Below are 109,861 nucleotides of genomic sequence, written 5' to 3' on the forward strand. Positions count from 1 at the left end.
GCTCGTGAACTACACCCAGGGGTGGTGGCCGTGGGGCGGCTGTGAATCAAAGAGCGCGGACGTCGTCGCCATCGAAGGCGAATGCGTCGGGCTGATGGACCCAGCCGACGGGACGATGGTCCTAGGCAAGCAGTATCGCCAGATCCTGGAGGTCATCGCGGCGGAAAACCGCATGGTCACCAAGGGCAAGGACTACAGCACGATCGCGCTCATGGCCCCGATGGGGGCAGGCCCGCGCGGACTGGTCGGCGAGCGCGCCCTCCATCAGCTCGAGGGGGCGTTCATCGGCCAGTACCGCGCCAACCGTTCGGAGACGTTCCCCAAGATCCGGCTCCTGCTGGCCAACACCGGTCACGACGGCTCGCAGTGGCGGACGACGGTGCAGGCGGTGCGGAAGAATGCCGCGACGGGTGCGACGGGGAGCCCCGGGCAGGTCGTCGCGGTCACCGGAATGGGCCCGAGCCAGCAGGAAAGCATCGACGCGGCACGTGCCTTGGCCAAGGATCCCGGAATTCCGATGGTCGCCGATTTCATCACCGCGGCCGGGTTCAACACCGCTGGTGAGATCGACGACGGCGGACCTATCCCCGGTCTCACCCGTACCGCGGTCAGCACCTCGGCCCAGCTGGCCGCCATCGCCGAAGAGTTCAAGAAGAAGAAGGTCGGGGGGAACGCGGCCCTGATGTGGGCTGATGTGACCCCGCAGGGAACCAAGGACCTTTACGCCCGCTCGCTGAAGGATGCTTTCCTCGATCCGAAGCTCGGGCTCAAGCCGTATGTCGACAGGTCCGGACTCAGTTTTCCTTTCGACCCGCGTGGTGGTCCCTCGCTCCTGCGGACCATCAGCGACACGATCTGCGGGGCGAAGACCGATATGATCTTCTACGCTGGCCGCCAGGCGTTCATGCCCACCTTCCTCAGGCTGCTGCGGAGCCGACCCTGCCGATCCACGCCCATCACCGTGGTCACCGGGGACGACGCCCAGGACCAAGATCCGAACGACCCGTCGCTGCACGACCCGGAAGCGCCCATCAAGGTGCTGTTTGTGCCGCTCGCCGATCCCAAGCGGCTCGACCACGAGGACAATCCGCACCGCCAGCTCTACCGCGACTTCCGTAACGAGTTCGTGGCGCCCCACCATGGGGTGACTTTCAGCGCGGCGCATCTCGGCAGTGGGTTGGCGATCTTGGCGTATGACGCGGTGACCGCCGCGGCCACCGCGGTTCAGAAGGCCGCCATCGGCGTGGACCCGTCCCAGCTCAGCCTGCCCTCCGCCGCGGCGGTGCGCGGGCAGCTCTACCTGTTCACCGGCACAAACGTCATCCGCGGCGCCAGCGGCGCCTTCACCCTCGACTCCAGGACCGGGGAACGAGTGAATGTCACCATGCCCACGCCCGTGACTATTCCGTGACCACGACGATGACCGTCAGCGCCACTGCCGCGATGAGGAAGAGCAGAAGCCACCAGAGCGCGGCGGACATTCGGCTGAGCCGTACGCGCTCCAGCTCTCCCGCCTCGGTGAGACGGAGCACCGCCGTACCGATCGTGAACCGATCACCCGGTCGCAGGGTCGCATAGAGAACTGGGCGGCCGTCGATGAACGTTCCCAGGCCGTTACTATGGTCGTGCAGCCGGTAACCTGCGCTCACCTTGCGGACGGTGGCGTGCGCCGGGGCGATTCCCTTCCCGTGGATCACGATGTCGGCCGCGGGGCCGCTGCCCAGTGTGGTGGTCTCACTCAGCGTTCCGAGGGTGGCTGGCAAGATCCCGGTATGTGGCACCGTCGCCTGCGCGGTTGCCGACTGATGCCCCACGAGGCGGCCGAGCAGTTCCATGGTGGTGGGCCGCCGCGCCGGATCCTTGGCGAGGCAGTCGGCGATCAGTGAACGCAGCGGCTCGGATATCACTCCCACGTCGGGGGTCTCGGTCAGGACGCGGTTGATGATGACGGCCACGTTGTTCCCCGCGAACGGCACCTTGCCGGTGGCGGCGAAATACACTGTGCCTGCCCACGCGTGCACGTCGGCGGGGGGACCTACTTCGGCGTCGACCCCTCCCACCTGCTCTGGTGCGAGATAGCCGGGGGTTCCCACGGTCGTGGTGATCGCGGCAGTCGCCTCAAGGGCCCGTGCGACTCCGAAGTCCACGACACGTGGTCCGTCCGGCCCGATGATGACGTTGGCGGGCTTGAGATCCCGGTGGATGACTCCCGCGCCATGGATCGCCGCCAGGGCGGTGGCCGTATAGGTCGCCAGACGCTCAAGCGCAGACCCCGACAGCGGCCCGTGCGTGTCGACGAGCTCCTGCAGGGACGGGCCTTCCACATATTCGCTCACGATGTACGGCTGGTCACGGTCGATGTCGGCGTCGATGACCATCGCCGTGTATGCCCTGGGCACCCGCGATGCCATGGCCACCTCGTCCGCGAACCGCCTGCGTGCCCTCGGGTCGGCTGCCCCCTGCGCATGGATCACCTTGATCGCGACCCGGCCCGCCTCGCCCTGCGCGAGGTAGACCGTCCCCTGACCGCCGACACCCAGGCAGCCGAGCACCTCGTAGGGCCCGATGCGCCGTGGCTCGCCGGTGTTCATTCAGACTCCCAACGTGACCGCGACGACGACGGCGATCGCCGCCAGGACGACGATCAGCACCACGATTCCCCCGTGCCGGCCGCGCGAGCCGTCCCCGACCGCGGACTTCCCCCGCCGCCACGCCTCGCGCAGGTTGGAGTCGGTCTCGACGTAGATGCGTTCGGGAGTGACGAGCCACCGCCACGACTCGCCCGCCGCCCGCCATCGCGCGGTGTCCACCGATTCCGGTGCACCGTCCAGACACTGCCTTATCAGGCGGCGATGCCGCAATGGCAGGACCCTGGCGAGCGCGGCCTCGTCGAGCGACCACGCCTCGACGCTCTCCTGGAGGCACCGCACGACGGCCCAGGCGAACTTGTAATAGTCCGACTCCGGGGTGAATCCGCCTCCACGGGGAAGTTTCCACTGCTCGGGATCGACCTCCGGCAAGGCACCGCGGCCTCCGGCCGATAGGCAGGAGTCGCAGTCCAGCAGGTATACCGCGGGTGCCGGGTCGATGGTGAAGACGGCGTTGCGCAGTTGCAGATCGCCCACCACATAGCCCTGCTCGTGCAGCCACTGCACCGTCGCGAGCAGCTGGCCGAGGACGGCCAGCTTGTAGGGCGGCTCGTAGTAGCGCGTGCCGTAGTGGTCGCGAAGGGCGCTCACCCGTGCGGGCGACCGAGTGAGCTCATCCAGGTGTCGTGGCACGAGCCGGGTGCCAAGCTCGACGAACATCTCCTCGGGAGCGGGTCTGATCAAGATGCCGGTGACCCGGTCGTGCCGGACCGCCGCGACCGGCCACGCACAGCGCCGATCGAGTGTCACGCGGTCCTGTCGGGGAAGTTCACGCCGCCAGCGCACCATGGCGAGCAGAGCGTCCTCGTCCAGCCCCGTCAGCGTCTCCTCGTCGTACCGTTTGAACAGAAACCGGCCAGGGACGCCGCTGACCTCGCACGGCGCCAGGCTGCGAGCCTGACCGCCCGGGCGCAGGTAGTAGACATCGGCGTCCGTGGGGGGCGTCAGATCCGCTTCCTCGACCACATCAGGGGGATTCATACTTCTGCCGCCGCACTCCTGTCACAGGACGGCCGTGTCGTGACGGCCCGCCCACAACGCCAGAACGGTCCGGTCGTCGTCGTAAGTCGACAGATGGAAATCCACATCGCGCAGGAAGCTGCGCAGCGCGGGCGGAGAACGCCACGATGTGACGAGCCGCTGGGCGAGCGCGCTGCCGCCGCCGCCCATGGCCGTCCCGAACCCGTCGCTGCACAGGACGAGCACATCGCCCGGCCCCCAATCGATCTGCCGTTCCCGCAGCTCACCGAGGTCCTCCGGCAGGGCGGACGTGACGTTGCCCGGTCGCTGCCCTTCAGGTGGGAAGATCTCGGTCCACGTCCCGTTATGGAGCCACAGCGCCGGCGAGTCCCCGATGGCCGCGCAGGCGGCGATCCCGCGCCTGCCGTCCGCGGGGACCACCCCGATCGTCAGCGTCGTGGCGGGCGGATCCGATGCTCCGGCGCTGTGTTTGCCAGTGGGTTGGCCGCCGAGCCGGGCGGTGGCACGCATGACCTCCCCGGCGACGGTGGCGAAGGCGGCGTGCCAGCCGAGGTCCGGCGTCAGGGAGAGGTTCGTGGCGGCGCGCACAGCCACCGCGGCGGCGTGTTCGGCGTGCAGCGTGCTACCCAGCCCGTCAGCCACGGCGGCGATGACCCATCGTCCGTCCGCGCTTAGCCGTACGGCGTAGGCATCCTGCAGGGGTTCGCCGCGATATCGATGGCGCCGGCCGCGGATGCTCACGGCGCGGACCGTGGTCTGCGCGAGCATGCCGCCGTCGAGTGCGACGCCCGGGGCGCGCGAGTCCGCCCCGCCCGCCAGCAGGACGGGCAGCGGTTGGGGGAGCGGACCGAGTGGCGTTCTGCCGTCGGCCGCGGTGCGGGTCCTGCGGCCGAGCAGTAACTGCCCGAGGAGTACGGCGCCGCCACCAGCGATGCCGGACAGGATCCACAGCGGCCAGCCCCACGCCGTCCCGCCGCCCTGCCGCGGACTGGGCGTCACGGTCACCGTTACAGTCGGCTCCGGCGACGGACCAGCCTTTGCTCCCACCGGACCGGTTCCGATAACCAGGAGTAATCCCGCCAGCGTCGCCCTGATCATCGCAGCTGCCGCATCCCGCCGGGTCCGCGCAGAACGGCCGTGTTCCTGTTGACCGAGGCGCTGATGCTGTCCGAGACGGCCTGCGCGATGCCGTGCAGCACGGTGGCCGCCCCTGTCGCGATCTCGCCCGCGAAGGCCAGCACTTCGCCCCTGAGGGTGGTGGCGACCCGCCGCAGGGTGTCCTCCTGCACCGTCCCGAATCCGAGCGCCACGATGTACGGCGCCGGGTGAAGGCTCGCCAGCCGGTCGCGCGCGGGGCCCCAGATCTCGACGTCCTGATGGTTTCTGCCAACATACGGCTCGCCGTCTGTGATGAAGAAGACAACCGGCGCCCGCACGTCGAATTGCTTGGACAGCTTCCGGTAATCCTTCTCAATGATCTTCACGAGCTCGCTGAAGACCGCCAGATAATCCGTCTGCCTGCCGGGTTTCAGGGCCGGAACCCTGATCGCGTCGCACGGCCTGGTCAGCGGAAGCACCAGCTCGACCTTGTCGGAGAAGGACACCACGGCGACATGGGCGGCCTCACTGACGCCGGGATCGCCCGCCTCCAGCTCGAAAAGCAGCTCACCCACACAGTTGGAGAGAATCTCGAAGGGGGTGGGCCGCCCATCCTCGCGGGCGGTGTGCATCGAATGCGATACATCGCAGACGATGTAAAAGGGGAAGGCGCGAGGGCGCCCGTTAGCCGGTCTCATCGGCTTTTCATCCTGATGGGGATTACCGGTCTTTGCAAGGTTGCGAACAGAAGGATGATTTCAGCGGGTTTGCGGCCAACAGCCGGTATTGCCATCGCTCGTCCTCGAACCGGCGCACAACCCTTATCCGGCATCCCGACTCGCATGGGTGTGCTCTACCCAGTACTATGCGTTGCATGGAACCCGGCAACACCGAGAAGGCGATGAGTCAACTGCGGCGCGGTGTCCTGGAGTACTGCGTGCTGGCTCTACTTCGAGGCGGTCGGCGCTACGGCGTCGAGCTGCTCCGCGAGCTTGGAGAGGTGGACATCATGGTCACCAGTGAGGGGACCATCTATCCACTGCTATCCAGGTTGCGCCGAGAAGGTCTCGTCGAGACCACGTGGCAGGAGTCGACCAGCGGCCCGCCGCGCAAGTACTACGAACTCACGCCGTCCGGTGCGCGGGCGCTCGACGAGTTCACAGCGGAATGGTCCAGGTTCCACGCCGCTGTCCTGCATTTCCTCTCCAAGAACGAGTCCGGGAACGAGGCGCCCTGAGCCATGACTGAAGATCTGCAGCTTGACGCGATAGCCGAGGAATACCTCTCCGAGATCGAAAGGGCTGCCGCCGCCCTCCCCGCGAACCGCCGAGCCGAGTTACTCGCCGACGTCCGTTCACACATCGTGATCGCTCAGGCCGAGGTCGCGTCCGACTCGCCTGCCGGTATCGACGATCCCGCCGCCATGAGCCGGATCCTCAGCAAGCTAGGTGACCCTGAGGCCATCGTCGCGGCGGCTGTCGCCGACCTTCCCCCTGAGACCCCGGCGAGCTCCACTGCTCGAACCGCTTCCAGGGTGCTAGTGAAGACCGCCGTCATCCTGCTACTCATCGGCGGCATCCTACTCATCGGATGGTTCGTCTTATATTTCCTGTTCGCACCCGGTCAGGCAGGGTGAGGAACGAGCCCTGGATCTTCGATCGCCCCCGACCACGACGCTACCTCGGGCCACCCGTGGCGCTTCATCTGGGCGGCGGCGCGGCCAGAAGCCGGCCGATAGCTTAGAGACGGCGTCGCAGGCCCAATAAAGACCGAAAGCCCAGGCCGTTGACCTGGGCTTTCGTAGCTTGTGGAGCCTAGGAGATTCGAACTCCTGACTTCCTGCTTGCAAACGAAGTTCAACGCATATTGCATCTGGGGCTGATCCTGCTCGGATGGGCCGGGGTGTCCAACGTCGTGCGGGAGTGTCTGCAACGGTGCTCAGGCGTTGTCACTCAGTTTGACACTCAACGCTTTGCCACGGACCCGGGCCGGCGCTCTGCGCCCCCGCTTCTTATCGTTCTCCTCGTGGCATGCATTCGCCAGCTAGTCTCGCTTCGAAGAGATGACCACGCCATGCAACCCAACCCGCACCACGTGTGCGATCTTGGCCATCTCCGAGGAGGGCCGGGGTTTGGGGGCGGAGCCCCATTCCTTCTTCTCACCATCCTCCCGGGATGCTCGTTCGCCGCTTCATCCTTGATCGGTGCCTGTGGGGTGGCGCCTTTCGCCATCTTCGTCGTGGGCGTGTTGAGCCGTGCGGGTGGCGTGTCGTGGCCTTCACTGTGGGCGCTGGGGTGGCGAAAGAGCCGGGGAGGAGAGCGACGCGCTCAAGCCGTACTTGGGCCATCACTACCTGGGTGGTGCCGCTTGCGGCACGCGCGCCGTCGCGGCGGGACCGGCCCCCAAGGCCGCAGCCCGCCGCGAGCGAGCGCGCAGGGGCCGGGCTGCTCGACCGGTGTCTGTCGCGGCGGGGTGCGTGTCTGCGATGGGGCCGGCGGTGATGGGGCTGGGCAGGCTGACGCTCGGTCCTCCTGGTAGTCATCATCCCGAGCTGGTGGAGGTCAGGTGAGCCTCCGTCCTGAGACATCGTCTCAGCTCCGACGATTTTCCCCCGGACTCCGGTGGAAGCCCTGGGCCCGCATGCCGGCTACTTCCCGATCTTCACCGTTGCGGGGAACATCCAGCACATCCCTCCCATGACCCGATCAGCCCCACTGGTGTACGGCTCCGGATTCGATCATCGATCCCGAACGCGCCAGGCTCGGAGCAGGAAATTCATCAGCCCTTGCGGCCGTGATCACGTGGCAAGCGCTGCTGAGCCGGTATTCCCGAACAATAGGGAGTCCCAGCCGTCCGCCAATGACCGTGCCCACGGCAAAGCAGCCGTATCCGATGAGCATCGACTGTGGCTTCATAAGTCCAGATGTGGGCCAAGCCGCGTAGACGCCCCGCTGACGGCGATCTCACCATGGGGGGTGAGAAGCACAGTCGACACGGAGAGGAGCCCGTCAGCCCTGCACGGCCGATTAGGGACAGGAGGCCACGGAATGAACCGGAAACCGTCTCTGACACTGCTCGGTTCAGCGCTCCTTACGGCCCTTGCGGCCGGACTTCCCGCAACAGTCGGAGGCCGACTCGACCGCAACTGGTGCTACGCGAACCTCGGTAGTAACGACGACGAGCACCTCTGAGGCGCTCACCACAGCAACCGCAACCCAGCTCGAGCAGCCGCCGCGCCGGCGCCGCGAATACAAGCGAGGATATACGGACGGCTACGAGAGAGGCTTCGCAAAGGCCTACGAGACGAGTTGCGGCGAGTGTCGCCGGCCACCGTCATGATGGTGGCAAGTGACAGGCGAGGCGCCGCGAGAGGAGCGCGGGGGAACCGCCGCGTACTTGGAGGGCTTTAGAGACGGCTTCCAGCGAGGATGGGACGACGTCTGCGGCTAGAGCCAGAAAGAGCGAGGGCAAGCAGTGCGCGGGCCTGGGCGCCTACGTGGCGCACGAGGGCACGGACTGTACTGTCCGCGCCCTCGCGCAACGCCGGAGGGCCCACGCCTGGGGTCGGGAGCAAGAAGTCGCAGGATCAAATCCTGCCGCTCCGACGCTGTCCTGCCGGAGTCCCGGCAGCGCAAAGGGCTTACTCGAAGACGACATCGAGTCAAACTTTCCAAGCCTAATTCATGCGTTATATGGCTATTTGTCTTAGGGCGTCCGGGTAGTTTCTGCTTCACGGGGACAGTCTCCCGGAAGGAGCAGCTTATGCTCGGAAATCGCTCATTCGGCATTCTCGGAGCGGCACTCGTCGCCTTCCTCGCAGTCCCTCAGGGCCTCGCCTCGGCGGTCTCCGCCGCCCCGTCCCAAGCGCGTCCAGCCGTCGCAGCCCTGTCGGCACAGCTGGATCTCTGCGACCACAAGGGCAGCGGCTGCCAGAAGGGCTACGAGGACGGCCTCGCCGATGGCCGCCGCTGCATAGCCGCACGTCCGGGGCATTCTCCGAACGCGGGCGAGCAGGACTACGGATATGGCTACACCGCTGGTCACCAAAGGGGTTGGGGAGAATTCGAGTGCGGTGACGAAAATGGAAACAACGGTGAGGAGAACGGCGACGAGAACGGCGACTACGAGAACGGCGACTACGAGAACGGCGACTACGAGAACGGCGACTACGAAAACCATCTAGAAGAGTCCAGCTGAGAGAGGCGGGCGAGGCGCAAGGTGCCTGCGACGCGGCGGCATTCCAGCCCTGCGTGAAGTCTCACCTCAGAGAACGAGGGCGCGGACACACCAGTCCGCGCCCTCGTGCAATGCCGTGAACTTAGATGATCGTGGTGCCGCTATGATCGCCTCGCTGACGGTGGGCTACACGCCGGCCGGGAAGCGCATCGTCAAGCACGGCAGCGGCAAAACCAAGACCGAGGCTAAGAACAAGCTCAAGGAGATCATAAGGGACTACGAAGACGGGCTCGCCGTCGCACCGCACGACTACACCGTCGCCGACGCGGTGACGTATTGGCTTGAACACGCCCTCGCAACCGCGACGAAGACACGGTGGAGCTCTACACCGGGTTCGCACGGCTGCAGGAGTCGAGACCCTGCGCTCGTACCGGAACCGTGACGGCGGCTTCTGGGTGGTTGCCACCGATCCTCTCGCGGCCGACCAGGCATTGACCGGCAGCATGTCCGCCGACCAGATCCGAGCCGCTGCGCTCCTCAGCGACGGCGCGGCTCGCCTCGTCGACCGCTTCCATCTCACCACCTGGAGAGAAGCCCTCGACCTCGTGGACCAGCACGGCCCGGCAGAACTCATCTCCAGAGTTCGTGCCGCTGAGCGTTCCGATCTGCGCGGTGAACGCTGGCCTCGCGGCAAGACCTTCGATGACGCTTCGGTGGTGCATCTTGGTTTTGTGCTCGATGCTGCGGCCCGATCGGTCAGTTAGGAGGGCATCGGAGGGGTTGTGATCCGACCTGGCTCACTCGTAGGCGAGTTGTGTTTCGCGGCCCAAGCGAGGATCTCGTCGGTCTTCGTGCGTGGTGCCTGGTCTGCCCCCGCGGCGACGGCATCCGGGCCGACTTCTATCGGCCACACGACCATGAGATAGAACTCGAAGGGCTTCTTTGCTATGCCGTCGTAGTTGATGTTCCGTCATCGGGCATGCACCCTCATCCCATATCTTCCGGGACCCTGTGGCGTGAGAGTCGGGAAGTTTTCCGGTGGCCCGTCCATCAGGCCCGACAAGTGCATGTCACCGGTGCGGGAGATCAGTTCCACCTCTTCGACTTCCTCCCAGCACTCGATGTCCACTGGAGGGGGTGAAGCGGTGGCCAACTTACTCCAGAAGTCAAGCTTGGGTGGCGTAATCGTCGACGCGCCGGGTGATGGTCTTGGGCGCCACCCGGAGTTCGCGTGGCGCTTTGGGCTGGTCGGCAGCGGTGAGCGGGACAAGAAACCAGTTGCAGATCGCCCTCACTGCGTATCGGTCAGATCGGAGCGGCGGTGAGGAGATGCTGGATCAGCGACCGGAGTATCGACATCGCGGAACGGGTATCCCGTGCGTCGCACAACATGACCGGCGCGCGCGAGTCGAGTTCGAGTGCGGCTCGCACCTCTTCCGGTTCATAGGGGAACGCATCGTCGAATACGTTGACCGCGACGAGGAATGGGATGCCCCGATTCTCGAAGAAGTCGACGGCGGCGAAACATTCCTGCAGCCGACGGGTATCGGCCAGCACAACGGCACCGAGCGCTCCTGCGGATAACTCGTTCCACATGAACCAGAAGCGCTCCTGCCCAGGCGTTCCGAACAGGTAGAGCACGATATTATGCTGGTGGATGGTAATACGGCCGAAGTCAAATGCAACTGTGGTTGTGGATTTGTCCTCTGTCCTGCTGAGATTGTCGATACCCATGCTGGCCGCAGTGATGAGTTCTTCCGTATTCAGTGGCTCGATCTCGCTCGTCGCGCCGACGAAGGTCGTCTTTCCGACGCCGAATCCACCAGCGACCAGAATCTTGACCTGGGTGGGTAACACCTCAGATTTGTTGTAAACCATCGAGCAGCTTCTCCAAGAGAACTCGGTCGGTGACGTGGCTGGACGAAGAAGACGATGCCCAGGTGGCTATGGCTCCGCAGTCCACCAGATCCGCGAGGAGGACCTTGGTGACCATCACAGGGAGTCGTATGTTCGCCGCCACCTCCGCGACCGAGACCGGCGTGCGGCACAGTTCGAGAACCTTGACATGTTCCGGATCCACGTCCGGGCTGGCCCGACCTGTGGTGACCACCAATGAGAGCATATCCAGTTCCACAGTCGGGCGGGTGCGGCCCGCGTTCACTGTGTAAGGGCGAATCAGAGGGCCGGCTTCGTCATCAAGCCATATTTCGTCGTCACCGGCCATGTTCATCGGTTCCTGTCACCAGAACCAGCTGCCGGCGGGCGGATCGCTGTGTCCAGGAAGGGACGGACGGCTTTGATCAGCCGAGCCATCTCAAGACCGACGACACCCGGGTCGGCATTTCCCCCCGCCAGCACCGCGATAACCGAGTTGTGGCCGGCCCACGAAATGAACAGTCGGCTGGACTTAAGTTCGGTCACGACCTGGCGGACTTCGTTGCCGCCGTCGAATTTGGCACAGGCGCTCCGTGCCATGGAAAAAAATCCGGAGGCGAGTGCCGCGAGATATTCTGAGCTGTCGCGGTCCAGACCGTGGGCGGCTTTCACCAGCCCGTCGGAGGACAGCAGCACACTGCCACGAATGGCAGGGACCTCCTGGGACAGCCCCTTCAGCAGCCAGGCGAGATCCGAAGTCTTGTTTGACGAGACGGCGCTCAATGGACGCTCCTTCTAGGTTTGTAATGTTCTAAAGATCGGTGTTACCAGTCCCGTCTTTAACGTCTTCGTCCTGACCACTGCGCATCCCCTTCATGAATGACGCCATCAGCCCGTGATCGAGGTCGAGGTCCGTATCGTCATCCAGGGTTGCGGGAGTGTTGAGAAGCTCGGGCGCCATGCTCGCCTGAGGGCGACGTTTCGGCAGTTCCGGACGTCGGCCGGTACCTCTTGGAGGACCGAAGTCGGTCCGCTTCTCCGTTTGCCGGGCGGACGCGCCGGCGCTCTGCTTCCTCCAAGCCTCGGACGGGTCGTCAGGGCGGGCACCGGCATCGTGGCCGCTCAGCGCTGGTGTGTCCTGCCTGGAACCGGAGGAAGGCCTCGGCGAGAAAAGCGAGCCTGGCGTACTGGCCGACGGGGCGGGCTTGGGTTTCGCGGGCTCGGGGGACGTTGCCTGTCGTACGCCGGTCTCCCGCGGTTCTGAACTGATCAACTCATTCGGGATCACGACGATGGCCTGGGTGCCGCCGTAGATGTTGGTCTGCACCCTGACAACGACTTTGTGCCGACGTGAGAGGGCGGATACCACGAGCAGTCCGATACGGCCGTCCTGCACCAGTTCGTCGACGTCGACTCGTTCCGGAGCGGTGAGAAGGTCGTTCAGCCGACGCTGGGTTTCTCGGGGAATGCCGAGGCCGCGGTCCTCGATCTCGATGGCCAAGCCGGCAGTTACGGCTTCTGCGCGGAGGACCACTTGCGTGTGCGGCGGCGAGAACTTAGTGGCGTTCTCGACAAGCTCGGCGACCAGATGGATGATGTCCGCGGCTGCGCCGCCGTCCACGACCCCTTCGACCGGCGGCACCACTTTGACCCGGCTGTAGTGCTCGACCTCGGCGATGGCCGAGCGCAGAATTTCGTACGTGGCTACCGGCCTGCTCCACTGGCGCCGCGAGACGGCCCCACCGATCACAGCGAGGCTTTCGGCCTGTCGGCGCAGGCGAGTACTGAGGTGATCGACCCTGAACAGGCCCTTGAGCAGTTCGGGATCCTCGACCTGGTTCTCCAGCTCGTCGAGTCCCTTCATCGCCCGATGGGACAATGACTGCATTCGCAGAGCAAGGTTGACGAAGATCTCGACTCGCTGTGTGGGACGGCCACTGGGTTTCCGGCTCGCCGCGTTGATCACCGCGTTCCAGGCCTCGTTCTGAGCTTTCTGGAATTCTTGCGCAAGGTGCGCGATGGGGTCGCCGGTTGCTACAGGCCGGAAGTCGACGCCCCGTCGTGCGGGAACCTCGCCGGCCGTGATCCGCTCTGCCAGGCCTTGCAGTTCTTGCCGGCTGCGGGACACTAAGACACCCAGGTCGCCGAGCCGGGGCTCCAAGTCCTTGAGGCGGGAGGCCGCACGACCGGATATCTGACGCTCCCGCCGAGTCGCCTTGTCCGCCGCGACGACCGCGACGAGCATGAGGGCCACCGCTCCCCCCGCAATGACGGCCAGTGTCGGCCAAGCCTGCGGTGACGAGGGTCCCGCCATGGTCAGCACCGTCACGGCGATCAGCCCCAGGCACGCCATAAGGGCTGCTGGAAGGATGGAAATGCACAGATGGAAGGCATGAACGTTGATCGGACGACGTTTAGCGCGGCCGCGTGACCTGCCACGGCTTCCGGCGTCTTGGCGTTCGGGGGCGGTGGGAGGCACGGGAGGCGCAGACATCGGGAGTCCTTGGCACAAGGGTGATAGGTCAACACGGGTCACCCTACTGAGTCAATCAGCACAATATCGATCCCTGCGGCCACTTAAAGTGATGCGGCATTCGGTCAGCAGGGGGACAGCGCTTGCGGTTGATGCGGGAGTCCGCGGCCGGACTGCAGCCCGCGGCGAGCCCCAAGCATGGACGGCGTCGGCACCAGGTGCTGGGTACCGCGTCGTTCTCCGCTCGAGGCGGTTACCAGGCGATGGAGCGCCCGTCCGGCGACGTCCGCACCGTTATCGAAGGCACAGGCTCATATGGCCCCTTGTCTGCTGCGCAACCTGCAGCAGACAAGGGGCCGAGGTCGTGGAGGTTGACCGGCCCCGATCGGTCCGTTCGCCGCCGCCGTTCCGTGACCACCTTGCTATCCTCCGAGCGGGATGGCCGCAATCCGACAGGAACGGCCAGGTAAGCAGACAGGAGCCTGTGATGAGCCTTCCCTCCGCCTTCCGCCTAGTGACTCCCATAGACGAGGAAGCGCCCCGCCGCGCTGCCCTGCTCCAGGAACTGGGCATCCGGGAGGAGCCTGACCCTGAGTTTGACGAGTTCGCCCGGGCCCTGGCCCAGGAGCTAGAGGCGCCATTCGCCATGGTCAACATCATCGGCCCAGAACGGCAGTATTTCGCCGGATTGTATCCTTCCTCGCGCGACCGGGGCGTCGACCCGGAGACGGATCCGTTCCGGACGATGGCCTGCGACCACGGTTACTGCATGTACGTGGTGACGAGGAAACATGCGATGGCGTTGGACGAAGTGATGGACTATCACCGCTTCGCCAACAATCCGGTGGTGGACGAGATCGGGGTTCGCGCCTACCTGGGCGCCCCGTTGATCGACGGGGCGGAGACCTTGGGCACCATCTGTGTCGTGGACACCAAGCCCCACGATTGGGGCACCCAGGGGGTCGCGTTCATCAAGGCCCGGGCCGCAGAGCTTGTGGAGAGGATCCATCAGCGGGCTCGTCTGCTGAAGAGGCCCAGATAACCTCGGGATGCCGCTTCTCAGAAACGTGAGCGGTCAATGTCAGTCTGCCAGTGGGGCTCAGGAGAACCGGTCTCCAGACGGAACTCTGCCGTCGGGGAAGATTATCGCGCTGTGGGACATCGCCCATCCGTCCATCGACACAAGGGGTGTCGGTCGCGAGCTATCGGCACTGGTGCTCGAGCGGGTGACATGCGTGCCCATGCTCAGCAAGCGAAGATCGATGGCATTACCGAATCTGTGATCTTCTGGGCCACCCGTCGACCGCGAGGCCAAGGCCAGGGCCCTGCTGGCGGGGCAGACAATCCCCACGGACCCTCACGGCGCGATCAGTCTCACCCGGTTCGCCGCACACTGGCCTGGCACATCGCCCGCCGCCCCGGCGGACTGATCGCCGGCTTGATAGGTGATTTCCAGCGGCGTGTCGGCCGGCACGAACGCGTGCCGGGGCACGGTGCGGAACGCTGCCTCGACCGGGGCCGACCTGATGTGCCCGGTCGCGATGGGCTCGTCTGCGAACTTGTCCCTCAGTTCAGCGGCCTGTGTCTGGTCGAGGGTCTCGTCATTCACAGATTGCCATGCCCGCGTACAGGTGAGGTGTGTCGGCGTCGTCGACGGCCAACGTGACGTCGTCCGGATCATTGGCAAGTGGCATACGTCTTGACCAGACCAGGGGGCAGCAGCGCATACAGCAGTCCGACAGATGAGAACCGTCTGCCATGGTGGTGTCGGCGACCATGAAAGAAGAAGGCTCCTGACCCTCGCGTTTGCGTTGGTCAGGAGCTTCTTCCTGCTGATGGTGGCCCTTCAGAATCCACTCTGGAGGACAGAAAGCGCCCAGCTCAGGACCGCATCACCCGCCGGTGACCGGGCGGCTGAGATACGGGAAGTGGTCGAGCAGGATGCCGGTTGCGTCCTTATAGGTCAACCCCATGGTGAGTTCTTCGTTCAGCACCAGGTCATACATGGAATCTGGGGCGCATTCGGTGATGCCCTTACCGTTCTGAATCTCTTTGTTCCAGGGGTCCCACAGCGCGGAGGTGCCCACCTTGAAGCGCAAGACGTCGGGCAGGAGCGTGTCCGCGACGTACGCGCCGTACGCCTTCGGGGTGGCCTTGCCGTGCGGTGGATCGTCGAAGGTCTTTCGTGCCGCGACGACGGCGGCCGTGGCGTCCCGTACCTGACCCCAGAACCCTGAGGCGGGATCGCTGCCAGGGTTCTTGGGCCTGCCGTTCAGGTGGTCCTTGGGATGACTGGCGTTGAAATCCATGCCGGCGGAGCCGCCGGAGAAGTCCCATATGAAGCCGACAAGGGGGCCTGCGGCGTGCTGAAGTTGATGCCACACGCCATGCTCCTTGACCGAGGTGTTTCCCCAGTACCCAATGGTTCCCGAGCCGGTGATCGAGCTGGGCACCTCAAGGACGATCGCGCTGACGTTGGTGTTTTGGAAAGCGTTCTGGGCAGGATAAAGCGCGGTGTAACTGGGATTCGTGCCTGTTGACAACGCGGCCCGCGTCGCCACGGTGAACCGCGGGTCGTTGAAGAACGGCTCACCGCGCTCCCCGGCGAAGAGCTTGATTCCGTTCGTGCAGGTGACAACCTGCCCCAGCCTCGCTTCGTCCGGTGTAATGACCTTGCCCGTGGCGTCGCGGTCACGGGCAGCGTGACCGGTGAGCTGTTCAACCTTTACAGCGTCGCCGCCTGGAAAAGTAACGCGCCAGGTGAAGTCTTCGAGGTAATCAAGCGGACTGCTCGTGTCGACCTTGAACTCATAATAAACTTCAGGATCGAATCCCGAGCTCTGCAGCGGCGAGACGTTGATCACGAACACTGTGCCGTCGTCGCCGGCGAAGCAATAGACATCAGTGATATCCCGCTGCGACTCCGGGATGTCAGTGTGGTGAGACATTATGCGGCTCCTCTAGTGGATGGGGGTATGCGGGAAGACGGGGTTGTGGGAGAACGGTTCGAGAGCAAGAGTGAAGAACTTGCTCATAAAGCCGACATCCTTGGTGGCGCCAAACTCGCCGACGAACAGCAGGTAGGGGAGCTCGCGGTGATCCCACGTCACGCGAGTGGCCTGCCCTTCCCGACTGATGAGCTCGTACCAGCCGTTGTCAAAGCCGCTGAGGACCGCGACACGCGACGGTGCTCCATGTTCTGGAATGATCGACGCGTCGACCATCGTGCCATCCAGGGCCGACATTTGAGGCCAGGCACACGCCGTTCGCGCGAGTTGTGGACTGGTGAAGTAGTACTCGACGGGAGTGGTTTTGACCCCCCTCGGCAGCAGCAGTCGGGCGCCGGGGCTGAGAAATGGGCCGTGCCACCGCCGCGCGCCGCCGCGCACAATCGTTTGGGCAGCTGTGCCTGCGCCCGACGATCGGGCGCGAGTGGCGGCTGAAGCGGTGCCGACGGGAGCGCCCAGAGCCACGATGAAGGGGGAAGCGGCGAGTCCGGCGAGAATGCCACGCCGTTTCAACATGCGCCCGCCGATGCTGTCCGTGACTCCGGCATAACGTTGAATTTCGGGATCATTGATTTGCGTCTGACCATGTTTCGACACACCTTTACTAGGTAATTCGGATCAGCATGCCTGGATCCTGAACAGGGACTGCTCGAGCCTTCTGTAGTATGGCGACGGTGTTGCTGGGGTGGAATGACTCAGCAATGGGCCGTGCGCTGGCCTTTATGAGGCGTGGGCAACAAATCAATCGTGGGCCTCAAATGGGCGCGACCATGCTGTCCACGAGCTTCCACGGAGTCCTCCACAAGGGAGGTTCGTGGCGCTCGGCGGAATGATGATCAACTTGATGGCCAGGGAACCGGTCGGGCCGGAGGGGTTGGGCGGTGCATCATCTACACTCCGTGCTCTTCCAGTCACTTCAGGCGCTCCCGTCGGAAAATGATCGTCAGTAAGTCATGGCGAGTCTGTAACGGATGTATGTCGATTCCGTATCGGTGAGTGCGGGCGGAGCTCCGGCGACATGCCACCGGACGGCCCGAGTGTCGGTTTCCGGGAGTGAACGGTACGGCGAGGCGGCCCGCGCGTCGTTGTTCGCCCCGGCAACCCGAAACAGGCGCGGCAGGGATGGCCAGAAGGGGCCGCCGTTGGCTGCATGACCGCGCAAAGCGATCTTCTCAGACACGCTCTCGATCACGCTGTGACCAGCAAGCCTCCACACGAGGCTGAAATAAACTCACTGTTTGGGAGGGTGTCGAGGGTGTCCTGTGACAGGCAGCTGCCCCGTTTCGGGATCTCCGAAGGTCTCGCGGGGCAGACGCGACGCCTACTCCATCCACGTTGCGCGAAGTGGCGCGCAGGCTTGACGCCCTCGCACGCGGCGCGCTCACCAAGAAGCCATCGGGCGCGTAACGGGCACGACCCCAAAACCAGGCCCCAGAAAGATCGAAAGCCCAGGCCGTTGACCTGGGCTTTCGTGTGAGTGGAGCCTAGGAGATTCGAACTCCTGACTTCCTGCTTGCAAACGGGAGCCAGGTACCACCTGAAGCCCGCGTTGCCCAGTTCAGAGAGCAGTTCCCGAGTGGCAGGGTGTGATCGTGTAAGACCTCGTTGCTGTACTTCTCTGCTGTACAGCGCTGAGCACACGGCAGGACGCCCACAACTGATCCGTAGCATGGTCAGCGGCGTGGCGTATTACCGGCTGCGCCCCCACTTGAATCGTGATCAATGCGTGTGCATCGCGAGACGGTCGGATCAGATGCTTGCGGTGTGGATATGTGCAACGCGAGTGCCTTACCCGCCCCCGAAGGGCGGCTTGCCGAGCGGGTGGTCGCGCCGCAGTGACGATCACGATTGCATCGAGTCGTCAGGCGTGGGCGGCAGACCCGAGATGCACTTCGAATTCAAAGCAAGTAGGATCATGGGGTGAGTGACCCGGCACCTGGCCTCAATTCGGAGCAACTCGGTGCGTACTTCGCTCTGATGGAGGTCAGCAGTCTTCTTCAGTACGCGGTGGACGAGCACCTGCGCGCCGACGGTGACCTCAGTTACGTGCAGTTCCAGATCCTGGCGCGGCTGGTGGACGCCCCCGAGGGCAAGCTGCGGATGACGGATCTGGCCGACGGTGTCGTGTACAGCCGCAGCGGGCTCACCTACCAGGCGGGATTGCTGGACAAACGCGGCCTGATCACCCGCTCACCGTCGCCGGACGACGAGCGCAGTGTCATGGTGACTGTCACCGACGCCGGCCGGGACCTGATCGCCCACGTGCTTCCCGGGCATGTCGACCGCGTCCGGCAGTTGCTGTTCGAACCGATGACCGGCAAGGACCTCACCGCCCTCAGCACCGTTCTCGGTCGTGTCCGCGATCACATGCGCGCCACCCCGCCACGGTCCGCCAAACCCCGCGCCGGACGCAACCGAACCGACTGAAGGGCGGAGGGAGGGATGGACCGAGCACTGCTGGCGGACTTTCTCCGGGCACGGCGGGCGAGGCTGCAGCCGGAGGACGTCGGGCTTCCCCGTGGCTCACGGCGTCGTACGGGCGGACTGCGGCGCGAGGAGATCGCGGTGCTGGCCGGCATGTCGGCCGATTACTACAGCCGGCTCGAGCAGCAGCGCGGTCCGATGCCGTCCGAGCAGATGCTCGCCGCCCTGGCGCGGGCGCTGAACCTCAGTCCGAGTGAGCGGGAGCACTTGTTCGCCCTCGGCGGGCACTCGGCTCCGCGGCGCTCCTTGCGCGACGAGCAGGTCAGTCCGGCCATGAGGCGCATCGTCGAGCGTCTCTCGGACACGCCCGCGATCGTGTTGTCCCGGTTCGGCGAGGCGCTGTTGCAGAACCAGTCGGCGGTTGCCCTGCTCGGCGACTACACCCGGTTCAACGGCATGTCCCGCTACCTGGTCTACCGCTGGTTCACCGACCCGGCGCAGCGCGCCCTCTATCCCCCCGAGGACCATGCCCTCCGCGGCCGGGTCTTCACCGCGGAGATCCGGGCGGCGTACACGGCCGACCCTACGGGCACAGCCGGCGAGATCGTCGACGCGCTGCTGGCGGTCAGCCCCGAGTTCGCCGAGGTCTGGCGGCGGCACGAGGTGGATGTCACCCACCACCACGATCTGAAGCGCTACCGGCATCCGGAACTGGGCGAGCTGGAGCTCTACGGCCAGCGGCTGGTGGATCCCGACGAGGGCCAGGAGTTGCTGGTCTTCCTGGCGCAGCCCGGCTCACCGAGCGACGAGAAGCTCCAGCGCCTGATCATGATGAGCTGAGCCCGCCCCGTTATCCACGGACTGTTTGTCCGTGGATAACGGTGACATTCACCCGGCTTCCGGTTCGCGCCATGCTTGATGGGTCGGACCGGGAAGGTGGTGAGCAACGTGGACCGGGAACTTCTGGAGCACTTTCTCCGGGCGCGCCACAATGAGATTGGGGGCGATCATGCCGGCCCGGTCATGACGCGCATCGTCGAGCGTCTGCCGGACTATCCCGCGATGGTGTTCTCCCGCTGCGGCGAGGTGCTGTTGCAGACTCGTCCGGCGATTGTTCTGTTCGGCGACTACACCCGGTTCGGCGGAACGTCGCGCTATTTGGTCGACCGCTGGTTCGCCGACCCGGCGGCGCGCGAGCGCTACCTCGTCGAGGTGGGCGTCACCGGTCACCGGCACCTCCGACGCTACCGGCATGCCGACCTGGGAGAGCTGGAGCTATGCCGACAGCTTCTGGTGGATCCCGTGGAGCACCAGATGCTGGTGGTCTTCATGGCCGTCCCGGGCTCTCCAAGCGACGAGAAGCTCCGCCGCCTGACAGTCGCGGGCGACTAGGCCCCGGCGACTGTCGGTCGGCTCACACCGTACAAAAGTTGCTTCGAATTCGAAGCGTGCTATGGTTACGAAGTGCTTCGAAAACGAAGCATCTCACGATGGAAGAGACGAGGGCTTGTGATGAAGGCAGTGCGTTTCCACGAGTACGGCGACCCGAGCGTCCTGCGTTACGAGGACGTCGAGCAGCCCGTCCCGGGCGCCGGGCAGGTGTTGATCCGGGTCGCCGCGACGTCGTTCAATGGGGTCGACGGCAACATCCGCGCCGGTTTCATGCAGGGTCCGATCCCGGTGACGCTGCCGCACACGCCGGGCATCGACGTGTCCGGCACGATCGCGGCGCTGGGCGAGGGCGTGACCGGCATCCAGTTCGGTGACCAGGTCGTAGGGTTCCTGCCGATGGCGGCCGATGGCGCGGCCGCGGAGTACGTCGTCGCTCCGGCCGAGATTCTCGCTCCGGCGCCGACCAGCATCTCCTTGGCCGACGCCGCCGCGCTACCCATCGTGGGTCTCACCGCGTGGCAGGCGCTGTTCGACCACGCGAAGCTGGCGGCCGGCCAGCGCGTGCTGATCAACGGCGCGGGCGGCGCCGTCGGGGGCCACGCCGTTCAGCTGGCCAAGAACGCCGGCGCGTACGTGATCGCCACGGCTAGCCCCCGCAGCATCGAGCAGGTCAAGGCCACGGGTGCCGATGAGGTCATCGACCACACCACCACCGAGGTGGCCGCGGCGGTGAGCGAGCCGGTCGACGTCGTGCTCAACCTCGCCCCGATCAACCCGGCGCAGTTGGCCGCACTGCTCACCCTGATCCGTCCCGGCGGAGTGCTGGTGAACACCACGGTGTGGATGCCCGCCCCCAGCGACGAGCAGCGCGGCGTACGCGGCATCGACCTGTTCGTCCGCAGCGACGCCACCCAGCTGTCCCGCCTGGTCGCGCTAATCGACTCCGGCGAGCTGCACGTCGACGTCGCCCAGCAGGTCCCCCTCCCGGAGCTGTCGGCCGTGCACGCCCAGGCCGCCGCGGGTGCGCTGCCCGGCAAGACCGTCATCGTCGCCCCCACCGCCTGACGCCGCCCAATGAGGCCGACCCGGCCACCTTCGAAGCACAACCCATGACAGGAGAAACCTCGATGTCTCACGACAATGTGATCACGGTGCTCGGCGCGACCGGCACGCAAGGCGGCGCGGTCGCGCGGGCGCTGCTGACCGACGGCGAATTCACGGTACGGGCGGTGACGCGCAACGCCGCGTCGCCCAAGGCGCAGACTCTGGCCGGGCTCGGCGCCCACGTGGTGGAGGCGACCCTCACCGACGAGGGCAGCCTTCGCCGGGCATTCGACGGGGCATACGGCGCGTTCCTGGTTACGCCGTACTGGGAGCACCGTTCGCCCACCCGGGAACTGGCCGAGGTGGAGAACCTCATCAGCGCGGCCCAGGCCGCCGCCCTGCGGCACGTCGTGTGGTCGACGCTCGAGGACACCCGCGAGGCGATCGCGGCCGATGACACCCGGATGCCGTTCATCGGCGACGGCTACCGGGTGCCGCACTTCGACTTGAAGGGAGGGGCCGCCGACGCCCTGTTCGCCAAGTCCGGCCTGCCCACGACGTACATGCTGATGTCCTTCTACTGGGACAACCTGCTCGGCCTGGCCAAGCCACAACGCGACCCGGACGGGACGCTGGCCTTCCATCTCCCGCTCGGCGACACGGCCATCGCGGGCGTCGCCTCCGACGACATCGGCCGGCTGGCGCTGCGCGTGCTGCGCCAGCCGTCGCAGACGATCGGCGCCACGGTTCCCGTGGTCGGCGAGTACCTGACCGGCGAGCAGATGGCGGCGGCGCTCAGCACGGTCCTCGGTGAGCCGGTGGCCTACCGCCCACCCACCCACGACCAGTTCCGCAGCGTCGGCTTCCCCGGCGCGGACGAGCTGGGAAACATGTTCCAGTACTACACCGAGTTTCCCGGGTCCTATCTCGGCCGCCGCGACCTCGACATCGCACGCGCGTTCAACCCCGATCCGCTCACCCTGACCGACTTCCTGGCCGCGCATCGTGCCGAACTCGCGGCCTGACCGACTTCCTGGCGACTCGGAGGAGCCCCGATGACCAGCACCGACCTCACCCCGTCCGCCCGCCCGGAACCGCCAACTATGCGCAGGCGGGCGCCTCCTTCCAGCTCGCGGCGCCGGTCGACCCGGCCGGGGCGTTCACTGCCCGCTCGATCGACGACGTCGTCCGCGCCGTCGCCACCGCGCGGTCCGCGCGACCCCGGCAGCCTCATCCTCGTCGTGACGAGCGCAGCGCATACGGCACAAATGATTAATCACGCATCGCGACACCAAAGGATATCGACATGAGGACGCCAATACTTATCAGCTCAACGGACGACACCGTCTCGATCACGGTCCAACAGCGAAGCTCGGTGGCCCCCAGCAAAGCTTTCCGAATGATCGTCCCAATCGACCTCACGTCCGTCTTCCACCGGGTGGCACCATTCCCCGGTGTCAAGAGCGTGGCGAACCAGACCGAAGAATGGGATCACGTCGGTCCGACCAGGAACCCTCAGTTCGACGACGGATCGCAAGTCGACGAACAGTTGACCGAATACACCGAAGGTTCAAGTTTCGCATATCAACTGACGGGGTTCACTAATGTCCTTTCCCGCCTCGCCGCCGGCGTCAGAGGTGAATGGAACTTCAATCCCGACGGCGATGGCACGCTCCTCCGATGGACTTACGAGTTCAAGCCGCTTCCGGGACGTCGCTGGATTCTCGCCGGCCCGTTCGCGCCCCTGTGGCGCCGATACATGGTCGCCGCCCTTGCGCGCTGCGTGCGAGCGGTCGAAGCGGCACAAGGCAACTCGTAGGCGACCCCAGGATCCCGCTTCGCCGACCGGCGAATGCCGGTTCCCGAAGTCCTCGGCGTCACCGCCGCCGCATCCGTGCTCGCCGCGGTGGCCGGCCACCCCCGCCGCATCAGGGACCGCGGGAGCAGCAAACCTGCTGCTGGTGGTCTGGGTGCCGCTCTACCTGCGCACAAGTGCACCCATCAACCGCCGGCTCACCGCGGCCGCCGACACCCACGAAACTCCCGCCGACGCCCGCACCTGGCAACGGGACTGGGACTGGGGCTGCGACTGGGACCGCATCATCGTGCCCAGAGCCGTCCTGCAGAGCCAGCCTGGCCGTCCTCGCCTGAACAAATTAGGTGTAAGCCTCATCAGCTAACCGGTGTCATCCGGCACCTCGGCGTCAGTAACTCGACCGCGGACCAGATCGCCGAGGCACAGGCCATCGCGCCGATCATGTGCGTGTAGAACAGGTACGGCCTCGCCCACCGCCACGAGACGCGCTCATCGGCCGGCTCGCCTCCGAGAACATCGCCTACGTGCCCTTCTTCCCGCTGGGTGGTTTCACACCGCTGCAGAGCACTCCCATGGCCGTCGGTTCCTGCTCGGACATGGGAGTGCCCTTCGCGGTGATCTGTCCCGGTCGGATCGGGCCAGCGTAGCCGCACCAATGGCGGGGACGCGGGCGGATCCGACGGAGTCGTCCTTGGTCAGCCGGGCATGTGCCAGCGGTGGAAGATCCGTTCGTCCGCACCGGGGACGGCATTGGCGTGTATGCCCATCCCGCCGTTCCTGACGGCACTCATGTCCGATCAGCTCAAGCGAGTCGATCGGAAGATGTGCGACTGCGGAACGCACCGGGGCGACTATGTGTTCCGGCCACCGGGCGGCTTCCACTGGGGTCGCAGCAACTTCGCCAACCGGCTGTTCCGTCCCGCGACGGACGGGCAGCTGGTGGCGAAGGGGCCACGAGTCCGACACAGGATCATGCTAGACGTTGACGGCCGCCAGGTGGTGCGCCGCGGTAGGCAGACGATACAGGCACTGGAGGACCGGGCGGCGGAGGTGTGGCTACCGGTCGTCGAGGGCCTGACGCCCCATGACCTGAAGCACTCGCACAAGGTGTGGATGGACGAGGACCTGATCCCGGACGTGGCGCAGGCGGAGCGACTTGCCCACTCCATCGCGTCGATCAAGGGCAGGGCCGCGCACATCTCGGACCGCTACTCGCACGTGTCGGAGCCAATGCGCCAGCAGCTCGTGGCGGCGTTGCAAAGGCGGTGGGAGGGCTCGCTGCGCCGGAGGGCCAAAACCGGCCCTTCGAAGCTTCCGATATTGCAGGAGCTTCTGCGGCCGTACCTGCGCCCCTGGGTGGTGTCCTCCCAAATTCCTCCCATCGGCGACGCGAAGATCATACAAATGAGAAATGACCAGGCCGTTTAGCCTGGTCATCGCCCTTCTGACTTGTGGAGCCTAGGAGATTCGAACTCCTGACTTCCTGCTTGCAAACGAAGTTCAACGCATATTGCATCTGGAGTTGGTCCTGCTCGGATGGGCCGGGGTGTCCAACGTCGTGCGGGAGTGTCTGCAACGATGCCCAGGCGTTGTCACGCAGTTTGACACTCAACGCTTGCCACGGACCCGGGGCGGACTGGGGCCGGCTGAGTTGAGGAACGAATTCTGGCTCCACCTGACGAAGTCCGCTGGACCCACCGGGGTGAAGCGGATTCATGTCCGGTGAGAACTGGCCCCACCCCGGGGTGCCTGGTTTGAAGCATGAGTTTTGGTACCAGCCTCAGCGAGGTCTGGTACCAGGCCCGGAGCTCCAGTCGCCTTGATCATGAACGACGTTTGGATACCACACTGTCGATGAGCTGGGCTGCGTCAGCCCGCTAGTCGGGCGAGGGCCAGTTTGTGTGCCTGGTCGAGGGATTCCGCGGCAGCGCAAGGGACGTCGGGCTGGACACCGGTGCCCTCCCAGTTCGTGCCGGAGACGGGGTTGACGGCGCGGCCGGTGGGGACGGTGGCTTCCAGGTGGGGGTGCACGGTCCAGCCCTTGCACGGGTGTGCGCCGCCGCGGGTCTGCTCGCCGACGACAACGGCGCGGCCGAGCTGTTGCAGGTCGTAGGCCAGTTCCTCAGCGGCGGAGAAGGTGCTGTCACTGGACAACACGTACAACGGTTTGCTGCCGCCGAAACGCGCGCCGGGAACGTGCGGCAGGCTCCAGGACTGCTCGCTGCGCTCGCCGCGGCGCCAATACATGGTGTTGAGGTGGGTGCGCTCGTCCAGGAGGTAACTGCAGACGAAGGCGACGGTGTCCGGGTCGCCGCCCCGGTTGTTGCGAAGGTCCACGATCAGCGCCGGGGCGCGGGAGGCCAGGGTGAGCGCGGCGCTCAGCGGTTCGGCGGCCCACTCCAGCGGGAACAGCATCGGCGCCAGTTCCACCACGGCGACCCCTCCGTTGAGCAACTCCACCCGGGGCGCACCGCCCAGCGAGGTGTCGAAGTCCCGGCGGATGGAGTCCAGGGTTGCCGCGCCTTGCTCGGGGGACACCGGGTCGGCGTGGTGTTTCAGTCTCAGGTGTTTGTCGTTGTTGACGGACTGCAGGTCCGTGGTGACCAGACGGGCGAGTTCCTCGGTACCGTCGACGTCATAGGCGCCCTCGGCGAGGCGTCGTTGTAGCAGGTCGGCGAGCTTCTCGGCTATCTCGGGGAAAACGTAGTGCTCGGTCAGTAGTCGGGCTGTCTCGTTGATGACAGGGGTGGGCTGAAGGTTCGTAAGAGTCGTCATGGCAGGGAGTAGAGCACTGCTCTTACGAAAACGTCAAAGACGTTTACACACATTCGTTATGCGTGATCAGCCTTCCCACTTGCCACCTCCTGAGGATGTTCTGGAGATCGGCGCGCCTGTGCAGTTCGCGGCGCTCGCCCACCCGTTGCGTCAGCAGTTGCTCTTCACCCCTGGGCCACCAGCGGCACAGCTCGACCACTCCGAAAGCCCGCCCCCACCTCACCGGCCTTCGGGGCGACGGCCGCTGGGGTGGGGGGCCAAATCAGCTGGCGCTCTTCGTCCCGAACTCGTGGCATTGAGGTCGATAGGGGTCGTTGCGGTGGTCAAGCCGCCCATGAAGATCGCGAGTGGTCGCTGTCGGTCGGTTGGGTTGCTGCACGTCGGTGCTGCACCGCCCCGCCCTTTCTTCTAGAACTTGGACTAGGCGTTTACGCAGGTCAATGACTTTAAGGCATCTGAGCCAGAGACCTTACATCAGTCGCTATCTTCTGAGCTAGCAAGTGGTGGCCTAGCTTGGGCGGCATCTACGCCTTGGAACGACTCGCACAAGACTCCCCGCGCGACCACCAGACCATATACGACGTGCTGGCCGCGTTCGTTCGCGAGCACGACCACAAGGGTAAGCGCGGCGTCAACCTTAAGGAACTGCCCCCGGCACTCGCCACTGACATACAAGCCGCATCGACCGTCATCGGCCGTCGAAACGTCACCCTAGATACGCGTGCGCCCAACCTGGTCCAGTCCCGTATTGCTAGGGCGGACCTGCGCAAATTGAACCTGGCTGGCGGGGACCTTTATGACACGGAACTTGCTGGCGCAGACCTGCGCAGCGCGAACCTGAATGGTGCGAATCTGAAGGTTGCGGACCTGACTAACGCGGACCTGACAGGCGCCTCCCTCATTGGCGCGGACCTGCGCAGCGCGAAACTGGTTGACGCAGAACTGGCCGACGCGGACCTGCGGGGCGCCTTCCTGGCCGGCTTGGACCTGGGCGGCACGCACCTGGCTGGCGCGGACCTGCGCGGCGCGGACCTGAGGGGCGTTCTGGGAGTCGACGAAATACGGAAGGAGGCTCGGGTTGATGAGACCACGAAATTCTGATCGCATCCGGAACACCACTGAGTGCGACCAACGTGCGGCGCGACTTCCGGAAGGTGGCCGACAGCGTGGGCCTGGCTGGCGCCGAGTGGACGCCGAGGGAGCTTCGGCACAGCTTCGTGTCTGCTGTCGGACTCGGGAGTTCCGATCGAGGACATCTCGCAGCTGGTGGGCCATGCGACTACCGTGGTCACCGAGACGGTCTACCGGTTCCAGTTGCGGCCTGTGCTCTTGCAGGGTGCCGAAGCGATGGACGCCATCTTTCCTGAGGCCGAAGATACGTAGTCACTCAGATAGACACGCACCCCCGCTTATCGATCTTAAGCGGGGGTGTCTTCTTGCTGGTGGAGCCTAGGAGATTCGAACTCCTGACTTCCTGCTTGCAAAGCAGGCGCTCTGCCAACTGAGCTAAGGCCCCTTCGACGAAGATAGCTTACCGGGCCGAGGAAGCTATCTGCGTCGTGCCGAGGTCGTCGCTCAGGACCAAACCCGGGAAGTCGATGATCGAGTCCAGGATGTGGGTTGCGCCGCCCTTGAGGAGGCGTTCCCGGCTGTGGACGCCGGTCATCAGGCCGGCCACGATCGAGGCGCCGGCTCGCCTGCCGCACAGCATGTCGCTCTCCGAGTCACCCACCACCGCCACGTTGCGGACGTCCTCCACGCCAAGGCGGAGTACGGCGTGCAGCACCATGTCGGGCCAGGGGCGGCCGCGGCCGCCGGCGTCTTCGGGGGAGATGGCCAGGTCGATCTTGTCGTGCCAGCCGAGCACGCCCAGGATGCGGCCCAGCGTGGTGCGGCTGAAGCCGGTGATCAAGGCGAGCTTGATGCCGGTGCCGCGAAGCTTTTCCAGGACCTCCATGACTCCGGGCATGGGGACGAGACCTGCCCGTTCCAGCGCGCCCTCGTAGGAACGCTCGAACGTCAGGTTCGCCGCCTGTGCCTGGGCCTCGTTGCCGGGGAAGATCCCGCGGAAGACATCTATCTTGGGGCAGCCCCGGGACCGGTGCACGTGAACCATGGCACGTGCGTATGCACCAGTCCCGGGCACTATGCCCTGGGTGGCGATCGCCTCGGCGAAGGCTCGCTCGACCATGGCAATGTCACCGACCGTGGTGCCCGCAAGGTCCAGGCACACCAGCTTGATGGGGACGATGTCACTCATCGCCTCGCCGGTCGGTTAGTTCTCGCTGCCGGTCGCCTCAGTCCAGAGATCGAGCTCTGCGCGGTCGGCCTGCACCTTACGCCAGATCAGCAACCCCCCGAGGGCGATCAGCGCCAGAACAAGCAGCTTCTTCACGGTGTGACCCCACTTCTTCGACGGTCTCACCTGCCGGGGTGAGACCCAACGGTTGAAAGCAGCCTAGCAAGGGATGGCTGCGGTCCCTGTGTTGCGCACGGACCGGATGTGCGGAATGTGCGAAGAGCAAGTGTTCAAGCCCCCACCCACCATACCCGCCAGATCCGGCGCGACGTCCTAGCGGCAATTACTCAAAGTGACGATGTGTTCAAGCGTCCCACGCTTATATCAGACATATAGGTATATATCGGATTAATGCTGATGCGTGGCCTATGGCATAAAGGCGCTGCGAAAGAAGCTCTGAGCGAACAAGGTGCCGCGGGTGGGCGTGCGTGCGTACGCCAATATGAGCCGGGAATCGCTTCATATACGGCATGGGGGTATGGTGAGCATTGCTGAGGAGACCGCGATGAGCGTCGCCACCTACACCGTCAAGGGCATGACCTGCGGACACTGCGTCAGCTCGGTAAGGGAGGAGGTCGGCGAGGTCGCCGGGGTCACCTCTGTGGAGGTCGACCTGGCCAGCGGCCTGTTGACGGTCAACAGTGACGAGCCGATCGACGCGGCGCGGATCGCCGCCGCGGTGGAAGAGGCGGGGTACGAACTGGCGGGCCGCTCATGAACACGGCCGCCAGGCTCGGCGCCTACGCCGTGGGGCTGGCCGTCGTGTTCGGCGGCGCCCTGGGCCTGGGGCGCGCGGTCGGTCCCACGCCCGCGGAGGTCCCGGCGCACGTCGCGAACCACCCCGCCGTCGCGCTGGCGAAGGCGATGACGGAAGGCCGTGGCGACGAGAGCAGTGCCGGGCATGGCGGCCATCACAGCGGTGCCACGCAGCAGGCCAACGGCGATACCCCTGCGGGACTGCAGGTGTCGCAGGGCGGTTACACGCTCAACCCGCTCACCACGGCCGTGACCGGGCAGCCGATGGACTTCAAGTTCACCGTGATCGGCCCCGACTACAAGCCGGTCACCGGCTACGAGGTCGAGCACGACAAGAAGATGCACTTCATCGTCGCCTCGCGCGACCTGACGAGCTTCCAGCACGTACACCCGGAGATGGCCCCCGACGGCACGTGGTCGGTCAAGCTGACGCTTCCCAAGGCGGGCGCGTACCGGGCGTTCGCCGACTTCGTCCCCAAGGGCGGCGAGAAGCTCACGCTCGGCGTGGACCTGCACGCCGCGGGCGACTTCCAGCCCGAGCCGCTCCCGCACGTCAGCCGTACGGCGACGGTCGACGACTACACGGTCAACCTCGCCGGCAACCTGGTTCCGGGCCAGTCCAGCAAGCTCACCCTCACGGTCAACAAGGGCGGCGAGCCGGTCACGGATCTGCAGCCCTACCTCGGCGCGTACGGCCACCTGGTCGCGCTCCGCGCCGGTGACCTCGCTTACCTGCACGTGCATCCAGAAGACAGCAAGAAGGCCGGACCGGAGATCGTCTTCTACGCCGAGGTGCCGAGCACCGGCGACTACCGGCTGTTCCTGGACTTCCAGCACGACGACAAGGTCCGTACGGCGAGCTTCACGGCCCCGGCCACCCTGGCGGACGGGCACGTCCCGTCGGCCGGCCACGACCACACACACTGAACGGACGACAGGACGCGGACAGTGGAGAAAGGAGAGGTGATGTCCTCCCTCACCGGATGACCGGCAGAACGCGGTCGAGCTCACGATCCGCGGCATGATCTGCGCGTCCTGCGCCAACCCCATCGAGCGCAAGCTGAACAAGCGGGACGGCGTGACGGCTCGGGCGGATGGCGGGTGGCGGGTGGCCGCCGATGCCATCCGGTTGTCGCGCGGGACGCTGGCCACGATCAAGGGCAACCTGTCTGGGCGTTCGCCTACTTGGTTCAGGTGAGCGCGAGGCCGGCGGCCGGTGCCGTACGGTTCAGAGCCCATCTGACGGCGGGTGCCATCGCGGCGCCGGCCGTCACGAATATCGTGCCGAGCAACAGCCACCCGAGCGTCCCGCCGCCGAGCACCAGCGTGGTGAGCGCAACCGGCCCGCACATCCTGGCCACGGCCACGCCGGTGCCGAAGAAGCCCTGGTACTGGCCCTGCCGGTCATCCGGGGCGAGCCCGAAGCTGATCTCCCAGGCCCCGGCGGCGAGCAGCATCTCACCCACGACCAGCAGCGCCGTCGCCACCAGCAGGAAGGCCCACCCGTACGGGCTGAGCGCGAACACCACGCAGGCCGCGAGCATCACCAGCCCGGCCTGCCGCACCGACGACGTCGCGCCCCGCAGCCCTGTGACCCGCCGGGCCATCCGCACCTGGAGGAGCAGCACGCTGCCGGTGTTGATGAGCAGCAGCGCCGAGACCACCCAGGAGGGGGCGGCGGTACGCTCGGCGATCCACAGCGGCACGACAACGCTCAGCAGCGGCATGTAGAAGAGCATCACCGCGTTGATCAGCGTGATGACGGCATAGGGGCGGTCCCTGAGCACGGCCAGCTTGGGCCCGGTGGCGGGGACCGGCCGGGCTCCGGCGGGCCGTACGGCAGGCAGTCTGAGCAGCAGCGCCGCGGCGATGAGGAAGCTCACGGCGTCCAGTGCGAACAACGTCAGGTACGCGGACGGAGTGCCGATCCACAACACGAGCCCGCCGAGACCGGCCCCGACGGCCAGGCCGCCGTTCAGCGTGGCCTGCAGGGTCGCCCGCACCACGGTACGTTCCTCAGGCTCCACCAGCCCGGCCAGCAGGGCCTGGCGGGCGGCGGACAGGCCTGTCTGCGCCGTCCCGTACAAGCAGGCCACCAGCACGAACGGTGCGAACGACCGGACGAACATGAACGAGACCACCGCCGCGGCCGTCGCGATCGCCAGCAGAACGGCGACGCCGCGCGGGCCCCGCCGGTCGGCCAGGTGGCCGAGCGGGACGCCGGCCAATGTGCCGACGGCCCAGCCCAGCGTGAGTCCGAGGCCGATCTCGGCGGCCGGCAGGCCGACGATCCTGGCGAAGTAGAACGCGGAGGTGACGAGGTAGGCGCCGTCGCCGACGGAGTTCGCGAACTGCGCCTGAGCCAGGATGCGCCGTCCGGGCGACACCTCCGGCCGGCCGTGCACGGCCGCTCCCAACGGCCGTGCCAGGCGCCCGATCACTTGTACGACTCCGGCGTCATCCGCGTGGCGACGCCCATCCGGTTCCAGGCGTTGATGGTGGCCACGGCCACCACGAGCGCGGCCAGCTCCTGCTCGGTGAAGTGCGCGGCGGCCTGCTCCCAGACCTCGTCCGTGACATCGGAGGTGGAGAGCCTGGTGGCCGCCTCGGTGAAGGCGAGCGCGGCCCGTTCCTGGCCGGTGAAGAAGGGCGCCTCGCGCCACACTGCGACCGCGTGCAGGCGGGCGTCGCTCTCCCCGGCCTGCTTGGCGTCCGAGCTGTGCATGTCCACGCAGTAGACGCAGCCGTTGATCTGGCTGGCGCGCAGGCGTACCAGCTCGAGGAGGGGCTTGGGGAGCGTGCCGGCGGCGACGAACCTGTCCAGCCCGGCCATCGCCTTGTACGCCTCACCGGCCAGCGACCCGAGATCCATTCGCTCTGTCATGCACCTATCTTCGATCGCAACTTGTCCCGAGGTAAGCTCCAGTTTCTGGCAAACTGATTGGGCCAAGATGGACCTCCACGTCACTCTCCAAGGCCGCGGTGACCTGGCCGCACAGGTTTACCGTCAGCTGCTCGACGCCATACTCGACGGCCGCCTGCGCTCGGGCGAACGCCTCCCTCCGACGCGGGAGCTGGCCCGCCGGTTGGAGATCTCCAGGAACACGGTCGCGCTCGCCTACGACCGCCTCGTCGCCGACGGCTTCCTGGAGGGGAGGGCGGGCGCGGGCACGTTCGTGTCGGCCGAGCCGGTCCGCGGCAGGGCCGCGCCCAAGGGCGTTGTCCGGCCGCGGGCGATCTGGCGGGAGCTCGGCCCGCCCGTTCCCACGCCGGACGCCCCGTACGACTTCCGCGTCGGCGTGCCCGATCCCCGCCTGTTCCCGATGGAGACCTGGCGCCGGCTGGTGGCCCGCGAGCTGCGGGTCGGCGCCGCCACCTACGGCGACCCTTCCGGGTACGAGCCGCTAAGAGACGCAATTTCGCGACATATCGGCCTTAGTCGCTCAGTGCACGCCGCCACCCGCGACGTGCTGATCACGAACGGCGCCCAGCAAGCGCTGGACCTCATCGGCCGCGTCCTCATCGAGCCGGGTGCCTGCGTGGCCGTCGAAGAGCCCGGCTACCCGCCCGCCCGCCTGCTGTTCCGCTCCCTCGGCGCCCGCGTGGCCGGCGTCCCGGCCGACGCCGAGGGCATCGACGTCCAGGCCATCCCGAACGCCGCCCGCGTCGTGTACGTCACCCCGTCCCACCAGTTCCCCCTGGGCACGCCCATGTCGATGGCCCGCCGCGCCGCCCTTCTGGCCTGGGCGGAACGCCGCCGGGCAGTGGTGATCGAGGACGATTACGACAGCGAGTTCCGCTTCGGTGATCGGCCACTCGAACCTCTCCAGAGCCTCGACCGCGCCGGACGCGTGATCTACGTCGGCTCGTTCTCCAAGACCCTGCTCCCCATGCTCAGGCTCGGCTTCCTCGTCGCGCCCGCCTCGCTCGCCCCGGCACTGCGGACGGCGAGGCAGCTGTCCGACTGGCACGGTGAGCTGCCGACCCAGGCGGCCCTGGCCCGCTTCATCGACGAGGGGCTCCTGGCCAGGCACATCAGGAAGGCGACCCGCGAGTACGCCGCCAGGCACGCCATGATCGCGGAAATGCTCGACGAGGACGACCGCCTGCGCCCGGTCCCGTCCGCCGCGGGCCTGCACCTGTGCGCCCGCCTCGCGCCCGGCGTGTCCGTACGCCCCGCGCCCGGCCTGGCACTGGAGCGGCTGGAGTCGTACTGTGGCGAGACCCCGGCGCAGCCGGGCCTGGTCCTGGGCTACGGCGCGATCGGCAGGGATCGCATCCCGGAAGGGCTGCGCCTGCTGAAGAGATCGCTACGGATGTCGGCGGGTCCAGAATCGCCGGTTCCGTTCTCCTGACATGTCCGGGTCGTCGGGCGCCGAAGGCTGCTGCACGATCACGACCGTGGTCCGGGCGTGCCGGGCGCAGTACATACTGGTGGACGGAAGGAAGATCCGGCTGAGCAGCCCGCGCCGTCCCCGGCCGAGCACCAGCAGATCGCCCTCCCGCGCCAGGTCCACGAGGTGGTAGCCGGGATCACCGACCCGGGCGACCACGGCAGTTACGAGATCGTCGGGCACCCCGCCCGCCACGTCGTCGAACGCCGCACCGACCACTTCGGTGCAGCGTGCCTCCTCACCCAGCCTGACGGCATGCTGCACCGGCAGGGCTTCGGGGAAGGGATGGACGGGCGCGCGGCTTACGTGCACGGCGACCAGGGTCATCCGGTGCAGCCTGGCCGCCCCGATGGCCCAGGCCAGCGCCCAACGCGAGGCCGGGGACTCGTCCACCCCCACGATCAGCCTCGCACCGCTGGGCAGATCCTGTTCCACGGTGCCTCCTGTAAAAGAAGTACGACCATAGTGCGCCTTCCGGCCGGTTACCGGGAGGTGGCACTTTGCGAACTGTGGAGCCGCTCGTACGATGCGGGGGTGGACCGAGGGTGGGTGCAACCCCGTCCCGCCCTCGACCGGCGGTTGGACGGGGCGCTGACGCACAGGCTCACCATGCTCGTGGCCACTACAGGTTACGGGAAATCCATCGCGCTGGCCGGGTGGAGCCAGGCCGTCGGGGCGGTGCTGCACCGGCTCGGGCCTGCCGACCGAGACCTGCCCACGCTGGCCGGAGCCGTGGCCGCGGCCCTCTCGGAGGCGGTGCCTGGGCTGCCCGCCGATCTCATCACGACGGCTCAGGCGCCGCTCGACCCCAACGCCGACGAGCTGTCCAGGGCGGCGGCGCTGGCGGGCGCGCTGGCCGAGGCGCTTTCGAGGCGGCTGCGGCAGGCGCTGGCCGTGGTCTTCGACGGGGTCGAGGCGATCGCGGGCGCGCCGGGGGCCGTACGTTACGTGGAGACGCTGGTTCGGGCCGCGCCCCGGCACCTGCACTTGGTGACCGCGTCGCGGGCGCCGCTGCCGTTCCCGACGGCGCGGCTGCGCCAGGACCACGAGGTGCTCGATCTCGACGCCACCGATCTGGCGCTCACCCCGGAGGAGACCGCCGCCTGGGCCCGTGAACGGCTGGGGGAGCCGGGCGCCGCCGTGGCGGCCACGCTGCACGACGCCTGCGGCGGCTGGCCCGCCGCCGTCCAGGCCGCGCTCGACACGCTGGCCAGGGAAGACCCCGCCACGTGGCCACGTACCGCCGCCGCCCTGGCAGGAACCTCCGCCACCCTCGAACGCCTGACGCTCGATGCGTTCAATGACCTCCCTGCCGCCATGCGGGAGTTGCTGCGTGCCGCCACCGTGCTGCCGGTGCTGACCGGCGACCTGGCCGCGGCGCTCGGCGCGCCGCCCGGCACGCTCGATTCGCTGACCAGCCGCGGCCTGTTCCTTGAGGCCGACCAGGACGGCCACTGCCTCACCCAGACCAGCGCGCACGTCCTGTCCCGGCATGCCCCGCTGGACCGGCACGAGGCCCACGACGTGGCCGCGGTCGCCGCCCGCTGGTACGTCGAGCACGACCAGCCCGAGTTGGCCCTGCGTGCCGCCGTCGCCACCGCGCACTCCGGCCTGGCCGCCTCGCTCCTCGACGCGTACGGCCTGCGCCTGGCCGAACGCGGCGACGTGCTCCTCGCCGCGTTCGACCTGCTACCCGAGGCCGCCCGGCGATCACCTCTGATGCTCAAGCTGGCGGGCATCGCCGAGCAGAACCGCGGCCGCTGGAACGCGGCCCGCGACCTGCTCGCCCAGGCCGCCGAAGGCCCGGCGTTCGACGCGTTCGTGGCCAGGCGGCTCGCCTTCATCGACCACCGGCGCGGCGACTACGACGCGGCGATCGCCATGTACTCCAGGGGCCACGAGCACGGCTTCCCGCCCGCCGACGCCGCCATGTGCGCCGCCTCCGCCGCCTCCGTGCTGTGGATGAAAGGCGATCGGGCAGGCTGCGCCGAGCTCGCCGACAAGGCCATGGAGCAGGCCAGGGCTCTGGGCGACCCGGCCGCCCTGGCGATGGCGCACACGGTGCTGGCCATGCTCGCCTCACTCGACGGCGACCGCCGCGCCAACGACGCCCACTATCTGCGGGCCCTGGAGTACGCCGAACGCGCCGGCGACGTCGTCCAGCTCATCCGCATCCACGCCAACCGCGCCTCCCGCTATCTGGACGAAGGCGCCTATGCCGATGCGCTGGCCGAGACGGACCTCGCCGGTCGGCTGGTGGACCTTTTGTCGTTCGCCCCTTTCGCCACGCTCAACGCCACCAACCGGGCCCAGGCGCTGACCGGGCTCGGCCGCCTGGAGGAGGCCGCCACCGAAGCCGCCACCGCGGTGGCCGGGTGGGAGGCCGTGGGCTCCAAAATGGTCAGTTACGGGCTGCTCCGGCTGGGCGAGATCCACGCGCTGCGCGGCGACCGTACGGCGGCGGTCGCGATCCACCGGCGGATCATCGCCGAGGCACCGGCCGGCGACGTGCAGGTGCGGTCCAACGCGCTCAACGCGCTGGCCGAGCTGCTCGCCGCCGACGACCTCGAGGAGGCCGTCCGCGTCGCCGACCAGGCGCTGGAGCACGCCGAGGGCATCGCGGGAGTCGGCGCCCGGATCGCGGCCGCACGCGTGGCCATGGCCGCAGGGCAGCCCGCCCGCGCCAGGGAGCTGCTGGAGGAGACCGAGCTCGTCGCGGTCCGGCGCAGGGACCACGCCGCCCAGGCCGCCATCGTGGAGCTGCGCGCCGTGCTCACCGGCGATTCCAAGCTCGCCGACGAGGCGGTGAGCAAGTGGACGATGCTCGGCGACCCGATCGGGCAGGCCAGGGCCGAGCTGGTCCGGGCGGAGTTGGCCGACCTGGCGACCGGCCGGGACACCGCCATGACGGTACGCGAGCGCATGCACGCCATCGGCTGCCGGGCACTGGACGACCGGATCGACGCGCTGATCGCCCGCGCCGTGCCCGAGCCGCAGGCCAGGGTCCTCGTCGAGACCATGGGAACGTTCCGCGTCCTGCTGGGTGGCGTGCCGGTCGCGCGTACCGCCTGGCAGTCCCGTAAGGCCCGCGACCTGCTGAAGATCCTGGCCGGCCGCCGGGGGAGCGGGATGAGCAGGGAGCGCCTGGTGGAGATCCTCTGGCCGGAGCAGGAGGACGAGGCGGTCGGGCTGCGGCGGTTGAACGTCATGGTGTCGACCTTGCGGGCGGTGCTGGACCCCGAGCGGGAACGCCCTCCCGACGACATCGTGGTCTCCGAAGAGGGCGCGTTACGCCTGGACTTGTCGCACGTTGACCTCGATGTCGAGACATTTCTGGACCTGGTGGCCGCGGCCACCAGACTTGACCAGGCCGGCCGCACCGCCGAGGCGCTGGAGCGGTGGGCGGCCGCCGAGAGCGCGTACGGCGGCGAATTCTGCGAGGAGGACCCGTACGCGGACTGGGCGGTCGGCCTGCGCGAGCAGGCCAGGCTCGGGTACGTGCAGGCCGCGGCCAGGCTCGCCGCCGCCCGCGCCGGCGAGCGCCGCTACGACGAGGCCGCGCGTTACTGGCTTCGGCTGCTTGAGCGCGACCGTTACGACGAGCGCGCCCACCTGGGTCTGGTGCGGGTGCTCGATCTGGCGGGCCGCCGCGGCGACGCCCGCAGGCGCTACCACCTCTACGCGGAACGTATGCGTGAGCTGGAGGTCGAGCCCGCCCCGTACCCCACCTGAACCAGACCTGAACCGGTCGGGGAGATGGTGCTCCATGTGAGAACGGTCATCGTCCGGCTGGTCGAGCCCGAACAATCAGGCGGCCGGCTCCTTGGGCTGCTCGAAGAGGTCGGGCGCGAGCCGGTGCCGTTCAACGGGCCCGAAGCGCTGCTGGACCTTCTGCGCGAAGCCGCCGGACTGGATGGCGACTCTTCCTGAACCTCTCGCGAACGTTCGTCCCGCACCATGGGCGGCGGAGAGGAGGCGCGATGAGCGAGCAGCTGGGGAGCGGATGGCCGTTCGTCGGGCGAGGGGGGCCACTCGCGACCGTACGGGAGGCTTTGCGGTCGGGAGCAGGCGTGATGATCGCCGGGGAGGCAGGGGTCGGCAAGAGCCGGCTGGCGGAGCAGGCGCTGGCCGGGCAGAAGGAGTACACGGTCGTGCGCGCGCTGGGCACCGAGACCGCGTCGGCGATCCCGTTCGGCGCGTTCGCGCACGTGCTGACGGGGCCGCCGGAGGGCGGGGAGAACCTGCTGCGCTGGGCCACTCGCCACCTGCGCGCCGGAGCTCGCATCCGGCGGGCGAGCTCCGGCGCGCTGGTGGTCAGCGTGGACGACGCACATCGGCTCGATCAGGCCTCGGCGGCGCTGGTGCACTACCTCGCCGCGAACGGCGAGGCGAAACTGCTGGTCACGGTACGCAGTGGCGAACCGCAGCCGGCTCCCGTCGCCGCGTTGTGGAAGGACGAGCTGATCACCAGGATCGAGCTGCCGCCGCTGACCGGGGACGAGGTCGGGCAGGTGCTGGCGGGCGCGCTCCGCGGCGAGGTGGCCGCGGAGACCGTACGGCACCTGGCCAGGGTCAGCGGGGGCAACGTGCTCTACCTGCGCGAGGTCGTGCACGCGGGCCGCACCTCCGGGTGCCTGGCCGAGCGGGACGGGCAGTGGCGCTGGCGAGGAGAGCTGTCCATGACCACGCGGCTGCGCGAGCTCGTGATCGACCGGATCGGCCACCTCGACGAGGACGAACGCGAGGTGCTCGAGCTGGTGGCGTTCGGCGAGCCACTGGGCGGCGGCCTGCTGGCGGAGCTGACCTCCGCCCGGGCGGTCGAGCGGGTGGAGGACCGCGGTCTGGTCGTGACCGAGGGCGAGGGGCGGCGCGAGCTCCTGCGGCTCGGCCACCCCCTCTACGGCGAGGTCGTACGTGCCGGCTGCGGCACGTTACGGGCCCGGCGCCGGCGGCGGATGCTGGCCGAGGCGCTGGAGGCCACGGGGCTGCGGCGGCGCGAGGACCAGCTGCGGGCGGCCGTGTGGCGACTGGACAGCGGCTCGGCCGCCGCGCCGGAGACGCTGGTGGCGGCCGCGCGGCTGGCCTGGGCTCGCCAGGACCCCCGGCTCGCGGCGCGTCTGGCCAGGGCGGCGATGGACGCCGGGGCGGGCGTGGCGGCGCTGGCACTGCTCGGCGAGGTCCTCATGGTGCTCGGCGACACCGACGCGGCGGTGGAGTCGCTGCGGCGGGCGGCGCGGGACGCGGTCACCGAGGGCGATCGCGCCCAGCACGCCGCCAGCCTGGGGATCAACTTGGCCTGGGCGGGCGCGGATGCCGAGGCGTGCCGGGTGCTCGATCTGGCGGCGGAGACGCTGACCGACCCGGCCTGGCGGCAGGAGGTCTGCGTTTACCGCGGTGTGGCGGATTTCCTCGCCGGTCGCCTGACCGGGGCCGCCGGGTGGCTGGCTCGGGCACTCGGGTGCACGCCGGGGACTGTGCGAGGCGCGGCGCACGCGGCCTGCCTGGAGGCGTGGGTGGACGCGTACGCGGGCCGCTACGAGCACAGCCTCACGGTGGCCGAAGGACTGCTGGCGGGCATGGCAGGCTGGGGGGACGAAGCGCCGCACGCGCTGCCGACGCTGGTGGACGCGCGGTGCGCCGCGCAGGTGTTCAGCGGGCGGCTGGCGGCGGCCGCGCGGACTGCTGAGGAGGGCATGGGACTGCCTGCCGGGGAGCTGTCGGTGACCGGCTTCGGTGCCTACCGTGCGCTGGTCAGCAGGCTGAGCGGGGACGCGGCTGGGGCGGTGAGGTGGTGCCGCGACGACGCCGCCCGGATGCCGGCGCGTACGCCCTACTTGGGCAGATGCCTGGGTGAGCTGGCTCACGCGCTGGCGTTGCTCGGGCGGACGGAGCAGGCTCGCGCCACGCTCACGGAGGCGGAGGAGATGGCGGCACGCTGGCCGTTCACCCGCCAGCCCGTGCTGCAGGCCGCGGTCTGGGTGACGGCGGCGGAGGGCGATCTGGACGAGGCGGTGCGCCTGTCCCTCGTGGCCGCCGATCTGGCGGAGCGGCACGAGCAGGTAGGCCCGTTGATGTTCGCGCTGCACGACCTGGTGCGCCTCGGCGCGCCGGGGCCGGCCGCGGACCGGCTGTCGGCCCTGGCGCAACGCGTGGACGGGCCGCTGGCCGGCCTCCTCGCCAGGCATGCGCGGGTCTTCGGGGACCCGGCTGGGCTGGAGGTCGTGGCGGGCGAGTTCGAGCGGCTCGGGCTGGTGTTGTACGCGGCCGAGGCCAGGGCGCAGCAGGCCGCCGCATACCGGGACGCCGGCCGCGGCAGCCTCGCCACGGGCGCGCAGACCAGGGCGTGGGCGCTGGCCAAGCGCTGCCCGGGCATCACGACGCCCGCACTGGTGGAGCTGGCCACACCCGATCTGACGCCGCGGCAGCGGGAGATCGTCCAGCTCGCCGCCGCAGGGTTGACGAACCGGCAGATCGCCGCCCGGCTGACGTTGTCCACCCGGACGGCGGCCAACCACCTGCAGGCCGCCTACGACAAGCTCGGCGTGAACGACCGCACCCAGGTCGGCCGCCTGCTCGCGGCGCTTTAGACGAGCTTCAGCAGGCCTTCGTACAGGGTGTCCCGCTCGTCCGCGGACAGCACTCCGTACGGCGCCCCGGCCCGCAGGTTGGTGTCCGACTCGATCCCGGCACGCAGCGGCCCGTCCCGCAGCCCGACGATCTCGGCTGCGGACAGGCCCGCTGCCTGCCAGGCGGCGGCATGCGCGTCCGCGCGGTGGTAGCGGAGCACGGCGAGCCGGTTGAACAGCACGACTCCTTGCGTCGCCCACTCCGGCTCGTACGGCGGCACCACCGCCTTCAGCGCACTGCCCGGTGCCCGCCCGGCCTCGTCGAGCACCCTGCCCGCCAGCCCTGCCAGCCCGGGAAGGTCGTGCCCGTCCCAGACCCGCTCGGTCGCGGCGGCATGCAGCTCATAGAGCCTGTGGATGAACTCCAGTCCGTGCGCCGTGAGCCGAAGGACGCCGTCGTTCTCCCCCAGCGTGCCCTCGCGCAGGTGCTCCTGGACGCCCGCCTCCCTGTATCGGTAGACGTCGGCGAGCTGGGCTCGGGTCACCGGTCGCAGGGGAAGCGCGAACCGCAGGTCGGACAGCAGGCCCGGGGTCACGCCGGACGTCTCGGCGAGCCGGGTGACCGCCTTGAGCGCCGAGGCATGCACGTTGACATGGGCCGCGTCGATGATGGGCGCGATCGCCGCCGCGTACTCCGCCAAATCCGGAAATTTCGGCATCGGGGTAATTATGCCGCCGGGGTGGTGCGTCGTCCGGCAAGTCCAGGATCATCATGTCCGTGGCGATCATTCGGTGCTTGGCCCTCGGGCTTGTGGGCGGCCTGCCGTTCGTCCCGCTGCTGTGGCTGCAACGCGGCGACGGCTTCGGGCACACGAGTCTCGCGGCCCTGATGGCGCTGGTCGTGGCCCAGGTCGTGACCGTCCCGATCGGGCTGGTGACCGGCATCGTGCTCAGTGTGACGAAGCTGGCACGCACTCCGGGCTACGTCCTCGGTTGGATCACGATGGTGTTCGGCGTTCTCGTCACGGGACTGAGCTTTGCCACGGAGAACTGGGCTCGGGGCCGGCCGTCCGGAATCGGCGATCCCGACGGCGAGGGGGGCATAGCGATGCTGGCCATGCTCTCCGGAGCTTTCACGATAGCCATCGCCTTGATTATCTTCGTCGTCCGATCGGTCCCCGAGTTGTCGCAGTCACCGCCGGTTCGCAGCAGGAATGCACCTCCGAGGCCATGACCGTCGGCGCCCGTGCACCGCAGTCTGGCAGGGTCATTCCACGGTGCGGAGGATCTGCTCGATCGACGCCGTACGGGACCGCAGCTCGGCCAGGTCGGTGGCGGCGCGTTGCTGGGCGTCTAAAGTGCTCTCGGCGAGCTGCTCGAACCGGCGCACGAGCTGGCGCAGATCCTCGGCCTGGTCGGCCTGGAGCTTGAGCTTGCGTGTCTCGAACGTGCCCACGATGACGAGCGCGATCAGGAAGGCGACCAAGACCAGCACGCCGAGGTAGAAGATCGCCTCTGGCCACGAATCCAGCATCAGGTGTGCTCCTCGGCTTCAGGACCCTTCTCCGGGGTCAACGTCTTCGCCGCCTCGGCCAGTGCCGATGCGGTCAGGTGCAGGCTGAAGTCCGTGACGTCGTAGTACTTCATGGCCTTGCCGTCGTCCGACAGCTCCAGGCTGCCGACGATCAGCCCGGCGGCCTCGAGCTTGCGCAGGTGCATGTGGAGGAGCGGGCGGCTCACCCCGATCTCGCGCGCCAGGTGGCTGACGTAGTCACGGCCGTCCGCCAGCCTGGCGACGATGCGCAGCCGCAGCGGGTTGGCCAGCGCGGCCAGCATCTCGACCAGGGCGTCGCCCGTCGGCCCGGCCGTAGTCATAAGATCCCATCACCTGTAAGAATTTCTTTACACATCACGCTACCAGTCGCCGTTCGCGGCGGCAATGGTCAGGTCGCGCGACCGGCCACGGCCTCCGGCTCCCTCGCGGGCCGGACCGCGGTGTCCCCGGGCGCCCCGGCGCTCAAGGTCAATCCGAGCGCCAGGCAGATCAGCGGGATCGCCGGAATCACGTACCGCACGTCATAGGCCGCCAGGAACGGCGGCGCCACGACGAGCGCGAGCGCCGCCCCCGCGGGCAGCAGAGCGTCCCACCGCCGCCGGACCACCGTCAGCGCCAGCGCGGCCAGTAGCCCCAGCATCAGCAGCGGGAACGGCACGTACCCGAACCGCTGGTAAGCGCGCAGCCAGCCGGCGAACGGCTCGACGACGCGGGTGGCGGCGGGTCCCGCCTCGTACGACTCCGCTACGCCCTGCACCGACTCGCTGATCGGCCGCTCGGCCGCCGGGAACTTGTACGGCGTCTTCTCGTCCGCGGCAGTGCGCTCCCAGCGCAACAGCTGCTTGAGGTCGGTCGCGACCGCGCCCAGATAGCCGCCGGGCTGGGCGAGGATGGCCTGCCTGGCGAACTCTCCGGCCAGCTGGTTACGGTTGGCCGTCCCCGGCACCTTGAGCAGCGGCGAGAAGCTCTCCCACAACCAGTGCGGCGGATAGGGACGCTGCTCGACGGGCATCCGTGGGCAGAGCACGGCCAGCCGGTCCGGTGGCTTGATCACGTCGCAGTCGGCGAAGCTCATCGTCCTGGACCACAGGAAGTTGCCGTCCGCCTCGGTGAGCGCGAACCTGCCCTTCTCCGCCTTCGTCCAGGTGGCGTACGCGCCCAGCGGGATCGCCCCAGCCACCACCAGCACCAGTAGCGGGCGCCAGCCGTACCGCCTGACCAGCAGGTAGGCCGCCGTGAGTAGCAGCAGCGGCAGGCCGATCGTCCGCGTGACGCCGGCCAGGCCGAGCAGGAGCCCGCCCACGGCGGCCGTGGCCGGGGTGACGCGCCACACGATGAGCGCGATGGCGGCGGTGACCAGCACGATGAAGATCGCGTCGGCCATGATCATGTGTTCGAGGAGGACGAGGAACTCGTCGTACAGCAGCGGGGTCACCAGCAGCGTGGCGCCCCAACCGGGCAGGCCGCGCCGTCTGAGCAGCGCGTACACGCCGACTGCGAGCGCCAGCCCCAGCAGGTGCTGCAGGACCGTCACCAGCGTCAGGCTGTGCGCGGGGCGCAGCAGCGCCAGCAGCAGGGAGTATCCGGACGGCCTGGTCGTCCCCGGCGTCAGCTCCTCGCGCAGGAACGCGAACGAGTCGCCGTAGAAGAGCAGCGCGGGCGGGAACCCGAGCACGGCGAGCACGCGCAACCCGATGGCGGGCAGCATGGCGATGACCAGTGCGCGGTGAGCCAAGGCGGTTCTGCTTCCTTGTGTGCCGGGGTTCTCAACCATAGTCCGGACCGGCGGTGCTCCGGTCACCAGAAGGGGTTGTCGGCGGCCATTTCCGAATGACATTCTGGAATTGTCCCGGTCGTCCAGGCGCCATGTTCCAGCACCCGGAGGCTGCATGACCCGCCCTGTCCTCGACAAAGAAGCCCTTCGCCGCAAATACCGCGAGGAGCGTGACAAGCGGCTCCGCCCGGACGGCAACGACCAGTACCTGCGCCTGACCGGCCGCTTCGCGCACTATCTCGACGATCCGTACACACCGTGGACCGAGCGCGAGCCGAAGACCGACCACGTGACGGTCGCGTTCGTCGGCGGCGGGTTCGCCGGCCTGGTCACCGGCGCGCGGCTGAAGGAGATCGGCGTCGACGACGTACGCATCATCGACAAGGCCGGCGACTTCGGCGGCACCTGGTACTGGAACCGCTACCCGGGAGCACAGTGCGACACGGCGTCGTACGTGTACATGCCGCTCCTGGAGGAGACCGGCCACATGCCGACCGAGAAGTACGCGCACGCGCCCGAGATCCTCGAGCACTGCCGCCGCATCGGCAAACACTACGGCCTGTACGACCACGCGCTGTTCCACACCGAGGTCGTGGACCTGGAATGGCACGCAGACCGCTGGCTCGTCCGCACGAACCGGGGCGACGCGTTCACCGCCCAGTTCGTCGCCATGGGCATCGGCCCGCTCCACGTGCCGAAACTGCCCGGCATCCCGGGCATCGACGATTTCCGTGGGCATTCGTTCCACACGAGCCGCTGGGACTACGCCTACACCGGCGGCGACCCCTCAGGCGCGCACATGGACCGGCTGGCGGACAAGCGGGTGGCGGTCATCGGCACCGGCGCGACGGCCGTGCAATGCGTCCCCCACCTGGCGCGGGCGTGCAAGGAGCTGTACGTGTTCCAGCGCACCCCGTCGTCCGTGGACGTCCGCGGCAACCGCCCGACCGACCCCGAGTGGTTCGCGAGCATCGCCATGCCCGGCTGGCAGCAGCGCTGGCTGGAGAACTTCACGGCCATGCAGACCGGTGCGGCGGCCGAGGAGGACCTGGTGATGGACGGCTGGACCGACATCGCCCGCCGGGTCCGCGCCAAGATCAGCCAGCTGGACGAGCTCACGCCGGAGACGATGCGGGCCGCCTTCGAGGACTCCGACTTCGAGAAGATGGAGGAGATCCGCGCCCGGGTCGACGCCGTCGTCGCCGACCCGGAGACTGCGCGCAATCTCAAGGCGTGGTACCGCCAGCTCTGCAAGCGCCCCTGCTTCCACGACGAATACCTGCAGGCCTTCAACGTCCCCGGCACGCACCTCGTCGACACCGAAGGAAAGGGCGTCGAGCGCCTCACCGAGACCGGCGTCGTCGCCGCGGGAAAGGAATACGAGGTCGACTGCGTCATCTACGCCTCCGGCTTCGAGGTCGGCACCGACTACACCCGCCGGGCCGGATACGACCTGACCGGCCGCGACGGGGCACGGCTGTCGGAACGCTGGGCCGAGGGCATGCGCACGATGCACGGCATCCACGTGCACGGCTTCCCGAACGTCTTCCTCGTGCAGCACACGCAGGGCGCGAACCTGCTCTCCAACATCCCGCACAACCTCACCGAGGCCGCCCGGACGATCGCGGTGATCGTCAAGCACGCCCTCGACCACGGTTTCTCGGAGGTAGAGGTGACCAAGGAGGCCGAGGACGCGTGGATCGAGCTGCTGCTGTTGGGGCCGGGCACGCTGCTGGGCGGGCCGGACTGCACCCCCGGCTACTACAACAACGAGGGCCAGGATCTCGGGCTGCGCGGCTGGCTCAACGTCGGTTACCCGCAGGGCGCGACGGCGTACTTCGCCTATATCGACCGGTGGCGGTCCTCGAAGGCGTTTGAAGGACTCGAATTCCGTTAGAAAGGTAAATCCAGCACTAGTGCTGACCGCCCAGATCGCTGGATACGGTCGCAGAGTGCTGAACAGGACAGCGTTGGAGGCGCTCACCCGGCGGCCGTTGCCGTTCCTCAGGTCCGAGTGGCCGTGGCGGTGCGTGGCATACCTGGCGGCCAGCGTCGTCCCCGGCGCGGTCATAGGAGTCGCCGCCGCGGTCGCGCAGGTCCTCCCTGAGCCGCTTCTCTACCTCGCCGTGCCAGCCGTCCTGGCTCTGTCCCTCTTCCCCCTCGCCAGGTTCGAGCGGCTGCGGCTGCGGCTCGTCGACGGCGTTCCCCTGCCGGAGGCGCCGGACAGGCGCAGGAGGGAAGGCGGGCTGGCGATCATGACCTTGTTCGCGATGTGGTGGATCGACCTGATCATGGTGGCGTTCACCGTGGCGGGGCCCGTGTTGCTGATCCTGACGCCGGTCGTGCAGCCGGGGGTGGCGCCGGAGGTCGGCGCCGTGGCGAGCGTGGTGGGTGTGCTGCTGCTGCCGGTGGCCGCCTACACGGTCACGGCCTGGGGTGGCGCCAGGGGCGCCATGGCCAGGGCGATACTCGCGCCCCAGGGGTCGGAGCTGAGCGAGGTGCTGCGGTCGCGGGCGCGGCTGGTGGACGCGTTCGAGATGGATCGTCGCAGGATCGAGCGGGACCTGCACGACGGCGCCCAGCAGCGGCTGGTGGCGCTGTCGATGACGCTCGGCATGGCCAGGCTCGACCTGCCCGAGGACTCCGACGCCGGCCGGCTGGTCGGGCGGGCCCACGACGAGGCCAAGCAGGCGCTGGCCGAGTTGCGCGAGCTGATCCGCGGGGTGCACTCGCCGATACTCACCGACCGGGGGCTGGCGGCCGCGGTGCGCGACGTGGCCGGCCGCTCCCCGGTGCCCGTCGGCGTCGACGTCGAGGTGGGCCGGTTGCCCGCACCCGTGGAGGTCACCGCGTACTACGTGGTCAGCGAGGCCTTGGCGAACCTCGCCAAGCACAGCCGGGCCACCAGGGGCTCCGTCACCGGCAGGGTCCAGCGTGGCACCCTGGTGGTCGAGGTCCGCGACGACGGGGTCGGCGGCGCCGACCCAGCCAAGGGCACCGGGCTGACCGGCCTGGCCGACCGGCTGGCCGTGGTCGAGGGCAGATTGTCGCTGTCCAGCCCGATCGGCGGGCCGACCCTGCTGCGAGTGGAGATCCCGTGCGCGTAGTGATTGCCGAAGACGCCGTCCTGCTCAGGGAGGGCCTGGTCGGGCTGCTGGAACGCTTCGGCCACACCGTGGTCGCCTCGGTCGGCGACGCGCCCGGCCTGCTCGCCGCCGTCGCCGAGCACCGTCCTGAGGCCGTGGTGACCGACGTGCGGATGCCGCCGGGCTTCACAGACGAGGGGCTGCGGGCCGCGCTGGAGCTACGCGGCCGGCACCCCGACCTGGCCGTGCTGGTGCTCAGCCAATACGTCGAGCAGACGTACGCCGCCGAGCTCCTCGATTCCGCCGCAGGCGCGGGCGTCGGCTACCTGCTGAAGGACCGCATCGGCGACGTGCGCGAGTTCGTCGACGCGCTCGACCGGGTGGCCGCCGGCGGCACGGTCGTGGACCCGGAGGTGGTGCGGCAGTTGCTGAGGCGCCGGCGCGACCCCCTGGACCGGCTCACGCCACGCGAGCAGGAGGTGCTGGGGCTGATCGCGGAAGGCCGCACGAACGCCTCGATCGCCAAGGAGCTGTTCGTCACCGAGGCGGCCGTGGCCAAGCACATCGCGAACATCTTCGCCAAGCTCGACCTCCCGCCGGCCGCCGACGGGCACAGGAGGGTGCTGGCGGTGCTGGCGTACCTGAGACAGGGCTGATCAGCGGCGAGCGTATGCGGTCGTTTGTGTCGATGACGACTTGGAAGTCATATGCCAGGTATCGATCCCAAAAAGTAGGGTTCGTTGGCATGAACGAGCAGTGGCAGGAGATCGGCGACCGGGTCTATGTCCGGCGTCACCGGTCGTTCGACATGAACACGGGTCTGATCGTCGGTGACGACGGGCACTGCCTGGTGCTCGACACGCGTACCTCGCACCGGGAGGCGGCGGACCTGATCGCGGCCGTCAGGCGGATCACCCCAGGCCCGTGGACGGTCGTCAACAGCCACTCCCACTTCGACCACTACTTCGGTAACGCGTTGTTCCGGCCCGCCGAGATCTGGGGGCACGCCAGGTGCGCCGAGGAGATCGAGCGGTACGGCGAGCAACAACGCGCCGACGTGATCGCGCATCTGCCCGACCGGCAGGACGAGCTGGAGGAGGTCACGATCGTGCCGCCGGACCACACGTTCACGGCCGCGGCCAGCCTGGACATCGGCGGGCGGATCGTGCATTTGCGGCACTTCGGGCTCGGGCACAGCAGCAATGACGTCGTGGTCCATGTTCCCGACGGTGGAGTGGTGTTCGCCGGAGACCTGATCGAGGAGGGGGCGCCGCCGGCATTCGGCGACTCGTACCCGCTGGACTGGCCGGCCACCGTCGCGGCGATGCTGGAGGAGATCCCCGAGCAGGTGGTCGTGCCGGGGCACGGCGCGGTGGTGGGCCGGGCGTTCGCGCAGGGCCAGCAGGCCGAGCTCGCGGCCGTGGCGGAGCTGGCCAAGCGGGCGCACGTGGAGGGGCTGCGCGACCTGATCAAGCACTTCCCCTATCCCGAGGACGTGGTCAGGCAGGCCATCGACCGCGCTTTCCTGCAGCTCGACGCCTGACCTCTTGCCGAGCTATATTGCGTTTTGCAATATAGAGGGAGGCATCATGGCGCGACGCCACGACCTGGTCGGCCTGACCGTGCTGGCCTTGCTCACGGTGCGCGCCGCCCACCCGTACGAGTTGCACCGGTTCATCGTCGAGACGCACAAGGACTACATCACCGGCCTGCCGCGCAGCCTCTACCACGCGGTCGAGCGGCTGGCCAAGGACGAGCTGATCGTGCCCGCCAAGACCGATCGCGAGGGCCGCAGGCCGGAGCGCACGGTCTACGAGATCACCGAGGAGGGCCGCGAGGAGCTGGTCGCCCGGCTGAAGCAGCTGCTGGAGCGGCCCGACCCCGACCGGCGCACGTTCGTGGCGGCCGTTTCGCTCATCGGCTGCCTGCCGCTGCCCGACGCCCAGCGCGCGCTCCGCGGGCGGGCGGCCACGATCGAGGGCGCCCTGGCCGGGATGGACGCCCACCGGCGGGCCATGGCCGACAGCGGCCTGCCCGCGGTGCTCATGCTCGAGGTCGAGTACGAGCAAGCACTGCACCAGGCCGAGCTGGACTGGATCAAGGACCTGCTCGGCCGGCTCGACAAGGGGGAGCTCGACTGGACCCCCATGTGAAGGAGGCCGCCGAGGTGCGCCAACACCTCAGCGGCCGGACATCCGAACAAGGCGCCTGCCCTGCCCGAACGCGTATTCACAGGATAGGCGCCGCGACCAAGGGAGCCGTGCCATGTCCACAGAGATCCTCCGCCTGCTCGGGCGGATGGCGGAGACCTGGAACGCCGCAGGCTACGCCGCGCTGTTCACGCCGGACGCCGACTACATCACGTTCTTCTGCCGGATGGCCAAGCCATGACGAAACGGCTCATCACCGAGGTCGCCGGGGTGGTGACCGCGCCGGTCGAGCAGGTGTGGCAGGCTCTGCTCGGCGAGCGGCCGGCCCACGAGATGAAGACCGAGTTCGGCGAGCACACCGTCGCCTACCAGGGCGGCTGGTGGTATCGCGGCGAATGGTCGGTCACCACCCACCCCGAGGGCACGCGGGTGGACCACCGCGTCTACAGCGTGGCCGGCCCGTACTGGGCCGTGGCGCTGGCCAACCAGCTGTTCATCGGCTTCCCCGAGCGTACGCGCCGGTCGTTCGCGGAGGGCATCTCGCGGATCGCAAACCAGTTGGGCTGCTCCTCGCGGCTCGCCTAGGCTGCCGCGATCAAGCCAGGCTGATCTTCCCCTTCGACACCTTGATCTTCTTGCGTGGGAGCGGGCGCTTGGCAGGACCCTGGACCACTGCCCCGGTGGAGGCGCTGAACTTGCTGCCGTGGCACGGGCAGTTGATCGTGCCACGGCTCACGCTCGCCACCGCGCAGCCTTGGTGGGTGCACTTGGCGCTGAAGCACCGGTAGACGCCCTTCTTCGGCTGGGTGATCACGTACTTCCCCTTGATGATCCGGCCGCCGCCGACCGGGATGCTCCTGGTCGTGGCGAGCACGGGACCTGCCGCCGCCTCGGCCCTGCCGGGCCACAGGAAGACGACTCCGGCGCCCGCGGCGCCACCTCGGACGATCAATGCACGGCGTGTGAGCATGGTTGCCTCCTTCAACCATTCTCACGTCCACCGAGCACTGATGGTTCACGTGTGACACAAGGGAAATCTGGCGATGAACCCGCCGCCGGCGTACACAAGAGAGCCCTGGTGCAGAGCCGCGATGTCCCGCGCGATCGGCAGCCCGAGCCCGGCGCCGCCGGCGTCCCTGGCCCGTGCCTCGTCCAGCCTGGTGAAGCGGTCGAACACCGCCTCGCGCTGCTCGAACGGGATCCCCGGTCCGTCGTCGAGCACCTCGAGCACGGCCTCGTCCGCTTCGGCGTGCACGCGTACGCACACCGTCGAGGCGGCGTGCCGTACCGCGTTGTCGGTCAGATTCGTCACCAGGCGGTCGAGATGCGCCCGGGAGCCCTTCATCACCACGTCGGGCTCGATGTCCAGCTCCACCCGCACCTCGGGCCGCCGCTGTACCCGCAGCGACTCCTCTGCCGCCACTTGCCCGAGGTCCAGCTCCGCGCTCCGGAGCGGCTCGCCCGCGTCCAGCTTGGCCAGCATGAGCAGGTCGGCGGCCAGGGACTGCAGGCGCTCAATGTCGGCCAGCGCCTCCCTGGTCAGCTCGCTGGGCTCGGCCAGCTCCAGCCGGGCACGAAGGGTGGCGATGGGGCTGCGTAGCTCGTGCGCCGCGTCGGCGACGAACCGCTTGTGCGTCTCCACGGCCGTCTCGAGACGGTCGAGCGTGCCGTTCACGGTGCTGGCCAGCGCGGCGATCTCGTCTTTGGAGCTCGGTACGGGGACACGCTGGTGCAGGTCGCGGGCGGTGATGTGGGCGACCTTGGCCCTGATCGCGGCCACAGGAGCCAGCGCGCGGCCCACCGAGAACCAGGTCATGGCGGCCACCACGAGCAGCACCGCGGGCACGCCCGGCAACAACGCGCCGTACATCGAGCGCAGGGCGTCCGTGGCGCCGGCCAGCGAGGCCCTCGACCACAGCATGGCGGGGCCTGTCTGGGTGGTCACCTTCAACCCGGCGACGGCGTACTGGCCGGGCTCGGCCCACTCCTCGATGGTTTCGCTCTTATCGTCGGTCAGCACGAGATCGGGGTCGGCGACCGCGGCCACCGTGCCGTCCCGCAGATGGATCACGCCTGCCTTGGTCTCCTTCCCGGCCACCCTGACCGGAGTGCCGGCCACCACCTCGATCGTCCGGGCGAGCGGCGCCGCGGCGGCGGCTTTCCTCGTCGCCTCGGCTCCCGCGCTGCTCTCCAGGCTGCCGCGCAACACGATCACCAGCAGCAGAGCCACGACCCCCAGCGCGAGCGCCACGACCAGCGTCGCCGCCGCGGTCGCCTGCAACCGCACCGATTGAAGCCCCACGGCCATCCGCCGCCACCGGATCACGCCGCCTCCAATCGGTAGCCGGCCCCGCGGACCGTCATGAGCGTCGTCCGGCCGAACGGCACGTCGATCTTCCTGCGCAGGGCGCTGATGTAGACCTCGACGATGTTCGGGTCGCCGTCATAAGAGAAGTCCCAGGCCTGGGCCAGCAGCTCGGCCTTGGAGACCACCTCGCCGGGCCGCCGCGCGAGCGCGTGCAGCACCGCGAACTCCTTCGGCGTCAGCCCGATCCCCACCTCGCCCCTGCGGCACCGCAACCCGGCCGGATCGATCACCAGATCTCCCACGGTGATCGACACCGGCCGCTCGCGCCCGCCCCGCCGCACCAGCGCGCGCAGCCGGGCCAGCAGCACCACGTACGAGAACGGCTTGGCCAGGTAGTCGTCGGCTCCGTTGTCGAGCGCCTCGGCCTCGTCGTAGATGCCGTCCTTGGCCGTGAGCATCATGATCGGCGTCCAGTTGCCCGCCTCGCGCAGCCGGGAGCAGACCGCGTATCCGTTCATCCTGGGCAACATCACGTCCAGGACGATCACGTCGTACGTGTTCTCGGTGGCCATCCACAACCCGTCGCGCCCGTCGTGGGCCACGTCCACGGCGAAGCCCTCACCTGCCAGCCCGCCCTTGATCAGGTCGGCCAGCCGCTCCTCGTCCTCCACCAGTAAGACTCGCACGCCGTCCAGGGTCTCTCAGGCGACCTAAAGCCAACCTGAAGACCATTTATGGCCTCTTCAGGGTTGGTTCAGGTTCGGCGGGCCAGTCTCGGGGGCGTTCGACCGATCCTAGTGAGGAGAACCCATGTTCAAGCGACGTCTCGCGGTGCTCGGCGCGGTCTGCGCGCTCGCGCTCACCGGTCTGGCCGGGTCCGCCCTGGCCGATGAGCCGCCTTCCGCGGCGGGCGCCAAGGTGACGTGCACGACCAGTGACGGCAAGACCATCGAGCTGCCCGCGGGCGAGCCGGGCAAGCCGATGGGCGTCCTGGTCACCTCCGAAGGGGAGGTGAAGCAGGTCGATCCGGGCGAGATGGTGAAGCTGCGTGCCGTTCCCGCGGAGAAGCTGCCCGAAGGCGCCGAGCCGCCCATCATGGTGAAGAAGATCGAGGCCGGTGCGGTGCCCACCGAACTCGCCGATGGCGATGCGGTGCCCGCCGTTCCCGCCAAGCCCGCCGAGGGTCTGCCCGTGCCCCCGGAGGCCGGCAAGGGCCCCGAGGGCGGCCATGGCAAGGCGGTCACCATCGTCTGCAAGAAGCCCGAGTAGTCACCCGGTGAACGACGGGTGCGGCCCCAGTGCCCAGTACTCGAAGAGGCCGTGGCCCACGAGCCCGTCGTACTCGAAGCGCCCGACGGCGTCCACCAGGCCCCACATCCTGGCGGCGTCGTCAGGCAGCCGGTACGTCACGCCCTGCACCACCGGCCCGGGACCCTGGTACATGCCGTGCCGCCAGTCCGGCTCCAGCCCGTAGCCGGTGCCCACCATGAGGTGCACCGGCAGGAGAGGGGTGCAGTGCACGTCGAACGGCTTGCCGCCGGGCGGTGAGAAGGTGATCACGGCGTCGACGACGTCCCGGGTGCCGGGGGCGTAGACGGGGCGGTAGTCAGGCCGGCCGAGATACTCCTCCTCCCGCCCGTCCGACCAGACCCGCACGGCCTCCTCCAGCAGCCGGCGGCCCCGCTCGTCCTCCTGCACGATGCAGAGGATGGCGTGGTCGTCGAACTGCATCGGTGCGTAGAGCCAGTAGAAGGTGCCGGGGTTCTTGGCCTGGATTCCGGACGGCTCGGGCTCGCCGACCGGCCTGATGCCCCAGGACCGGTCTCTGGTGCCCTGCCAGCGGTCGGGGGTGACCGGGATGTCCTCCCCGCCGATACTGATATTTCCTGACCAGCGGCCGGTCTGCGCCAGGCGTACCGAGTCGAACATGACACGCTCCTGCCACCGCAGGAAGTGCCGGGGTTCGAGCGTCGCCGGGATCGTGCCTTCCCAGAGCAGGTCGAAGGACAGGCCATGCTCGTTCGGCTCCAGGACCACCCTGAGCCGCTTGAGCCCTTCGACGACCTCGACGCGGAAGGGGCCGATCCCGGTGTCCATCCGGTCGGCGCCGAGCTCGCGTGAGGCCCGGACGACGCGGTGCAGGTCCCGGTGCCGTACGCAGGCGAAGGCGTCGGTGACGCCCAGGTTGGGGTACTGGCCGAGGCCGACGATCAGCATGAACTCGCCGGTGCCCGCGTGGCAGTTGAAGTAGTAGCGGTCGTAGAAGTTGCGGTCGGAAGTGGCCACGTGCCGCATGACCTGGGCAGCCTGATGGACGGGGTAGTCGTCGAGGGGTGACAGCGCCATGACCGGGTTTGTAGCAAGCGCTTGGTGACACGTCAACGGGCGAAAGAGAAGCGCGCCCTCGGATAAGTCGAGGGCGCGCTTCCCGGCGGGATCAGGACATCTTGCGGGATGTCTCGTCCGCCTTCTTCGACACGTTGGCCGCGATCCGGTCTGTCGACTCGGCGGTCCGTTCCGCCTTCTCGTTGACCCATCGTGAGGCATCGGAGGCGGATTCCTTCATGTGCTCGGTCCACTGCTGGGCATTGCGGCGGTAGGCCATGTAGCCCATGGCTCCTATGGCAATGCCTGTCATGAGGACGAGCACCGGCCACCGCCGCGACCGCGTGGGCGTCGGGTCGATCCTCCTGGCCGCCGTGGTCAGCATATGGCTGACCCTGGGTGCGACCTGGTCTTCGAACCCATGCGCCGCGGACTCCAGCCGCGGCGCCGCCCAGTAGCGGGCGTCTTCGATTCGATGGGCGGCGGCCATCCTGGCCTGGTCCGCCACCGGTGTCATGCGATGGCCGGTTCGCACGGCCTGGGCCTTCATGCGGCCCATCCACGTGGCTGGTACTTCTATGACCACGCGGCGTCTTCTCAGTGTCAGGGACACGACAACCTCCCCTGTCGTTGGAGCCCCGAGCCTGACCTTCCCTGGGCAAGGCGGCTCAATCATGGCCGTCCGTGGGAGGATGGCTCTGAAGGCCGTACGGCCATAGTCCTCAAAACACCGCAAAACTAACCCTGTGCATAGAGGGGGGCAGCTGTCTCGTGGCTGAGAAGCTGATCGCAAACCTGCAGACCAATCGCGGCAATATCAAGGTGGAACTCTTCCCTACCAAGGCCCCGAAAACGGTACGGAACTTCGTGGAGCTTGCCGAAGGCACCCGCGAATGGACGCACCCGGGCACCGGTGAGAAGAGCACCGCCCGCTACTACGACGGCACGATCTTCCACCGGGTCATCTCCGGCTTCATGATCCAGGGCGGTGACCCCCTGGGGCAGGGCATCGGCGGACCCGGCTACGAGTTCGACGACGAGATCCACCCGGACCTGTGGTTCAACCGGCCGTACCTGCTGGCCATGGCCAACGCCGGCATCCGCTTCGGCAAGGGCACCAACGGCTCGCAGTTCTTCATCACCGTGGTGCCGACGCCGCACCTCAACGGCAAGCACACCATCTTCGGCGAGGTGATCGAGGGACAGGACGTGGTCGACGCCATCGTCAAGACCCGCACCGACGCCCGGGACCGTCCGGTGGAGGACGTGGTCGTGGAGTCGGTCACCATCGACCGCGTCCAGTCCTGACGGAGCGCTGAAGGGGACGGGCCCTCCCTCGGAGGGCCACGCGCCCACCACGCCACCTCCGCGCCCCTCAGGCGCCACCCAGCGTGTCCACGCGTAGACGGTGGTCGCGCCATGAGGGCCGCGCCTGGGCGCTCGTCGCGTCCGCCGCGTGGGGCGGCTGAGGGCGGGCGGCTCGGGCACGCGGCACGCCCGTGCAAGCCATAGGCTTTTGGTCATGACCAGCCAGCCTCCCAGCCCGCCCCCACAGCCCGAGCAGCCGGCTGAGGCCGTGCCCACGTGTTACCGGCACCCCGACAAGGAAACCTGGGTCCGTTGCCAGCGCTGCGAGCGTCCCATCTGCCCCGACTGCATGCGTGACGCGGCGGTCGGCTTCCAGTGCCCCGAGTGTGTGGCCGAGGGCAACCGCGGGATCCGCCAGGCCAAGTCCACCTTCGGTGGCAATGTCGTGCGCACGCCGTTCGTGACGTACACCATCCTGGTCATCAACGTCCTGGTCTTCGGCGCGCAATACCTCATCGGCAATGAGGTCACGGGGGAGCTGGCCATGTGGCCCGCCGGCGTGGCCGTGCTCGACCAGTACTACCGGCTGATCACCGCCGCGTTCGTGCACGGCGGCGTCTTCCACATCCTGTTCAACTGCTGGGCGCTCTACGTCGTCGGCCCATACCTGGAGCGCGCCTTCGGCCACGTGCGCTACGTGGCGCTCTACGTGATCAGCGCACTCGGTGGCTCAGTGCTCGGCCTCTGGCTCGACCCGCTCAACCAGCCCACGGTCGGCGCGTCCGGGGCGATCTTCGGTCTGTTCGGCGCGGTGTTCGTGGTCGGCCGACGGCTCAACATGGACGTGCGTGGCATCGCCGTGCTCATCGCGATCAACCTGGTGATCACCTTCGTGGTCTCGGGCATCAGCTGGACCGGCCACATCGGCGGCCTGATCACCGGCTCGCTGCTGGCGGGAGCAATTGCCTACGCCCCCAAGAACAACAGGACCCTGTGGCAGGTCCTGGCGATCGCGGGAGCGCTGGCATTGCTGGCCGTGCTTGTGGTGGTGCGGGCGTCGGCCATTCTGGCCGCCGCCTGATCCCCCACAGGGTGTGGAAAAAGCTGTGGAAAGAACTACCGCCAGCGGGTGGAAAGAACCACACCGAAGATGATGAAAACAAACCCGATCAGCAGGTTCCAGTTCTGGAGGTCGCCGATGAAGGGTGTCTGCGGCGCAACGTAGTACACCGCGATCCAGAGGATGCCGATGATCCACGCGACGACCATCGTGGGCGCCAGCCAGCGGGGGCTGACCTTGACCTGCTGAGACCTCTGCGGCGGGGTGTAGACCGCCTTCTTGCGAGCCTTGGACTTGGGCACTGGGTAACTCCTGCTGAGGGCCTGGGGCATCCGGATCGTCCGCAGGCTCTTCGGTAAGCCTAATTGAAGTGTGGTCCACAATAGTCACCACGCGCACGTCATGGCGATCCCCAGCCGGATACTCAGGGCGCTGACGGCGGTCGTGCTGGTCGCGACCGCGGTGGCCGTACTCTGGTATGTCGTCCTTCCGCTACTGGAGCCCTTGGTGACGCTCGACGAGGTGACCACAAGGAAATGAGCCGCGTGCTGGTCGTGGACAACCACGACAGCTTCGTCCACACGATCGTCCAGTACCTGCGTGCACTGGGCGCGGACTGTGACGTGCGGCCGCGCGACAACGTACGCGTGGGCGACGCCGACGGCTTCGACGGCGTGCTCATCAGCCCGGGACCCGGCACGCCCGAGGCGGCCGGCGTCAGCGTCCCCCTCGTCCGCCACGCGGCCGCGCGCGAACAGCCGCTGCTCGGCGTCTGCCTGGGCCACCAGGCCATCGCCATCGCCTTCGGCGGCACGGTGTCCCGTGCGCCCGAGCTCTTCCATGGCCAGACGAGCGACATCGTTCACGACGGCAAGGGCGTGTTCGAGACCCTGCCCTCGCCGGTGCGGATGACCCGCTACCACTCGCTCACCGTGTTGCCCGAGACCGTGCCCGACGTGCTCGACGTGACCGCGTGGACCGCGGACGGCGTCATCATGGGCCTGCGCCACCGCCGGGTGCCCATTGAGGGCATCCAGTTCCACCCCGAGTCGGTCTTGTCCGAACACGGGCACACATTGCTCGAGAATTGGCTCCGCGGAACCGTGTAACGAACATCGCGCATACGACGACTAACTAGTGAGCGTCCCCGCCGTTGCCCCCGAGCGGCGGGGGCGTTTTTGTGTCAGAAGCGAAGGGCCGCCCGTCCCACGCGGGAACGGGCGGCCCTTTCCGCCGTACGACGGAGCCTCAGCCGAGGGGGTCGTCGTCGATCGGGTTGTCGTCAGACGGCGGATCCTCGGGGAAGTCCGTCTGGTCGTCGGTGGGCTGATCGGTGGGGAACTGATCGCTCGGCTGCTCCGTCGGCTGCTGCAGCTCCGGACCCGTGGACACCACGATCGTCACCGTCGTGTTCGCCGGCAGCTTGGTGCCCTCGCCCGGATTCTGCTGGACGACCGTGCCCTCGGGCTGGTCGCTGGCCTGCTCGACGACCTTGGTGCGGAAGCCTGCGGCCTTCAGCTGGGCGGTGGCGTCCTCCACGGTGAGCCCGGTGACGCTGGGCACCTCACCCAGCTCCTTGGGCACCCACAGGGTGACGGTGCCGCCCTCTTCGATCGACTCGCCGGACTTGGGTTTGGTGGCGACGACCGTGCCCTGCGGCTTGCTGGAGACCCTGGTCTGGACCGTGGCCTGCAGGCCGGCCTTCTCCAGGGCCGCGGTGGCCTCCGCCTGCGACATGCCGATGAGGCCGTCCGGCACCTTGACCTTCTTCGGACCCGTGGACACGTACAGCTTGACGGTCGAGCCCTTCGGCGCCTTGGTGCCCTCGGCGGGATCCGTCTTGATGACGGTGTCCTTGTCGATCTCGGAGCTGGGCTCCTTCACCACCTCGACCTTGAAGCCCAGGTTGGTGAGCTCACCCTCGGCGTACTTCTGCTCCTTCGAGACGAGAGACGGGATCGCGACCGCCGTCTCCGCCGGCGTGTTGCCGGTGCCGAAGATCAGGTAGCCGACCGTGACGAAGCCGCCGATGATCAGCAGCGGGATGATGATCCACAACGCCGTCTTGACGCCGTTGCCGCCACCGCTGGAGGCCCTGCGCCGCCCGCCACGACCGCCGCCGTCACCATCGCCGTAGTCGTACGGCGGGATCGAGCTGGTGCGCTGCGTGGCCGGGCCGGTGGCGGCCTGCGTGGCCGTCATCATGCGCGTGCCCTGGCCGTAGTTGCCACTCACCGCCATCGTCTGGGCGTCGGTCGGCATGCCGGACATCGCCCGCTGGATGTCGGCCCGCATCTCGGCCGCGCTCTGGTAACGCTGAGCCGGGTCTTTGGCCATGGCCTTGAGCACGATCGCGTCGGCCCACGGCGGGATGTCGCGGTCGATCTGCGACGGCGGGATGGGCTCCTCGCGGACGTGCTGGTAGGCGATCGCGACCGGCGAGTCGCCGGTGAAGGGCGGCTGCCCGGTCAGCAGCTCATAGAGCAAGCAGCCGGTGGAGTAGATGTCGCTACGCGCGTCCACCCGCTCGCCCCGAGCCTGCTCGGGCGACAGGTATTGCGCGGTGCCGATCACCTGCGCCGTCTGCGTCATCGTGGCCGCGGAGTCGGCCATCGCGCGTGCGATGCCGAAGTCCATCACCTTGACGTCGCCCGCCCGCGTGATCATCACGTTGGCCGGCTTGATGTCGCGGTGCACGATGCCGCCGCGGTGGCTGTAGTCCAGTGCCCGCAGGATGCCGTCGACCAGCTCCACCGCCCGTTCGGGCATCAGCCGCCGGTCCTGGCGCAGCAGGTCGCGCAGCGTCCTGCCGTCGACGTACTCCATCACGATGTACGGCACGGGGGCGCCTTCGGTGACGTCTTCGCCAGTGTCATAGACCGCGACGACGGCCGGGTGGTTCAGTGAGGCCGCCGACTGCGCCTCACGGCGGAACCGGGCCTGGAAGGTGTGGTCACGCGCCAGATCGGAGCGGAGGGTCTTGATCGCGACTATGCGGTCCAGCCGGATGTCTCGGGCGCGATAGACCTCGGCCATGCCGCCGCGCCCGACGACACCGTCGAGCTCGTAGCGACCTCCGAGTAGCCGAGGCTGAGTCATTTCCTGCACTGTCCCTTACCGTTCATCTTGGGTGCCGGCCTGCTCGGGGGGCCGCCGGTGTCCATCATCGACCCCCTGGCGCGTCACGTCTCCTCCTTGGGCGGGTTCGTCTCACCCGGGTCTGGCGAAGCGGTCGGTGTCGAAGTCGTCGGTGTCCTGGTGGGCGTTGGAGTGGGGGTAGGTGTCGGAGTCCGGGTCGTCGGTGTCGGTTTCGGCGTCGGCTTCTTGGTGGGAGTTGCCGACTTGCTTACCGTAGCCGACCGTGAGGGTATAGGCCTCGGCGACTTGACGGGAACCACCGCAGGGCGTCGAGTACGTGTTTTCGTCTTGCTCGGACGCTGCTGCTCGGGCGTCAACACCGTCGACTCTGTGGGATCCGCCACGTCGGGCGGCGTCTCCACCGGTGACCGGCCGGCGAGGGAGAAGGCGCTGAGCCCCACGGCGGCCACGCACCCGGCCGTGGCCACCGCGGCCAGCGTCCTTGCGCCCTTACGCCGCTTGCCCTGCCCGCCCGGCCGCCGCTCCTCCATGGCCGTCGCCGGGGCGAGGTCGTCGGTGTCCCGCTGGTCCTCGGCCGACTGCTCGCGTACTTGGAAGCCTGACGGGTCGGTGAACATGCTCAGGTCGGCGCCCTGCTCGGCGCCGACCAGCGACTCGCGCAGCACGTAGGCCCGGTCGGCCACCTCCAGCGCCGTGGCCGGACGCTGTGCCGGATCCTTGGCCAGCAGCGCCAGGACCAGCTCGCGCACCGGCGCGGGCACGTCCACGCCGAGCGGCGGCGGCGGCTCGTTGAGGTGCAGCAGCGCGATCGCCACCTGGGTGTCCCCGCGGAACGGCGTGCGCCCCGCCAGGCTCTCGTACGCCACCACGCCCAGCGAGTAGAGGTCGGTGGCGGGCGTGAGCGGGAAACCCTGCGCCTGCTCGGGGCTGACGTATTGGGCGGTGCCCAGCACGGTGCCGGTCTGTGTCACCGGCGCCGCCTCCAGGGCCCGCGCGATGCCGAAGTCCGTCACCTTGATGACGCCCTCGGGGGTGACCAGCAGGTTGCCCGGCTTGATGTCACGGTGGATGATCCCGGCCGAATGCGCCGCATGCAGCGCCTTGGCGGTCTGGTGCACCACGTCCAGCGCCACCTCGGCCCCGAGGGCGCCGCTGCGGGCCAGGATGGCCGATAGCGGCTCGCCGTGGACCAGCTCCATCACCAGGTAGGCGAGATCGCTCTGCTCGCCGTAGTCGAAGACCTGCGCGATCCCGGGGTCGGCCAGAGCCGCCGTGAGCCTGGCCTCGTTGCGGAAGCGCTCGCGGAAGGTGGGGTCGGCGTAGATGTGGCTACGCAGGATCTTGACCGCCACCTCGCGCCCGAGGAGCTCGTCGCGGGCGCGCCACACCTCGCCCATACCGCCCGTGGCGATGCGGGAGACCAGGAGGTAGCGGTTACGGAGCCGCATGATCCAGCAGGTTACCGTCACTCACTTGTTCAGCACCGCCTCCAGCACGGCCTTTGCGATCGGCGCGGCCGTGTGGCCGCCTGTCGCCTCCGCGCCGACGTTCGCGGCGCCGGATTCGACGATGACCGCCAGCGCCACCTTCGGGTCCTCCGCGGGCGCGAAGGAGATGAACCAGGCGTGCGGCGGCTGGCCGTCGGCCGTCTCCGCGGTGCCCGTCTTACCCGCTACTTGGACGCCCGGCACCTGCGCCAGGTTGGCCGTGCCGTTGTTGACGACGCTCACCATCATGTCGCGCAGCTTGCCCGCCGTCTCGGAGCTGACCGCCTCCGACAGCTCCTCGGGCTTGGCCTCGTCGACCGTGTCGCCCTTGGCGTCGGTGATCTTGTTGACGAGGTACGGCTTCATCACCGCGCCCTCGTTGGCGATGCCGGCGGCGATCATGGCCATCTGCAGCGGGGTCATCCGGTTGCTGCGCTGCCCGATCGAGGCCATCGCCACGGCCGCCTGATCCTCCTTGGGGCCGAAATCGCTGTCGGCCACCGACATCGGCACGGCGATCTGCGTGCCCATGCCGAACCTCTCCGTCTGCTCATTCATTTTGTCGTAGCCCAGCTCCATGCCCATCTTGCCGAAGGGCGTGTTGCAGGACTTCTCCAGCGCGTACGTCAGCGTGACCGAGCCGGAGCCGCAGGCCGCGCCGCCGTAGTTGGGCAGACTGATGTTGGTGTTGGGCAGCGGCAGCCGCTGAGGCGCATCCACGGTGGTGTCCGGGCCGCGCGAGGAGTCGTCCTCCAGGTACGCCGCCATCGTCACCACCTTGAACGTCGACCCCGGCGGGTACGTCTGGCCGACGGTGCGATTGAGCAGCGGCTGGCTCTTCTCCTTGGCCAGCTCGTCGTAGCGCGTGAAGACCTTGCCCTTGTCGGTGCCCGACAGCTCGGTGGGGTCGTAGGTCGGCAGCGAGACCATCGCCAGGATCGCGCCGGTCTTCGGGTCGAGCGCGATCACGGCGCCGCGCTTGCCGCTGTTGCGGAGCGCGTCGTAGGCCGCCTTCTGCGCCTTGGGGTTGATCGTGACCTCGACGTTGGCGCCCTTGGTCGGCTCGCCGGTGAACAGGTCGATGCTCCGCCGCAGCAGCAGGTCGGCGCTGGAGCCGTCGAGCAGGTCGTTCTCGGACTTCTCGATCGCGCTCTCGCTCTCGGGCGAGAAGAAGCCGGTGACGTGCGCGTAGAGCTTGGCGTCCGGGTATTCCCTGGCGAACTTGAACCGCTTGCTGTCGGTCTCGACGGACTGGGCGATCACCTTGCCGCCCGCGACGATGCGTCCTCGCTCGACGGCGTAACGCGCGTAGTAGTTGCGGGTGTTACGGGAGTCGCTGCTCAGCTCTTCCGCACGGACCGCCTGCAGGATGTTCACATTGATCATCAGGAGCGCGAACATGACCAGGCAGGCCACGGCCGCGCGCTTCAGGGTCTTGTTCATCGCTGGAACACCTGCGTCAGTCCTTCGTTCTGGATCGCCTGAGGCGGAGGCTTTCGCGCCGAATCTGACATTCGTACCAAAAGCGCGATAAGGATCCAGTTAGCCAGCAGCGCCGAGCCACCCTGGGACATGAACGGGGTGACCAGGCCGGTCAGGGGGATGAGGTTCGTCACGCCGCCGACGATGATGAACACCTGCCAGGCGAGGATGAACGACAGGCCGCCCGCCAGCAGCTTCGAGAACGGCTCGCGGGCCGCCAGCGAAGTGCGCAGGCCGCGCTCGACCAGCAGCGCGTAGAGCATGAGCAGCGCCATCAGGCCGGTCAGGCCGAGCTCCTCGCCGACCGCGGCGAAGATGAAGTCGGAGAACGACAGCGGAATCAGGTCGGGATTGCCCTGGCCGAGCCCGGTGCCCATGATGCCGCCCGCGCCGAGCCCGAACAGGCTCTGCATGATCTGGAAGCTGCCGCCGATCTCACGGTTGTAGAACTCGTCGGAGCTCGGGTTGAGCCAGATCTGGAAACGGTCGCCGACGTGGTCGAAGACCATGCCCGCCAGGAAGGCGCCGCCGGCGAAGAGCAGCACGCCGATCAGCACCCACGACGTGCGCTGGGTGGCGATATAGAGCATCGCGATGAACGTGCCGAACAGCAGCAGCGACGTGCCCAGGTCCTTCTCGAAGACCAGGACGAGCAGGCTGAGCACCCAGGTGACGAGGACGGGACCGAGGTCCCTGGCCCGCGGCAGGTCGATGAGGAGCAGCCGCCGCCCGGCCAGCGCCAGCACGTCCCGCTTGGCCACGAGGTAACCGGCGAAGAAGACCACCAGCGCCAGCTTGGCGAACTCGCCGGGCTGGATGGAGAAACCGCCGATGCGGATCCAGATCTTGGCGCCCTGTACCTCGCTGAGTGAGCTGGGCAGCACCGCGGGGATCGCGAGCAGGACCAGGCCGACGGCGCCGGCGGTGTAGGTGAGGCGCTGGAGCATACGGTGATCGCGGATCACGAGCAGCGTGGCCGTGAACATGACGACGCCGACGGCCGTCCACATGATCTGGTTGGCGGCGGACGCGCCGGGCATGTTCGCGGACTCGAGCCGGTAGATCATCACCAGGCCGAGACCGTTGATCACGGTCACCAGCGGCAGGATCAGCGGATCCGCCCACGGCGCGAACTTGGCCAGCACGATGTAGGCGATCGCCATCAGGCCGCCCAGACCCAGACCGTAGGTCAGCATGCCGGCCGGGATCTGGCCGTCGATCGCCAGGCCGACGTTGGCGTAGGCGCCCATGACGATGCCCACCGCGAGCGCCAGCATGACCAGTTGGGCCACGCGGCGCTTGGCCGGCATCGCGACGGGGGCTTCGGCGACTTCGCTCATTTACTGCTGTTTCGTCTTGGTCGCGGTCGCGGATGGCGTGGGCGACGCAGTCGTGGTCGCCGTCGTCTCGCTCGGCTGATCTCCGGAGAACTTCAACGCGTTGATTTTCGCCACGCCTTCGTCGACGGACAGGACGGGGATGCCGCTCTTGATCAGCGCCTGGTCGGCCTCGGACAGCTGGGAGAGCTGCCGTCCCGTGGGCCTGGAGACGCTGAAGAGCTGGAATGGACCCACCTCCTTCTGGATCCCCTGGAACACGACCACCTCGCCGCCCCTAGCACCGACGAAGAACTGGTCCTGGGTCCACTGGTATCCAAAGTAGCCGCCGGCGGCGAGGGCGGCGATGCCTATGCTGAGCACGGTGACCAGCACGGGCCACACACGACGACGCCTGCCCGACCGCCGGGACGCCTGCGCGACCGGCTCGTCGAAGTCGTCGTCGGCGATCGCCGGCTGGGGTGCGGTCACCGCGCTAGGTCGTCCCGGCGAGGTGTCCTGCGGATTCCCGCGCAGCCGGTTCATGCCCGCGGCCCCCACGATGGCGACCTCGGCAGGCACCTGCTGCCCATCGGTGATCTCCAGGACGTCGGCCAGGACACACGTGATGTTGTCCGGCCCGCCTCCCCTGTTCGCCAGATCGATGAGCTGGCGGACGACCTCTTCCGGATCGTCGATGTTGGTGAGCGTGGCATGCAGCGTCTCCGCGCTCACCACGCCGGACAACCCGTCCGAGCACAGCAGGTAACGGTCACCCACCTGCGCTTCCCGGAGCGTCAGGTCGGGATCGACCTCGCCGCTGCCGTCGAGAGCGCGCAGCAGGATCGAGCGCTGCGGATGCGTGGCGGCCTCTTCCAGCGTGATGCGCCCGTCGTCGACGAGCTGCTGCACCAGCGTGTGGTCATGGGTGATCTGGTAGAGCTCCCCGCGCCTGAGCAGGTAGGCGCGCGAGTCGCCAACGTGCACGAGGGCGACCTGGGTGCCGTGCCACAACATGGCCGTGAGAGTCGTGCCCATGCCTTTGAGGCTGGGATCCCGCCCCACCATTTCGTGCAGCTTGCGATTGGCGTCGCGTACCGCTGCCTCGATGGCGTTGAGCAGGTCACCCCCCTGTTGGGCCTCTTCCAGAGAGGCCATGGCGGCGATGGCGACTGAACTCGCCACCTCGCCGTGTGCGTGCCCGCCCATGCCGTCGGCGACGGCGAGCAGGCGCCCGCTAGCGTACGCCGAGTCCTCGTTTCCTTCGCGGAGGAGGCCGACGTCCGAGCGGGCGGCGTAGCGGAGTGCGATGGTCATTTGCGCAATTCAATGACTGTCTTGCCGACGCGGATCGGAACACCGAGCGGCACCGGGGTCGGGCGGGTGACTTTCGAGCGGTCGAGATACGTGCCGTTGGTCGACCCGAGGTCTTCCACGATCCACTGACCGTCCTGAGGAAAGAGCCGGGCATGCCGGCTGGAAGCGTAGTCGTCGGTGACTACCAGCGTGGCGTCGTTCGCCCGGCCAATGGTGATGGGCGTCTCCGTGAGATTGATGGTGGTGCCTTGCAGCGGACCACCCGTGACGATGAGCTGGCGTGGCTCGCCCTTCCTGCTCTTGGGCTTGGCCACGGCCTTGGCGGGTTTGGCGGACTTGCGTGGACCCGCGGGAGCCGTGCGTGAACCGAACAAGTCAGTCCGGATCACGCCGACTGCGGCAATGACGAAGAACCACAGCACCGCCAGGAAAGCGAGCCGGATCAGCAGCAGCGTGAGCTCGGACATGGACCGTTTGTCTACCCCTAATCGCGCCGGAACACCAGAGTCGTGCGCCCCAGGGTCACTCGCGTGCCGTTCTGGAGCTCGATCCTGCGTACCGGCTGGCCATTGACGAAAGTGCCGTTCGTCGATCCCAAGTCGACGAGAACCACATTCTGGCCCTCGACGCGCAGCTCCGCGTGGTGCCGCGAAACGCCGGGATCGACTAGTCGAAGATCGCAGTCGGTGCCCCTGCCGAGCAAGGTCACCGGAGTGGTGAGCTCGTAAGAGCGGTCCCCCTGCGGATCGTCCTGAGTGGAGACGAGCAGCCTGGGCCGCCCATTGAACGCGTGCGGGCGGGACGGAGGCAGGTCGCTCGCCGGCTGGCGAATCTCGTCCTGCTCGACCGTCGCGCCGCGAATGACGCCGGACCGGATGCGGAACAAGCCCACAGCCAGGTCACCGGCGGTCTCGAAGCGAACCCGGACCGGTCCCACGAAAGAGTAGCCCTGCTCCTTGGCGTACTCCCTGGCGAGGTTGGCCAGCTCGTGGCTGATGCTGTCGGCGTAGACCTCAAGCCGTTCGCTGTCGGTCGTGGACAGCTCAACCACGAAGTCGTTGGGCACGAGCGTGCGACCCTGAGCGACGATCGCCGCACGCTCATCCATCTCCCGCTGAACCGCGCTGGCGACCTCGACCGGCTGAAGGTCAGATTTGAACGCCCGCGCAAAGGCCCCCTCAACCAAGCCTTCGAGCCTTCGCTCGAAGCGCTGAAGGACTCCCACCGGGTACCTCCCTTCCTCCGTGCATATGATCGCGTTCCCCAGACGCGTACGGCGCCCGGTTTCCGCTAGTCCCACGTCGCGGCGTTTCCCGGCGCCCGTCGGCTGTCGCGCCCAGCTCCTCCGCTCCCGTGTCTTATGCGATCGTATCCGGGTTCAGTACCAGTGGCTGTTCCGTGCTACTGTTTCTCCGCACCCAAAAATGGGCGGGTGGCGGAACGGCAGACGCGCACGGTTCAGGTCCGTGTGTCCGAAAGGACGTGAGGGTTCAAATCCCTCCTCGCCCACTCGGTGAACTGGGGACCTCTGGTCGGAAGCATTCGCTTCCTCCCTCGGGTCCCCTCGTCGTTTCTCCCGGGGGATGACCCCCGGACCCCCAGCGTCTTCTGGGGGCTTTGCCCCCAGACCCCCTTTAGCTGCTGTGGTTGCTCGCCGGTCCCACCCTGACGAAGTCGGGGGCGGATGGCAAGGGTCGAGGCTACTTCTTTCTCACGGACTTGTCAGTACGGTTGCTCTCCGCAGGGAAGACGGTAGAGTCGTCCGCTTGCAGATCGCTTTCGCCTGACTTGCGTGATTTAGCTCACATTTTGGAGCTGGTGCGGCTGCTGAGTCAGGGTGTCCAGGTGGCAAGTGGTTTGGTGGGGCGTTGTCGTGCCCGGCGTCGGGGTTGGCCGGTTTCTGTAGGTAGCGTGTCGCGCCAGCGGGCGATCTTGCGGGGCGAGGCCGTCGGCCACAGCCGACTCACCGGCGACCGCGGGCGGGTCGGCCGCGGCGGGCAGTCGGTGGCCGAGGTGCTGCGGTTGCCGTTCCGGGGCGGACGAGTCCGGTCGGTTGACCGTTGAGCGGCCCGCGGGCATCCGAGCACTCGTTCGAACCCTCGCTCGTACCAGGCGCGGCCGAGTTCGGGAAACCGTGCGGCGAAGCCCCGAAAAGACCTGGATCTACGGATGCCTGCGTATCAACCCCAACGCTCTCGTGATCATCGTGGCGGGCGCTCGTCATGACCTTCGTCCTGAAATGGCGATGCTCCGCATTCTCGGCGTCTGTGCCCTGCTCGGCCTGGCCACCATGCTGCTATGACGTTTACAGCGGGAGCAGGAACAGGCTGAGCGGGGTGCTCACCACCGTCAGGGCGATGCCCAGGAGCAGCACGCGCATCGGCCATGAGGCGCGCGGCTGTGTGGCAAGTCGGCCGATTCGAGCGTCGAGGTCGTGACCGGCGCCGCCGAGGGCACCGGGTGGGGTGGCGAGGCGGTCGCAGGCGCGGAAGCGGCGCAGCGCGGCGGCCAGGGTCAGGTGGTCGTTGTCGCGGGCGGCGCGGTCGTCGGCGCGCATCTCGACCAGCAGGGCGACCGCCTCCAGCATGGCTTTGATGTGGCGGCTGGCGGGGAAGGCGCGGTGCAGGGCGGCGAAGGGGAGGAGCACCAGGTCGTGGCGTTCGCGGACGTGTGCGCGTTCGTGGGCCAGCACCGCCTGAAGCTCCTGGTCGGTGAGGAGGTCGAGGCTGCCGGTGCTGATGACGATCGCGGCCTTGCGCCCCGGTAGACAGTACGCGGCCACGGCCGGATGTTCCACGACCATGGCTTGCGCGAGCTCGGGGTGCGGATGGGCGATCAGTCCGAGCAGGGTTCGCTGCCGGCGTCGCAGGGCGGCCACGGAGGCGGCGCTGCGGGCGAGGGCGAGGGCGAGCCACGCGGCGACGGCGATGCCGCAGGTGGTGAGCAGGAGATGGAAGGGGGTGATCCCGGTCGGGAGCTCGCCGCGTGCGAGATCGCGCACGAGGCCGACGAGGGCGGGGACGATGCCGAGCCGGTAGGGGGCCAGGCCGATGGCGAGCGCGATGCCGATCACGGACAGGACGAGCGTCAGGCCGGTGGCCTGCCAGATGAGCAGTGAGGTGCGCGGTGCACTCCAGGTGAACCGGGAGCGCGACATGGCGGCCATGGCGAGCAACGCCGCCAGCAGCGTGAGGACGTGGTGGGCGGCGTAGGTCACAACGGCTCCTGGGGTAGCGCCTTACGCAGTGCCTCGGCTTCCTCGGGGGTGACCGAGCGGGCGAAATGGCCGAGGGCTGCGAGGCGGTCGCCGGTCTCGCTGAGCGCCGAGAGCATCAGCTCGGCGACGTACGCTTCCCGCCCGGCCGCCGGCCGGTAGCGCCAGGTACGGCCGTCGTCGTCGCGTTCGCGCTGGATGAAGCCCTTGCGGACGAGCCGGTTCATCACGGTCATCACGGTCGTGTAGGCGTTCTGACGATCGCTGAGCCGGTTGACGACCTCACGCACGGTCAGCCAGGCGTCGGTGCTCCACAGCACCTCCATGATCGAGCGTTCCAGGTCGCCGAGGCTGTTCACGCCCCCTCCTCACGTCCCGCGGGCTCCAAAGCGGGTACGGCCAGCACGGTCACGGCCGCCAGCGCCGCCGACGCCGCTCCGGCCAGGTACGGTAACGCCGCCCCGACGTCGAACAGTAGCCCAGCGGCGGCCGGGCCAACGATCCGCGCGGCGGCGCCCGCCGACTGTCCTGTCCCCAGCCGCGCCCCGCGCCGCTCCGGCGGCCCGGCGGCGGCCAGCAGGCTTGACACGGTGGGGGTGAGCAGGCCGTGCCCGGCGGCGAGCAGGCAGACGGCAGCCAGGCACTGCCACCAGGTCACCGACACCGCAACCGCAGCCATACAGCCTGCCATCGCCAACGCGCCGGCCGCCGCGACGCGGGCGTCACCCCAGCGCCGGGCCAGCAGGGCCACCGGCCCGGCCTGGACGGCGGCCATGGCAAGTCCGGCCGCGGCCAGCGCCAGCCCGATCGCGGTGGCGTCCCAGCCGTACCGGTCCCGGGCGAGGAAGGCGAGTGTGGTCTCCATCCCCACGAACGCCGCCATCGCCAGAAACCCGCTCCCGGCCAGCAGCGCCACAGGACTGCGCAGGAACTTGGACGGCTCTGGTGCTGGGCGGCGGCCACTGCCCTGGCGTGCTTCTCGGGGACCGCTTGGCTCGGTCGCAAGGGGGCGGCGAGGCTCGGGAAGCCATGCCAGGGCGGCGACGAGGTTCACCGCCGCCAGCCCCGCTGCCGCGTACGCGCACGCCGCGAACCCCAGCGGTGCCAGCACACCGCCGAGCGTAGGCCCGATCACGAACGCCATCCCGATGGCCGCTCCCATCTGCGCCATCGCTCCGGTGCGCCGCTCGGCGGGTACGGCGTCGGCCAGGTATGCCTGTGCTACCGAGATGCTCCCGCCGCATGCCCCTGCCAGCATCCGGCAGACCAGCAGCCCGGCCAGCGAGGTGGCCAGACCGGTGAGCGCCATGGACACGGCAGACCCGGCGAGGGCCAGCAGCACCAGCGGCCGGCGGCCGTACCGGTCGGACAGCCTGCCCAGCAGCGGCGCGGCGACGAGTTGCGCCACCGAGTACGCGCTCATCAGCGCTCCGAACCACAGCCCGGTGGCGCCCAGTTCGGTGGCGTAGAACGGCAGGGCGGGCAGGATCAGCGTGAAGCCGAGCAGGTCCACGAAGACCGTGGCCGAGATGACCAGCTGCGCCGAGCGCCGCATCACGTCCCCTTCCCGTCGGTGGGCCGAGTGCTCCACCGCTACTACGGCGTGTAATGCTACAACCTGTAGTAGGTGACCTCTCCGGGAAGGTAGGACAAGCACCGATGAGCGAGCTCATGTCCTCGTTGAGCGACATCACCATGTTCGTCGCGATGATTGGGTACGTCGTGGCGTTACTGGCCTTCGCCGCCGATCAGGCGATCCGCCGCCAGCGCGCCACGGTACCGAAACCGGAGTTGGTCACGGTCGGTGGTGGCGCAGAACCGCAGCCGCCTGTGTCCATCCGGGCCTTCGACGTCCCGGAGCCGGAGCGCGCCCGGTTCGCACCGCGATGGCTGCTGGCCACGACGCTTCTGCATGCGCTCGCCGTCGCGCTGCGCGGCGTGGCGACCGCGGCGGTGCCCCTCGGCAATATGTACGAGTTCGTGACCGCCACCGCCCTCGCTGTCTCCCTCTCTTACGCGATCCTGGCCCGCCTGCGCCCCGAGGCCCGGCCGCTGGGCCTGTACGTGGCCGGTGGGCTGGCGGTCGTGCTGGGATCGGCCATCACCGGGCTGTACACCGAGGCAGGTCCTCTCATCCCGGCCCTGAAGTCCGGCTGGCTGGCCATTCACGTCACGGCCGCAGTGGCCGCCAGTGGCGCCTTCACCCTGGGCGCCATCGCCTCGGCGCTGTTCCTGTACGCCGAGCGGCGCGGCGAGGCCCATGGTCTGCGTCCCGGTCAGCTGGACACGCTGGCCCGGCGCCTGCACACGTTCGCCTTCCCCGTCTGGACGTTCGCCGTCATCGCGGGCGCGATCTGGGCCGACAGCGCCTGGGGCCGCTACTGGGGCTGGGATCCCAAGGAGGTGTGGGCGTTCATCACCTGGGTCGTCTACGCCGCCTACCTGCACGCCCGTGCAACCCGTGGCTGGAGCCGGCGGCGCGTCGCGCTCATCGCCGTCACCGCCTACGCGTGCCTGCTGTTCAACCTGATCGGGGTGAACCTGCTGCTGAACTCCCTGCACTCCTACGCCGGACTCTGACCCCTGAGCATGAGCGGCACCACATGGAAGGCCAGGCCGGCGGTGAGGAACGCGGTCGTACCAAGGCCGCCTGCCATGGCTTCCTTGGTGGTCAGCAGCGCGTTACCGCACGGCCCGCTCCGCACACCAGAGCCGTATCCGGGAGGTACGCAACATCGCGTAGCGGAGACGTTCGGGGCGCTCACGGGACCTGCAGCCGTGCCGGTTCTGCGGTGAGGGCGGGCAGACCCTGGTCGGCCGGCTCTTCCGGGGCCGGACAGCAGGCAGTGACGCCGCCGCGCTACACCCATGCCAGCCGCCACGAGCGACTGGACCACGACCATGTCGTTCACTGGCGTACGCGATCCGCGGGGTGAGGCCGGCGCGCTCGCAGGCGGTGACCATCGCTGCGCGACAGCGGTCGCACCCGCCGACCTAGGCGGAGTCGCGGTGGTCCTCCAGGCACTGGTCCGGCTCCTGGCTGATCAGGTAGAGCGGGTCGTCCAGCAGGTGGGTCAGCCGGAACCCCCGCCTCCTCGTCCGGGGAGTCGGCGTGCCGGAAGACCGGGGCGATGTCGACGTGCCCGGCGCGCGGCATTCGCAGCCCCCCGACCGGGTGCACGTCGATTACGTCACAACCTGGTGTCTAGCAGTTCTCCCAGCAGGTCTGTGAGGCTCACCATTCCGATGACCGATCCTGATTGGTTCGTTACCAGGGCCAGATGGGATCTTGCCTCTTGGAGGGCCGTCACCGCTTCTGGGACCTGGGTGACGCACTGGAGCCGGGGGAGGCTGTGCGTCAGGTCTCTTGCCTTGCTCTTCGGGTTCAGGAGGGCGTCCCGTGCGTGTAGGGCGCCTTCTACTGAGGTTGGGGTGCCTACCAGGAGTCTCAGGTGGCCACTTTCTGCTGCGGTTGTTCTGATCTGGGTTGCCGGTGCTGAGGGGAGGACCATGACTGCCTGGGTTATCGGGACCATGAGGCGTTCTATGCCTTCTGCCTGGAGGCGGAGGGCTCTGGTCAGGAGGTCGTGTTCCTCTCTGTCCAGGAGGCCCATGCGGCCTGACTCGCCTACGAGCATGGCCAGTTGCCGGGGTGTGCGCGTCGTGGCCAGTTCGTCCTTTGGTTGTACGCCGAAGAGGCGGAGGATGGCGTTGGTCAGGCCGTTCAGGGTCGTGAGCAGGGGGCGCATCACGTGAGTGAAGGCGCGGAACGGCACGGTCAGGAGCAGGGCCGCCCGTTCCGGGTGGGTCAGGGCCCACGACTTGGGGGCCATTTCGCCGATCACCATGTGGAGGAAGGTCACCAACGCCAGGGCGATCGTGAGTGAGATGGGGAGGCGGAGGGACTCCGGGATTCCCACGGCGGCGAAGACCGGTTCCAGCGCGTGTTCCAGTGCCGGTTCCGAGACCAGGCCCAGGCCCAGGGTGCACAGGGTGATGCCCAGCTGGGCGCCGGCCAGCATGAGAGAGAGTTGCCGTCCGCCGGCTACGGCGGATTTGGCGGCGAACCTCACCATGCGGTTGCTGCCCGTGGCCATCTCCTCCAGACGGTGGCGTCTGGACGAGACGAAGGCGAACTCCGCGGCCACGAACAGCGCGTTGAAGGCCAGGAGGGCGAGGCTGATGAGAAGCATCGTCATCGGGCCGCCTCCGCGGGCTCCGTGCGCTGTTCGGGAACCAGGCGCACCCATTCGGGCACGCGGCGGTTCAGGGACATGACCGTCAAGCGCGCCACGTGGTCGTCATCGGTCTCCGCGAACGGGTCGTCGGTGGGGTCGTCGATGGGGACCGTCAGCTCGTCGCCCGGGTCCGGCATGCGGCCCAGCTTGGCCAGGACCAGGCCGGCGAGGGTGTCGTAGTCGTCGCTCTCGGGGAGGGAGATGCCGGTGGCGCGCTCTACCTCGTCCAGCCTCAGCCAGCCGGGCACCTCCCAGACGCCGGGCCCGCGTTCCACGGCGCCCACCGGCTCGGGGTCGTTCTCGTCCAGCAGCTCGCCGACCAGCTCCTCCGCCAGGTCCTCGATGGTGATCACGCCGGCCAGGCCGCCGTACTCGTCCATGACCAGGGCGATGTCCTCCCGGGCCGTGCGCATCTCGTCCAGTACGGATGGCAGGGGGAGGGAGTCGGGGACCAGGAGAGCGGGGCGGGTGATGGTTCTGACGGCGCCCTCGTTCAGTTCTGAGGCGAGGAGTTCGCGGACGCCGGTTACTCCCAGCACGTCGCCGTCGGCGCCGAGCACCGGGTAGCGGGAGTGGCCGCGCAGGCGCATGACCTCGAGCAGGTCTGAGATGGGCTGAGTGTCGCGGAGCACGACGACTCGGGGGCGGGGGACCATGATCTCCTCCGCTGTGCGGTCGCCGAACTCCAAGGCCCGTTCCAGGAGGTCCGACAGTCTCGGGGGGAGTTCGCCGGCTCGAGTCGACTCCTCGATGATGCGGGACAGCTCCTCCGGGGTCGCGCCGTGCTCGACCTCCTCCACGGGCTCGATGCCGGCGCGCCTGAGCAGGCCCGTGGCGGCCGAGTCGAACAGGCGCACCACGGGGCCGACCACGGCCAAGTAGGTCAGGGTCGCGCTCGCCAGGGACTTGGCCACCGGCTCCGGGCGGGCGATGCCCAGGTTTTTCGGGGCCAGCTCGCCCAGGACCATTTGCACCACCGTGGCCACGAACACGCCGGCGGCCACGGAGATACCGGAGATCATGGTGGTGGGCAGTCCGGTGTTCTCGAGCCAGGGGCGGACGATCACGGAGATCGCCGGTTCGGCCAGGAAACCGACCAGCAGGGCCGTTACCGTGATGCCCAGCTGGGCGCCAGAGAGCATGAAGGACAGGCGCGAGGTCACCTGAAGTGCCTTCTCGGCGGACTTGTCGCCGGCGGCGGCCTGCTCACGGAGTATGCCGCGATCCGCGGCGACGTAGGCGAACTCCTGAGCGACGAAGAAACCCGTTGCCGCGGTCAGGAGGAACAGGGCCAACAGCCCGAAATACGCGCTCACCGCAGTGAGCTCCCAGAAGAACCCGTGCCCCAGCACGGGCGAAGACTCCATGGGTCCGGAGCGGACACGATCATCCCTTCGATAGAGGTCGTTCCTAACGTAACGACGCGGGTGGCGACTATGTTTCCGCGGTCACTATGTGTGACGGCTTCTGGCGGATCCGCTGGTTCTCGGTAGTTTTCCCTAGACAAAGCTTGGGCGGAGGTCTGCACTTGCCGGGGGTTCGACGTACCGTCTATGGCAAGCGAAGGGAAGAAGGCGAAGTGACTGAGGACGACCGGACGAGGGCCATGCGCTCGCCAGGCGACGGCCGCCCACTGCCTCCGAGGCCGGCTGATGGCCTGCGTTCCGGCGGTGCGCCCGCCTACCAGGTGCCGTCCGGCGGGGCTGGAGCGCCCACGCACAAGCTTCCCGTCGTTTCCCAGAATCCTGAGGCGCCGGCTCCGCGCACGGTCGCGGGGGGCTCTGGGGGCTCTGGAGGCGAGCCGCCCAGGGCCGGCTCGCGGGTGTATGGGAGGGAGCGGTCGGGCAGCAATCCGGTCAAGCCGCTGCGGTCCAACCGCGACGGAGCTCGGCCGTCGGAGCGGGCGCCCAGAGGGCCGCGCAGGCGGCCGTCGGGCAAGACGATCCTGAAGATCGTCGCCGGGCTGCTGGTGGTGCTGCTGGTGGCGGCCGTGGGCATGTTCTTCTGGATCGACTCCCGGTTGGGCGGGATCGATGGGGTGTTCGACTATGAGGGCCGTCCGGCCGATACTCCGGGCACCAACTGGCTGCTGGTGGGCTCCGACAGCCGCAAGGGCCTGTCCGCGGCCGAGCGTAAGAAGCTCCGCACCGGGCGTGCCGTGGGGCAGCGTACGGACTCGATGATGTTGCTGCACATCCCCGAGGGCAGCGACAAGCCGACGCTGGTCAGCCTGCCCCGCGACTCGGCGGTCACCATCCCGGGCAAGGGGCGCGACAAGCTCAACTCGGCCTACTCGATCGGCGGGCCGAAGCTGCTGGCCCGCACCGTGGAGACGGTCACCGGGGTGCACATCGACCACTATATGGAGATCGGGTTCGCCGGTTTCGTGGACATCGTCGACGCCATCGGCGGCGTCGAGATCAACGTACGCGCCGACGTGGACGACCCCAAGGCGGGGCTGAAGCTGAAGAAGGGCACGCAGGTGCTCAACGGCGCACAGGCCCTCGGGTACGTACGCACCCGCCAGGGCGGCGCGCTGCCCGACTTCGAGCGGACCAAGCGGCAGCGGCAGTTCCTCGGCGCGGTCGTGAAGAAGGCGGCCAGCCCTGGGGTGCTCATCAACCCGTTCACCTCGATCCCGCTGGCCGTGAGCGCCACGGACGCGGTCCAGGTCGACACGAGCACGGGGGCGTTCGACATGCTCTCGCTGGGGCTGGCCATGGGTGACAGCCCGGTGACGACGGTGGTGCCGTTCGGCGGGGAGGAGGCCGTGCCGAACGGCGGGACGGCGGTCAAGTGGGACCGGACCAAGGCTCTGGCGCTCTTCGACGCGCTGAAGAACGACAAGCCGGTTCCGAAGAACGTCGTCGACGCGGGGTGATCGTAGTCTTCGCCTGATGGCCCCCGCCCGGTCCGGGGAGGGGGCCATCGTGCGATCGCGATCAGCGCGGCCGTGCCGGCGTCGGGGTCCGCACTAATCTTCCGGCCATGACTATGTCGGAGACGTTGCATGCCATCGGCCGTCCGCTGCTGCAGGCGCAGCTGGAGCATCCCACCGTGGCCGGGATCGCGCGGGGCGACCTGGCGGAGCCGGTGTTCAGGTCGTGGCTGGAGCAGGACTACCTGTTCCTGCTCGATTACGTGCGAGTGTTCTCCCGGCTGGCCTGGCAGGCGCCCGACGCGCATCTGGGCGACCTGGTGGATCTGGCGCATACGACGTACCACGACGAGTTGAGCTTGCATCGGTCGTTGTCGGCGGAGTTCGGGGCGGATCTGGACGGGGCGGTGAAAGGGCCGGCGTGTGCCGCGTACACGGCGTTCCTGCTCGAGTCGGCGGCGTCGTATGGGGAGGGGCTGGCAGCGCTCTATCCGTGCATGTGGGGGTATTCGAGCCTCGGGCGGATCCTGGCGGAGAATCCGCCTGCAGAGCCGCGGTACCGGGCGTGGGTGGACACGTACGCGGATCCGGGGTTCGCGGCGCTGACGGTGCGGATCGCGCAGATGATCGACGAGGCCGATCCGGATCCGGTGCGGGCGGAGGCGTTGTTTACGGAGGGGATGGCGCACGAGCTCGCCTTCTGGGACGTTCCTTAGTTTCCACAGGCTGTGGACGGTGGAGTGTGCACCGAGGGCGTGCACCGTACCCTGGTGGCATGCCGGAACTTCCCGAAGTGGAGTCTCTGGTCCACTTCCTGCGCGAACGCGCGGTGGGCCGCACCATCCTGGGTGTCGACGTGGTCGCCATCCAAGCGCTCAAGACGTTCGACCCGCCGGTCACCGCGCTCGGCGGACTGACCGTGACCAGCGTGGCGAGGCACGGCAAGTTCCTCGACCTGGACTGCGACGGGCTGCACCTCGTCATCCACCTGGCCCGTGCCGGGTGGCTGCGCTGGCGCGAGGATCTGTCCGGGGCGAAGCCGGTCCGTCCGGGGAAGGGTCCACTCGCGGTGCGGGTGCGGCTGGCGCCCGATGACGAGGGCTTGGCGCCCGGGTTCGAGCTCACCGAGGCGGGGACACAGAAGCGCCTTGCCGTTTATGTCACGAAAAATCCGGACGATGTCCCCGGCGTCGCCGCGCTCGGCCCCGACCCCCTCGCCGAGTCCTTCACCGTGGACGCGCTCAAGCGGATCGTGGGCGGCAACCGTACCCAGATCAAGGGGCTGCTGCGCGACCAGAAGGTCATCGCGGGCATCGGGAACGCCTACTCCGACGAGGTGCTGCACGCGGCCAAGATGTCCCCGTTCAAGATCGCGGCGACCTTGACGGACGCCCAGATCGCCGATCTGCACGAGGCCATCGTGACCACGCTTGGGGAGGCGGTCGAGCGGGCGCACGGGCTGGCGGCCAAGGACCTTAAGGCGGAGAAGAAATCCGGGCTTCGGGTGCACAACCGGGCGGGGCAGGCGTGTGACGTTTGCGGTGACACGATCCGCGAGGTGTCGTTCGCCGACTCCGCGCTCCAGTACTGCCCCACCTGCCAGACGGGGGGTAAGCCGCTCGCCGATCGGCGTCTTTCCCGCCTCCTTAAGTAACTACTTCCCTTTCCTTTACGGTCGCCCAGCGTCACCGCGCGCCATTAGGACGATCATCCTTTACGGTCGCCCGGCGTCACCGCACGCGCCGTAGACCCTTGCCGGCTGTCATGGCCGGTCGTGAAGGCTCACGGGTTGCTCGCCGTGACGGAGCGCATGCTTGGCCGGGTTCCGGGGTTCGGGGCGGGGCGCCGTGCTCATTGCGCCGGTTCCGCCGCACACCGTCCCGCCGACGCGGCGCCCATGCGGCCCCCGCCTGCCGATGCGGCCCCTTTCCTGCCTATGCAGGCCTCCGCCCGCCTGGAGGGCCCGCGCGCCCATGCGGTGCTCCCGCCCGGATGGCCTGCCCGTCCGGACGGTCCGCCCGTCCGGACGGATGGGGCAGTCGGTGGCGGGGCCATCCGGTGGTGGGGCCGCGCATATGCGGGGCGCTGACACGCCGCTCGGCCGGGTGGTCCCGTTGCCGGCGGGGGCCTTGTGTCGGTGCGTCGTGTTCACCGTGGTGAGGCCCGTAGGCGGGAGGGTGTGGGTTGGGGTGTTAGGCCTTGACCGGGATGCGGTCTCTTGAGCGGGCGTGGGTGTGGAGGGCGATGGTGGCGATGCATGCGGCGAGGAGGGTGGCGGCTACAGGGGCGATCAGAGCCGTGCGTAGGGCGGTCAGGGCTGCTTGGGGGGTGGGTTCGGGGGTGAGGGCGGCTACGTTGATGGCTGTTACCGCCGACAGGCCCAGGGCGGCGCCGAACTGGAACGAGGAGTTGATGAGGCCGCCGGCCAGGCCCTGCTCGTGCTCGGCGATGCCGTCCGTGGCCACGATCGTGAGCGGGCCGTACACGAAGGCGAACATCAGGCCGATGAGCAGCATCGACGGCAACATGGCCGCGTACGTCCAGTCCAGGCCGACGCCCAGGAACAGCGCGTACGCCAGCAGGCCCGACAGCAGGCCGCCCAGCACGACCTTGGCGTTGCCATACCGGTTGACGAGCCACGGGGTGAGCGTCGGGGCCAGCACCACGTCGGCGGCGGCCGCCAGCAGGGCCAGGCCGGTCTGGATGGTGGACCAGCCGCGCAACTCCTGCAGGTAGAGCGTGATCAGGAACTGGAAGCCGAAGAACGAGGCGGTCAAGAGGGCGGCCATCAGGTTGGCTCGGACCAGGGCGCCCGATCTGAGGATGCCGAGTCGCACCAGCGGGCTGGCGGAGCGGCGCTCGACGGTGGCGAAGGCCGCGAGCAGGGCCAGGCCGCCGGCGATGGCCGCGACCGTCAGCGGCCACCCTTCGGCTGGGTGCTCCAGGCGTACGACGCCGTAGACCAGCAGCATCATCGCGCCCGTGATGGTGACGGCGCCCGCCAGGTCGAACCCCGTGGCCGGGGGCCGTTCTGCGACGGGCTCCTTGATCAGGGGGATGGCGACGGCCAGGATCGCCGCCGACATCAGCACCGGCGCGAAGAAGACCCAGCGCCAGCCGAAGGCTGTGAGCAGGCCGCCGATCACCAGGCCGAGCGCGAAGCCGCCTGCGGCCGTTCCCGCGTAGATGAGCAGGGCACGGTTGCGTAGCCGGCCCTCGGGGAACGTCGTGGTGATCAAGGAGAGGCCCGCCGGGGTCATGAATGCGGCGGCCACGCCTGTGACGAAGCGGGCGATCAGCAGGACCCAGCCCTCGTCCGCGAAACCGCCGAGGCCGGAGAACGCCAAGAACACCCCGAGCCAGAGCAGGAACATGCGGCGGCGGCCCAGCAGGTCGGCCGCTCGGCCGCCCAGCAGCATGAAACCGCCGTAGCCGAGCACGTACGCGCTCACGACCCCGCTCAGCATGCCCGTGGACAACCCCAGGTCGGCCCGGATGGACGGGAGGGCGACGTTCAGCATGGCCACGTCGATGCCCTCGAGGAAGATGGCGCCGCACAAGACGGCGAGGACGCCCCAGGAACGGGCAGGCATGACAAACCCCCGGTTACGTATAGGCAGTCGGTTCTCTCTTGTAACCGTCCACATCTTGGGCCAGCATGGAATGTCATGGAAGACGGCACTTTCAGATCACTCAGTTACTGCGACAGCACCGTGGACGACGACTATGACGTGCGGCAGTGGGACGCGCGGGAGGACTGCGAGGTCCGCCAGATACTGGACCGCATCGCGGACAAGTGGTCGCTGCTGGTCATCGCGTTGCTCGACTGCCAGAGCCTGCGTTTCTCCCAGCTGCGCCGCGAGATCGACGGCGTCAGCCAGCGCATGCTCAGCGTGACCCTGCGTCACCTGGAACGCGACGGGCTGGTGTCCCGTACGGTGTACCCCGTGGTGCCGCCCAGGGTGGACTACGCGTTGACGCCGCTCGGCCGTACCTTGCACCAGACGATCAAGGCCCTGGTCACCTGGACCGAGGAGCACCAGGTGGAGATCGCGACGGCGCGTGCCGAGTATGACGCAAGGCAAGAGATGATGGAGGCATGACCGTTCCTGAGATCGAGGCCAGTGCCCTTCCTGGCGACGCTTACCTGCTCGACGTGCGTGAGCAGGACGAATGGGTGGCCGGCCACGCCCCTGACGCCGTGCACATTCCCATGACCCAGATCCAGCAGCGGGTCGACGAGGTGCCCGGTGACCGCACGGTCTACGTCGTCTGCCGGGTGGGCGGGCGGTCGTTGCAGGTGGCGGCCTGGCTCAACCAGCTCGGGCGGGAGGCGGTCAACGTCGGCGGCGGCATGCAGTCGTGGGAGGCCGCGCGCCGCCCGATGGTCAGCGAGACCGGACAGCAACCTTTCGTGGCCTAACGCGAAATCTCCCTTTATGGCATCATGAGGGCGCTAACTTCAGATTGTCGCGGGAGCTCGGGGTGCCGGGCTGAGAGGGCAGCTATCCATCCGCTGCCGACCGCCTGAACCTGTCCGGGTAATGCCGGCGTAGGGAGTGCGCGATGACACATGTCGCCGACGAAGTTCCGCTGACCCTCGAGGGAACGCCCCCGAAAACGCTCGGCGTGCTCGATCAGGGCGCGCTCTGGGCGAACCTCGGAGTCAGTCTCCTGGGCTTCTCGGGCGCCCTCTACCTGCTCAACCCCCTCGGCAACGCCCCGCTCAGCCTGATCGCCGCACTCACCGCCACCGTGGTCGGCAGCCTGATCGGCACGTCCATGGTGGGCCTTGCCGCCATCCCCGGCACCCAGACGGGGCAGCCCTCGATGGTGCTGCTGCGGGGGCTGTTCGGTGCCAAGGCGTCCTACGTTCCCACGGTGCTGAATATCGTCCAGATGCTCGGCTGGGGCGCGTTCGAGCTCTGGGTGATCGCCAAGGCCGCCACCGCGATCTTCGGCGGCATCCCGTACCAGGTGTGGGTGATCGCGGCCGGGGTGCTGACCACCGCGCTCACGATCTGGCCGCTCGGGGCGGTCCGCCTGATCCGGCGGTACGTCACCATCGGCGTGATCGTGTCCATGATCTGGTTCACCTGGTTCCTCGTGTCCGAGGCGCCCGCGCACACCGGTGGGAACTGGACCGCCTTCCCCGCCGCCGTGGACTACGTGATCGCGCTGTCGGTGTCGTGGGTGCCTATGGCCGCCGACTTCGCCAGGCACTCCAGGTCCAGCAAGGCCGCGTTCACCGGCGTGGTGGGCGGCTACACGCTGGCCCAGGTCGCCTGCCTGGGGCTGGGCGTGTACGCGGTCGCCATCGCCGGGGCGAACGCGGTGCTCGCCGACGGCACGGCGGTGTTCAGCCCGTTCGTGGCGGCGCCGGTGGGCGCGTTGTTCTTCGCGATCCTGGTGCTGCGTGAGACCGACCAGTCGTTCGCCAATGTCTACTCGACCACCGTGTCGCTGCAGAACCTGATGCCGCGCGTGGACCGGAGAGTGTTCTCCACCGGCATCGGCGTGCTCACCGTCGCGATCGCGCTGGTCGTGGACGTCACCTCGTACGGCGCCTTCCTCGGCGTGATCGGCGCGGTGTTCGTGCCGATGTTCGCGGTGCTCGCCGTCGACTACTTCGTGCTGGGGCGCGCGGATCGGTGGAACACCGCCGAGAACGCCCCCTTGCGCTGGACGATGCTGGTGCCGTGGGCGCTCGGCTTCGTCGCCTACTGGCTGACCACCTCGACGCCTACCGTCCCGGCGTGGGACGACTTCTGGACGGGAACTCGCGAGGTGATCGGCTTCACCCGGCAGTCCTGGATGAACGGCGCGCTCGGCGGGGCCTTGGTGGCCGCGCTGGTGACGCTGCTCATCGGTCTGCTGCTGCGGCCGCGCGTTGCTCGACGTTGAGCAGGTGCTGCTTGGCGGCCGGGCCGCCCGCGTAGTCGCCGATCCCGCCGTCCTCGCGCACCACCCGGTGGCACGGCACGACCACGCAGACGGGGTTGGAGGCCAGCGCGTTGCCGATCGCCCGCAACGCGCGCGGCCTGCCGATGCTCGCGCCGATCTCCTCCAGCGTCGTAGTCGTGCCGTACGGCACCGCCATGGTCTTCTGCAGCACCGTACGGGCGAAGGACGTGGCCAGCGTCAGGTCCACTGGCGTGGCGAACGCACGCAGGCGGCCGGAGAAATAGGCGTCCAGCTCCCTGCGCACCGGGTCGAGCCGGCGCGGGTCCGGGCCGATGAACCTGCCCACATGCCTGGTGACCAGCTCGAAGACGGCGTTCTCCGGCTCGAAGGAGCACGCGGCGACGCCTTTGCCGGTAACCGCCAGCACCAACCGGCCCAGCGCGCCGTCGTAGGTGCCGAAGGCGATGTCCGGCGGCGTCTGGCCCCGATAGGTGGTGGAGGTCACGCGTAGCAGGGCATCCAGATCGCCGCTCGTCATGCCTCCACCCCTTCCCCGCGACTGAGAAATCGCCGTGACCGCAGCGTATCGGACGGATCGCCCGACGTACCTACCTCGCCACGGGCACTATGGAGGTGTGGGGGACCAATGGGCCGGTAGTGACGATGAGATCGCCCGAGCGGTGCTCGCCAGCTCACCCAACGCCGTCGTGGCGCTCGACAGGGACCAGAGCGTGCTGGTCTGGAACGAGGCCGCCGAGCGGCTCTTCGGGTGGACGGCGGAGGAGATGCTCGGGCGCAGGGCCCCGATCGTGCCTGCGGAGCTGACCGCCGAGCTCAACGCCGTGCTCGAACGCGTGCGTACCGGGGGCCAGGTGTCGTTGCGCACCAAACGCCTGCACAGCGACGGCAGCGTGCTCGACGTGCGGGTCGACATCAGCGCGTTGCGGCTGGGCAGCGCCGTGGCCGGGTACGTGTGCGTGCACCACCTGGCCAGGACGGACGAGGTCGCCAAGAACCGTATGGCGCGCCGGGCCAGGCTCGTGCGCAAGCTGACGGACGTGGTCGGTGACATCAACTCCGAGCTGGAGCTGTCGGCCGTGCTGGACCGGATCTCGGCCAGCCTCACCGAGCTGACCGGGGCGGACGCGGGCGGGTTCGTGTTGATCGAGGAGGAGCGGTTGCGGCTGGTCAGCACGTACCAGCTGCCGGAGTCGATCAGGGGGACCACCACCGACCTGCGGACCAGCCTCGTGGATCGGCTCTTACGAACCGGCAAGACGGTTCTACTGCAGTCGAGCGAGCTCGACGACCTGGTGTGGGCGAAGCTCAACGGGCTGCACACGATCGCGCTGGGCCTCGCCGCCGTCGGCGGGCGGCCGTACGGCGCGCTCTACGCGCTCTTCGCCCGGCGCACGCCGGGGCATCTCGAACTGGAGCTGCTGGAGCTGCTGGCCGGCCACGCGGGCATCGCCGTCGGCAACGCCGTCGCCTACCAGGAGGCAGTACGGCAGCGGGCGCACGAGCAGGCCGTGTTCGACGCCAGCGCCGACGGAATCGCCGTGCTGGACCAGGCCGGGCGCGTGGTGCGGTGGAACCCCGCCGCCGCCGAGATCACCGCGTTCCCCGCCGACGCCGTCATCGGCGGGCCGCCGCCGTTCCCGCTGCCAGAGGCGGGGGAGAAGCTCACGTTCCAGATGGAGAGCGGGCGGTGGCTGGACGTGGTGAGCGCGCGGGTCGAGGAGACCGGCGAGGTCGTCGTGGACTTCCGCGACGTGACCACGGCCAAGGAGCTCGAGGAGGCCAAGGACCTGTTCCTGGCCACGACCAGCCACGAGCTGCGGACGCCGATCACGATCGTGCGGGGGTTCGCGAGCACGCTGGACTCCCGCTGGGACAAGCTGAGCGACCCTGAGCGACGCTCGGCCGTGCACACGATCGCCGAGCGGGCCAGGTCGCTGGGGCAGCTCATGGACCACCTGCTGCTGGGCGCCAGAGCGGGCGCGGACGAGCTCAAGGTGCGTATCGAGACCTTTGACCTGGCCGAGCGCATCCACGCGGCCACGCTGGGACTGCCCGCTCTGTCGGACAAGCATCGGGTGGAGGTCGTGCTCCCCGACAAGCTGCCGAACGTGCTCGGCGACGCGCTGGCCACGGACATCGTCCTGGGGCAGCTGCTGGAGAACGCGTTCAAGTATTCGCCGAAGGGCGGGCTGATCAGCGTCGAGGCCTGGCCGGAGGACGACAACGTCGTCGTGGTGGTCGACGACGAAGGGGTCGGCATCGCCCCGCCGGACCGCGAGCGGATCTTCGAGAGGTTCGTCCAGGTGGACAGCGGCGACCGGAGAAGGTTTGGTGGAGTGGGGCTCGGTCTCTACATCGTCCGCAGCCTCGCCAGAGCACAGGGAGGCGACGTGAGCGCTCATCCGAGACCTGAAGGTGGCACCAGAATGCGGCTCATCCTTCGGTGCCCGTCCACTATCGGATCCGACACACCGATGCGGTAACGAGGTGGTCACGGTTGAGCTGACCTATCGTCCAATGTGTACAAGCTGTGATCGAGATGCGGTTTCTGGGATCGAGTAACGGGGCATTTCGGTCGTACCGGGGAGTGTTCCCGCGGGGGGCACAGGGAACGGGGAGGTGGGTGTGTCAAGCGTGGTGCTGCTGCCGTACGCGCCGTCCAGCGTTGCCGTCGCCCGCCAGCGTCTGAGCACTGACCTGCAGGAAAGTGGGGTCTTTTCCGCGGCGATCGACGATGCGGTGCTCGTGGTGAGCGAATTGCTGAGCAACGCGCTGCGGCACGCGCATCCGCTGCCGTCGGGGATGGTGAGGGTCGCCTGGCTGCGCAGCGACGATCACATAGAGGTGGCGGTCAGCGACGGGGGCGCGGCGACCGAGCCGCGGGCCGGCCGCCCGACCCTGTCCTCGCTGGGGGGCCGGGGGCTCGGCATCGTGGAATACGTGGCGGAGAGCTGGGGGGTACGTCACGACGGGGACACCACGACGGTGTGGGCCATCCTGCCCGCCCCCAAAGGATCGATGAACGGGCAGGTCGCAGCAGCACTCAAAGAGGCCGGCTAGCCAGTACGGCCCGCTCTCCGGTCGCCCAAGCCGTGGACACCAGCAGGTAGAGCCCGGCCGCCAGCGGGAGCACGAGCGCGGCCAACACGGAGCCGTACGGCAGCAGCCGCATGATCCTCCGCATCACCTCAGGTTGTTCCTCGGGAACCTTGATCTGCCTTGCGGACAGCCATGCCACCGCTGTGACCAGTGCAATGACCAGAACGAAGACCAAAACCGGTGCACTGACCAGACCGTAATTGGCGACCAGTCCAGCAACTTGTTGCCCTAGCGGCGCCCCGAACAGGTCGTGACCGGCCAGCGCGGTCGGATGCGTGGCCACCCGGTACATCAGCCACATGAACGGCAGCTGCACCAGCATCGGCAAGAACCCGGCGAATGGCGAGCTGCCTTCCTTGGCGTAGAGCGCACGCGTCTCCTCGGCCAGCCGCTCGGGCTTGCGCGAGTAGCGTTTCTGCAGTTCGCGAAGCTTGGGCGCGAGTCGTTCGCGGATCTTCACCGTACGGGCCTGGCGGACGTTGAGCGGCAGCAGCAGGAGCCGCACGGTCACCGTGAACAACACGATCGCGAGCGCGGCATTGCCCCCGGCCATGCCGATGATGAACGTGACAAGAGAATCGATCATGAGCCCTTCGATCAACGGGAGATGAGATAGGGCTCACATGCCGGCGAGCCCCGCTTACGTGTGGAAGCGGGGCATGCCTAGGGGGCTCGTGGACGCGGGCGTCCGGCCGCGTCGGGGTCGCGCTGGCGCTGGAACGCCGTACGGCGCGCGTAACTCAGCGGAAAGCTCGGCGGCTCCCCGCTGAGGACGGGCAGCAACATGGCCGCCCACGTGGCCAGCAGCAGGATCGCCATCATGGTGATCCCGACCAGCCACGGATCAAGCAGGAAAAGCGTCAATGTGACCGGGAGGACTTGCCGACGACGGTGACCGCGATGAAGACGACCAGGGCGACCACACCGATGATCAGCGCGACCTTGACCAGGACTGCCAGCATGGGCAGCAGGAAGTTGAACACCACGAAGAGACCTAGCAGGGTCCCTAGGACGAGCATCACGACTTTACCCATGGAGCCACCGTACGTCCTCGGGGCATGATCCGCGAGGCTTACGAAGCTATGACGTCCATGCCGCTTCCGCGGGGCTCGGCCGTACGGTGTAGACGTGAACACGCGCATCCTGGTGGTCGATGACGATCCGACCGTCTCCGAGGTCGTCGCCCGATATCTGGAGCGCGACGGGCACGAGGTCGAGTGCGTGGGCGACGGCGCGGAGGCGCTGCGCAGGGCGCTGGCGCACCCGCCGGACCTCATGGTGCTCGATCTCATGCTGCCCAAGATCGACGGGCTGCAGGTCTGCAGGAAGCTCAGGGAGCGCTGGCCGGTCCCGGTGATCATGCTGACCGCGCTCGGCGAGGAGATCGACCGCGTGGTCGGCCTGGAGACTGGGGCCGACGACTACGTGACCAAGCCGTTCAGCCCGCGCGAGCTGGCCCTGCGCGTGCAGTCCGTGCTCCGGCGGGCTCGTGGCGCCTCCGTGACCGGCGGGACCGGGGTGCTGCGTGACGGTGACCTCGTGGTGGACGTGGGAGCCCATGAGGTACGGCTGCGCGGGGACGAGGTCATGCTGACGGCCCGGGAGTTCGACCTCCTGGCGTACCTCATGCGCAACCCGCGCCAGGCCTTCAGCCGCTCGGCGCTGCTGAACCAGGTATGGGGGTGGTCGTTCGGCGACTCGTCCACGGTGACCGTGCACGTACGGCGGCTGCGGGAGAAGATCGAGCCGGATCCGACGGAGCCGCGGAGGATCGTCACGGTGTGGGGGGTCGGATACCGGTACGAGCCCTTGGAAGGCGGCACCTGATGGGCGGGGAGTTGTGGATGGTCGTCGCCGTGGCCGCCGGGCTCGGGCTGCTGATCGCGCTGGCCGGCATCTGGATCATGTGGTGGCTGCGTACCAGGTCCATCGGCGTGATGCTGGCCGTGGTCGTGGTGGTCGCGGTGGCGGCCACCCTGGCCGGCGTCGTGGCGATCATCATGAAGATGATTATCGAGGGGGCGGTAAAGGACTTCGTGCTGAGCGTGGTGGCCGTCGGCGGGCTGGTGGGGCTTGGGGTGGCGTTCGTGCTGGCCAAGCGGGTGGTGCGAGAGAGCAGGCGGCTGGTGGACGCTGTACGGGACATGCCGTTCGTGGCCCCGCAGGGGTTGCCTGCCGAATTGCAGACGATCGCGAACACTCTAGAGGAGGCGTACGCGCGGGAACGTGCCCTGGAAGGGGCGCGGCGCGAGCTCGTCGCCTGGGTGAGCCACGACCTGCGGACGCCGCTGGCCGGCATGCGGGCCATGGCCGAGGCGCTGGAGGACGGGGTGGTGTCGGACCCCGAGACGGTCGCGCGTTACCACGGCCAGATCAAGCTGGAGGTGGAGCGGCTGTCCGCCATGGTGAACGACCTGTTCGAGCTGTCGCGCATCCACGCCGGGGCCCTGCGGCTGTCCAGGGCCCGGATCGGGCTGGCCGACCTCGTCGCCGACACGCTGGCGGGCGCCGAGCCACTCGCCAGGGCCAAGGGCGTGGTGCTCACGGCCGAGGCGGCGGAGACCGTGCCGGTGGAGGCCGACGCCGGGGCGCTCGGCCGGGCCCTCGGCAACCTAGTGGTCAACGCCATCCGGCACACGCCGTCGGACCGGACCGTGGTGTTGCGGGCCGGAGTGGACGAGGGGATGGCGTGCCTGTCCGTGACGGACTGTTGCGGGGGGATTCCCGATGACGATCTGCCTCGGGTGTTCGAGGTGGCCTTCCGGGGGGAGGCGGCGCGGACTCCCACCGCGGACGGCGGCGCGGGGCTCGGGCTGGCCATCGCACAGGGCATCGTGGAAGCGCACGACGGGATGATCGGGGTGGTCAACGATGGGCCGGGGTGCCGGTTCGAGATCCGGCTTCCCCTGATCAGCTGATCGTTTCCCGCGGCCCGGCGCCGTTCGCGGCCGCTGTGTCGGCTCTTGTGCCGTCTGGGTCCGACTGGGTGCCGAACGACTCCAACATTGCCCGAAATGTCGGGCATGGCCAGCGCCACATGCAGCTCCGGCACCGCAGGATGGGGTGCGCGGCGTCGCTGGTGATGCCACCCGCGTCCCTCGGCTGGTGCAGATCGAGCAGCCTCAGCCCTAGTTCGGAGAACCTGAGCATTTCACTGCGAGCGCCGGCGAGGAACTCCAGGTCCTCGGTCGCCAGCCGGGTCCGGATGGGGACGTAGCCCTCGTTGTTGACCAGGCCCCGGAGCCGTCCTGCTTCGTCATGCCATGTAGTGGCCTTCTCTGTGCGGATGAGGATGGACTCCAGGCGTTCTCGGAGCCCCTGACGCTGAAGATCTTCGGGATTGTCGGCCTTCATCGATACGGGATCCGCCCCTCCTCCTCGACGTGGCGTGGGCTCATTCGGTGTCACACTGTCAAGTTTCGCGTACTCTCCGTTTCCATGGAGCCCAAACGGAGGACAAAAACCTGTGGCCATCCTCTCGGCGTGACAACGTGACCGGAAGGCTCCGCGCCGCTAGCCTGCCCATGTGGAGCTCAAGGTCTCGACTCGATCACATGCCGGGTGCGCGGTCGTCGCGGTCACCGGGGAAATCGACCTCTATACGGCGCCTCACCTGCAGTCCGAATTCACTCGGCTGCTGCAGGAGGGGCCCAGCCGGGTGGTCATCGACATGTCCGCCGTGGATTTTTGCGACTCCACGGGGATGAACGTGCTGCTTTCGGCGCTCAAACGGATGAAGGAACAGGGCGGGACACTCGAGGTGGCCGCGCCGCGTCCCGCCGTACGCAAGATCCTGCAGGTCACCGGGCTTGACTCGGTGTTCACCGTGCATGACGAAGTGCCACAGGAGATCCTCATCGCCGAGGGATCGTGACGCGAGCCGCATGGCCCCCTGCGCGGGCGTGGAGCCGCGCGGGCGCGGCCTGCTGCCTCGCCGCGGGGACGGGTACGGACGTGTCGTGTTGATGGAAGGTGACTGTCAGTGAACGGTGACACCGCGGTCATCATCCCGGCCGCCAACGAAGCCGACCGCATCGCGGCCACGGTCAAGGCCGCCGCGGCCCTGCCGGGTGTGGACCTCGTCGTGGTCGTGGACGACGGCTCGCGGGACCAGACCGGCAGGGTGGCGCGCGCCGCGGGAGCCCGGGTGGTGCGGCACAGCCGCAACAGGGGCAAGGCCGCGGCGATGGAGACAGGGGCGGAGGCCGTACGTCTCCTGGATGAGGATGCCACCCCCCGCCACCTTCTCTTCCTGGACGCTGACCTAGGCGAGACGGCCGCCGCCGCGGCGCCGCTCATCGTGCCTGTACGCGCCGGTCAGGCCGACATGACCATCGCCGTGTTCACGACCAGGGTGAAGCTCGGCGGCCACGGCTTAGTCGTACGCCTGTCCAGGGAAGGCATCCGCAGGGCCACCGGCTTGGAGCTCGCCCAGCCGCTCAACGGCCAGCGCTGCCTGACCAGAGTCGCCTTCGAGGCCGCCCGGCCGCTGGCGCACGGGTTCGGCGTGGAGACCGCGCTGACGATCGACCTGGTGCGCAAGGGGCTTCGGGTGACGGAGGTCGAGGTGGACATGGCACATCGGGCCACAGGGACGGATTGGCGGGCGCAGCTCCACCGCGCTATCCAACTCCGTGACGTGGCCCGCGCCCTGGCCGTCCGAGACCCGCTTGTCACCCAAAACCTCCACAAACTTCACCCCAAACGCTGACCACCTCGAACGGCAGACAGTCGAGCGCGCCTCTGCCCCGCCTCACGACGCCAGACCCTCCAGATCGGACCGTCCCGCCGGGCTGGAGGCTTGGCGTCGGGTCCGGCATCCGGCCGACGGCGGTCGGCAGGTGTGCTGGAATTTGCGGGTGACTTCGGAGACGCGGCACGACAAGGCACGAGGCCGGCTGGCAAGGGCGGCCACAGGGGCGATCGGTGTCTCGATCCTGCTGACGATCATCATCGGCCTGCTCGGCCCGTCCCCCATGGTGCCCGCATTGAGCGGCCCCGCCTGGCAGCCGCCGTATTCTCTCGACGTCCACCCCGCCCCCCACCTGATCGTCGCCCTCGCCGCCGTCGCGCTCATTCTCGGTGGGCTCGGCCTCCTGGCCGCCCTTTTCGCCATCCGCACCGTGCCCACGGCCGACGCCAGGGCCCCGATCCCGGTCGGATCCAGCTCCCCCGGGAGTCGCACGCAAGCCGCATCCGCCCGGGAAACCCAGGCGACGGCGTGGGGGACCGGGGGACGCGTGGGCCTGCCCAGCGCGCGCGTGCTGGTGCTCATGGGCTGCCTCGCCGCCGGGATCCTCGCGTTCCTGCCTCCCTCGGGTTCCGGCGACCACCTCAACTACGCCGCGTACGGCCGCATGGTGACGCTGGGCCTCAGCCCGTACACCCATGGCGCCGCCGACCTGCCCGGCGACCTCGTCGCCGACGCGGTCGAGGAGCCGTGGCGTGAGGAGCCCAGCGTGTACGGCCCGGTGGCGACGGCTCTGCAGGCGGCCGCGAGCTGGGTCGGCGGGGACTCGCTCCGGTTGACGATCTTCGTTCTGGCGCTGTTCAACGCCGCTGCCTTCATCGCCACCGGCCTCCTCATCGACCGTTTCACCAAGGACGATCCGGATAGGCGGCTGCGGGCAGCCCTGCTGTGGACGGCCAACCCGCTCCTGCTCTATCACCTGGTCGCGGGCATGCACGTGGACACCCTGGCTGTCGCCTGCATGGTCGCGGCGCTCCTGGCCAGGAGCCGCCCCATGGGCTCGGGTGCCCTACTCGGGCTAGGGGTGGCCATCAAGATCAATGCCGGCCTCGTGGCTCTCGGCCCGGCCTGGGAGCTGCGCCGGCGCCCCGCCCGGCTGGCCCTGATGGCGGCCTGCGCCCTGGCGCTGGTCGTCGCCGGCTATGCGATCGCCGGAGCGGAAGCGATCACGCCGGTGACCCGCACCAGCAAGTCGATCTCACATGCCTCGTACTGGAAGCTCGTCCAGGGCTGGCTCCAGTCGATCGTGGGGACCGGAAGCGCGTACCGGGGCGAGATTCAGGTCGGCTCGCTGCTGGTGCTGGCACTCGTCGCCTGGTGCCTGCTCCGCTGGGCCTCCCGTACGCACTGGACCAGCCGGCTCCACGGCACCCACAGGCCGGGACGGCTGCCGGGCGCCGATGGGGCAAGCGGGCTGCCCGGCGCGTCCGGGGTCGGCGGGCTGGAGGCGCCCGTCGTGGCGGCGGGGCTGGTGGTGGCGTATCTGTTCGCCACGCCGTACATCCTCCCTTGGTACGACGGGCTGGCGTTCGGGATGCTGGCGCTCGTGGCGGCGTCGGCGGTGGACGGGTTCATAGTCGTTCACCTGCTTGTCCTGTCCCTCGCCTACTTGCCTGCCCGGGTCGAGGAGCAGCCCGCCGACCTCGAGTGGCTCAGGACGGTGGTCCGGCCTCAGATCGCGTGGGTGCTGCTCGCCCTGACCGTGGCGCTGGCGGTGTGGGCGTGGCGAGCTGCAGGGCGCGGACACAGGCGGCCAGCGTCAGCGGGACCGCCACCGTTAGCGCCATAGCAGGGATGGCGATGCCCGAGTCATTCATCAGGAAGCCGACGAGGGCGCACGTCAAGGCGCCGAGCAGGCCTGCTCTGAACGAGGGGGCCAGTGCGTACGCCTGGCCGAGCGCCGGCGCGCCCCAACGCGAGGGCCGGGCGAGGACCAGGAACAGGAACGCCAGCGCCACCACCGAGAGGAGGGTCAGGGACCAGTTGCCGACCGTTACGCCGATCATGGCGCTGAACTTACGGCCGACGACGGTCCACGCCTGACCGTCGATGACCTGCTGCACGAACGTACCCAGGTGGGTCCGCTGAGTCTCCGGCCGCAGCCAGTCGACCACGGACAGGGCGCCGACCAGCACGGCCCCCGCCAGGCCGACCAGCAGAAGGCGCAGCACCGACACACGTCTACCCGAGAGCAGGATGAGGAAGACCGCCAGCCCGACCACGAACGCCGGCACCCCGCCGAAGTCCGCACCCCACGACGGCCAGCCATCCGCGAACACCGCGAAGCCCCCGTACAGCGAGCACGCCCCCACCACCACGAACCTGGACACGCCCCTGCTCAGCAACCATTGCGCCACCCCGGCCAGCCCGAGGATGGTTCCCGTGGCGTAGACGGCGAAGGCGATGTTGCTGAAGCCGTAGAACCGCCCTCCGGTCACGGGCTCGTAGCCGGTCACGGCGTTCACCTGGAGTTTGGACCCCGTCATGACGTCGATGAGGAGGGCAAGGGACGTGATCGCCGCAACGGCCGTGAGCGGGCCGATGACGTGCGCCCGCCAGGGGCCGGCGAAGGCGACGGCGGTGATCAGGCCGGCGATGGCCATGATCGTCACGATGACGGAAAGCATCGGCATCGGCAGCGCCCACCAGGGCACCAACTGTGCCAGGAACGTGGAGACGGCGATTGCCCCACTGACGACCGCCACGACTTGGACGGCACGGAGGAGCTTGGAGGTGCTCGCGAGCGGGTCGGTGGCGGGGCTGGGGGGCGGCGGGTGGTCCGTGGAGCGGCGGCGGCGTAGGGCGAGGGCGGCCCAGGCGTAGAAGAGGAGCTGGACCGTCACCAGGACGGTGAAGAACGGGCCGCGTACCTCACGCAGGACCTGGCTGGCCAGATCCCCGTCCGCCAGCTCCGCCACCGTGCCCGCCGGGGTGGCGGGCACGGGACCGCCCGGTTGCCAGGGGCGGCCCACCACCTCGCGCGGGGCGGTCAGGCCCAGGAGCTGGATGGTGGTGGCGGTGAGGTCGGTGATGGTGACCAGGGCGTCCTGGCGGGTGGAGGTGGCGGTGAGGTGGCCGTGTGGGTACGGTTCCCCGCTCGGGGACGGGCCGGCGGCGATCGCCACGTGCAGGTGCGCGTTCGGGGTCACGTCCGAGATTCCGGCCACCAGGATCGTCGTGCCGGCCGGCACCTTGCCCACCAGGGCGGCGATTTGCTGGTCCGCCCCGGCCACGGCGGCCTGGCGCGCCGCGGCCGGCAGGGGGACCGGGACGCCGTACTCGTCGAGGGGCCGGCCGGCCCAGGCGTTCGCGAGGTCGGCGGCCTCGAACACGATCAGGTTGTACGGGGCAGGGTCGCCCAGAGCGTCGAGGGTAGGAGCGTATTTGGCGATATTTCCAGACCTGTCGGCCCCGGCAATCGCGGCACCCGGTCCGATGGCCGCGACCTTGCCACCCCCGTCCGTCACCAACTGCCCCAGGGTCCCGAGCCGCGCGCTGAAACCGGTCTCCGACTGATACGCCGTCAACGTCGACCAGTTGGGGACGGTCGCACCCGTGCCCGCCGGCTGGGGCGCGGCAGGGGCTGGGCAGCCCTTGCCCGCCGTACCGGCCCGCTGGCCCGCGGAAACCGTCAGCCAGCCGGCGATGGGGCAGGTGATGCCGCGGTCCGGCGGGGGCACGGCTCGGGTCGAAAGCGAGGCCGAGGCGCCCTGGCTCACCAGACGCCACAGGTTGGGCGTTCGGGCTTGGTCGAGATCGCCCCATTCGAGCCCAGGCACGCCAACAAGCGCCACGCGTCCCCGGGTTGCCTGCTCTTCCGCCGTCCCTGCGTGTGCCGCTGCGGGCATAAGGGAGGCAGCGATGGCGGTGCCGAGCAGCAGTGCCATGGCGACGATCCGCCGAGCCATGAGGGTGAGGGAAGGGCTCGACCGCGCAGGCCGTTCACGACGCGCTCCGTACCAGCCGTTGCAGGGGCCCGGCCTGGCGTCGTTTGGCATGTGTGGAACCTCCAGCGTCTGTCCCTCGATCGTAGATGCCGGCCGCGGACGCTCTGGCTTCGGCCGTCCGGTCAGCGTGGCGCCAGAAGGCGCCGTGATGCCTAAATGTGCAGTAACGGAAACCACTTGCAGCGTCACTTTGCGTGCCGATATCGTAAAGTCGTGATCGAACATGCGAGCGATAACCGACCTTGCAGATTTGTCCGCGAAGTCGCGGTAACGTGCCACTTCGTCACTCGCTCTCCGGTCTGAAGGCCGGGGCTTGCCCTGCTGTACGGGGGTGGGCCGGGGTGACCAGACCCAGCCACCATCGATAGGGAGGTGACCTTGGTGGCTACGTTGGACACACGTCAGCAGATCCACTCTGCCGTGCTTCCTCAGCGGCGGACCCTGGAATCCGCGCCTGCAGACAACCCTGGAGCAGGGACGAAACGGGGCGTGGACGCCTTCGGGCAGCGGAGTGCCCAACATGGTCGAGGGGAGACCCTCGCCGCCTCACCTGGCGGCGAGAGCGTCACCCGCGCAAGCGGAGAAGCCGGTCGTGAGACCGCACCCCGCGTGTTCGTCCTGGCATCGGACGGAACGCCGCTGGACCCGTGCCATCCCGCCCGCGCCCGCAAGCTCCTGAAGGTGGGGCGGGCGGTGGTGGCCCGGCACACCCCGTTCGTCATCCGGCTGAAGGACCGCACCACCGAGCAGTCGGAGGTGGAGGGCGTGGAGGTCTCCATCGACCCGGGTAGCAGGCACACCGGCATCAGCGTGTTCCGCGCCCACGACGGCACCAGCTACGGGCTGTACGCCATCCAGCTCGACCACCGCGGCTGCAAGATCCGCAACAAGCTCGCGGCCCGGGCCGCCTACCGGCGCGGCAGGCGCTCGCGCAACCTGCGTTACCGTGCTCCCCGGTTCGCCAACCGCCGCCGCCCGGAGGGCTGGCTCGCCCCGAGCCTGCGGCACCGGGTGGACACCACGATGGCCTGGGTGGTGCGGCTGCGCCGCCTGGCCCCCGTACGGGCGATCCAGGTGGAGACCGTGCGATTCGACCCCCACGCCCTGGCCGCGGGCAAGCCGCTGGCAGGCACCGAGTCCCAGCACGGTACGCTGCACGGTTATGAGGCCCGCGAGTACCTGCTGGAGAAGTGGGGGCGGACCTGCACCTACTGCGCTGCGGGCGACACCCCGTTGACCATCGATCACATCCAGCCCCGCTCCCGAGGTGGCTCGGACCGGATCAGCAACCTGTGTCTGGTCTGCGTGCCGTGCAACCAGGCCAAGAACAGCATGCCAGTCACCGAGTTCCTGGCCGGCCGCCCGGCGGTACTGACTCGGGTGCTGGCCCAGGTCAAGGCGCCGCTGCGGGACGCCGCTTCGGTGAACTCCACCCGGCTGCGCATGCCCCGCACCAAGCAGATCCACGGCTATCAGACGGGGGATCTCGTGCGCGCGACCGTGCCGAAGGGCAAGCATGCGGGAACCCATACGGGCCGGGTCGCCGTCCGTACCAGCGGCAGTCACACCGTGCAAGCCTGCACCGGCCTCATCACGACCTCGCACAAGCATCTCCGCCTGCTCCAGCGAGCGGACGGCTACGCCTACACGATCATCAAGGAACAGCACCCGTGCGTACCCTGACGCCGGTCCCCTGGCGGCGAACCGCCTTGCCCTGTCCCGCTACGCGGGAGTCTGTTTCCTCTCTGGCCTGATGGCCGGTGTATCCACGGAGAAGGTCGAATGACAAGTGCTGAGGTGCGGGTGATCCGGCGGCAGTGGTGGGCGTGGGTGGTCGCGGCGCTCGTCGTCGCGGCGGCCGTGGCGCCGTTGGTGCACACGTGGCTCACGAATCCGGACGATCAACGGCTGGTCGACCTGGACGTCTACCGCACCGGCGGGCAGATGCTGCTCGAGGGGCGACGGGTCTACGACTACTTCACGCCCGCGCCGCAGCTGCTGCCGTTCACGTACCCGCCCATCGCCGCGATGCTGGCCGTGGTGCTGGCGAAGATGTCCTGGGAGACGGCCCAATGGGCGTGGACGGCCGGGATCTTCGTGGCGCTGGCCGTGACCGTGTGGTTCTCGTTCAGGGAGGCGCTGAGCGGGCCGGCGGTGCGCAAGTACGTGCCGTGGGCGTTCGCGCTGCTCATGGTGGCTTGCACGTACCTGATGCCGATCAGGGACCAGGTGCGGTTCGGGCAGGTGGACATCATGCTCGTCGCGCTGTGCCTCGCCGACTGCGTGGCCAGGCGGCCGTGGTGGCCTCGGGGGTTCCTGATCGGGCTGGCCACGGCGGTGAAGCTGACGCCCGGCGTCTTCCTGATCTACCTGTTGATCACCAGGCAGTGGCGCACGTTCTTCATGGCGTCGTTCGCGGCTGCTGTGCTCACGTTGCTGCCGTTCGCGGTGATCCCGCAGGACGCGGCCGACTTCTGGTTCTCAGCGCTGCTCGATCCCGAACGCCTCGGCTCGAACGCGGCCACCACCAACCAGTCGATCCGCGGCATGCTGATCCGCCTCTACATGCCGGATGCGCTGACGTCCGTGCTCTGGCTCGCGATCGTGGTGGCGGTCGGCTGGTACGGCTTCCGCGGCGCCCGCGACGCGTACCGGACCGGCGACCAGCTCACCGCGGTCGCGCTCGTCGGGCTGATGGCCGTGCTGCTCTCGCCCGTGGCCTGGATCCACCACCTTGCCTGGGTGGTCGTGGTGCTCGGCGCGATCGTCGGCGACGGGCGGGATCCGGTCAGGCTGCGGGTGGCGGCGGGGGTGTGGTTGTACTACGTGGTGCCGATCCCGTGGTGGGGGGTTTCGCTGAAGGCCGCGGACATACCGGGGGTCAGCCTGGTGCTGGGGAAGATCGTCCAGAACGGGTTCGGCCTGGGGGCGTTGGCTCTGGTGTGGATGTTGGTGTCCTGGTTGCCGAAACGCCGGAGATCGCTTGACTGAACCATTACCCTCTGTGCCGTGCTCGTTACCACATGGATCATCGTGGGCGTCGTCGCCGGGGTCAGTGGCGTAATGATCGGTTACCTGGCGCTCCGGCAGGCCAGAGCCGTCGTGGAGGACTGCCAGCGGATGCTGGCCAGACAGACCAGCGAGGGCAGAGGTGATCTCAAGGCCATCAGGGATGTGGCCGTCTGCCGCTACGACGCGCTCTCCGAGATGACGGGGCGGCTGTCGTTCTCGATCGCGATGATCAACGGGCTGGGTGACGGCATCGTCCTGACCTCGATCAACGGCCGGAGCGAGACGCGTACATACGTACGGCCGGTGGTGGGCGGGAAGGGGCAGCAGCCGCTGTCGCCGGAGGAGGAAGAGGCGGTGCGTGCGGCCAGGCTGGGGCTCGGGCCGTTGATCCCGTCGCGCGCGTCCGGCCCGCTCTGACGGACAGCCAGCCACCGGGTAAAGGCGTGCGTTGGTGCCGGCCGCGGGTGAAAGGGCGCGCGCGCCGTGTCGACCTGCGGATACTCTAGATGCATGCCCAGACTCGCCTATCTCGGGCCGGAAGGCACCTTCACCGAAGAGGCCCTGCGGCTCCTCGAGCCCACCGCCGAGCGGCTGCCCTGCGCCACGGTCAGTGCCGCGCTCAACGCCGCCCGCACGGGCGAGGCCGACGGGGCCGTGGTCCCGCTGGAAAACTCGATCGAGGGCGCGATCACCACGACGCTCGACGAGTTCGCCTGGGGCGAGCCGTTGCTGATCACGGCCGAGCTGCTGTTGCCTGTGCAGTTCTCGCTGCTGGCCCGGCCCGACACCGAGATCCCGCACATCAAGCGGGTCTACACGCATCCGGCGGCCATCACCCAGTGCCGCGCCTTCATCGCCCGCGAGCTGCCTGACGCGGTCGTGGTCGCCGCGCCCTCGACGGCGGCCGCGGCGCAGGAGGTGTCGCTGCCGGGCTCCCCCTACGACGCCGCCATCGCCGCCCGCATCGCCGGTGAGCACTATGGGCTGGTGGAGCTGGCCACCGACATCGGTGACAGGTCGGACACCGTGACCAGGTTCGTCAGGGTGAGCCGTCCGGGGCCGCTGCCCGAGCCGACTGGCTCCGACCGCACCACACTCGTCGTTTTCCTGGCCGACGACCACCCGGGCGCGCTGCTGGAGATGCTGACCGAGTTCTCCGTGCGCGGGGTCAACCTGACGCGCATTGAGTCGCGGCCCACCGGTGACGGCATCGGGCGTTACTTCTTCCACTTCGACTTCGAGGGACACGTGGCCGACGCCCGGGTCGGCGAGGCCATCGCCGGGCTGCACCGTATCTGCGGTGAGGTGCGGTTCCTGGGCAGTTACCCGCGGGCCGACGGCATCGCGCCGCAGATCAAGCGGGGCACGGCCGACGCCGAGTTCGCCGAGGCAGGCGATTGGCTCGCCCGCATCCGCGCCGGCCACGTCTGACCGCCCCAACGCCCGAGGCCACACTGCCCGCCTGGGAGTGACCCTTCACCCGGGGCTACACCTGCCCGCCGGCGAGTTGCCCTTCGCCCGGGGCTACACCTGCCCGCCGGCGAGTGGCCCCGCGTCCAAAGCGACCCTGCCCGCGCGGGTCCGGCTACCGGCAAGGTCTGTTCCGGCTTCGCTGCGAGCAGATCGGGGAGATCGAGACGGCGTGAGATGTGGCCCTGGTGCAGGTGCGCTTCCGATATGTGTTGCGTGACACCCTGCGGCACGCCCGTCCGGCCCCCGTGCAGGTGCGTGCCCGCCTGAGATGGGAGCGGCCCAGGCAGATTCCCGCACGGGATCGGCCGGGTCATGGGCAGAGGAGTGGCAGATCGTGGGGTGGCCATGGCGGGCGGAGGTAATACGGGGGCGGGCGGTTGCCGGGCGCCGGTAGCCTTTCCTTGTGATTGACCTGCGTACCCTTCGTGAGGATCCCGACCGGCTACGGGCGTCGCAGCGTGCCCGCGGTGAGGACGACTCCGTCGTCGACACGCTGCTCGACCTTGACGAGCGCCGCCGATCCGCGCTGACCTCGTTCGAGTCTCTGCGCGCCGAGCAGAAGAGCATGGGCAAGTCGGTCTCCAAGGCGCAGGGCGAGGAGAAGGCGGCGCTGCTTCAGCGCGCCAAGGACCTCGCGAGCCAGGTCAAGGCGGCCGAGGCGGAGGCGGAGAAGCTCGGGGCCGAGCTCGACGAGCTCCTCCAGACGGTGCCCAACATCGTCGAGGAGGGCGCGCCGCCCGGCGGCGAGGACGACTACGTGGTGCTGGAGACATACGGCGAGCCGAGGGCGTTCGATTTCGAGCCCAAGGACCACCTGGAGCTCGGCGAGGCGCTCGGCGCCATCGACATGGAGCGCGGCGCCAAGGTGTCCGGCTCGCGGTTCTTCTTCCTCAAGGGGGTCGGCGCGCGCCTGCAGCTAGGGCTGCTCAACATGGCCATGCAGCAGGCGATCGAGGCCGGGTTCACGCCGATGATCACGCCGGTGCTCGTCAAGCCGGAGACCATGCAGGGCACCGGATTCCACGTGGCCCACGACAAGGAGATCTACCGGCTCCCCGAGGACGACCTCTACCTGGTCGGCACCTCGGAGGTCTCGCTGGCCGGCTACCACGCTCAGGAGATCCTCGACGCCGGCGAGCTGCCGTTGCGTTACGCGGGCTGGTCGTCGTGCTTCCGCCGCGAGGCGGGCTCGTACGGCAAGGACACCAGGGGCATCATCCGGGTCCACCAGTTCGACAAGGTCGAGATGTTCTCGTACGTGCGCCCTGAGGACGCCCACGAGGAGCACCAGCGCCTGCTCGCCTGGGAGAAGGAGATGCTGGCCAAGATCGAGGTTCCCTACCGGATCATCGACACGGCGGCGGGTGATCTCGGCATGTCGGCTGCCCGCAAGTTCGACTGCGAGGCCTGGATTCCCACCCAGGGCCGCTACCGGGAGCTGACCTCGACCTCCAACTGCACCGAGTTCCAGGCCCGCAGGCTCGGGGCTCGCTACCGCGACAAGGACAGCAAGCCGCGCCATCTGGCCACGCTCAACGGCACGCTCGCCACGACCCGCTGGATCGTGGCGATCCTCGAGAACCATCAGCAGGCCGACGGCTCCGTGGTGGTTCCCGAGGCGCTGCGTCCTTACGTGGGCCTCGACGTGCTCACGCCGGCCAAGTAGCCCACGTCGGCCGAGTAGCCCACGCGGGCCGAGCAGCCGACGCCGGCCGAGCAGGGCTCGACGTGAGCCCTGCTCGGCCGAGTAGGGCTCACGAAGCCCAAGGAGGATCGTCCGCCGGCGAGCTCGCCTGGCGGGCGTCCTTCCTGATGAGGGCGAGGGCGGCCAGCAGCACCATCGCGGTCAGCAGCACGGCCAGCACGACCGCCACCCAGTAGGGCCCTGGTGTGCCCGCCGCCCACCCGTGGAAGGGTGTGTAGACGCCCAGGTAGACCAGCGGCGCGCCCAGCACCGCGACGGCCACGGGCGCCGGCCGGGCCCGCCCCGTGACGAGCAGTGCGATGCACACCACGATGCCCACCGGGATCGTGAGCACGCCGAGGAGTCGCACGATCATGGCGAGGTCGCCGCCCGGATCGGCGAAGTGCTCGGAGTTCGCCACGGCCAGGAAACTCAGGCAGGCGGCCGTTGCGAAACCCAGGTAGAGACGGTGATTCCGGCGCAGCCCGGCCCCGGCGGCGCCGAATAAGAAGCACGCGGCCAGGAAGACGGCCATGTAGATCTCGGGAGAGAGGTCCACCGTCGGGCTCGCCGCGTCGTGGCCAGGCCAGCCGAGCCGCCGCCAGGTGCCCGCCTCGTCGCGGATCACGATGCCGTCCAGCCCGTTCGCGACGACCACGACGTGCCCGCCGCGCCAGCCTTGCACGGCCAGGGCCATCGAGCGCAGCCCGGACGCGTCGTCGTACCGCCTCGTGAGGCGCTCCCTGTCGTCCCCGGACAGCTCCCACGACGGCCCCCAGGTCTTGCCGCCGTCGTCGGACTGCTCCACCGCCATCCGGCCTGGCACCACCCGATAGCAGCGCGTCCCCTGGTAGGGCACGCATGCGTCGGTCTGACCGGGCCTGTCCTCCTCACCGAGGTCCGCCGGCGGACTCTGCTCTGACAAGGCGTCGCCGCTCCGGTCCTGCGCGGTGGGGTCGGTGCTCTCGGCCCAGGTGGCGCCTCTGTCCTCGGAGACCCATGTGGAGTCTGCGTGGCGGTTGTGGACGGTGATCCTGCCGTCCTTCACCTCGACGGCGACGGCCGAGGGCGGTGGAGGGGCCGCGGAGGTGGCGGCGACCGCCAGCACGGCCAGCGGCATCGTCAGGATGATCCGCCAGCGCTGGGAGGAGCTCACCGTGAGACTGCGCCGGCGTACCCACCAGGCCAGCGCGAGCGCCGGCAGGGCGAGTAGGTCCGTGGGATCGGCCAGGACGCGCGATGGGCCGGCCACGAGGGTCCAAACATGGGAGGCGGCCTCAGCGCCCGTCTCCGTCGTTTTCACGAGCGTGAACAGCACTCCCACCAGCAGGATGGCGGCCAGGTCGGCCCGCCGCCAGAAGACCAGGGCCAGCAGCGCGGGCGCCACGACGAGGCCGGCCACGTCGCTGAGCTTGCCCGTCACGAACCCGGGCCAGGCCTGCTTGAGCAGGTGGTCGTTGACCAAGAGCACGATCACCCCGGCAACGGTCACGGGATGACATAACCACGCGTACCTCATATAGGTGTGGACGGTGGCGACAGCCCGCTGGTTGAGGTGCGGGCCCACCCGTGACCAACCCGACACAAGCAAAAGACCGAGGCCCGCTGGAAGCGAACCCCGGTCTTGTTAGCCAACTACAGGTCAGACGGCGCGGACCTGGGAGGCCTGCGGGCCCTTCTGGCCCTGCGTGATCTCGAACTCGACCCGCTGCCCGTCTTCAAGGCTGCGGTAGCCACTGCCGACGATCTCGGAGAAGTGAACGAACACGTCCGGCGCACCGCCGTCCGGGGCGATGAAGCCGAAGCCCTTCTCGGCGTTGAACCACTTGACGGTTCCCTGAGCCATAAAAGCTCTCCCTCAGGATGTGAATCTATGGGACCCACACCTCGTGGGTCCCGGTGTGTCGTACAGCAAGCACCCGGGGTGGCTCAGACAAAGTCATGCTGGTTTTCACTACGGGATCAGCTAATACAACGCCATCACATCTAACACCATTCTGGCGCGTTGGTGTTCCACTCCCATGGAAGATTTCTGTCAGGCGGCATCACCGGGCAAACTGGAACCTGTTATGCAGAGCCTTCCCACGCCCCGACTGGTGGCCACTGACCTCGACGGCACCGCGTTGCGTCCGGACGGAACAGTCTCTCCACGTACGGTCGCGGCCTTCGGCCGGGTCGAGGAATCGGGCGCTGTGCTGGTGTTCGTGACCGGACGGCCGCCGCGGTGGATGCGCGAGGTCGCGAATGCGGTACGTCACCGCGGGCTCGCGATCTGTGCGAATGGAGCACTGATCTACGATCTCCATACCGAACGGATAGTGGAATCTCACCTCATCACCGCCGACGTGCTCGAGGAAGTCGTCGCTCAGCTAAGAGCGAACGTGTCCGATCTCGTATTTTCGGTCGAGTATGAAGTTGGTTTTGCGCATGAGTCCGATTTCCTGCTCGGCGGCCTGGACCGCACGGGCGCCGCGGCGATGTGTGTCGATTCCGTGACATCGCGCCCCTGCGCCAAGCTGCTGGCCCTGCATCCGCACATGGGCCCCGACGAGCTGCAAGCCCTCGTGCACGAGCTGGTCGGCCACCTGGTGACCGCCACCCACTCCAGCGGCAGGGGTCTGATCGAGATGAGCGCGCAGGGCGTGACGAAGGCGACCGCCCTGGCGGCGCTCGCCGCACAGCACGAGATCAAGCCGTCGCAGGCCGTCGCGTTCGGTGACATGCCGAACGACCTGCCCATGCTGAGCTGGGCAGGCACGTCGTACGCAGTCGCGAACGCGCACCCCGACGTGATCGCGGCGGTTGATCACGTGACTGCTGCCAACGACGACGACGGGGTCGCGCAGGTCCTGGAGAAATTGTTCTAGAGGTACGGTCCCGAGCCACCGGGAGGCCGATGCCCCTGCTCGTCATGGGGCACGCCGGGCAACGCCCTGCGCATCTGCTCCAGCTGGGCGCGGGCCGCCATCTGCTGCGCGAACAGCGTGGTCTGGATGCCGTGGAACAACCCCTCGAGCCAGCCGACCAGCTGGGCGTGCGCGATGCGCAACTCGGCCTCGCTCGGCGGCGTGCCGTTGTCGTCGGTGAACGGAAGCGACAGCCGCTCCAGCTCGTCGACCAGCTCAGGCGCAAGACCGTCCTCGAGCTCCTTGATGGAGGAGGCGTGGATCTCCTTCAACCGCTTGCGGCTGGCCTCGTCGAGGGGAGCCGCGCGGACCTCCTCCAGAAGCTGCCTGATCATGCTGCCGATACGCATCACCTTGGCGGGCTGCTCGACCAGCTGCGTGACCGAGCGGTCCTCTTCGCCACTATCGCCCTGACCTTGGAAGTCGGGGCCCACCACCACGATGTGGGGGGTGTTGTTGTCCTCAGCATTCATATGACTCACCGTACTAGGAGGATCTTGCCGACGTGCTGTCCCGAATCCAACATACGGTGTGCTTCGGCCGCCTCGGACATAGGAACTTCGGCGTACACCACCGGACGCACCGCACCGGCCGCGACCAGCGGCCAGACGTTGTCCACGACGCTCCTTACGATGACGCCCTTCTCCTCCACCGGCCGCGAGCGCAGCGTGGTGCCGTGCACGGCGGCGCGTTTGGCCAGCAGGGCGCCGATGTCGAGCTCGGCCTTGCGGCCGCCCTGCATCCCGATGATCACCAGCCGGCCGCCGGTGCGCAGCGCCCGGACGTTGCCCGCGAGGTATTTGGCGCCCATGATGTCGAGGATCACGTCGGCCTTGATCTTGTCGGCGAAGTCCTCCTCGCGGTAGTTGACGACCTCGTCGGCGCCCAGCCGCCGGACCTGCTCGGCCTTGTCCGCCGTGCCGACGGTCGCGACCACGTGCGAGCCGAGCGCCTTGGCCAGCTGGACGGCGAACGTGCCCACGCCGCTGGCACCGCCGTGCACCAGCAGTGTCTCGCCACGACGCAGCCGCCCGACCATGAACACGTTTGACCAGACCGTGCAGGCCGCCTCCGGCAGCCCCGCCGCGACCTTCAGCGGCACGCCGTCCGGCACCGGCATCACCTGCTGCCAGGGCACGGCTACGCGCTCGGCGTAACCACCGCCGCCGAGCAGCGCGCACACCTCGTCCCCGACCTTGTACTGCTCGACGTCCGCGCCCACCTCGGCCACCACGCCGGAGACCTCGAGCCCCGGATAAGGCGGCGTGCCGGGCGGAGGGTCATAGAATCCTTTGCGTTGCAGGACGTCGGCGCGGTTCACCGCCGAGGCCGCCACGTCGATGAGCACGTCTCCGCGCTCGACAGGTGGCTCAGGCACCTCGCGCCACTCCAGCACCTCTGGGCTGCCGGGCTCGGTGATCTCAATGGCTCGCATGCGAACCACGGTAGCCGGGCAAAGAAGTTGTGGGTTGCCGGGCTGCACGGCAACCCCTGGCGTTACCCTGCAAGGTATTTGCTGCCCCTTTAGACCCACCCGAGGGGGAACACGGTGGCAAGACACGATCGAGAAGAATCACTCGAGGAACAGCTGGCCTGGCTGGACGCGATCAAGGAGACGGAAGAAGCTCCGGTCGCGGTCAGCGCCTCGACTGCTTCTGCCGACGAGCCCATCGCCTCGCCGTACCCCACGGACCCGTGGCTGCTCGTCCCGACGCAGCACGAGACGCCGACACCGCCGCTGTTCAGGGCCGCCGTCGACTCGGTGTACGGCCACGCCGCGGCCGAGGATCTGCCCGAGGCCGAGAGCGAGGCCGGGGAGTGGCTCGGCAAGGCGACCACCAGGGAGGAGCCCAAGAGCCCGGCAGGCCCGAGTGCGGACGACCCGTTCCATGCCCCGCTGAAGCCGCTGCCGCGCCCCGACGACACCGACACGTTCAGGTTGTCGTTCACGCCGCCTCTGGAGACCGGCACGCCCGAGCAGCCGGCGGAGAAGCCCGAGGACACCTCGTGGCCGCCGGCCGGCTGGTCGCGGCCGGCCGAGGAGCTGCCGGCCGCCGAGCAGCCCAAGCAGCTGGAGGACGAGCAGCCGGGCTCCACTGAGGCGGATGACAACGACGAGGCCTGGGAGGAGACCCTCCCCAGGAACGAGCGCCCGCAGTGGACGGAGCCGCTCCCCGCGGACGAGCCTCCCCAGCGTCCCGAGCCGGTCCAGCAGCATCTCGAGCCGGTCCAGCAGCGTCCCGAGCCGGTCCAGCAGCGTCCCGAGCCGGTCCAGCAGCGTCCCGAGCCGGTCCAGCAGCGTCCCGAGCCGGTCCAGCAGCGTCCCGAGCCGGTCCAGCAGCGTCCCGAGCCGGTGGAGCGACGTCCCGATCCGGTGGAACGGCCTGCTGAGCCGGTCGAGCGGCGTTCCGAGCCGCCGTCCCAGAAGCAGGAGAATCCTCAGTGGACGGAGCAGCACGAATGGCGGCCCGCGGAGCGCGAGATCCCCACGCCGCCTCCGCGGCTGCGCCGCCGTCCGGCGCCCGTCCCCGTGTTCACCGCCCCGCCCAGGCCGCCGGTCACCGGCCGGCCGACCGCCGAGAGCCTCGACCCGGAGTCCCTGCTACGCGGACGGCGTAATGCCCCCTCCAAGGGTTGGCGCCGCCTGGTCTACAAGGCCTCCGGAGGCTGGATCAAGCCGGGCGAGCCACCGGAGGTCCGCCGCCGCCGCCAGCTCATCGCCCGTGCCCGCACCCCCGTGACGACGGGGCATCACCGCGTGGCTGTGCTGAGCCTGAAGGGCGGCGTGGGCAAGACCACGACCACGGTCGGCCTCGGCGCCACCCTGGCCCAGATGCGCGGCGACCGCGTCATCGCCGTGGACGCCAACCCCGACCGCGGCACGCTCTCCGACAAGCTGGTCCTGGAGACCTCGGCCACCGTACGCGATCTGCTCAACGAGCGCGACCAGGTCAAGCGGTACGTCGACATCAGGGCGTTCACCTCGCAGGCGCCCTCGCGCCTCGAGATCCTGGCCTCCGACCGTGACCCGTCGGTCTCCGAGGCGTTCAGCGGTTCCGACTACCAGGCCGTGTCCCAGGTGCTGGAGAACTTCTACTCGATCTGCATCACCGACTGCGGCACCGGGCTGCTCCACTCCGCCATGGGCGGCGTGCTCGGGCTGGCCGACCAGATCGTCCTGGTCAGCTCCCCGTCGGTGGACGGCGCCAGGGCGGCCTCGGCCACGCTCGACTGGCTGGAGGCCCACCACTACGGCGACCTGGTGAAGAACGCGACCGTGGTGTTGTGCAGCGTCCGGCCCCGGTCGAAGTCGGCGGTCGACATCAAGAAGCTGGAGGCCCACTTCGCCGCCAGGTGCCGCGCCGTGATCCGGGTCCCGTACGACCCGCATCTGGAGGAGGGCGCGGAGATCGACCTGGACCGGCTGCAGGAGTCCACCAGGGACGCCTACCTCCAGCTCGCCGCCTGCGTCGGCGACGGATTCGCAGGGATCCGTGATTAAGCGGAGGGTATGGGATTCGAACCCATGAGGCCATCGCTGACCTGGCCGCTTTCAAGGCGGCTGCACTCGTCCACTATGCGAACCCTCCCGTGCGCCAACCACGATAGCGGCTGCGGTGACACGGGTGTACGTTCAGGAGGTGGCGGATCTCAACGTCGAGGTGGCGCGTGCTGACTCGGGCATGCTCGTGCGCCTGGTCGGCGATCTTGACAAGCTCACCGCGCCGCTGCTCAAGGAACGCCTGCTGAAGCTCTTCGCCGACGGCCGGGTGGAGATCGTCGTCGACGCGTCGCGGCTCGAGTTCTGTGACTCGAGCGGCCTGTGGGTGCTGGTCGAGCACCAGCGGAGGGTGGCGGCGCAGGCCGGCTGCTTACGTCTGGTCGGTGTGCACGGTGTGCTTCAGCGCGTCCTGGAGGTGACCGGCCTCAAGGCCGCCTTCGACAGCGTGGCCCTGGCCGAGCGGTAAAGGTCACCGATCGCCCAGCCGGGAGAGCAACCACCTGGGCCCCACGATCTCCGCACCCAGCTCGCTGACCCGCTCCCGCAGCCCTCGATCCGCGGTGACCACGACGACCCGCTCCCACGGCCGTCTCTCCCGCACCACCTCCACGATCGTGTCGTCTCCACTGCCTGGAGCCACGACCACCTCGATTCCGGGAACGGCCGGCACGCTCTTGGCCGCCCCCTCGACGACCGCGACCACTCTGGGAAACCACTGCGCCAGCACGGGATGGTCCAGCCTGAGCCCTGCCACGTCCTCCAGCAGCCGCGTCGCCGCCCCGGCGCGATCGCGCCACCAGCCATGCTCGGCCCGCGCGCCCACGATGTTGGCCACGTCGAGCACGATCGTCTCCGGCCTGAGCGCTCCCTGAATCTCGCCCCACGTCGCTGCGAACCCCGGATGCAGCTTCCGCCCGGCCATCTCGTCCAGGGCCAGCCAGCGCAGCTCGGTGCTCTCGCCGTTGGCGGGTGCCGCGGCCAGCCTCTCGGCCGACTCCGCGATCACCGTCTCGAACGCCCACCCGCCGTGATCGTCGAGATAGACGCCCTGCACCCGCAGCCCTTCGCCGCCGAGGGCCGCCTCCTCGCGAGCCTCGCGCAACGCGCTGGCGACGGCGTCCTCGTGGCTGTCCCGCGCCCCGCCGGGCAGCCCCCACGTGCCGCCGTGGTGGCTCCACCAGGACCGTTTCTGCATGAGCACGTACGGCACGCCCATGCCGTCATGGTGCACGACCAGCAACCCCGAAGCCCCGTGCACACCCCAATGCCTGTGGCCTTGGGAACACTCGGTCCACCCATCGCCGTCCTTAGCCGCCATGGTGCGATTGTGTCAGCCTCCGCCCTTGGAGAAATGCTGATAGTCCTTCGCACCGGACCAGTAGCCGCCCCACTCCCAGCCGACCTGAGCGAAGGCCTTCACCACCTTGTCGCCAGGATTAATCACACCTTTGCCCTTCATTGGGCGCTCGGTGTACTTCTCGGCATTTTCGTGTGCCGTGCTGCCACTTGCGGTGACATATGGGTTCTGCTGGGGATTGATGTCTATCGCTTCCCCGTAGGCGTGGTTGGACCAATTACTGGAACCGGTCGCCTTGCGGCAGTTGAAGGCAGAGGTGTTGTTCGCCTCGATCGAGGCGAAGTCGTCAGCCTTGTACGCGTCCACCAGCTTCATCTGGTAGACCGGCCAGCGCCACCCGTACAGCTTCTTGAAGACCGTCACGATGTCATCGGTCACCGTCTTGCGCACGACCAGCTCGCCGGTGTGCGGCTTGTTGTCGAACCCCCAGTAGGACAGCGTGACCAGTCGCAGATCCCGGTAGTGGACCGGGCAGCCGGGCCGCCACGAGTACGGCAGGCGGTCGCGGGCGACGTTCGACACCTTGGCGCTGAACGCGGGCGGCGAGGCCGGTTTGGTGGGCGTGGCCGTCGGCGAGCCGGGTGTCTCGTATGCGGGAGTGGACGTCGTGGGCTCGGGAGCGACCGACGCGATCGGCTCGGTCGCGCCGCAAGAAACGGACGCGAGCGCCACGAACGCCATGGCTGCAGCACGTTTCATCTACCCACCATATGCGACGTCTCGCCAGGTCAGGGCACTATCAGCACGGTACGGCGAGCCCTTTTCGCCAGCGTCGCCGCCACCGAGCCGCACCAGGAGTGACGCGAGCGGCCCACCACGATGGCGTCGGCCATGTACGCGTTCGCGAGCGTCTCCAGCTCCCGCGCCGCGTCACCCCGTACGCTGACGAACTGCCATGGGACGCCCGCGCCCTTCAGCTCGTCCCTGAGGTCGTCGGCGAGGTCGGCTCCCGAGTCCGGGATGATCGGCGACCCGGCGAAGAACCACAAGGCGGCGGTGTTGAGTGACTCGACGAAGGCGATGAGCAGCGCGGCCTCGTCCCTGCGGGCGAGCCCGGCCGCGTACGCGAGCGCGTTGCGGCTCGGACCCGATCCGTCGAACCCCACCACGAGCAGGCCGGCACCGTCCTTGCCGATCTCGAACCGCCCTGCGGGAAGCCTGCCTGCCAGCGGCTCCCACCGCGGGTCCGTACTACCGCTGAACACGGCATGCTCCTGCGGTCAGTTGCCCGCGTGCTTACCGCGCTTGGCCAGCTCGCGCAGGGCGTCGGCGGCGTAGATCACGAGGGACACGAACGAGAGCGCGGCCAGCGAGCCGCCGACCCACAGGTCGTTGACCGTCGCGTCGACGTACGCGGCGCCCCTGGGCTGGTAGCCGACCGCGAACGGGGCGGCGACCAGCCACAGTCCGCCGAGGAACAACAGGACCAGGGCGGAGACGCCCAGCTTGGCCTTCATCGGTTCTCCTCCACTCCGACCAGGGGAGCCTTGCCGTTCCTGCGGTGCTCACCCGTGTTCAAGTCCTCACGCAGCGCCTCGACGAGCGGGGCGAGCAACGCGGCCAGCTCGGCCGACGACGCCTGAGGCCCGCTCGGCACGGCCTCGTGCTCAGATTCGGTCACCCGCGGGCGCACGACCACCAGGCCGCGCGCCACCAGCTCCTCATGCAGGGCCATGGCGAAGCTGACCACGCCCACGAGTCCCACGACCGCCACGCCGAGGCCGGTGAAGAACTCCGACAGCGTGATGTCGGTCCAGTCGGCGTTCTCCGGCTGGGTGCCGAGGGCGAAGGGTGCGATCATCAACCACAGCCCGGCCAGCACCGCCAGGGACGCCGCGACAGCGCCCACGAACTTGCGAATCATTGCGAGATTCCTCCAGAGACGAGGTCTTTCTGCGGGGTCGTGGCCTGCGCGATCAGGGCACGCGAGGTGGGCCGCAGCACGGTACGCGCCACCGCCCTGGCGCGCTCGGGTTCGGAGCGGTCGTCCGGTGGGGCCATCTTGGCGACCGCGGTGAGCAGCGCGGACGGCTCGCCGTGTGCTCGCTCGACGCGCTGGGCCACGAGCTCCAGCAGAAGTCCGGCCAGGACCAGGTCGTCCTTGCTGAGCGGCGTGGGCGCCGCGGGCGCCGTCGCGGGGCCGCGCAGCGGGAGCTCCTTGAGGAAGATCGTGGCCACGAAGCCGAGCAGCGCGATGGGCACACCCACCATGAACACGGTTTCCAGGCCGCGGGTGAACGACTCCAGCACGATGTTCTTGATCGGCGCGGGCAGTTGCTGGATGGCGCTCGGGCTGCCGAGCTTGACGTCCGAGCCTCCGGGCAGCGAGATGCCCGCCGCCTTGAGCATCTCGGCCATCTCGTCCTTGAGCCGGTTCGTCAGGATCGCGCCGAACGCGGCCACGCCGACGGCGCCGCCCAGCGAGCGGAAGAAGGACACGCCCGACGTGGTGGAGGCCATGTCACGTAGTTCGGCGCCGTTCTGGGCGGCCAGGATGAGTATCTGCATGGACAGCCCCAGCCCGATGCCCAGTACGGCCACGTCGAAGCCGATGAGCCACTCGCTGGAGTCCACGTGCAGGTGGGAGAGCAGGAACAACCCGACGGCCACGATGAGCAGGCCCAAGACGGGGAAGATCTTCCACCTGCCGGTCTGGGTGACGATCTTGCCGGAGATCACGCCGGACAGGAAGAGCGCCATCACCATGGGCAGCGTCATCAGACCCGAGTTCGTCGGGCTGAGGCCCTTGACGATCTGCAGGTACTGCGGCAGGTAGATCATCGCGCCGAACATCGCCATGCCGACGAACAGCGAGGCCAGGCTGGTGAGCACGAACGTACGGTTGCGGAACAGCCGCGGCGGCAGGATCGGGTTGCCCGCCGTCCGCTCGGCCAGCACCGCGAGCGCCAGCATGAGCAGGGTGGTCGCGGCCAGGAAGTACGTCCAGCCCGAGTTCCACTCGAACTCCGTGCCACCGAGTGTCAGCAGCAGCATGAGCCCGCTCGCGCTGGCCGTGATCGTCGTCGCGCCCCAGATGTCGATCGAGGTGTTCCGCTTGACCTTCGGCAGCCGCAGCACCTTCTGGATCACCAGGAACGACACCAGAGCGAACGGCACCACGACGTAGAAGCACCAGCGCCAGCCGAGCCAGTCGGTGTCCACGATGAACCCGCCGAGCAGCGGCCCCGCGACCGTGGAGATCCCGAAGACCGCGCCCATGTAGCCCGAGTAGCGGCCCCGCTCCCGCGGCGAGACGATGTCACCCAGGATTACCTGGGAGAGCGCCGACAAACCGCCCACACCCAGGCCCTGTACGGCCCGCGCCGCAATCAACTGCCCCATGTTCTGCGACAGGCCGGCCACCACCGACGACGCGACGAACAACGCCAGCGCCGACTGGAAGAGCAGCTTGCGCCCGAAGAGGTCGGACAGCTTGCCCCACAACGGCGTGGACACCGTCATCGTCAGCATGGTCGCGGACGCGACCCATGAGTACTGGTCCTGACCGCCGAGCTCCCCCACGATCGTCGGCAGAGCCGTGCCCACCACCGAGGTCGAGATCATCGATGTGAGCATCGCGAGCATCAGCCCGGACATGACCTCGAGGATCTCGCGGTGGGTGTACGCCCGCGTCGTGGGGGAGGCGGTCCCCTCCTGGGCTACCAAGACACCACATCCCCTTTGTGCAGATTTATACGAACTTAGTATACGCCTGTTTACTAGCCGAGCGGCAAGTGTGGGGGGTGTCTCCAGCGCTATCTAGCGAGGAACCCGGGCGCTTACGCCGGGAGGGGTCGCTTCCTGATCTCGGGTTTGGAACGCTCGGACGTCAGTCCGGGCTGTCGTGCACCTCAATCATGATCTCTTCGCAGCGGCGCAGCAGT

The 109,861-nt window shown here is 68.5% G+C and carries 113 protein-coding genes, 3 tRNA genes, 1 pseudogene and 1 riboswitch (1 of these 118 running past the window's edge); of the genes and pseudogenes, 58 read left to right on the forward strand and 59 right to left on the reverse strand.

Features of this window, described 5'->3' with window-relative positions; genetic code table 11:
• On the forward strand, positions 1-1,411 hold the 3' portion of the coding sequence (locus tag ACTWPT_RS32670; RefSeq protein WP_443181352.1) for a hypothetical protein. The gene continues 134 nt to the left of window position 1, outside the view; only the last 1,411 of its 1,545 coding nucleotides appear in the window; its start codon lies off the left edge, out of view; it ends in the stop codon at positions 1,409-1,411.
• Here the strand turns inward: ACTWPT_RS32670 and ACTWPT_RS32675 are convergent.
• The 4 genes from ACTWPT_RS32675 to ACTWPT_RS32690 form a co-directional block, all read right to left on the reverse strand.
• Positions 1,401-2,591 carry an FHA domain-containing serine/threonine-protein kinase gene (locus ACTWPT_RS32675; RefSeq protein ID WP_443181353.1) on the reverse strand — a complete coding sequence of 397 codons (1,191 nt, stop codon included), beginning with the start codon at positions 2,589-2,591 and terminating at the stop codon, positions 1,401-1,403. The genes ACTWPT_RS32670 and ACTWPT_RS32675 overlap by 11 nt on opposite strands.
• Positions 2,592-3,629 carry a hypothetical protein gene (locus ACTWPT_RS32680; protein WP_443181354.1) on the reverse strand — a complete coding sequence of 346 codons (1,038 nt, stop codon included), beginning with the start codon at positions 3,627-3,629 and terminating at the stop codon, positions 2,592-2,594. It lies immediately after the preceding gene.
• Positions 3,630-3,650: 21 nt separating this feature from the next.
• Complete coding sequence (locus tag ACTWPT_RS32685) at positions 3,651-4,628, reverse strand: protein phosphatase 2C domain-containing protein (RefSeq protein WP_443181355.1); 978 nt, start codon at positions 4,626-4,628, stop codon at positions 3,651-3,653.
• Between the two features lie 95 nt (positions 4,629-4,723).
• A complete protein-coding gene (locus tag ACTWPT_RS32690; protein WP_443181356.1) occupies positions 4,724-5,425 on the reverse strand; it encodes a vWA domain-containing protein in 702 nt (233 codons plus the stop codon).
• A gap of 176 nt (positions 5,426-5,601) precedes the next feature.
• Between ACTWPT_RS32690 and ACTWPT_RS32695 the strand changes: the two genes are divergently transcribed.
• The 5 genes from ACTWPT_RS32695 to ACTWPT_RS32715 all read left to right on the forward strand — a co-directional run bounded on the left by ACTWPT_RS32695 (position 5,602) and on the right by ACTWPT_RS32715 (position 9,667).
• Entirely contained in the window at positions 5,602-5,964 is a 363-nt protein-coding gene (locus tag ACTWPT_RS32695) for a PadR family transcriptional regulator (protein ID WP_443181357.1), read from the forward strand.
• 3 nt (positions 5,965-5,967) lie between these two features.
• Positions 5,968-6,363, forward strand: a complete 396-nt coding sequence (locus ACTWPT_RS32700) for an HAAS signaling domain-containing protein (RefSeq protein WP_443181358.1) — start codon at positions 5,968-5,970, stop codon at positions 6,361-6,363.
• A gap of 2,126 nt (positions 6,364-8,489) precedes the next feature.
• Positions 8,490-8,924 carry a hypothetical protein gene (locus tag ACTWPT_RS32705; protein WP_443181359.1) on the forward strand — a complete coding sequence of 145 codons (435 nt, stop codon included), beginning with the start codon at positions 8,490-8,492 and terminating at the stop codon, positions 8,922-8,924.
• Between the two features lie 142 nt (positions 8,925-9,066).
• Positions 9,067-9,345 carry an Arm DNA-binding domain-containing protein gene (locus ACTWPT_RS32710; protein WP_443181360.1) on the forward strand — a complete coding sequence of 93 codons (279 nt, stop codon included), beginning with the start codon at positions 9,067-9,069 and terminating at the stop codon, positions 9,343-9,345.
• 13 nt (positions 9,346-9,358) lie between these two features.
• Positions 9,359-9,667 carry a hypothetical protein gene (locus ACTWPT_RS32715; RefSeq protein ID WP_443181361.1) on the forward strand — a complete coding sequence of 103 codons (309 nt, stop codon included), beginning with the start codon at positions 9,359-9,361 and terminating at the stop codon, positions 9,665-9,667.
• Between the two features lie 541 nt (positions 9,668-10,208).
• Here the strand turns inward: ACTWPT_RS32715 and ACTWPT_RS32720 are convergent.
• Genes ACTWPT_RS32720 through ACTWPT_RS32735 form a run of 4 tightly spaced genes read right to left on the reverse strand, consistent with a single transcriptional unit; the run spans position 10,209 to position 13,107 of the window.
• Positions 10,209-10,781 carry a GTP-binding protein gene (locus tag ACTWPT_RS32720; RefSeq protein WP_443181362.1) on the reverse strand — a complete coding sequence of 191 codons (573 nt, stop codon included), beginning with the start codon at positions 10,779-10,781 and terminating at the stop codon, positions 10,209-10,211.
• Positions 10,762-11,127: a DUF742 domain-containing protein gene (locus tag ACTWPT_RS32725; protein ID WP_443181363.1), complete on the reverse strand. Its 366-nt coding sequence runs from the start codon at positions 11,125-11,127 to the stop codon at positions 10,762-10,764. The genes ACTWPT_RS32720 and ACTWPT_RS32725 overlap by 20 nt, the downstream gene beginning before the upstream one ends.
• A gap of 2 nt (positions 11,128-11,129) precedes the next feature.
• Entirely contained in the window at positions 11,130-11,561 is a 432-nt protein-coding gene (locus ACTWPT_RS32730) for a roadblock/LC7 domain-containing protein (RefSeq protein ID WP_443181364.1), read from the reverse strand.
• Positions 11,562-11,589: 28 nt separating this feature from the next.
• Positions 11,590-13,107 carry a sensor histidine kinase gene (locus ACTWPT_RS32735; protein WP_443181365.1) on the reverse strand — a complete coding sequence of 506 codons (1,518 nt, stop codon included), beginning with the start codon at positions 13,105-13,107 and terminating at the stop codon, positions 11,590-11,592.
• A gap of 631 nt (positions 13,108-13,738) precedes the next feature.
• On the opposite strand from ACTWPT_RS32735, the gene ACTWPT_RS32740 reads away from it, so the two are divergent.
• The gene (locus tag ACTWPT_RS32740; RefSeq protein WP_443181366.1) at positions 13,739-14,293 is read left to right on the forward strand and encodes a GAF domain-containing protein; all 555 of its coding nucleotides are present in this window, start codon (positions 13,739-13,741) and stop codon (positions 14,291-14,293) included.
• A gap of 315 nt (positions 14,294-14,608) precedes the next feature.
• Here the strand turns inward: ACTWPT_RS32740 and ACTWPT_RS32745 are convergent, their stop codons facing one another.
• The 3 genes from ACTWPT_RS32745 to ACTWPT_RS32755 form a co-directional block, all read right to left on the reverse strand.
• Entirely contained in the window at positions 14,609-14,932 is a 324-nt protein-coding gene (locus ACTWPT_RS32745; RefSeq protein WP_443181367.1) for a hypothetical protein, read from the reverse strand.
• 211 nt (positions 14,933-15,143) lie between these two features.
• A complete protein-coding gene (locus ACTWPT_RS32750) occupies positions 15,144-16,199 on the reverse strand; it encodes a DUF4331 family protein (protein WP_443181368.1) in 1,056 nt (351 codons plus the stop codon).
• A 12-nt stretch (positions 16,200-16,211) separates the two neighbouring features.
• Positions 16,212-16,856 (reverse strand): hypothetical protein, encoded by a 645-nt coding sequence (locus ACTWPT_RS32755; protein ID WP_443181369.1) that lies wholly within the window; start codon positions 16,854-16,856, stop codon positions 16,212-16,214.
• A 1,323-nt stretch (positions 16,857-18,179) separates the two neighbouring features.
• On the opposite strand from ACTWPT_RS32755, the gene ACTWPT_RS32760 reads away from it, so the two are divergent.
• The 7 genes from ACTWPT_RS32760 (at position 18,180) to ACTWPT_RS32790 (ending at position 24,363) form a co-directional block, all read left to right on the forward strand.
• Complete coding sequence (locus ACTWPT_RS32760) at positions 18,180-18,686, forward strand: MarR family winged helix-turn-helix transcriptional regulator (RefSeq protein WP_443181370.1); 507 nt, start codon at positions 18,180-18,182, stop codon at positions 18,684-18,686.
• A 15-nt stretch (positions 18,687-18,701) separates the two neighbouring features.
• Positions 18,702-19,523, forward strand: a complete 822-nt coding sequence (locus tag ACTWPT_RS32765) for a helix-turn-helix transcriptional regulator (RefSeq protein ID WP_443181371.1) — start codon at positions 18,702-18,704, stop codon at positions 19,521-19,523.
• Positions 19,524-19,622: 99 nt separating this feature from the next.
• Positions 19,623-20,075, forward strand: coding sequence for an MmyB family transcriptional regulator (locus tag ACTWPT_RS32770; protein ID WP_443181372.1), 453 nt, complete (start codon positions 19,623-19,625; stop codon positions 20,073-20,075).
• 120 nt (positions 20,076-20,195) lie between these two features.
• Complete coding sequence (locus tag ACTWPT_RS32775; protein WP_443181373.1) at positions 20,196-21,140, forward strand: NADP-dependent oxidoreductase; 945 nt, start codon at positions 20,196-20,198, stop codon at positions 21,138-21,140.
• Between the two features lie 62 nt (positions 21,141-21,202).
• Positions 21,203-22,144, forward strand: a complete 942-nt coding sequence (locus ACTWPT_RS32780) for an NmrA/HSCARG family protein (RefSeq protein ID WP_443181374.1) — start codon at positions 21,203-21,205, stop codon at positions 22,142-22,144.
• Positions 22,145-22,425: 281 nt separating this feature from the next.
• Entirely contained in the window at positions 22,426-22,938 is a 513-nt protein-coding gene (locus ACTWPT_RS32785) for an SRPBCC family protein (protein WP_138709618.1), read from the forward strand.
• Between the two features lie 786 nt (positions 22,939-23,724).
• Positions 23,725-24,363, forward strand: coding sequence for a hypothetical protein (locus ACTWPT_RS32790; protein ID WP_443181375.1), 639 nt, complete (start codon positions 23,725-23,727; stop codon positions 24,361-24,363).
• Between the two features lie 441 nt (positions 24,364-24,804).
• Here ACTWPT_RS32790 and ACTWPT_RS32795 read toward each other — a convergent pair whose 3' ends face one another.
• Complete coding sequence (locus ACTWPT_RS32795; RefSeq protein WP_443181376.1) at positions 24,805-25,710, reverse strand: S41 family peptidase; 906 nt, start codon at positions 25,708-25,710, stop codon at positions 24,805-24,807.
• A gap of 513 nt (positions 25,711-26,223) precedes the next feature.
• On the opposite strand from ACTWPT_RS32795, the gene ACTWPT_RS32800 reads away from it, so the two are divergent.
• Complete coding sequence (locus ACTWPT_RS32800; RefSeq protein ID WP_443181377.1) at positions 26,224-26,811, forward strand: pentapeptide repeat-containing protein; 588 nt, start codon at positions 26,224-26,226, stop codon at positions 26,809-26,811.
• Positions 26,812-27,150: 339 nt separating this feature from the next.
• Here the strand turns inward: ACTWPT_RS32800 and ACTWPT_RS32805 are convergent.
• The 3 genes from ACTWPT_RS32805 to ACTWPT_RS32815 form a co-directional block, all read right to left on the reverse strand.
• Positions 27,151-27,226, reverse strand: a tRNA-Ala gene (locus ACTWPT_RS32805).
• Positions 27,227-27,241: 15 nt separating this feature from the next.
• On the reverse strand, positions 27,242-27,970 hold the full coding sequence (locus tag ACTWPT_RS32810; protein WP_443181378.1) for an HAD-IA family hydrolase: 729 nt from the start codon (positions 27,968-27,970) through the stop codon (positions 27,242-27,244).
• A 15-nt stretch (positions 27,971-27,985) separates the two neighbouring features.
• Positions 27,986-28,105, reverse strand: coding sequence for a DLW-39 family protein (locus tag ACTWPT_RS32815; protein WP_020542320.1), 120 nt, complete (start codon positions 28,103-28,105; stop codon positions 27,986-27,988).
• A gap of 409 nt (positions 28,106-28,514) precedes the next feature.
• On the opposite strand from ACTWPT_RS32815, the gene ACTWPT_RS32820 reads away from it, so the two are divergent.
• The 3 genes from ACTWPT_RS32820 (at position 28,515) to ACTWPT_RS32830 (ending at position 29,963) form a co-directional block, all read left to right on the forward strand.
• Positions 28,515-28,727 (forward strand): heavy-metal-associated domain-containing protein, encoded by a 213-nt coding sequence (locus ACTWPT_RS32820; protein WP_443181379.1) that lies wholly within the window; start codon positions 28,515-28,517, stop codon positions 28,725-28,727.
• Entirely contained in the window at positions 28,724-29,692 is a 969-nt protein-coding gene (locus ACTWPT_RS32825; protein WP_443181380.1) for a hypothetical protein, read from the forward strand. Before ACTWPT_RS32820 ends, ACTWPT_RS32825 begins: the two co-directional genes overlap by 4 nt.
• 94 nt (positions 29,693-29,786) lie before the next feature.
• Positions 29,787-29,963 (forward strand): heavy-metal-associated domain-containing protein, encoded by a 177-nt coding sequence (locus tag ACTWPT_RS32830; protein WP_443181381.1) that lies wholly within the window; start codon positions 29,787-29,789, stop codon positions 29,961-29,963.
• Here ACTWPT_RS32830 and ACTWPT_RS32835 read toward each other — a convergent pair.
• Both ACTWPT_RS32835 and ACTWPT_RS32840 read right to left on the reverse strand, forming a co-directional pair.
• A complete protein-coding gene (locus tag ACTWPT_RS32835; protein ID WP_443181382.1) occupies positions 29,956-31,170 on the reverse strand; it encodes an MFS transporter in 1,215 nt (404 codons plus the stop codon). The genes ACTWPT_RS32830 and ACTWPT_RS32835 overlap by 8 nt on opposite strands.
• A gap of 32 nt (positions 31,171-31,202) precedes the next feature.
• A complete protein-coding gene (locus tag ACTWPT_RS32840; protein ID WP_443181383.1) occupies positions 31,203-31,649 on the reverse strand; it encodes a carboxymuconolactone decarboxylase family protein in 447 nt (148 codons plus the stop codon).
• Between the two features lie 67 nt (positions 31,650-31,716).
• Between ACTWPT_RS32840 and pdxR the strand changes: the two genes are divergently transcribed.
• The gene (pdxR, locus tag ACTWPT_RS32845) at positions 31,717-33,120 is read left to right on the forward strand and encodes a MocR-like pyridoxine biosynthesis transcription factor PdxR (protein WP_443181384.1); all 1,404 of its coding nucleotides are present in this window, start codon (positions 31,717-31,719) and stop codon (positions 33,118-33,120) included.
• On the opposite strand, the gene ACTWPT_RS32850 is transcribed toward pdxR, so the two are convergent.
• Complete coding sequence (locus tag ACTWPT_RS32850; protein WP_443181385.1) at positions 33,076-33,594, reverse strand: universal stress protein; 519 nt, start codon at positions 33,592-33,594, stop codon at positions 33,076-33,078. The two genes, pdxR and ACTWPT_RS32850, sit on opposite strands and share 45 nt — an antisense overlap.
• Positions 33,595-33,693: 99 nt before the next feature.
• Here ACTWPT_RS32850 and ACTWPT_RS32855 point away from each other — a divergent pair, with 99 nt between their 5' ends.
• From ACTWPT_RS32855 to ACTWPT_RS32865, 3 genes are read left to right on the forward strand one after another with little or no spacing between them, the layout of a single operon-like run.
• A complete protein-coding gene (locus tag ACTWPT_RS32855) occupies positions 33,694-36,891 on the forward strand; it encodes a BTAD domain-containing putative transcriptional regulator (RefSeq protein ID WP_443181386.1) in 3,198 nt (1,065 codons plus the stop codon).
• A gap of 36 nt (positions 36,892-36,927) precedes the next feature.
• Positions 36,928-37,089 (forward strand): hypothetical protein, encoded by a 162-nt coding sequence (locus ACTWPT_RS32860; RefSeq protein WP_443181387.1) that lies wholly within the window; start codon positions 36,928-36,930, stop codon positions 37,087-37,089.
• Between the two features lie 50 nt (positions 37,090-37,139).
• Positions 37,140-39,746, forward strand: a complete 2,607-nt coding sequence (locus ACTWPT_RS32865; protein ID WP_443181388.1) for a LuxR C-terminal-related transcriptional regulator — start codon at positions 37,140-37,142, stop codon at positions 39,744-39,746.
• Here ACTWPT_RS32865 and ACTWPT_RS32870 read toward each other — a convergent pair.
• On the reverse strand, positions 39,743-40,444 hold the full coding sequence (locus ACTWPT_RS32870) for a hypothetical protein (RefSeq protein ID WP_443181389.1): 702 nt from the start codon (positions 40,442-40,444) through the stop codon (positions 39,743-39,745). The two genes, ACTWPT_RS32865 and ACTWPT_RS32870, sit on opposite strands and share 4 nt — an antisense overlap.
• 53 nt (positions 40,445-40,497) lie before the next feature.
• On the opposite strand from ACTWPT_RS32870, the gene ACTWPT_RS32875 reads away from it, so the two are divergent.
• Positions 40,498-40,959: a hypothetical protein gene (locus ACTWPT_RS32875; protein ID WP_443181390.1), complete on the forward strand. Its 462-nt coding sequence runs from the start codon at positions 40,498-40,500 to the stop codon at positions 40,957-40,959.
• Positions 40,960-40,992: 33 nt separating this feature from the next.
• Here the strand turns inward: ACTWPT_RS32875 and ACTWPT_RS32880 are convergent, their stop codons facing one another.
• From ACTWPT_RS32880 to ACTWPT_RS32890, 3 genes are all read right to left on the reverse strand, one after another.
• Positions 40,993-41,259 (reverse strand): hypothetical protein, encoded by a 267-nt coding sequence (locus ACTWPT_RS32880; RefSeq protein WP_443181391.1) that lies wholly within the window; start codon positions 41,257-41,259, stop codon positions 40,993-40,995.
• Complete coding sequence (locus tag ACTWPT_RS32885; protein ID WP_443181392.1) at positions 41,259-41,600, reverse strand: ArsR/SmtB family transcription factor; 342 nt, start codon at positions 41,598-41,600, stop codon at positions 41,259-41,261. The genes ACTWPT_RS32880 and ACTWPT_RS32885 overlap by 1 nt, the downstream gene beginning before the upstream one ends.
• Positions 41,601-41,668: 68 nt before the next feature.
• Positions 41,669-43,015, reverse strand: coding sequence for a hypothetical protein (locus ACTWPT_RS32890; protein ID WP_443181393.1), 1,347 nt, complete (start codon positions 43,013-43,015; stop codon positions 41,669-41,671).
• A 154-nt stretch (positions 43,016-43,169) separates the two neighbouring features.
• On the opposite strand from ACTWPT_RS32890, the gene ACTWPT_RS32895 reads away from it, so the two are divergent.
• The 7 genes from ACTWPT_RS32895 (at position 43,170) to ACTWPT_RS32925 (ending at position 48,875) form a co-directional block, all read left to right on the forward strand.
• Complete coding sequence (locus ACTWPT_RS32895; protein ID WP_443181394.1) at positions 43,170-44,951, forward strand: flavin-containing monooxygenase; 1,782 nt, start codon at positions 43,170-43,172, stop codon at positions 44,949-44,951.
• A 55-nt stretch (positions 44,952-45,006) separates the two neighbouring features.
• On the forward strand, positions 45,007-46,161 hold the full coding sequence (locus ACTWPT_RS32900) for a sensor histidine kinase (protein ID WP_443181395.1): 1,155 nt from the start codon (positions 45,007-45,009) through the stop codon (positions 46,159-46,161).
• Positions 46,152-46,796: a LuxR C-terminal-related transcriptional regulator gene (locus ACTWPT_RS32905; protein ID WP_443181396.1), complete on the forward strand. Its 645-nt coding sequence runs from the start codon at positions 46,152-46,154 to the stop codon at positions 46,794-46,796. Before ACTWPT_RS32900 ends, ACTWPT_RS32905 begins: the two co-directional genes overlap by 10 nt.
• An 89-nt stretch (positions 46,797-46,885) precedes the next feature.
• Positions 46,886-47,683, forward strand: coding sequence for an MBL fold metallo-hydrolase (locus ACTWPT_RS32910; RefSeq protein WP_443181397.1), 798 nt, complete (start codon positions 46,886-46,888; stop codon positions 47,681-47,683).
• 46 nt (positions 47,684-47,729) lie between these two features.
• The gene (locus ACTWPT_RS32915; RefSeq protein ID WP_443181398.1) at positions 47,730-48,293 is read left to right on the forward strand and encodes a PadR family transcriptional regulator; all 564 of its coding nucleotides are present in this window, start codon (positions 47,730-47,732) and stop codon (positions 48,291-48,293) included.
• Between the two features lie 112 nt (positions 48,294-48,405).
• Complete coding sequence (locus ACTWPT_RS32920; protein WP_443181399.1) at positions 48,406-48,531, forward strand: hypothetical protein; 126 nt, start codon at positions 48,406-48,408, stop codon at positions 48,529-48,531.
• On the forward strand, positions 48,528-48,875 hold the full coding sequence (locus ACTWPT_RS32925) for a hypothetical protein (RefSeq protein WP_443181400.1): 348 nt from the start codon (positions 48,528-48,530) through the stop codon (positions 48,873-48,875). Before ACTWPT_RS32920 ends, ACTWPT_RS32925 begins: the two co-directional genes overlap by 4 nt.
• A 10-nt stretch (positions 48,876-48,885) precedes the next feature.
• Here ACTWPT_RS32925 and ACTWPT_RS32930 read toward each other — a convergent pair whose 3' ends face one another.
• From ACTWPT_RS32930 to ACTWPT_RS32940, 3 genes are read right to left on the reverse strand one after another with little or no spacing between them, the layout of a single operon-like run.
• The gene (locus ACTWPT_RS32930) at positions 48,886-49,260 is read right to left on the reverse strand and encodes a ubiquinol-cytochrome c reductase iron-sulfur subunit (protein ID WP_443181401.1); all 375 of its coding nucleotides are present in this window, start codon (positions 49,258-49,260) and stop codon (positions 48,886-48,888) included.
• Positions 49,261-49,305: 45 nt separating this feature from the next.
• Complete coding sequence (locus tag ACTWPT_RS32935; RefSeq protein WP_443181402.1) at positions 49,306-50,616, reverse strand: sensor histidine kinase; 1,311 nt, start codon at positions 50,614-50,616, stop codon at positions 49,306-49,308.
• Positions 50,613-51,284: a response regulator transcription factor gene (locus tag ACTWPT_RS32940; RefSeq protein WP_443181403.1), complete on the reverse strand. Its 672-nt coding sequence runs from the start codon at positions 51,282-51,284 to the stop codon at positions 50,613-50,615. The genes ACTWPT_RS32935 and ACTWPT_RS32940 overlap by 4 nt, the downstream gene beginning before the upstream one ends.
• 124 nt (positions 51,285-51,408) lie before the next feature.
• Between ACTWPT_RS32940 and ACTWPT_RS32945 the strand changes: the two genes are divergently transcribed.
• Entirely contained in the window at positions 51,409-51,867 is a 459-nt protein-coding gene (locus ACTWPT_RS32945; RefSeq protein ID WP_443181404.1) for a hypothetical protein, read from the forward strand.
• Here the strand turns inward: ACTWPT_RS32945 and ACTWPT_RS32950 are convergent, their stop codons facing one another.
• On the reverse strand, positions 51,868-52,944 hold the full coding sequence (locus ACTWPT_RS32950) for a hypothetical protein (RefSeq protein WP_443181405.1): 1,077 nt from the start codon (positions 52,942-52,944) through the stop codon (positions 51,868-51,870).
• A gap of 91 nt (positions 52,945-53,035) precedes the next feature.
• A complete protein-coding gene (locus ACTWPT_RS32955; RefSeq protein WP_443181406.1) occupies positions 53,036-53,536 on the reverse strand; it encodes a hypothetical protein in 501 nt (166 codons plus the stop codon).
• Positions 53,537-53,694: 158 nt separating this feature from the next.
• Between ACTWPT_RS32955 and ACTWPT_RS32960 the strand changes: the two genes are divergently transcribed.
• Together ACTWPT_RS32960 and ACTWPT_RS32965 are read left to right on the forward strand one after the other, a co-directional pair.
• Positions 53,695-54,231 (forward strand): peptidylprolyl isomerase, encoded by a 537-nt coding sequence (locus ACTWPT_RS32960; protein ID WP_443181407.1) that lies wholly within the window; start codon positions 53,695-53,697, stop codon positions 54,229-54,231.
• Between the two features lie 214 nt (positions 54,232-54,445).
• Positions 54,446-55,312: a rhomboid family intramembrane serine protease gene (locus tag ACTWPT_RS32965; RefSeq protein WP_443181408.1), complete on the forward strand. Its 867-nt coding sequence runs from the start codon at positions 54,446-54,448 to the stop codon at positions 55,310-55,312.
• A gap of 35 nt (positions 55,313-55,347) precedes the next feature.
• On the opposite strand, the gene ACTWPT_RS32970 is transcribed toward ACTWPT_RS32965, so the two are convergent.
• A complete protein-coding gene (locus tag ACTWPT_RS32970) occupies positions 55,348-55,593 on the reverse strand; it encodes a cell division protein CrgA (RefSeq protein ID WP_127938089.1) in 246 nt (81 codons plus the stop codon).
• Between the two features lie 70 nt (positions 55,594-55,663).
• Between ACTWPT_RS32970 and ACTWPT_RS32975 the strand changes: the two genes are divergently transcribed.
• The gene (locus tag ACTWPT_RS32975) at positions 55,664-55,831 is read left to right on the forward strand and encodes a hypothetical protein (protein ID WP_443181409.1); all 168 of its coding nucleotides are present in this window, start codon (positions 55,664-55,666) and stop codon (positions 55,829-55,831) included.
• Positions 55,828-56,400, forward strand: a complete 573-nt coding sequence (locus ACTWPT_RS32980; RefSeq protein ID WP_443181410.1) for an anthranilate synthase component II — start codon at positions 55,828-55,830, stop codon at positions 56,398-56,400. Before ACTWPT_RS32975 ends, ACTWPT_RS32980 begins: the two co-directional genes overlap by 4 nt.
• 139 nt (positions 56,401-56,539) lie before the next feature.
• Here ACTWPT_RS32980 and pknB read toward each other — a convergent pair whose 3' ends face one another.
• The 7 genes from pknB to ACTWPT_RS33015 all read right to left on the reverse strand — a co-directional run bounded on the left by pknB (position 56,540) and on the right by ACTWPT_RS33015 (position 65,217).
• The gene (gene pknB / locus ACTWPT_RS32985) at positions 56,540-58,390 is read right to left on the reverse strand and encodes a Stk1 family PASTA domain-containing Ser/Thr kinase (protein WP_443181411.1); all 1,851 of its coding nucleotides are present in this window, start codon (positions 58,388-58,390) and stop codon (positions 56,540-56,542) included.
• An 83-nt stretch (positions 58,391-58,473) separates the two neighbouring features.
• On the reverse strand, positions 58,474-59,838 hold the full coding sequence (locus ACTWPT_RS32990) for a protein kinase domain-containing protein (protein ID WP_443181412.1): 1,365 nt from the start codon (positions 59,836-59,838) through the stop codon (positions 58,474-58,476).
• A 21-nt stretch (positions 59,839-59,859) separates the two neighbouring features.
• On the reverse strand, positions 59,860-61,320 hold the full coding sequence (locus ACTWPT_RS32995; RefSeq protein ID WP_443181413.1) for a peptidoglycan D,D-transpeptidase FtsI family protein: 1,461 nt from the start codon (positions 61,318-61,320) through the stop codon (positions 59,860-59,862).
• Positions 61,317-62,699: an FtsW/RodA/SpoVE family cell cycle protein gene (locus ACTWPT_RS33000; protein WP_443181414.1), complete on the reverse strand. Its 1,383-nt coding sequence runs from the start codon at positions 62,697-62,699 to the stop codon at positions 61,317-61,319. Before ACTWPT_RS33000 ends, ACTWPT_RS32995 begins: the two co-directional genes overlap by 4 nt.
• The gene (locus ACTWPT_RS33005) at positions 62,700-63,992 is read right to left on the reverse strand and encodes a Stp1/IreP family PP2C-type Ser/Thr phosphatase (RefSeq protein ID WP_443181415.1); all 1,293 of its coding nucleotides are present in this window, start codon (positions 63,990-63,992) and stop codon (positions 62,700-62,702) included.
• On the reverse strand, positions 63,989-64,459 hold the full coding sequence (locus ACTWPT_RS33010; protein ID WP_443181416.1) for an FHA domain-containing protein FhaB/FipA: 471 nt from the start codon (positions 64,457-64,459) through the stop codon (positions 63,989-63,991). Before ACTWPT_RS33010 ends, ACTWPT_RS33005 begins: the two co-directional genes overlap by 4 nt.
• A gap of 17 nt (positions 64,460-64,476) precedes the next feature.
• A complete protein-coding gene (locus tag ACTWPT_RS33015; protein WP_443181417.1) occupies positions 64,477-65,217 on the reverse strand; it encodes an FhaA domain-containing protein in 741 nt (246 codons plus the stop codon).
• 201 nt (positions 65,218-65,418) lie between these two features.
• Here ACTWPT_RS33015 and ACTWPT_RS33020 point away from each other — a divergent pair.
• Positions 65,419-65,501: transfer RNA gene (locus tag ACTWPT_RS33020), tRNA-Leu, on the forward strand.
• 796 nt (positions 65,502-66,297) lie between these two features.
• On the opposite strand, the gene ACTWPT_RS33025 is transcribed toward ACTWPT_RS33020, so the two are convergent.
• Genes ACTWPT_RS33025 through ACTWPT_RS33035 form a run of 3 tightly spaced genes read right to left on the reverse strand, consistent with a single transcriptional unit; the run spans position 66,298 to position 68,761 of the window.
• Positions 66,298-67,209 (reverse strand): M56 family metallopeptidase, encoded by a 912-nt coding sequence (locus ACTWPT_RS33025; RefSeq protein WP_443181418.1) that lies wholly within the window; start codon positions 67,207-67,209, stop codon positions 66,298-66,300.
• Entirely contained in the window at positions 67,206-67,565 is a 360-nt protein-coding gene (locus ACTWPT_RS33030; protein WP_443181419.1) for a BlaI/MecI/CopY family transcriptional regulator, read from the reverse strand. The genes ACTWPT_RS33025 and ACTWPT_RS33030 overlap by 4 nt, the downstream gene beginning before the upstream one ends.
• Positions 67,562-68,761: an MFS transporter gene (locus ACTWPT_RS33035; RefSeq protein WP_443181420.1), complete on the reverse strand. Its 1,200-nt coding sequence runs from the start codon at positions 68,759-68,761 to the stop codon at positions 67,562-67,564. The genes ACTWPT_RS33030 and ACTWPT_RS33035 overlap by 4 nt, the downstream gene beginning before the upstream one ends.
• Positions 68,762-68,865: 104 nt before the next feature.
• Here ACTWPT_RS33035 and ccsB point away from each other — a divergent pair, with 104 nt between their 5' ends.
• The gene (gene ccsB, locus ACTWPT_RS33040; RefSeq protein WP_443181421.1) at positions 68,866-69,786 is read left to right on the forward strand and encodes a c-type cytochrome biogenesis protein CcsB; all 921 of its coding nucleotides are present in this window, start codon (positions 68,866-68,868) and stop codon (positions 69,784-69,786) included.
• On the opposite strand, the gene ACTWPT_RS33045 is transcribed toward ccsB, so the two are convergent.
• From ACTWPT_RS33045 to ACTWPT_RS33055, 3 genes are all read right to left on the reverse strand, one after another.
• Positions 69,771-69,911 (reverse strand): hypothetical protein, encoded by a 141-nt coding sequence (locus ACTWPT_RS33045; protein ID WP_443181422.1) that lies wholly within the window; start codon positions 69,909-69,911, stop codon positions 69,771-69,773. The genes ccsB and ACTWPT_RS33045 overlap by 16 nt on opposite strands.
• 486 nt (positions 69,912-70,397) lie before the next feature.
• Entirely contained in the window at positions 70,398-71,405 is a 1,008-nt protein-coding gene (locus ACTWPT_RS33050; RefSeq protein ID WP_443181423.1) for a hemolysin family protein, read from the reverse strand.
• Positions 71,402-72,811 carry a hemolysin family protein gene (locus ACTWPT_RS33055; protein WP_443181424.1) on the reverse strand — a complete coding sequence of 470 codons (1,410 nt, stop codon included), beginning with the start codon at positions 72,809-72,811 and terminating at the stop codon, positions 71,402-71,404. Before ACTWPT_RS33055 ends, ACTWPT_RS33050 begins: the two co-directional genes overlap by 4 nt.
• Positions 72,812-73,023: 212 nt before the next feature.
• On the opposite strand from ACTWPT_RS33055, the gene ACTWPT_RS33060 reads away from it, so the two are divergent.
• The 3 genes from ACTWPT_RS33060 (at position 73,024) to ACTWPT_RS33070 (ending at position 75,976) form a co-directional block, all read left to right on the forward strand.
• Positions 73,024-74,325, forward strand: a complete 1,302-nt coding sequence (locus ACTWPT_RS33060) for an LCP family protein (protein ID WP_443181425.1) — start codon at positions 73,024-73,026, stop codon at positions 74,323-74,325.
• Positions 74,326-74,432: 107 nt separating this feature from the next.
• Complete coding sequence (locus ACTWPT_RS33065) at positions 74,433-75,038, forward strand: TenA family protein (RefSeq protein ID WP_443181426.1); 606 nt, start codon at positions 74,433-74,435, stop codon at positions 75,036-75,038.
• A gap of 59 nt (positions 75,039-75,097) precedes the next feature.
• Complete coding sequence (locus tag ACTWPT_RS33070) at positions 75,098-75,976, forward strand: Fpg/Nei family DNA glycosylase (protein WP_443181427.1); 879 nt, start codon at positions 75,098-75,100, stop codon at positions 75,974-75,976.
• 538 nt (positions 75,977-76,514) lie between these two features.
• On the opposite strand, the gene ACTWPT_RS33075 is transcribed toward ACTWPT_RS33070, so the two are convergent.
• Entirely contained in the window at positions 76,515-77,915 is a 1,401-nt protein-coding gene (locus ACTWPT_RS33075; protein WP_443181428.1) for an MFS transporter, read from the reverse strand.
• A 75-nt stretch (positions 77,916-77,990) separates the two neighbouring features.
• Between ACTWPT_RS33075 and ACTWPT_RS33080 the strand changes: the two genes are divergently transcribed.
• The 3 genes from ACTWPT_RS33080 (at position 77,991) to ACTWPT_RS33090 (ending at position 80,226) form a co-directional block, all read left to right on the forward strand.
• The gene (locus ACTWPT_RS33080) at positions 77,991-78,425 is read left to right on the forward strand and encodes a winged helix-turn-helix transcriptional regulator (protein WP_443181429.1); all 435 of its coding nucleotides are present in this window, start codon (positions 77,991-77,993) and stop codon (positions 78,423-78,425) included.
• Positions 78,422-78,745 carry a rhodanese-like domain-containing protein gene (locus ACTWPT_RS33085; RefSeq protein ID WP_443181430.1) on the forward strand — a complete coding sequence of 108 codons (324 nt, stop codon included), beginning with the start codon at positions 78,422-78,424 and terminating at the stop codon, positions 78,743-78,745. Before ACTWPT_RS33080 ends, ACTWPT_RS33085 begins: the two co-directional genes overlap by 4 nt.
• A 39-nt stretch (positions 78,746-78,784) precedes the next feature.
• Positions 78,785-78,898, forward strand: a riboswitch (TPP riboswitch).
• Positions 78,889-80,226 (forward strand): purine-cytosine permease family protein, encoded by a 1,338-nt coding sequence (locus ACTWPT_RS33090; protein ID WP_443181431.1) that lies wholly within the window; start codon positions 78,889-78,891, stop codon positions 80,224-80,226. Its footprint overlaps the riboswitch before it by 10 nt.
• Here the strand turns inward: ACTWPT_RS33090 and ACTWPT_RS33095 are convergent.
• Positions 80,186-80,764, reverse strand: a complete 579-nt coding sequence (locus tag ACTWPT_RS33095) for a methylated-DNA--[protein]-cysteine S-methyltransferase (RefSeq protein WP_443181432.1) — start codon at positions 80,762-80,764, stop codon at positions 80,186-80,188. The genes ACTWPT_RS33090 and ACTWPT_RS33095 overlap by 41 nt on opposite strands.
• 97 nt (positions 80,765-80,861) lie before the next feature.
• Here ACTWPT_RS33095 and ACTWPT_RS33100 point away from each other — a divergent pair, with 97 nt between their 5' ends.
• Complete coding sequence (locus ACTWPT_RS33100; RefSeq protein WP_443181433.1) at positions 80,862-82,730, forward strand: ATP-binding protein; 1,869 nt, start codon at positions 80,862-80,864, stop codon at positions 82,728-82,730.
• Positions 82,731-82,872: 142 nt separating this feature from the next.
• On the forward strand, positions 82,873-83,307 hold the full coding sequence (locus tag ACTWPT_RS33105; protein WP_443181434.1) for an ATP-binding protein: 435 nt from the start codon (positions 82,873-82,875) through the stop codon (positions 83,305-83,307).
• On the opposite strand, the gene ACTWPT_RS33110 is transcribed toward ACTWPT_RS33105, so the two are convergent.
• From ACTWPT_RS33110 to ACTWPT_RS33120, 3 genes are all read right to left on the reverse strand, one after another.
• Positions 83,291-83,947, reverse strand: coding sequence for a YidC/Oxa1 family membrane protein insertase (locus ACTWPT_RS33110; protein WP_443181435.1), 657 nt, complete (start codon positions 83,945-83,947; stop codon positions 83,291-83,293). The genes ACTWPT_RS33105 and ACTWPT_RS33110 overlap by 17 nt on opposite strands.
• A gap of 62 nt (positions 83,948-84,009) precedes the next feature.
• Positions 84,010-84,210 (reverse strand): DUF6412 domain-containing protein, encoded by a 201-nt coding sequence (locus tag ACTWPT_RS33115; RefSeq protein WP_443181436.1) that lies wholly within the window; start codon positions 84,208-84,210, stop codon positions 84,010-84,012.
• Positions 84,207-84,380: a hypothetical protein gene (locus ACTWPT_RS33120; RefSeq protein ID WP_443181437.1), complete on the reverse strand. Its 174-nt coding sequence runs from the start codon at positions 84,378-84,380 to the stop codon at positions 84,207-84,209. Before ACTWPT_RS33120 ends, ACTWPT_RS33115 begins: the two co-directional genes overlap by 4 nt.
• A 94-nt stretch (positions 84,381-84,474) precedes the next feature.
• On the opposite strand from ACTWPT_RS33120, the gene ACTWPT_RS33125 reads away from it, so the two are divergent.
• Together ACTWPT_RS33125 and ACTWPT_RS33130 are read left to right on the forward strand one after the other, a co-directional pair.
• On the forward strand, positions 84,475-85,173 hold the full coding sequence (locus tag ACTWPT_RS33125; RefSeq protein ID WP_443181438.1) for a response regulator transcription factor: 699 nt from the start codon (positions 84,475-84,477) through the stop codon (positions 85,171-85,173).
• Positions 85,173-86,264: a sensor histidine kinase gene (locus ACTWPT_RS33130; protein WP_443181439.1), complete on the forward strand. Its 1,092-nt coding sequence runs from the start codon at positions 85,173-85,175 to the stop codon at positions 86,262-86,264. Before ACTWPT_RS33125 ends, ACTWPT_RS33130 begins: the two co-directional genes overlap by 1 nt.
• Here the strand turns inward: ACTWPT_RS33130 and ACTWPT_RS33135 are convergent.
• The gene (locus ACTWPT_RS33135) at positions 86,257-86,700 is read right to left on the reverse strand and encodes a hypothetical protein (RefSeq protein WP_443181440.1); all 444 of its coding nucleotides are present in this window, start codon (positions 86,698-86,700) and stop codon (positions 86,257-86,259) included. The two genes, ACTWPT_RS33130 and ACTWPT_RS33135, sit on opposite strands and share 8 nt — an antisense overlap.
• A gap of 172 nt (positions 86,701-86,872) precedes the next feature.
• On the opposite strand from ACTWPT_RS33135, the gene ACTWPT_RS33140 reads away from it, so the two are divergent.
• From ACTWPT_RS33140 to mptB, 3 genes and pseudogenes are all read left to right on the forward strand, one after another.
• Positions 86,873-87,220: an STAS domain-containing protein gene (locus tag ACTWPT_RS33140; protein WP_443181441.1), complete on the forward strand. Its 348-nt coding sequence runs from the start codon at positions 86,873-86,875 to the stop codon at positions 87,218-87,220.
• A 108-nt stretch (positions 87,221-87,328) separates the two neighbouring features.
• Positions 87,329-88,057: a glycosyltransferase gene (locus ACTWPT_RS33145; protein ID WP_443181442.1), complete on the forward strand. Its 729-nt coding sequence runs from the start codon at positions 87,329-87,331 to the stop codon at positions 88,055-88,057.
• A 562-nt stretch (positions 88,058-88,619) separates the two neighbouring features.
• A pseudogene (gene mptB, locus ACTWPT_RS33150) lies at positions 88,620-89,435 on the forward strand (polyprenol phosphomannose-dependent alpha 1,6 mannosyltransferase MptB); the annotation flags it as partial.
• Positions 89,436-89,748: 313 nt separating this feature from the next.
• Here mptB and ACTWPT_RS33155 read toward each other — a convergent pair.
• Positions 89,749-92,004, reverse strand: a complete 2,256-nt coding sequence (locus ACTWPT_RS33155; protein ID WP_443181443.1) for a hypothetical protein — start codon at positions 92,002-92,004, stop codon at positions 89,749-89,751.
• A gap of 648 nt (positions 92,005-92,652) precedes the next feature.
• Between ACTWPT_RS33155 and iscB the strand changes: the two genes are divergently transcribed.
• From iscB to serS, 5 genes are all read left to right on the forward strand, one after another.
• Positions 92,653-93,726 carry an RNA-guided endonuclease IscB gene (gene iscB, locus ACTWPT_RS33160; RefSeq protein ID WP_443181444.1) on the forward strand — a complete coding sequence of 358 codons (1,074 nt, stop codon included), beginning with the start codon at positions 92,653-92,655 and terminating at the stop codon, positions 93,724-93,726.
• A 99-nt stretch (positions 93,727-93,825) separates the two neighbouring features.
• Positions 93,826-95,034: a glycosyltransferase 87 family protein gene (locus ACTWPT_RS33165; protein ID WP_443181445.1), complete on the forward strand. Its 1,209-nt coding sequence runs from the start codon at positions 93,826-93,828 to the stop codon at positions 95,032-95,034.
• Positions 95,035-95,052: 18 nt separating this feature from the next.
• Positions 95,053-95,472, forward strand: coding sequence for a DUF4446 family protein (locus ACTWPT_RS33170; RefSeq protein ID WP_443181446.1), 420 nt, complete (start codon positions 95,053-95,055; stop codon positions 95,470-95,472).
• A 93-nt stretch (positions 95,473-95,565) separates the two neighbouring features.
• On the forward strand, positions 95,566-96,486 hold the full coding sequence (gene pheA / locus ACTWPT_RS33175; protein WP_443181447.1) for a prephenate dehydratase: 921 nt from the start codon (positions 95,566-95,568) through the stop codon (positions 96,484-96,486).
• A 445-nt stretch (positions 96,487-96,931) separates the two neighbouring features.
• On the forward strand, positions 96,932-98,194 hold the full coding sequence (gene serS, locus ACTWPT_RS33180) for a serine--tRNA ligase (protein ID WP_443181448.1): 1,263 nt from the start codon (positions 96,932-96,934) through the stop codon (positions 98,192-98,194).
• A gap of 88 nt (positions 98,195-98,282) precedes the next feature.
• Here the strand turns inward: serS and ACTWPT_RS33185 are convergent, their stop codons facing one another.
• Complete coding sequence (locus ACTWPT_RS33185; RefSeq protein ID WP_443181449.1) at positions 98,283-99,689, reverse strand: hypothetical protein; 1,407 nt, start codon at positions 99,687-99,689, stop codon at positions 98,283-98,285.
• A gap of 165 nt (positions 99,690-99,854) precedes the next feature.
• A complete protein-coding gene (locus ACTWPT_RS33190; protein WP_127938141.1) occupies positions 99,855-100,058 on the reverse strand; it encodes a cold-shock protein in 204 nt (67 codons plus the stop codon).
• 250 nt (positions 100,059-100,308) lie between these two features.
• Here ACTWPT_RS33190 and ACTWPT_RS33195 point away from each other — a divergent pair, with 250 nt between their 5' ends.
• Positions 100,309-101,079: an HAD family hydrolase gene (locus tag ACTWPT_RS33195; RefSeq protein WP_443181450.1), complete on the forward strand. Its 771-nt coding sequence runs from the start codon at positions 100,309-100,311 to the stop codon at positions 101,077-101,079.
• Here the strand turns inward: ACTWPT_RS33195 and ACTWPT_RS33200 are convergent.
• Together ACTWPT_RS33200 and ACTWPT_RS33205 are read right to left on the reverse strand one after the other, a co-directional pair.
• Positions 101,076-101,591 carry a bacterial proteasome activator family protein gene (locus tag ACTWPT_RS33200; RefSeq protein ID WP_443181451.1) on the reverse strand — a complete coding sequence of 172 codons (516 nt, stop codon included), beginning with the start codon at positions 101,589-101,591 and terminating at the stop codon, positions 101,076-101,078. The two genes, ACTWPT_RS33195 and ACTWPT_RS33200, sit on opposite strands and share 4 nt — an antisense overlap.
• Positions 101,592-101,596: 5 nt before the next feature.
• On the reverse strand, positions 101,597-102,553 hold the full coding sequence (locus tag ACTWPT_RS33205) for an NAD(P)H-quinone oxidoreductase (protein WP_443181452.1): 957 nt from the start codon (positions 102,551-102,553) through the stop codon (positions 101,597-101,599).
• A 114-nt stretch (positions 102,554-102,667) separates the two neighbouring features.
• Here ACTWPT_RS33205 and ACTWPT_RS33210 point away from each other — a divergent pair, with 114 nt between their 5' ends.
• Positions 102,668-104,620: a nucleotide-binding protein gene (locus ACTWPT_RS33210; RefSeq protein WP_443181453.1), complete on the forward strand. Its 1,953-nt coding sequence runs from the start codon at positions 102,668-102,670 to the stop codon at positions 104,618-104,620.
• 1 nt (position 104,621) lies between these two features.
• On the opposite strand, the gene ACTWPT_RS33215 is transcribed toward ACTWPT_RS33210, so the two are convergent.
• Positions 104,622-104,708 (reverse strand) — tRNA-Ser (locus ACTWPT_RS33215).
• 51 nt (positions 104,709-104,759) lie between these two features.
• Between ACTWPT_RS33215 and ACTWPT_RS33220 the strand changes: the two genes are divergently transcribed.
• Positions 104,760-105,086, forward strand: a complete 327-nt coding sequence (locus tag ACTWPT_RS33220) for an STAS domain-containing protein (protein WP_443181454.1) — start codon at positions 104,760-104,762, stop codon at positions 105,084-105,086.
• A 3-nt stretch (positions 105,087-105,089) separates the two neighbouring features.
• Here the strand turns inward: ACTWPT_RS33220 and ACTWPT_RS33225 are convergent, their stop codons facing one another.
• Genes ACTWPT_RS33225 through ACTWPT_RS33250 form a run of 6 tightly spaced genes read right to left on the reverse strand, consistent with a single transcriptional unit; the run spans position 105,090 to position 109,643 of the window.
• Positions 105,090-105,938, reverse strand: coding sequence for an NUDIX domain-containing protein (locus ACTWPT_RS33225; protein WP_443181455.1), 849 nt, complete (start codon positions 105,936-105,938; stop codon positions 105,090-105,092).
• Positions 105,939-105,950: 12 nt separating this feature from the next.
• A complete protein-coding gene (locus ACTWPT_RS33230) occupies positions 105,951-106,658 on the reverse strand; it encodes a M15 family metallopeptidase (protein ID WP_443181456.1) in 708 nt (235 codons plus the stop codon).
• A gap of 47 nt (positions 106,659-106,705) precedes the next feature.
• Positions 106,706-107,182: a universal stress protein gene (locus ACTWPT_RS33235; RefSeq protein WP_443181457.1), complete on the reverse strand. Its 477-nt coding sequence runs from the start codon at positions 107,180-107,182 to the stop codon at positions 106,706-106,708.
• Between the two features lie 15 nt (positions 107,183-107,197).
• On the reverse strand, positions 107,198-107,434 hold the full coding sequence (locus tag ACTWPT_RS33240) for a hypothetical protein (RefSeq protein WP_443181458.1): 237 nt from the start codon (positions 107,432-107,434) through the stop codon (positions 107,198-107,200).
• On the reverse strand, positions 107,431-107,841 hold the full coding sequence (locus ACTWPT_RS33245; protein ID WP_443181459.1) for a hypothetical protein: 411 nt from the start codon (positions 107,839-107,841) through the stop codon (positions 107,431-107,433). The genes ACTWPT_RS33240 and ACTWPT_RS33245 overlap by 4 nt, the downstream gene beginning before the upstream one ends.
• Entirely contained in the window at positions 107,838-109,643 is a 1,806-nt protein-coding gene (locus tag ACTWPT_RS33250) for an MDR family MFS transporter (RefSeq protein ID WP_443181460.1), read from the reverse strand. The genes ACTWPT_RS33245 and ACTWPT_RS33250 overlap by 4 nt, the downstream gene beginning before the upstream one ends.
• Positions 109,644-109,861: the final 218 nt, after the last annotated feature.

The sequence above is a fragment of the Nonomuraea sp. 3N208 genome (assembly GCF_052245935.1).
Classification (GTDB): Bacteria; Actinomycetota; Actinomycetes; order Streptosporangiales; family Streptosporangiaceae; genus Nonomuraea.

Coding starts and splice junctions, on each gene's coding strand:
- ACTWPT_RS32675 (WP_443181353.1), bottom strand. CDS start 2,591: ATGAACACCGGCGAGCCACGGCGCATCGGGCCCTACGAGGTGCTCGGC.
- ACTWPT_RS32680 (WP_443181354.1), bottom strand. CDS start 3,629: ATGAATCCCCCTGATGTGGTCGAGGAAGCGGATCTGACGCCCCCCACG.
- ACTWPT_RS32690 (WP_443181356.1), bottom strand. CDS start 5,425: ATGAGACCGGCTAACGGGCGCCCTCGCGCCTTCCCCTTTTACATCGTC.
- ACTWPT_RS32695 (WP_443181357.1), top strand. CDS start 5,602: ATGGAACCCGGCAACACCGAGAAGGCGATGAGTCAACTGCGGCGCGGT.
- ACTWPT_RS32700 (WP_443181358.1), top strand. CDS start 5,968: ATGACTGAAGATCTGCAGCTTGACGCGATAGCCGAGGAATACCTCTCC.
- ACTWPT_RS32705 (WP_443181359.1), top strand. CDS start 8,490: ATGCTCGGAAATCGCTCATTCGGCATTCTCGGAGCGGCACTCGTCGCC.
- ACTWPT_RS32710 (WP_443181360.1), top strand. CDS start 9,067: ATGATCGCCTCGCTGACGGTGGGCTACACGCCGGCCGGGAAGCGCATC.
- ACTWPT_RS32720 (WP_443181362.1), bottom strand. CDS start 10,781: ATGGTTTACAACAAATCTGAGGTGTTACCCACCCAGGTCAAGATTCTG.
- ACTWPT_RS32725 (WP_443181363.1), bottom strand. CDS start 11,127: ATGGCCGGTGACGACGAAATATGGCTTGATGACGAAGCCGGCCCTCTG.
- ACTWPT_RS32740 (WP_443181366.1), top strand. CDS start 13,739: ATGAGCCTTCCCTCCGCCTTCCGCCTAGTGACTCCCATAGACGAGGAA.
- ACTWPT_RS32745 (WP_443181367.1), bottom strand. CDS start 14,932: ATGATCCGGACGACGTCACGTTGGCCGTCGACGACGCCGACACACCTC.
- ACTWPT_RS32750 (WP_443181368.1), bottom strand. CDS start 16,199: ATGTCTCACCACACTGACATCCCGGAGTCGCAGCGGGATATCACTGAT.
- ACTWPT_RS32765 (WP_443181371.1), top strand. CDS start 18,702: ATGGACCGAGCACTGCTGGCGGACTTTCTCCGGGCACGGCGGGCGAGG.
- ACTWPT_RS32775 (WP_443181373.1), top strand. CDS start 20,196: ATGAAGGCAGTGCGTTTCCACGAGTACGGCGACCCGAGCGTCCTGCGT.
- ACTWPT_RS32780 (WP_443181374.1), top strand. CDS start 21,203: ATGTCTCACGACAATGTGATCACGGTGCTCGGCGCGACCGGCACGCAA.
- ACTWPT_RS32785 (WP_138709618.1), top strand. CDS start 22,426: ATGAGGACGCCAATACTTATCAGCTCAACGGACGACACCGTCTCGATC.
- ACTWPT_RS32790 (WP_443181375.1), top strand. CDS start 23,725: ATGTCCGATCAGCTCAAGCGAGTCGATCGGAAGATGTGCGACTGCGGA.
- ACTWPT_RS32795 (WP_443181376.1), bottom strand. CDS start 25,710: ATGACGACTCTTACGAACCTTCAGCCCACCCCTGTCATCAACGAGACA.
- ACTWPT_RS32810 (WP_443181378.1), bottom strand. CDS start 27,970: ATGAGTGACATCGTCCCCATCAAGCTGGTGTGCCTGGACCTTGCGGGC.
- ACTWPT_RS32820 (WP_443181379.1), top strand. CDS start 28,515: ATGAGCGTCGCCACCTACACCGTCAAGGGCATGACCTGCGGACACTGC.
- ACTWPT_RS32825 (WP_443181380.1), top strand. CDS start 28,724: ATGAACACGGCCGCCAGGCTCGGCGCCTACGCCGTGGGGCTGGCCGTC.
- ACTWPT_RS32830 (WP_443181381.1), top strand. CDS start 29,787: ATGATCTGCGCGTCCTGCGCCAACCCCATCGAGCGCAAGCTGAACAAG.
- ACTWPT_RS32840 (WP_443181383.1), bottom strand. CDS start 31,649: ATGACAGAGCGAATGGATCTCGGGTCGCTGGCCGGTGAGGCGTACAAG.
- pdxR (WP_443181384.1), top strand. CDS start 31,717: ATGGACCTCCACGTCACTCTCCAAGGCCGCGGTGACCTGGCCGCACAG.
- ACTWPT_RS32865 (WP_443181388.1), top strand. CDS start 37,140: ATGAGCGAGCAGCTGGGGAGCGGATGGCCGTTCGTCGGGCGAGGGGGG.
- ACTWPT_RS32870 (WP_443181389.1), bottom strand. CDS start 40,444: ATGCCGAAATTTCCGGATTTGGCGGAGTACGCGGCGGCGATCGCGCCC.
- ACTWPT_RS32875 (WP_443181390.1), top strand. CDS start 40,498: ATGTCCGTGGCGATCATTCGGTGCTTGGCCCTCGGGCTTGTGGGCGGC.
- ACTWPT_RS32880 (WP_443181391.1), bottom strand. CDS start 41,259: ATGCTGGATTCGTGGCCAGAGGCGATCTTCTACCTCGGCGTGCTGGTC.
- ACTWPT_RS32885 (WP_443181392.1), bottom strand. CDS start 41,600: ATGACTACGGCCGGGCCGACGGGCGACGCCCTGGTCGAGATGCTGGCC.
- ACTWPT_RS32895 (WP_443181394.1), top strand. CDS start 43,170: ATGACCCGCCCTGTCCTCGACAAAGAAGCCCTTCGCCGCAAATACCGC.
- ACTWPT_RS32910 (WP_443181397.1), top strand. CDS start 46,886: ATGAACGAGCAGTGGCAGGAGATCGGCGACCGGGTCTATGTCCGGCGT.
- ACTWPT_RS32915 (WP_443181398.1), top strand. CDS start 47,730: ATGGCGCGACGCCACGACCTGGTCGGCCTGACCGTGCTGGCCTTGCTC.
- ACTWPT_RS32920 (WP_443181399.1), top strand. CDS start 48,406: ATGTCCACAGAGATCCTCCGCCTGCTCGGGCGGATGGCGGAGACCTGG.
- ACTWPT_RS32925 (WP_443181400.1), top strand. CDS start 48,528: ATGACGAAACGGCTCATCACCGAGGTCGCCGGGGTGGTGACCGCGCCG.
- ACTWPT_RS32930 (WP_443181401.1), bottom strand. CDS start 49,260: ATGCTCACACGCCGTGCATTGATCGTCCGAGGTGGCGCCGCGGGCGCC.
- ACTWPT_RS32945 (WP_443181404.1), top strand. CDS start 51,409: ATGTTCAAGCGACGTCTCGCGGTGCTCGGCGCGGTCTGCGCGCTCGCG.
- ACTWPT_RS32950 (WP_443181405.1), bottom strand. CDS start 52,944: ATGGCGCTGTCACCCCTCGACGACTACCCCGTCCATCAGGCTGCCCAG.
- ACTWPT_RS32965 (WP_443181408.1), top strand. CDS start 54,446: ATGACCAGCCAGCCTCCCAGCCCGCCCCCACAGCCCGAGCAGCCGGCT.
- ACTWPT_RS32980 (WP_443181410.1), top strand. CDS start 55,828: ATGAGCCGCGTGCTGGTCGTGGACAACCACGACAGCTTCGTCCACACG.
- pknB (WP_443181411.1), bottom strand. CDS start 58,390: ATGACTCAGCCTCGGCTACTCGGAGGTCGCTACGAGCTCGACGGTGTC.
- ACTWPT_RS32990 (WP_443181412.1), bottom strand. CDS start 59,838: ATGCGGCTCCGTAACCGCTACCTCCTGGTCTCCCGCATCGCCACGGGC.
- ACTWPT_RS32995 (WP_443181413.1), bottom strand. CDS start 61,320: ATGAACAAGACCCTGAAGCGCGCGGCCGTGGCCTGCCTGGTCATGTTC.
- ACTWPT_RS33000 (WP_443181414.1), bottom strand. CDS start 62,699: ATGAGCGAAGTCGCCGAAGCCCCCGTCGCGATGCCGGCCAAGCGCCGC.
- ACTWPT_RS33005 (WP_443181415.1), bottom strand. CDS start 63,992: ATGACCATCGCACTCCGCTACGCCGCCCGCTCGGACGTCGGCCTCCTC.
- ACTWPT_RS33010 (WP_443181416.1), bottom strand. CDS start 64,459: ATGTCCGAGCTCACGCTGCTGCTGATCCGGCTCGCTTTCCTGGCGGTG.
- ACTWPT_RS33035 (WP_443181420.1), bottom strand. CDS start 68,761: ATGCGGCGCTCGGCGCAGCTGGTCATCTCGGCCACGGTCTTCGTGGAC.
- ccsB (WP_443181421.1), top strand. CDS start 68,866: ATGAGCGAGCTCATGTCCTCGTTGAGCGACATCACCATGTTCGTCGCG.
- ACTWPT_RS33050 (WP_443181423.1), bottom strand. CDS start 71,405: ATGACGATGCTTCTCATCAGCCTCGCCCTCCTGGCCTTCAACGCGCTG.
- ACTWPT_RS33055 (WP_443181424.1), bottom strand. CDS start 72,811: ATGGAGTCTTCGCCCGTGCTGGGGCACGGGTTCTTCTGGGAGCTCACT.
- ACTWPT_RS33065 (WP_443181426.1), top strand. CDS start 74,433: ATGACTATGTCGGAGACGTTGCATGCCATCGGCCGTCCGCTGCTGCAG.
- ACTWPT_RS33070 (WP_443181427.1), top strand. CDS start 75,098: ATGCCGGAACTTCCCGAAGTGGAGTCTCTGGTCCACTTCCTGCGCGAA.
- ACTWPT_RS33075 (WP_443181428.1), bottom strand. CDS start 77,915: ATGCCTGCCCGTTCCTGGGGCGTCCTCGCCGTCTTGTGCGGCGCCATC.
- ACTWPT_RS33080 (WP_443181429.1), top strand. CDS start 77,991: ATGGAAGACGGCACTTTCAGATCACTCAGTTACTGCGACAGCACCGTG.
- ACTWPT_RS33085 (WP_443181430.1), top strand. CDS start 78,422: ATGACCGTTCCTGAGATCGAGGCCAGTGCCCTTCCTGGCGACGCTTAC.
- ACTWPT_RS33090 (WP_443181431.1), top strand. CDS start 78,889: ATGACACATGTCGCCGACGAAGTTCCGCTGACCCTCGAGGGAACGCCC.
- ACTWPT_RS33095 (WP_443181432.1), bottom strand. CDS start 80,764: ATGACGAGCGGCGATCTGGATGCCCTGCTACGCGTGACCTCCACCACC.
- ACTWPT_RS33120 (WP_443181437.1), bottom strand. CDS start 84,380: ATGGGTAAAGTCGTGATGCTCGTCCTAGGGACCCTGCTAGGTCTCTTC.
- ACTWPT_RS33130 (WP_443181439.1), top strand. CDS start 85,173: ATGGGCGGGGAGTTGTGGATGGTCGTCGCCGTGGCCGCCGGGCTCGGG.
- ACTWPT_RS33135 (WP_443181440.1), bottom strand. CDS start 86,700: ATGAAGGCCGACAATCCCGAAGATCTTCAGCGTCAGGGGCTCCGAGAA.
- ACTWPT_RS33155 (WP_443181443.1), bottom strand. CDS start 92,004: ATGGCTCGGCGGATCGTCGCCATGGCACTGCTGCTCGGCACCGCCATC.
- ACTWPT_RS33165 (WP_443181445.1), top strand. CDS start 93,826: ATGACAAGTGCTGAGGTGCGGGTGATCCGGCGGCAGTGGTGGGCGTGG.
- pheA (WP_443181447.1), top strand. CDS start 95,566: ATGCCCAGACTCGCCTATCTCGGGCCGGAAGGCACCTTCACCGAAGAG.
- ACTWPT_RS33190 (WP_127938141.1), bottom strand. CDS start 100,058: ATGGCTCAGGGAACCGTCAAGTGGTTCAACGCCGAGAAGGGCTTCGGC.
- ACTWPT_RS33200 (WP_443181451.1), bottom strand. CDS start 101,591: ATGAATGCTGAGGACAACAACACCCCCCACATCGTGGTGGTGGGCCCC.
- ACTWPT_RS33205 (WP_443181452.1), bottom strand. CDS start 102,553: ATGCGAGCCATTGAGATCACCGAGCCCGGCAGCCCAGAGGTGCTGGAG.
- ACTWPT_RS33225 (WP_443181455.1), bottom strand. CDS start 105,938: ATGGCGGCTAAGGACGGCGATGGGTGGACCGAGTGTTCCCAAGGCCAC.
- ACTWPT_RS33230 (WP_443181456.1), bottom strand. CDS start 106,658: ATGGCGTTCGTGGCGCTCGCGTCCGTTTCTTGCGGCGCGACCGAGCCG.
- ACTWPT_RS33240 (WP_443181458.1), bottom strand. CDS start 107,434: ATGAAGGCCAAGCTGGGCGTCTCCGCCCTGGTCCTGTTGTTCCTCGGC.
- ACTWPT_RS33245 (WP_443181459.1), bottom strand. CDS start 107,841: ATGATTCGCAAGTTCGTGGGCGCTGTCGCGGCGTCCCTGGCGGTGCTG.